The sequence below is a fragment of the Roseovarius sp. JB2-10 genome, from assembly GCF_055693585.1.
In genome coordinates, this window is sequence record NZ_CM146337.1 from 171,217 (window position 1) to 283,878 (window position 112,662).

Consider the following 112,662-nt stretch of genomic DNA (forward strand, 5'->3'; position numbering starts at 1 on the left):
GGCGGATCTGGTCATCTTTGGCGCGCCGCATGGAACGCCCTACCCGGATATTGATAACCAGCGATATGCTGGCGCCCCCGACGCGTTGCGCGGCGCCTTGGAAGAAGATGCGCAATGGTTGGATCACTGGGATTTCGATCTGGATGGACCTCTGCTCGGAGAGACGGGCTACACTGTCGCGGACGCGGGCAACCTCAAGACGTCTTCGCTGGACGGGCAAGGCAATCGGCAATTGATCCGCACGGCGACACAAGACATCATCGCAAGTGGCGCAATCCCGGTGATGATCGGCGGTGACGATTCCACGCCGATCCCCTTTATCGAGGCTCTCGCACCCCGTGGTCCGCTCACGATCATTCAGATCGATGCCCATATTGATTGGCGTGACGCGCGGCGCGGTGAACCGATGGGTTTTTCCAGCACCATGCGACGCGCTTCCGAAATGGATCACGTGGAAAACATCATTCAGGTCGGCATGCGCGGATTGGGCTCTGCCCGCCGGACCGAAGTTGAAATAGCACGCGACTGGGGGGCAGAAATCGTGACCGCGCGTGCTTTACACAGCGAAGGTGTCGACGCCGTTACAGGCCATCTGGACGCAGGCGCCAAGTGCATGATCACGCTGGATTGCGATGGACTGGACCCTGCGATCATGCCTGCTGTGATGGCGCCAACGCCGGGCGGCCTGTCTTACACGCAATCGATTGATTTGATCGCTGCGGTCATCAAAAAGGCAAATCTGATCGCGTTTGATCTGATTGAATTTGTGCCCGAGCGAGACCAAAACGGTACGGCCGCCATCACCGCTGCCCGTTTGGTGGCCAATGCCATAGGCTGTCTGGCCCGGCGGTAGCCTGGCACGAAAATGGGTCTTGCGTGCCTCGCAACGTATCAGCCTCGCCCCTCGGCCAGGAACCGGATAAAGAGCAGGGTCAAATTTTCCCGGCGCGACTGATCCGGCCAGATGGCATGCAATCCCAAAGGTTTCAGTGACCAATCTGGTAAAACATGCACCAAGTCCCCCCGATCTATCCCGCGATTTGCCAGATTTTCTGGAACAGCCGTCAAACCCAAACCCCGCACGGCAAATTCGAAAAGCGCATCAGCGGAATTCACCGACACCACCGATTGTCCGGTAACCGTCACCATTTCGCCGTCCGCGGACGTCAATTCCGTCTGGTCGGGTCGTATCACAAAACGCACCCAGTTCCAGTCTTCCAAGTCTTCCGGACGCGTGGGCAGTGCGTGCGTTGCACAATATGCCGGGCTGGCCACCAACATCCTTTCTGTTTGGCCAATGTTTCGGGTCATAAACTCGCTATCTGCCAGCCATCCGGCGCGTATGCCGACATCAAAACCGTCCTTGATCAAGTCACGCGGTTGATCCGAAAAATCGAACCTCAGCTTTACCTTGGGATAGGCTTTGGGGAAGTCGGCAAACCTGTCCATCAGCGCCGTTTGAGTGACAAAGGCAGGGGCCGTCACGCGCAACACGCCTCTGGGTTCTGTCGACAGCGGGTTAATTGCATCCAGTCCACTTTCCGCCGCGCTCAGCATCACAGTGGCCTTGTCAAAGAGAACGTGCCCCTCATGTGTCAGCGATAACTGGCGGGTTGAGCGGTATAGCAACGTGACACCAAGGTCCTTTTCAAGGTCGGACACGGCCTGACTGACCCGGGACGGCGCAAGGCCAAGATGCTGTGCCGCCGCCCTGAATGTCCCTTGCTCAACGACAGTTGCAAAGATTGCGATTTTGCGCAGTTTTTCGATCATTGTTCGCCATTTCGGAATAGTTTGATCCGAAGATAACCTGTTATTGCGAACAATGGGAACCCGTATCTATGCGTCACTAAAGGCCAAATTTCGGCTTCACCCAGAGATTTTCGGAGGACAATCCCATGTATATGAAAAACCTGATGGGCGCTGCAGCGCTCAGCCTCATCGCCTCAGTCGCTGTCGCAGATGACAAAGCAACCGTAACGAAATTCTATGACCTGCTTAGTAATCCAGGCGCAGAAGCTCAGGTCGAAGCCTTCCAGGCCGCAACGTCTGCGACATGGGAAAGTGTCGGCAACTACTCGGGCGAAAACAAAACACGCGACGCCTTTCTTGGTCAGGTCGGCGGTTTCGGGCAACTCATTCCCGATCTGAAATGGGCCATTCAGGACATGCATCAGGATGGCGCATTTGTCACGGTGCGCAGCCGTGCAACCGGCACCCCTGCTGGTCCGTTTTTTGGCGTCGACGGTGAGGGCCGCAGCTTCGATATCATGACAATCGACATCCATGAGCTCGAAGACGGCAAGATCATCCGAACCTACCACGTGGAAGACTGGGCAGGTGCCCTGCAACAACTGTCAGGCCGCTCGTAACGCCTGACCAGACGACACTTCTGCGTTGAAAACGAAGGGCTGGTTTGGACACTTCTCAAATGCCTCCCACCAGCCTCTTGGGCAACAACAGAGCCGGCGTGCGATGCGCCGGCTCTAAGGTTCACTCCGGCTTCGGTGATTTGGCCATTGCGTAAATTGCCCGCATAACTTCGAGATATTCCTCGAATCCTTCGGTGCCACTTTGTGACAATCGATAGCGCGTATGCGGCCTGCCATCCAATACCATCCGTGTATGCAAAAACCCCTCAGCACCCAGCTTTTTGAGATGCGCGTCCAGATTGCCATCGGTGATCGACAACGCAGATTTCAATTCGGTGAAACTGTGCTCTTCCACATAGAGCAGCAACGCCAAGCGCGTTCTGACCTGTTGGTGAAACACTGGGTTTGGAGCCGGGGGTTGACCGTTCATGGCTGGCGCAGGACAAGGGTTTTTGCGTCCCCATCCCATGTCCACATCGGTTTTTTCGACTGAAGATGAACGCCGCCCAGCCACATGTCTCTGGCGGGAAAGTCACTTGCGTCTTGCGTTCCCTCAACAGATCTATTTGCCTTTGCTGTCAGCGCAAATCGTTGTTTTTTAAATGCTTTAATGTCCTTTTTTTGCATTGGTGGATACCAAAACGGGTCTGGTTCACATGTCAGGAATGCCGATTTATTCAGGAAATCCAGGATTGTGTAGGTCGGCCAATCCCCTATGTAGAGCGCCGTTTCCATTGCCATGTTTTCCCAAAACAATCCAGCCGGGTCACAGACCCCACCGGCAACCAGCCTGAGCAATTGTTGTTCCGTGCGGCGAAGTCCGTTTTGCGTCGAAGGGTATTCCTCGAGGTGGCGCATCAGAGCCGCATGCAGGAAGGGCAAGGGCGAAAGGTCGCCGCATGCAAACTCATGAAGATGGCGCGGATCCTCTGACCGAAATGCCGCCCAGCCGGCCGTGGCCAAATCGATAACCTGTGCCGAAACCGGTTGGCGCTGATCCCATAGCGATGCCATTTCGACGGCGCTCAATTCACCGATACCGCGAAAGTTGACCCGCCCCGGAAAACTGTTCACACAGATCATCTCGAGGCTCGTTTCACCCAAATCAACACGCCCGAAATGGTCCAATATCTGGAGGATTTGTAATTGATCCAGCAGATCATGTTCAAACCACAAGACGACCGCATCGTAGGTCACGGCGGCCCGCAAATGCTCGTTTCGCAGGCGAAAATCCCGCTCGGCCTCCGCCGGATCAGCGTCAGGACCCGCGAAGTAGCGCGCCCGCACCAAACTGACGTCATCAAGGTTGAGATCTGCGGGAAATGGTCCGTGATGCATGGTGTCTCGCCATGGCAAAACATCTCCTGAGACACGGCTTTGCTTGATGATATTCGCGGCGCCATCGCCATTGGTTATATGCAGTGTTTTCATTCTGCGTTCGTCCTAAATATCCAATCACTCTGCAAAACAGAGTATCTACTCTGCATTTCAGAGTGTCAAGTCACCAGTCACTTACGTGGGGTGCGACGCAGCATGGGAGAAAGTTCTAGTACTGCGGATCCGCGAACCACGGCGCATAGACGTGCTGAACGCTGGGCCGCTGTGCGACGGCATCAGCAATGCGTTTGACGTTCGGAAATTCGGCAATGCCGGGATGACCCTTTGCCTGCCGCAACCAGGTTGTCAGCATAAAGAGGTAAATATCGGCGGCAGTGAACCTGTTACCAACAACCCATTCGTTGTCACCAATCTGGTCCTCAATAACGCTCCAGCTTTCCCGAAGACGCCTGGCACCGCGCCGCTCTGCACTGGGCTGATCCTCCGGCGCATCCACAAATCGATCCGGGTAATAGGTCAGCTGATAGGCGTTCTGCACCGTGTTGGAAAAATACACCAACGTCTGCAAGTAGCGTGCCCGCTCGGGATCATTGATCGACGGCGCCAACCCCGCATCCGGGTGCCGGTCACACAGAAAAATCGTGATCGCAGCACCTTCGTACATCGCGCCCCCATCCCATGACAGAACAGGCACCCAACCATTCGGATTGACCGCCAGTTGCTCGGGCGGGCGGGGTTGATCCATGGCAACACTTGTCGGGATCAATTCGTATGGTGCGCCGATTTCTTCCAGCAATACACGCACCCCCATAGATGCGGATTTCAAAGCGTAAAAGAGTTTGTACATGCGTGCGACCTCCTCGATTTATCGCCCAAACCACGCCCTTGGCACAGGCACATTCCTCAGCCTGACCTCAGATGCCAAGATGGAGCTTTGGTTTCCAAAACGGTCTAAAGAGCTCGATCTTGGGGCAGCGGTCCATCACAACCTTCATCCCAGCCTCTTCGGCCAGCTTAGCGGCGGCGTGGTCCACAACCCCGATCTGCCCCCACAGCACCTTGGCGCCGACCTTGATGGCCTCCTGCGTGATCCCCATCAGGTCTTCGGGGCGGCGGAAAACCTCGACCATGTCCACCGGCCGGTCGATGGCTGACAGCGACGGGTAAACCTTGATGCCTCGGATTTCCTCAAGCCCCGGGCGCGGATTGACCGGAATCATGTCATAACCGGTTTCGTGCAACACCCGCAGAACGCCATAGCTGAACTTGGTCTTGTCGGGGCTGGCGCCGACCATGGCGATGGTTTTGACAGATTTCAGGATGCCTTGCAGATACGCCTCCGAATAGGGTTGGGTATGATCCATCTCAGGCCTCCTTCGGTGTGGCGATATCCGCCTTGAGTTCATGCGGCTCAAGCGGGTCTAGAAACGGGTTGCGGTAAAGCCTGTCATGGCTTTCAACACCGATTTCCAGGGTGATGTCAGTGACTGGCCGCGCCACGCAGAGGATCACGTAACCACTTTCAATCTGGCGATTGTTCAATGCCACCTGGCGACGCTGATCCACCTCGCCATCCGTCAGCTTCGCCGCACAGGTGATGCAACCGCCATATTTGCACCCGAAAGGCAGATCAACGCCCTGATCGCGCAACGCGTCCAACAACGGGCGTCTGGGATCGACCTGATAAGACGCGCCATCACGATTGGCGAGGGTGACCGTTTTCAAATCCATATGTCACTCGTGCAATCGCCGCCGGGATAGCGGGTTTCGTGGCACCGGCTTGGCCCGTTCGGTTCCTTGCCAAAATCAACGACGAAATCGGGATCAATCTCCATCCCGCCGTTTTCCGTATCGCAATTGACCTGCAGCATGCAGCCGCCATTGGTGCGGATTTCCGGGTAGAACTGATTGTCCCAGGTGCTGAAAAGGCTGGTCGTCACATAAAGGCGTTTGCCATCAAGGCTCAGCTGGATCATCTGCGGCCCGCCGGTGACCTTGACGCCGTTCACCTCGGGCGCCTTGCCCAAAAGACCACCGAGCCAGACCTGACCGGTCAAAACCGGGTTGTGCGGGTCAGTTATGTCATATTGCCGGATGTCCCCATGCAGCCAATTGCACAGATAAAGGAACCGGTCATCCATGCTGAGCAGTATGACCGATATCACTCCCGGTACCGGGATCGGCCATTCGGGATGCGGCTCGTTTTCCACATCGATGATCTTTTCCCACTGCCATTCGCCCACCTCATCCTTCCACCAGTGGATGATGTTGGCGCTCAGCGCTGCACCGCAAAATCCATGGGTGCTGTCCGGGTCATGATGGAAGCGGACTTCGAGCGGGATCAGCCCGTCTTCGCCCAAGTAAAACGTCTGCTTGGGTTCCTTTTTCTCGAAATCCCACAGGTGAATGCGGCGTCCGTATTTCAGGTGGCCCACTTCCTCCAGATCAAACCCCGGCATGAAGGTATTGGGCGCGGCCCATTCCGAACTGGCCATGACATTGTGGCGCGGCTGGTACCAGAAATCATAGCCAAACGGGATGTCACCCATGGAGTTTTCCCACCGGCCCATAATCTCGAAATCCTTGTTGAGATGCAGATAGCCACCCGGCGCTTCACCCTTGGCATCACCCAGCATGGAGATGATGATTTCCGAGCCCAGACAATGGATTGTGTGCGGCGCGCTCAGGTTGGTCTTGGCCTTGATCTCGGCCCCGTCGATCACTTTGAACAGCGTCGGATTGCGCGGGTCAGTGGCGCAGTCGATGATGTGGATGTTGGACGAACGCACGCCCGGCACCAGCAGGTATTTGCGGCTCATCGAACTGTCATCGAAACAGCTGGAACAGGCATTCCAGCCCATATGGTGCAGTTCATCGCCGATCCCCGGCATCTCGCACCGGCTGATGACCTGACTATAGGTGGGGCTTTCGGGGTCATTGTCGATGGTGGCCAGATAATCGGGTTTCTGGATGCCCGTCCCGGTGTAGATCGCAATTGTGTATAGCAGCTTTTCACGCGGGGCCTTCATCGCCTCGGCGGGCGACGCATAGCCCGGTCCACAACATTCCATCCCTCAATCCCCCCTTTGGCCCGCACGTGCAACGCGGCATTTCTATCAGCCTGCCATCCAGCGCGACGCGGTCTGTATCGGCCGCTTCACACCCCGAAATGCCACGCCCCGCGCGCAAAATCTGCTCCGGGGGCGGCGCAAAGACTTCATTTAACGTCGTCATCTGCGCGCGGGCACGGTCATTCTTACCCAGCTCCCCCATGCCCTCAGCGCGCCTTACGGATCGCAGTTTCGGTCAACTGGCGGATCTCATCAACACTTGCGGATCGGGGATTTGTCCCTGCTGCACTGTCAAAAATGGCTTTTTCCGCAATACGATGAGCGCAATCCAAAGGCACATCAATCGCGCCCAAGGATGTGGGGATGCCGATTTCGTCCAGACGACGTTCTATGTCCGCGATAAACCCATCGACCGAGTGATCCGGAAGGTTCATCGCCTCGGCCATGCGCTTCACCTTGTGCTCTTGCCCCGGCAGATTAAAGCGCAAGACAACGGGCAGAATGATGGCATTGGTCAAACCGTGCTGCGTGTTGAACTCCGCGCCGACCATATGCGAGATCGCATGCACCAACCCCAAACCTTTCAGGAAGGCCACACCGGCAAGGCACGACCCCACCAGCATCCCGCCGCGCGCGGCAACGTTATCAGGCTCCTGCATCACGACCGGCAGCCATGTGGCAATCAGTGACAACCCCTCCAGCGCCATCGCGTCACAGAGTGGGTTGAACCCCGGCACCAAGTAAGCCTCGATCGCGTGGGTCATCGCATCGGCCCCCGTCCAGGCGGTCAGGTTCAAAGGCAGGCCCACGGTCAGTTGCGGATCAAGCAGCGCCAGCGCAGGTCTCAGGTTTGGATGGTCTATGCAAAATTTCATGCCCTTTTCGACATGGGTGACCATGGCCGTGGCTTCGGTTTCCGCCCCGGTGCCTGCGGTTGTCGGGATGGTTATCAGTGTTGGAAAGGGTTGATCCGGCCCAATCTCAGGGGCGGGTTTCCGGTAATCAAAATCCCAGAGATCGACATCGTTATTTGCCGTCAGACAAACCGCCTTGCCGCCATCCATCGCGCTGCCCCCGCCAATCGCGATGATCGCGTCATGACCGCCATCGCGGAACGCGGCACGGCCGGCACCAATTTCATCATCCCGCGGATTGGGAGAAATGCCGTAGAACAGCGCAGATTGCAGGCCTGCATCCGCCAAATGCCGCTCTAGCTCGGCAATGAAGGGCAACGTATGACTGCCGCGATCCGTCACGATCAGCGGATTTGACAGCCCCATTTCCTTGCACCGTTGACCTATTCCAGACAAGCGACCCGGACCATAGGCAATCGGAACCGGAAAAATCCAATCCTGGGGTTCCAAAATCAGCGCATCATCGATCATGCTCTTATCCAGTTTGTTGCAAGCCATATTGGTTGAAGGTGCGTCCAAGCGCTCAATAATCGGATCATGTCTAGTCCTGGGACGGCGACCTGCCATTGGGTCGCAAAATCACCGGTGGTTCATGGGCGGTAACGGGGGGCACGTCGGCCCCATAGCGTTCCACTTCGATCAGGCAGGAATGCGCGCTTGGCCCCTGCCCCAGTTTCGACGTGCCCTTATCGCGGGTTAGTACATTGGGGTTGCCGTGCTTGCAAAGGCCGGTCTCATCCGGATCATACCAGGCACCGGTGCTCATCTGCACCACGCCGGGACGAAGGGTATCGTCAATCACGACCCCGCCCAGACAGGCACCGCGATCATTGAAAAGTCGCACGATATCACCCCCGGCAAGGCGGCGTGCCGCTGCATCTTGGGGGTGAATATGCACGGGCTCGCGCCCGGCCACTTTTTTGGCCTTGCTGACACCACCATGATCAAATTGCGAATGCAGCTTGTCCTTGGGTTGGTTGGAGATCAGGTGCAGCGGCGCGCGGTCATCCGCGTTCCCCAGCCATTCATAAGGCTCGCGCCAGACCGGGTGGCCCGGGCAATCCGCGTACCCGAAATCGGAGACGGTTTGCGAAAAGATCTCGATTTTGCCGCTGGGTGTGGTCAGCGCATGGGCATCAGGGTCCGCGCGGAAATCGCTTAGCATGATCGTAGGTTCGGCAGGGGCATCAAGCTTGAACCATCCCATGTCCAAAAACGCATCATAGGGCGGAATTGTAATACCCGCTGCTGCGGCCCGGTCGATGGTTTGATCATAGATGCGGCGTTGCCATTCCTCGGGGCTGCGGCCTTCGGTAAACCGGTCCTCCAGACCCATTTCGCGCGCAATCCCGGCAAAAATCTCAAAATCATCGCGGGACTGCGCAAAAGGAGACGTCAGACGCGACATCGATACCACATAAGGGTCGCGGGGCGTCATCGCGATGTCCTGCCGCTCAAGCGGCGTGGTACAGGGCAAAACAATATCGGCCCGTTTGGCAAGGCTGTTCCAACACCATTCGTTGGCAATAATCGTTTCAGGCTTTTGCCAGGCCTGCATCAACAGGTTGAGGTCCTGATGGTGATGGAACGGATTGCCGCCCGCCCACCACACCAACCGCGTATCGGGGTATTCGTAGCGCACACCGTCGAAATCGAACGCCTCGCCCGGTCGCATCAGGAGATCGGCAATTCGCGCGACCGGGATGAAATCATCGACCGCATTTTCTGTCTGTGGGAACGAGGCTCCGGGCAGAACCGTGTAATTGCCGCCAATGTAGTTCATGGCACTGTAGCCAAACCCGAAGCCACCGCCGGGCAATCCGATCTGACCCAGCATCGACGCCAAAGCGATGGCCGCCCAAAAGGGTTGTTCACCGTGATCCTGCCGGGTCAGTGACCAGCTGACAGAAATCATCGTGCGCTCAGCGGCCATGCGGCGTGCTAAAGCGCGGATTGTTTCAGCCGGGATTTCCGTGATCTCAGCCGCCCAGTCAGCAGTTTTGACGACCCCATCTGTCTCCCCCATCAGGTATGGTAGAAACTGTTCAAACCCGACGGTGTAGCGGTCCATAAATGACGTATCGCTCAATCCTTCGACATGGAGCGTATGCGCCAAGGCGAGGATCAGCGCGACATCGGTATTGGGACGCAACGCCAGCCAATCCCCACCCACCGCCTCCAAAAGGTCTGATTTCAAGGGGCTGATATTGACGAAATGGATGTTTGCATCCCGCGCATCACGCAAGCCGTCGCGCTGGATATGACATCCGGTACCACCCTGGCTGATTTGACCATTTTTCAGGGGCACACCGCCAAAACACACAATCAGCTTGGTATTGTCGCGGATCACTTCCCAGCTTGTGCAGGTGTCCAGATAAGCCCGGAAACTGCCCAGGATATGCGGGACCATCGCCTCGGCGGCAGCAAAGCTATAGGTGAACTTGGACCGCGTATATCCACCGATGCAATTCAGGAACCGGTGTAGCTGGCTTTGCGCGTGATGAAAGCGCCCGGCGCTGGCCCATCCATAGGATCCACCAAAAATTGAGGCATTGCCGTAGGTGTGGCGCACCCGGTCCAGTTCCTGCCCTACCAGCTTGTTGGCCTCATCCCAAGCCACCGCCACGTAAGGGTCAACACCGCGTAGATCTGTGCGGGAGCCGGGGCCACCATCCAGCCAGCTTTTGCGAAACATCGGCATGTCGATCCGGGTTGGCCCGTCCTGAACATCCAATATGCCCGGCCCAATCGGGGACGGATCATTGTCATGCTCAAAGGCCAGCAATTCCTGCACCCGGCCATTGCTGACCCGAGCACGATAGGTGCCCCAATGGGAACTGGTCAGGGGCAGATCAGTGAGTTTGCTCATGCGACATGCAGCTCCGCTTCTTCATGGTGTCTTCGACGATGAGGGTAGGCCCCCACAGGTTACCTGCAGGGGACAGCATTCGAAGACAGACATCAAGGTTTTCTGCAAACCCGGCATCATGATCCCGGCAGTCGAAAACGACAGGCGCCATCAAGAGAACATTGTGACGATATGTTTTGCCAGCACGTCCTACGGGGCGGCGTAAGACGGCTGCGGCGAAAGCCCGGATGGCACAGTCAGAGGCACAAGATGCGACCGATCAACCGCTGTTGGATCGGTAAGAGCGTCCAGAAAAGCGAGGATGTCTTGCACATTCCGGTCCGATAGTTCCCGCGGAGCGAGGTCATTGGCGCGTGCAATCCGACGGCGCAGGGGTTGAGATGAGTGCACCCAGGTATCGCGCAAATCAAAGGCGCTGCGCTGCGGCGGCATAAGAGGTTGATACGAAACCCCTGCCCTGCTTCGGACCGGATAAATGACCTCCGCCAGAGGCAAAAGCTCCGCGGGTGAATATGCGGTCAAAGATGCCACTGTCCCCAAATGATGCCGCACCATGTCTTCAAGGGATGCGAAGGCCCCGTTGTGGCCCCATGGCCCGGTCAGTGCCACATTCCGCAGGGACGGTGTGCGAAACCGGAAAAGATCCTCTTCGTCAGCCGTCACACTGAACCGCCCTTCGTCCTCAACCCGATGTGGCATTCCGGTGTGCACGCCGTAACTGTTATCAGCACCATGGCCCTTTCCGGGGCCTATCTGTGGCGTGGCAATCGCGTGAAATTCATGATCCGTCAGCAATGCACCACTGTGGCAGGCGCTACACCCGGCTTCCCCGTAAAAAAGTGCCAGACCGGCCTCGGCAGCGGCATTCATGGGCCACCCGTCAAGCCGCGCGTCAAACCGGCTTTTGTCCGATCTAAATGCCACCGCCTGAAAGGCCGCCAACGCTTCGGCGGCGTGATCAAACCTGATATCATCTGCACTGCGGACATCCTCGAACGCGTCCACAAAAGCACTGGCATATGCCGGTATCTCCGCAAGCCGGTCAGCCAAAATGCCCCATGCTTGCGTCAGGTCATTCATCGCAACCGCATCCGCAACCGGATTTTCACCGGGCTGACCCGCCATCTCGATCGCCGACAGAACCGGAAACATCGCCTGCGCGGTCAAAACATTTTCCAATCCTTCGGGCAGTTGCGCCTTGGCGGGACTTCTGAAACGGCTCGGAAATCCACCCCACGGGTCGATTTCGAGACGCCCGTCATGGAACATCGACACATAGGCCCGCGCGCCAATATTATAAAGCGGCTGCGCATTGCGCGGCACACGACCAATCACGCCGTCATGGGTTTTGCGATCAGGCCCAAAACCACGCCCGCCTTCGCCGATCGACAAAGCCACCCCGTCACCCGTACCCCGCGCCGGATCATGACACGTGCCACAGGCGATGTTTTTGTTGCCCGAGAGAATGGGATCAAAGAACAGATGGCGCCCAAGTTCGACCATTTCGGGCTTCGGCGCGCCATCCCACAGAAAATCAGCATCGTCCAAAGCCTCGGGCAGCTCCTCTGCAAAAGCGGCCAGGCATGACGTCATCAACAGGGCAAAAAGTAACGGGCGTTTCATGTGGGTATCCTCAGGAAGCTGCCTCCGCCGCACCATCACGGCGGAGGCTGTTCATGGCGTTCAATCCGCGTCGATTTCACTTTCAACGGGTGCGAGCGCCGCATGCTCTTCGGGTTTGACGTCGATCAAAAGACGCACACCATACCCATCGGTCATGCCCAGCAAGGTCTGCGACATTTCACCGGACAAGCCTTCAAACGCGCCGGTACCACCGGTGATCACGCGCGGGGCCTTTACATTGACATCAATCAGTTCAGAACCCTGGTTGATCAGAATGTCACCATTGTCGAATTCGAAAACCTGACGTGTGATGACAATGGCACCGGTCTCAGTGCGCGCGCCGTCACCTACGAAGTAGCCATCACAGGTCCAGACACCGATCACCTTTTCGGGGAAGGCCGGGCTGCCATCTGCAAGTGTGCCTTCCACACCGCTATCAAGCGTGCCGTCTTCATAAATGTAACCCTGCGTGATGAACGGGTTTCCGAACGCAGGCATGCCATCATCGAATACAGGCGTGGGGGCAAAGACAAACCGGGTGATGTCTTCGGCCACGTCGAAGGACATCTGGGTTTCACCCGCAACCGCGAAACCGGTTGATGCGGCCATAATGGCGAGGGCGGATAGAGTTGTTTTATACATGATTTTTCCTTTTCATTTCAGGTTTGAGCAAAAGCTTCACAGATCGCGCAGGACAGAGCCCGGCGCGGCTGTTGGGGAGGAATGCCGACACGGCCGGCATTCGAATTTCAGGGGAGGTCAGGCGGCGCGCGTGGCGCGGCAGATCTCGGTGACGTGGCGGTGATCGGTGCCGCAGCACCCGCCCAGAACGGTCAGATTGGGCAAGAGGAGCGAAAGCCCTGCATAAAGCGTACCCAATTCAGCAGGATCGCCATCATCAAGGGTTTCCGCCGCATCAAGTTCCGCATGACTGAGGCGAGACGCATTGGCGCGCAAACCCCTGATGCGCTTCGTCCAGGCGCCGTCCAGCACATGAGAAAAATGTTCAGGATGCGCGCAATTGATCATGAAATACGCCGCATAACCGTCTGTGGCCTGATCCACATCCGCAATCGCCTGCGCCAGCGTTTCACCGGAGGGCAGACGGCCATCGGTCTCAACCGTGAAAGAAATCACGACAGGCATCGCTGCATCGCGGGCCGCCCGGACAACGCCGATGGCCTCTGCCGAATAGGTCATGGTGATCGCGGAAATCATGTCCGCGCCGAATTCTGCAAACCACTGAACCTGGCTCTTGTGGTACTCGGCGGCTTGCGCTTCCGACAGGGTTGTCGTGGGTGAATACCCATCATCCTGTGGGCCAATCACACCATTGATGACAAACGGGCACGCCGTAGTCTCATGTGTTTCGCGGAGCTTGACCAATGTCGCCACCGCTTCGCGGTGGATTTCCCGCAATTCGCCCTGGCTCATCCCCAATTCGGCAGCCCATCTCGCGCTGGCGCGCCAGGTGGGTGTATCCATAATGAACCCACGGCCTTGCTCAATCGCCAACTGCGCGTATCGTTTCATATAGGCATCCATGGCCATCAGCCCGGCCTCGGTTTCCAATGCCTTGAATGCGGCGAACAAGGGCAGATCGATCCCCTCGTGGAAAACAAGCGTTGTTTCCAATCCGCCATCGGTGATCATTTGTGTGCCGGCAAGTTGCGGCAAAGCGTGTCGATATTTCATCTCTCGGTCCCTTTATCTGTCGACTGCGTGGTGCCGACGTTGTGTGACCAGAGCAATAGCGAGCAGGCATTGGCCAAGCTTGAGACATTCCTGAGAAAAGCCTGAGAAGTTCTGAAATCTGTGCTAATTCACGCGCGGGATGGATCAGGAATTTCTACTGGACATGAAAGCCACAATTGCAGACGCAGAATTAGACTTCGACCAGATGACCGTGCGTCGGGGGGATCAAACCCACCGATTGACCCGGCAATCATCTGGCATTCTCAAGGCCGTGTTTGACGCGGCGGGTGAGATCGTCACCAAAGACATGCTGATTGAACAGGTTTGGGGTGGCCGGATCATCACCGACGCGACCCTGTCCACAGCCATCAAGGAAGCGCGACGCGCGGTGGGTGATACGGGCGCGGACCAGCGCATCATTAAAACGGTGCATGGCGTTGGGTTTCGGCTGGCGACCCTGCCGGATCAATTGACCCGCATGGCCGGGAATTCTTCGGAAAAGCCCTGTCTGATCGTGTTACCCTTCCGCAATATCGGCGGCAATCCGGACGATGATTTCATCAGCGACGGTTTGACCGACGAGGTCATCTCGAACCTGTCGCGATTTCGCGACCTGAAGGTTCTTGCGCGCAACACATCAGAGGCAATTGCAGCCGCGCGCCTGGATCATGCCCGGATGCACAGCGATTACGGCGTTGATTTCGTGGTCGAAGGCAGCATGCGCCGGTCCAAGGAGCGGTTGCGTGTGACTGTTCAGGTGGCCGCAACCTCGGATGACGCGGTTCTGATGACAGAACAGTTCAATCGCAAGGCGTCACTTGATGCCCTGTTTGACGTCCAGGATCAGATTGCAGCGCTCTGCGCCGGGCGACTGGCGGGTCCACACGGCCCTGTCGCCCACGAGGCCGGGCACAAGGCCCACCGCGATGCACGATCGACAAGCTGGGCGATGTATCGGTTGGTGGCGGAATTCAGACGCTTCTACCGGACGTATGACATTGACCTGCATGCGCAGCTCCGCGCGGCCTTTCCCGCCGCCTTGGACCGCGATCCCAATGCGGCAGATGGCTGGGCGGCCTATGCGGTCATCTTACTGGAAGAGCACCGCTACCACGTCAATGAACGGCCCGGCGTGGACGCACTGCCCTTGGCCACAAAGGCCGCCGAACGAGCGGTCGAGGCGGACCCGCGCAACGCCTTTGCCCATGTGGCACTTGCCATGTGTCGCCTTTTTGCGCTCGACGTGGATGGGTTCAACCTGTCCGCCGATCGCGCTCTGGACCTGAACCCCGGAAATTCGGACGTTCTTTCGGAAATTGGGCATTGCTATGCGTTTCTGGCCCGCGAAGAGGAAGCCATTGCCCTTCTGGACCGGGCAATGGAATTAAGCCCGGAACATCCCGGCTGGTATCATTTTGCCAAAACGTGGCGCTATGCCCGGCTGGAGATGTTCGACGCGGCAATGCTTGAATTGCAAAAAGTGCCGATGCCAGGGTTCTATTGGTACCATGCGCATTTGGTCTGGCTCTACATCCTGTTGGAGCGCCCGGATGCCGCCCGAACTGAAGCGGAGATTCTGCGTCAGGTATTCCCGGATTTCGAAGCGCGTGTTTTTGAAGAAATGACTCTTTGGAGCGCAAATGAAGACCTCGTCCGGTCCGCACTGGCGTCCTGGCGCGCAGCGGGGCTCAACATCAAAGTCCCGAACGCTTCGTAACCTGCCACAATCCAATCAGCCCGCTTGCTGCAATCGCAAGCGCGATCCCACCAAACCCGGCGCTGTGCAATATCCCGGCACCAACCGCACCGCCAAATGCAAATCCCAGAAGATACACTGCCATGCGAGCACTGGCATGCGCCTCTTTGGTCTCGGCTCCGGGTCCGGCAAGGTAGAGCGGAAAAAAGAGAAACAGGAAAAACCCGTTGGCCAGCACCGTGACCCCCAGAATGGCGAGCGAGGGTGCAACGTAACTAGCGGCACCGCAGAACGCCGCGCACAAAGGCGCACCCTGCTGTACAAAACGCGCAGAAGAACCACGGATGCGACTGGCCAGATAGGATCCTGCCGCCCCCGTCAGCAAACTGCCCAGCAACCAAAATGATAACGCCCCAGCCGTTGCCACCGAAGCAGCATAAAGTTCGATAAAGGCCCAATAGGCCCCCATCATCACAAAGAACGGAAATTGCAAGATGGGGAATGCATGCCGCAACGCAACGCGGGGGGCGTCCGTATGGCCAAGCGGGGATAGACGCGACCATAGCCCGCTCGCGAATGGCAAAGACAAAACGGCAAGGGTCCAAAAGACTGAGATGTCAGTCAGGGGCAGTAGCAGATAAATCAGGAGTGAGATCAAAAGCCCGAGCGTCAGCGCGGTACTGATTGCGTGTTGCAATTTCGTCCCAGAGTTTTCCTGCTTCAGGGCGCCGGACGTGAGGACCCCAAGCGCCCCACCTAGCACGCAACAAACAAGGCTGATCAAGACGGCAGAGGACAAGGCAGAAATGGCCAAAACCAGCAAACAAAGCGGTACCGCAACTGAGGCAAAAGGCCATAAAGCGAGGCTCTTTTTGGCACCCAAACCGCCGCATGTCAGGGCCGCCGTTAGAAGCACAACACTGCCCAACATCCCGGCCGCCGTTTCCGAGATATTGGCGCCCCGCATGAGCTCCGCGATCCAGACGGGCATCGTATTGATCAGAACCGCACCAAACCCCAATATGAAAATGGTGCGATTTCCTCGCAAAATCATGGTCAAATTCCGCAGACAATTGCACAAACTGGTGGAAATGCGACGGCACAAAGCCATCGGGTTTTAGCTACAGTCTCCGCTCAAAAATTCAAAGCGGGAAAGCGCGATTTCGGAAACAGGGCCGCGATCTGGCGCAATCCTCTGTCTTTACAGAAAACGCGCCCGGGCCAATCCTACGGCTGAATGCTGCCGAAAACGCGGATTGTCATCTAATTGAGTCAATTTCAACCTAGTGTTGAGTGCAATATGATTTCAGCGCGAAAGCGCTGCGAGTCCTGCCACGGTAATTTCGAAGCGAGGAAAATTTAAAATGGCTGATAATTTTGTGGATGACCTGTCCTGGGATGAATTCGATGAACATCGTGATCCCCGGCCAGAAGACAACCAATTTGATCAGGTTGTTCAACGATCAATATCGAGACGCGGGCTGCTTGGCGGCGCGCTGGCTTTCGGTTCAGGAGCCGCCGTATTTGGCAGCAGCCTGTTTTTGTCCACCTCAGCGGCGCGGGCGGCGAGCGGTGCAAACTTTGCTTTCACCCCGATCGACATCGCAACCGATTTCGATGTGCATGTGCCCGAAGGGTTCAGCACCAAGGTTCTGGTCAGATGGGGCGATCCGCTCTGGTCAGAAGCCGAAGGAGCTTATTCACCAGACACTGGGGTTTCGGTCGACGCGTCGGACAAGGTCTTTGGCGAAAACACCGATGGCATGGCGTTGTATGAAGTGGATGGTAAACAGCTGATCGCCGTGAATTCGGAATACGTGAACCCGAAGATAAACCTCCCACAAGAGGTCGAAGGCGTCCCGAATTCACCCGACCATGTCACGCTGCTGAAAAACCTGCAGGGCGTGACGGTGATGGAAGTCGCAGATACAGGCGACGGATACGCCGTAGTGGTCGACAGCCCCTTCAATCGCCGCATCACACACGAAACGGAAATGACGCTGAGTGGTCCGCTGGCCGGCCATCCGCTGGTGCAAACCGCGGCCGACCCGGAAGGCATGACGGTGAAAGGCACTATGAACAATTGCGGCTCAGGCCCAACACTCTGGGGCACCTACCTGACCTGCGAAGAGAACTTTAACGGCTATTTCGGCGCGACCGGTGACGAACCCGAGGGTGAAGGATACACCCGCTACGGGATCGGCGGCGAAAGCCGGTATAGCTACGAAAAATTTGATCCGCGCTACGACATCTCCACAGAACCGAATGAGCCGCACCGGCACGGTTTTGTGACAGAAATTGATCCGAGTGATCCACAATCGGTCCCGGTCAAGCGCACGGCACTGGGCCGGTTCAAACATGAAAACGCCGCCATGGTTCAGGCCAGCGACGGGCGGATCGTGGTCTATATGGGCGATGATGAACGCGGCGAATATCTCTATCGCTACGTGTCGAACGGTACCTATACCGAAGGCGGTCCGACGGATGGATTGCTGGACGATGGCACGCTCTACGTGGCCAAGTTCGAAGAGGATCAATCGGGCAAATGGTTGCCGTTGACGCCGGACACTGTCGACATGGATGCGGCGGAAATCCTTTGCTTTACCAGGATGGCGGCCTCCAAGGCAGGCGGGACCACAATGGATCGCCCTGAATGGGTGACGACCAACCCCTTGAAGGCCGAGGCCTATTGCGCACTGACCAACAACAAAAATCGTGGTGTAAAGCCGAATGCAGGCGGGGATGACACCTCGGTCAATCCTGCGAACCCGCGCGAATCCAACCACTACGGTCAGATCGTGCGCTGGCGTCCATCGGGTGACAATCACGCAGCAGATGACTTTACATGGGATCTCTATGTGATGGCCGGCAATCCCAACGTCTACAGCAACGAATATGGCGGCTCGGCCAACGTCAACGCCGGCAACATGTTCAATTCGCCAGACGGCATGGCGTTTTCATCCGATGGCATGCTTTGGATCCAAACCGACGGAAACTACAAGAACGAAGGCGATTTCGAAGGCATGGGCAACAACCAGATGTTGGTAGGTGACCCCGAGAGCGGAGAAATCGCGCGTTTCATGACAGTCCCCAACGGGGCAGAGGTGACCGGTATTTGTTGGTCCGTGGACAAGAAAGTCGCCTTTGTGGGTATTCAGCATCCCGGCGGGTCCTGGCCGGATGGCAACGGTCACCCGAGATCGTCCGTCATTTCGGTTTGGCGTGATGATGGCGCGGCGTTTGGCTAGCGGTGACTATCAGCGTGGCACTGCAAAAACGGTGCCACGCGCCCGTGATGTCGCATATGTGATCTTGGCATCTATGGGCCGCTGATCTGGGACATGGTAACGATAACCATTGCAACTAATTTGAAAACGCCACCGTGATGCAGCATCCCCGTTCTTTCGTCTTCGCCGCCGCCTTCATGGCGCTCATTCAATCAACCCCGGCATCTGCCTGCTCTGACCAAACGGATTGCGAAGTCGCCACCGGCGTGTACCGCATTGCCGAAACGCCGGGGGCCAAAGGTGCTGTCATTTTCGCTCATGGCTACAAAGGCAAAGCGTCATCGGTGATGCGAGGATCTTTGCGAGAGTACGCGCAAGGTAATGGGATGCATCTGGTGGCACTGCAATCCGCGGGCGATGATTGGGCGATCCCGAACGCACCGACAGGCGGAAACTATGTGCCACGCGACGAAATTGCTTATGTGGCAAGTGTCGCGGCCGATCTGGAGAAACGCCTCGGCGTGGCGCAAGATGAGATCATATTTTCAGGTTTCTCAGCGGGCTCCATGTTGGTTTCTGACGTGGCATGCCGCTCCGATTTCACCCCAAAGGTTTTTGTCGCCGTCGCCGGAACCCCTTGGGCACCTGTTCCTACGTCCTGTTTGCCAAGCCGCGCACCCTTTATTCATATTCACGGCACCAAAGACCGGGTTGTCCCGATGGAAGGACGCCCGATCGCCGACACACACCAAGGCAACGTTTACAGCTTTCTAGATGCGTTGGCGGCGAGTTACGAACCGCTCACCCATCTGACAGACCTTAATGGCGCGCCGACGTGCAATTCGGTGCAATCCATTGCGCAAACGCCCGTCGTCATGTGCCTGAACGAAGAAGGCCACAGCTTCAAAGCTCAGTATCTCGATACGGCGCAGTCACTGGCGAAAGAAGTGACAAACTAGAACAGCCTGACCCGGACTGCTTGAACATACGGTCGCATTTCCCGCGCCGTATCCCTCACGTCATCCACCACACATCAGGCACCCCTTTGCAATACGCCTTTTGCTGCCCGTCAAAGGCGGCGGCTTCGATACCTTTGTGTTACAACGTCATTTTACTCTGACATTTTCGAGGAGATATTTTCGATGGCTACTTTTGATCATTCTTTGGCACGGTTTGCAGTCTGGAACCTTGCGGGAAACACGCCCTTCAATCCCGGGCAGGGAATCAGTGACGACAGCAAGAAGGCGGAAAATCAGGCGAAAGGCCTGGCGCTTCTAGATGCGGATTTTGTGACGCTGGTAGAGGTATCGCCGATTTCCCACATCACATGGCTCGCCAACAGGCTGGCTGATTTCGGACTTACCTACGAAGTCATCATCGACCCGCAACCCGAAAGCCATTTGCATATCGGTTTTCTCCACAAGCCCGGGATTGACGTGACAAACCCGCGATTTATCCCAGACTCGGAAGGTGAGTACACAGGCGGACGTCAGGCCTATGCGGTTGATATTCAAATCGGCACGCGATTTGACGCAACGGTCATCGGCGTTCACCTGAAATCAGGCCGCGACAAGCCGGAACAGGAGTTGCGCGACACGCAATGCAAGGTGATCGGCGACTGGATGACAAACCTGCAAACCCAGCCGGGATACCGCCGTGACATGATCGCCCTTATGGGGGATTTCAACATGATCCCCGGTCAGGATGTCAGCAACTTTTTCCACCTGGGCGGCGACGATGTCATGGATTTCCTGTCGTGCTGGGATCTGCAAGATCGCTTTTCGCACATCCTGAAAAAGGGTCGCGCAAATTTGCTTGATGGCTTTGCAGTTTCGCGAAAGTTTTCAACAGATTACGTGCGCGGCTCGCTGCGGCTTTTTCCAATGCATTGGACGCTGGACATGGGCCGTGAAAAGTTCCGCGAAGAGGTGTCGGACCACCTGCCCTTCGTTGCATCGTTCAAACTATTCTAAGCTTTCTTGCAGTGCTTGAACCGGTCAGGGTCAAGCTTTTGGCAACCTCGGGGATTGGACGCCGAAAAATTCCGAACAATTTGATGTTCTTTTTCCCCGGCGTCGTATCAATGATTTTACGACCCTTATGGCATGCAAGAAACTTGGTTTCAGTTTCGGTTCGGATGCCTAAATGTATCGCGTTTTTGAATGTTTTACCCAGGAACACCACTACGGTTTGCTCGCACTGGCCGTCGTCGTATGTGTCGTCGGATCTTGTCTGTCGGTATTGCTGTGCAGGCGCATGATCCACGCATCAGGCAGCCGTAAACTCATCCAGCTTGGATTGACCAGTATCATCGGCGGCACCACCATATGGTCCACGCATTTCATTGCAATGCTGGCCTATGACCCGGGCGTGGATCACGGGTATGAACCTGTCTCCACAGGGTTATCGCTCGGCGTCGCGATTGCCGGTTTGTTGATCTCAAATGGCGTTTTGGGTTTCAGCACGCACCGGTTCCGCGATTTGATGGCGGGGGCGGTTTTTGGGCTGGCTGTCTCGGCCATGCACTATCTTGGCATGTCGGCATACATCCTTCCCGGTGAAATCATTTGGCAGGTCGACCGGCAAATTGCATCGGTCGTGCTGGGCGCTGTTTTGGGCGCAATAGCCTATCATCGCATCCTTAAACCCGTGACCAGATACTGTTGGCTGGGGGGCGCCGTGCTGTTCATCCTTTCGATTTGCGCGATGCATTTCACCGGTATGACGGCGTTTACAATTTTTCTCGATTCTGCATACGAAGTGCCACCCGAAGTCATTGCAGATGAAAATCTCGGTGTGCTGGTTATGGCCGTGGCCAGTGTTTTGTATGTGATCGGATTTGCCTCATTTAGCATCGAAACAAATCTTGAACGGGAAACCCGCGGACAGCTGAAACATGCCGCCTTGCACGATCAGCTCACAGGCCTTCCCAACCGGATGCAACTCAAGCAAATGATGGCCGAAATCGCCAACCGTCTGCAGGCGGACGAAACCGAAAAAGTTGCAGTTCTCACAATAGATCTGAACCTTTTCAAACAAGTCAACGACCTGCATGGGCACGCAGTTGGGGACACAGTGCTTACAACGATTGCCGCCCGTCTGACACATAACCTGCATTCTGATGAGTTCGTGGCCCGCGCCGGTGGCGATGAGTTTGTGGCGCTGGTTAGAGGGTTTCGACGTGTCGAGCAGGTGATCGCCTTCGCCGACCGTCTCCATGCGCTCATTGTTGAACCTATCGAGACACCCACGGCATCCATTTCAATTGGCGCGGCGATAGGCATTGCCACAAGCATCGAAGAGGGGCGGGATCTGGACGCTCTTTTGCACAAGTCGGATCTGGCGATGTACCGGGCCAAGTCGGAACCCGAATGCCATGTGTGTCTCTTCACCGCGGAGATTGATCAGCAAAGCCATGACCGGTTGGTGTTGGTTGATGACCTGCGAAATGCCGTGGACGGCAATCAGTTCGAGCTTGTTTATCAGCTTCAAAATAGCGTCAAATCGCTTGAACCCACGGGGTTTGAAGCACTTTTGCGATGGAACCATCCAAGCCGAGGGCGCATTCCGCCAAGCGAATTCATTCCAATTGCCGAAGAAACGGGGCTGATCCGGGACATCGGGCTTTGGGTAATGCGCACCGCCTGCACCGAAGCGGCAAAATGGCCCGTACCGTATAGCGTGGCAGTCAACGTGGCACCGCAACAGCTTGTACAGCCCTCCTTTGTCGAGCATGTGGCCGACATTCTAATGGAAAGCAGATTGCCGGCAGAACGGCTGGAGCTTGAAATTACCGAGGCAAGCATCATCGACGATCAGGTACATACGCTCAAGGTCATGCACCGGTTGAAAGACATGGGCGTGCGCATCGCGATGGATGACTTTGGAACCGGCTATTCCTCGCTTGCGACACTGCAGGCGTTTCCATTCGACAAGATCAAAATCGATCGAAGCTTCGTGCAGGATGTGCATGACAACGACCAAAGTGCCGCAATTGTACGATCGACCTTGCTTCTTGGTGCAGCGCTAAAAATTCCGGTGTTGGCAGAAGGTGTAGAGCTGGAGGATGAGTTGGCGTTTTTGCGGGCAGAAGATTGCAATGCGGTACAAGGTTTTTACTTCGGCCGTCCCTTGAGTTTGGAAGAGTTGCAGGAGTTTCTACACGGCAACACGCAAAGCAAAGCCTCCTGAGCAATTCCACGACGACATCTTGGTGACCCGCGTTGCCGGTGTTGGACCGCGGTGTCGAATTAGCGCCTCAATACTCTCCTTAACACATCCACTCCACGTGCCTTGTCTGCTGTGCTTTTGTCGCCGCTCAAATCAAATAGATCGTAGCGCAATGGCATTTTCTATACTTCGCACCCGGTTCGGATGCGAGGCAACTGACGGTTCGAAGGAGAGGTCACTTGCGGGCAAACATCAGTTTTTTCCGCGCTCGAATACGTTTCGTTGCCTCCGGCGTGCCATCGTGGAAACTGCCAAACCAACGGTCCAGCGGCATCTCTTCCGATCCGTAGTTACATTCGAAGTAGCGGTGGTGAAGTTGATGATGAAACGACCCGGCCTTGATCGCTTTTTTGTCCTTGATGAGAAGCTTGTCGAAGCCCGAATGAGAAAACACGGCACCCAAACTCAGCGCAAACATGTGGAAGAGAACATGAACCGGATGAGACGGCAGCACGAAATGGATCAGAAGCCCTGAAAAATACAGAAAACTCTCCAACGGATGCATCGCCAAGCCGGACCAAGGCCCCACGTTGACATTGCGATGGTGCAGATGGTGCACGGACTTAAAGAGCCATGGAATGTGGATCAATCGGTGAATCCAGTAGAAATGGAACGATTGCCAGAAGCGGATGACAAAAAAGAAAAGGATGAACCAAACAGGCGATTGCTCAAAACTGCTCAACGCTGGCACACATCCGTTCGCCACCGCGTAGAAATAAAGAATGACCCAGAATGTCCAGCTCACGACAGCGGAGGCAAGCGTCCAGAAAATATTGTCCCACACCTGATTTCCAAAAGTGAAACGAGAGCTTTTCTCCATGGGTCGCACATCAAACTTGAGGCGCGTCTTTTGACCGGCCAGAACATAGAGGTATAGATGCAACCCCCCTGCCATAATCACGACCGCCCCGAAATTGATGACAAACACCTGCAGGACCCACCCCGTGCTGAACATTTGCATGGAAGTCAGGCTTGGCCAAAGAAAGAGATACACCACAACGGCACATAGCAGGTGGTTTACCGGCGGGGTCAATTTGAGCCATGTCCCTGCAATCCAAGCCAAAGCGGCCTTGGGCTTGGGCGGAATATCAAACACCGGTGACATGCCAATCGGAAGCGACGGGTGAAAATTCCACTCGCGCGACTTTCCGGCTTGCTGGCCCACAGATGGTGTTTCGCGAAGCTTTGACATTTCACCGCCCTTTTTCGCAATCAGCGATCTTTTCAATTGATTGTTCCGCGCATCGGAACTAAAGTTTTATTAAACAGAATGCATTCCAGTTCGTCAAGACACACTCCTGCCGAGGAATCCAAGTTGCAAAATTCGATGATTTCCAAGGCGATCAACCTGCTGACATTGATCGGACAGGCCAAAAGGCCTGCAAGTTTCACCGAACTGGTGCGTCAAAGTGAGATGAGCAAAAGCACCGTTCATCGCATCCTGAAAATCCTGATGGATGAAGAAATGGTGCAGTTTAATGCCCAGATAAAAGCTTATCTGCTGGGGAGAAAAGCCTTTGACATCATGAAGGAAGCTTATGGCGGTTACGACCTGCAATCGCTTTCCGTCGACGGTATGATGGCCCTGCAGAAAGCGACTGGCCGCAATGTTTCGATTGCAGCTGTTGATGGCGATTTTGCAGTTGTTTTGAGAGCGTTTGATGCCAGTGACAATTTCGGCGGCCACAGCAGGCCCGGTTTGCGGGAACCGTTACATGTCTGCGCCGCGGGCAAAGCGTTGGTGGCGTTTATGCCGAGCCCACTATTTGAGGCAAAGTTCGAAAAATACGACTTTTTCAGTCGCACCACCCAAACCATCACGTCGCTTAACGAATTTCGCGCAAACCTCGAACAGGTGCGCGCACGGGGCTACGCGACAAGCGACCGGGAAGAATATGACTACATCCGCGGCATCGCGGCCCCAATCTTTAACTACGTTGGTGAAGTGATCGCATCTATCAATGTTTGGGGAACCGTCAGCGAAACAGATTTGCCCGCGCTGGAACGGCATGCAGATGCGCTTATTGGCGTGACGCAGTCGATCACCGAATTGATCGGCGGAACCAGTGACAGCACCTGAAACAGATCAATAGATATGACTGAACACGTTGGCTGCCAACCGGCGTCTGGCTGGGAACCAACGTGATCCAATAAGCAATTGCAGAATTCATATCGCTCCCATCAATTACAATAGGGTCGGTGCCCGGTGAACCGGATTTGACATCAAATGTGGGATTTCCAAATGCCTGAGTTGCGACCGCAAGCAGACAAGCCTCATGGATCAAGCGGCCTCGGTCCATTTCGCGCATCTTGCGACCGTCCTTTGACGCAACAAGACCCCATACTTGGTGATCGGTTTTCAACTCTCAAACCAACGCTTTGCAATCGCCACTTCTGTACCTCCTCCGATTGATGCGAGTTGTTGTTAATCGCCGGGCTGGATGGGAAAACCATATGATTTTTCACAGGTTTTCCTTCACGTGCTCATGTCAAAAGAGCTAATGACGCCGGCCAAACTTTCGGCGCAGACCAAGAAGGGTTGTCCGGCTCAGGTACCAAAAAAAGTATCCAATTGCATTGTTTCGCGCGGCCGTTTGCGGCGCCAACTCGCGCGACATACGTGTCATCTGCCACGCATAATATTCCACCTGAGAAACCGTGTTGACGAGATTTATCAACCAATTCCGGGCGTTCACACCCAACCTGCCCTTGCCGATCACAAGACCATCTTCGTTGATGCCAATGCGGCTCACCGTGCCGTCAAGAATTGCCGTAACCGCATCAGGCTGAACGCAGAGCGGGCGGGCAAGCCCTATGACATCCACACCATCCTCCGACACGGCGTGTTGCATCGCAGAAGCGCTGCGAAATCCGCCCGTCACCATGATTGGCACCGTCACCGCTTTGCGAACCTCGCGGGCATATTCCAAAAAATAGGCCTCGCGCCTGACCGTGCTGTCGCGTTGCTTTTCCGGTGTGCCATTCACAAAACTCATCTGCTCATACGTGCCGCCAGAAAGTTCGATAAGGTCAATGCCGTCCTCTTCCAACCACTGCGCAACCTGACAACTGTCCTCAATCGTAAATCCGCCCTTCTGGAAGTCAGCTGAGTTGAGTTTGACTGCTACCGGAAATTCGCGGCCAACAGCCTCTCTTGTCGCGGCGTAAACCCGTCGCAGAAACCGTGTACGATTTCCCAGAGGCCCACCCCATTCATCCCCGCGCCGGTTTGTAATCGGTGACAAAAATTGACTGATCAGGTACCCGTGCGCGCCGTGGATCTGGACGCCGTCGAACCCGACCTTTTGCGCAATCTCCGCTGTCCTTGCATAGCGACGGATAGCGTCTTCGATATCGTCCGCAGACATCGCTTTGGGCTTTCCAAACAACCCCAAAATTTGGAGCTTTTCGGCTGAAGGCGACAACGGGCGAGTGTTGACCACAATAGGGCATTGACGACCCGGGTGACTGATCTGCATCCAGATATGGCTCCCGCCGGACTTCCCCGCCTCGGCCCATTTCCGCAGGGCATCAAGGTCTTTTTCATTTTCAATCACAACATTTCCAGGCCGTTCAAGGTACCGGCCATCGACCATCACATTGCCGGTGACCTGCAGCGCCATTCCACCCCTCGACCATCTTTGGTAAAGCTTTTGGTGAGCTGAGTTTGGGGCATCATCCCGATCGGCGAGCGCCTCTGTCATAGCGCTTTTCGAAAAGCGGTTCTTCAAGCGAACGCCACACGGGAGATCGACGGGCTCAGACAGGTCAGTTTTCGCCATCGTTTGTCACCCCTGTTCATTGGCAGCAAACGGCATCAGTTTGCATAGTCTCAGGAAGGTTGCCCCGATTGAACGCCTTTTGGCAAACTCTATCGATATCGTCTGGGAACGCCGCAACCAAAACAACACAGGCTTCTGGACAAGTCGGGACAAAAAAGGCGGACAGTGTCACCACCATCCGCCAAGGTTTTCACTCAAACGCGACCCTTTGCCTTCAATTCGTAGCGATCGGGACAGCGAAAGGTCGGACGGGCGCTCCGCTTGCACCACGCAACTTGATCGGTGCGCCGACAAAAAGAAATTCGTAGACCTCATCCTTGGCAAGATCCTCCAGCCACAAAAGCTCGAAGAATGGCATGCCTTTTTCGGCGAGCAAGTAAGTATGAACGGGCGCAAAGTTCTTGGGGTTTGTCGATGGAAAACTCTCAAACCCAAAGTTGTCCGCACCCAGCATCATGGCCCCTTTTTCTTCCACCAGCCACTTCGCGGCATCCAGGCCAACACCTGGTTCCTTGAAAAGGCTTCGCCCTTCTGGGGCAGGCCATTGCGTCATTTGCCCGGTCCGGATCAAGACCACATCGCCCGGCTGCAGTTCAGTCTGCTGCTTAGTTAGCGCTGCTTTTACATCTTCGACAGTGATGGCGTATGAGTCCGGTAGTTTTTCCACGCCCTTGGAACCGACCACATCAATCATGACGCCCCGCGCAATGATTGGCGGGTACTTCTCGGCACCGGATTTTTGCCAGCCACGGTCGCCCAGAGCATCCTTGGCGCTAACGTTATTCCAGATTTTGCCGTGTAGGCCAAAATGGCTGAGCGTATCCATGTGCGTCCCGGTGTGGGTGTTCATGAAAATCGCCTCACTGGAATGCGACAAGAGTTCAGATCCCTCCTCGCGAGATGGGGTATGAGTCATCATCATCTGGTAGGTCGGATCGCCAAAGGCAGCACCGCAACAATCCGGAATTCCGACAAATAGTTCGACACCAAGATCGTACACCCGGCCGTTTGTTACATCGCTAAGCGCATCGAACCTGGATTGATCGGTCATCGCATTCAAGGATCCGATTTCATCTTGCGGCCCCCACGGGCTGTCTTGAGCAGGGACGCCATGCGACCAGAACCCCACAACACTTGCGATCACCAGGGCAAAAATGGAATTGCGTTTGATTGGAGGCAAAATCATTCCGTGACCTCCCGATTTAGCAAGAATTTAAAGCGCTCTCCAGCTACTGACGGCGTGCATGTAAGGATTTCGGGGGTGACGACATTTGCACGCACAAACGGATCTTCCTTCACGCGTTTATCGATCGTCGCCAGTGATCCGCCCTGCGCAAGCACCACGCCCCCCAGATTGTCGCCCAGGGTTCCAGCCATCAGGAACGTGCCGTCACCAATCCCGTCAGCCAACCACTTTTTGTGGCCAGCAAGATACTGCGCGGCGTTCCTTCGGTTTTCCGAGAACTTCAGGAAAATAATGTACATCGTGTTCTCCAGTCTTCGTTTCGTTGCGGGCAAACACAGCGCGCTCAAGCCGTTTCACTTGCTGGCAGCCGGGAACAACTGATGCCTTGCCAGCACTGATCCCCTAACTTCAGCCTCGTGTTGTGTTGCCAAGACCTACGTAATTCGCGCAAAAGCGCGCGAGAACCCATTGAATTTGCGGAATTGCGGTGCAAAAATGCACCGATGAAAGATTGGGACGACATCCGTTACTTCCTTGCCGTCGCGCGTAGCGGCTCAATCCGCGCCGCGGCTGCGGCCATTGCCGTCAATCATTCGACAGTCTCGCGCCGGATCGACGCATTCGAAACCAGACTGGGCGCCAGATTATTTGAGAGATTGCCCAAAGGATATTTTCTGACCGAGGCAGGAGAAGACATCCTGGACTTGGCACAGCGCATCGAAGCGGATGCCGTCACCGTGGAACGAAGATTGGCCGGCCGAGACACGAATTTGGGCGGCACTCTGAAAGTCACGCTGCCGAACACGATCGCCACGAAACTCATCATGCCTGATCTCGTCAAATTCTCCGCAACCAACCCGGAAATTCGGCTCGATCTGGATGTGTCACTGTCGATGGCAGACCTCGCATGGCGTCAGGCCGATGTTGCCATTCGCATTTCAAACGATCCACCTGACAATCTGGTTGGGCGTCGTTTGGTCAAATATGCCCGGTCAATTTATGCCTCTCCAGACTACATCCGGGAACATGTCCACGCATCATCCGGACAATTGGAGTGGATCGGCTGGAATGATAAAGTAGAGAACCCGCAATGGGTTCGCGAGAGCCCTTACCCTGACGCGCCCGTTCGGCACTGCGTGCCCAACACGCTGACCCATCTCGAGGCCGCCAAGAACGGCATGGGCATTTGCATGCTCCCCTGTTTTGTAGGCGATAGGGAGCCGGGATTGCGCAGATTGCCCCCGGCAACGTCAGAGCCCGATCGAGAGATCTGGTTACTGACGCATGAAGACTTGCGCAACACGGCCCGCGTCAGGCGTTTCATGGATTTCGCCGCCGAGGCAATCAACGCCAAAAGAGATTTGCTGGAAGGTCGTTGTCCCATTGGTGATGGGCCGTGATGCACACCGATATCCGACATTTACCGCTTGCTGCAGTGCGATAAATGCTTTCAGGATCGCCGCCCCGCGCCTATCATGCCCGTGCGCGTTCCAATTGGGGAATGCATTTTGATCGTTGCTTTCGAAGTCGATGAGAAAGATCCAAAGTTGGACAGTCCGGACCAGCCGACCTCTGACCCGACGATAACGCGGACCTACTATGTGCCGCAGCTACGCATTGCGTCGGGACTGATCCTGTTCGCCTTTGCCGTCACCCATTTTATCAACCACGGTCTTGGTCTGATCTCACTCGATGCCATGCAATCGGGTCAGAACCTCAGGGTATTGGTCACGCAAAGCGGTCTGGGAACGGTGCTGCTGATTGCGGCCGCGACGGTTCATTTCGTGTTGGGCATCGCAAAATTCATCGGAACGCGGACCTGGCGGCTTGGAAGGCGCGATGTCATTCAGCTGATCTTTGGGCTTCTCATTCCCGTTTTCCTGATCCGTCATGTACTCGGCACCCGCGGCGTCCAGGAAATGTTCGGCATCGAGGCCAGTTATGAGTACGCCCTGTGGGCCATGTGGCCGAATGAAGCGCTGTCACAGGCCTTTCTGATGACGCTTGTTTGGGTTCATGGCTGCATCGGGATCCATCACTGGCTGAGTGTTCGACTTTGGTACAGCCGGTCGATCTGGCTCTGGAACGGTCTGGCGGTGGGCATACCGGCATCGGCCTATGCGGGCTATGTCGCGGCGGGCCGGGTGAATGCGTTGCAATCGAACTATTCGAACCCGTTCTCTGCGGAGCAATATGCCACTTTCGTGTCGACGCTTCAGGTAACAAACGCGGTCTACTATGTCATTCTCGCGGGCGCGTTGGGGATATGGCTACTGCTGTTGACCGGTCAACGTTTTTCCAGACGCGTTGTCGTTACATACGCCAACGGGCCCTCCATACCGGCGACCCGGGGGCTATCGGTACTGGATATCAGCCGCATCAATCGGATCCCGCACGCGTCCGTTTGCGGTGGCCGGGCGCGGTGTTCCACCTGCCGTGTGCGGGTGGTCGAGGGTCACGAGGCACTACCGCCGCCATCGGAGACCGAGATCAAGGTTTTGCAACGGGTCGCAGCCCCCGAGAATGTCCGGCTGGCCTGCCAGTTGCGCCCGACCGCAAATCTGACCATCTCGACGTTGATGCCGGGCAATCTGGATGCCACGCGCGGGGCCGCGATTGACCGGTACCATTGGGGCGTCGAACAAGAGGTAACGATCCTATTCTGCGATTTGCGCGGGTTTACCAAGATGTCCGAAGGCAAGCTGTCCTATGACGTCGTATTTCTTCTGAACCAGTTTCTGGGTCGGATGGCGGAGACGATTCAGGATTCTGGCGGGTTTGTGGATAAATTCATGGGCGACGGGATCATGGCGATCTTTGGAATGGACACATCGGTTCAAGACAGTGCTGTCAGCGCGATCAAGGCTGCGCGGGCGATGGGCGGTGTCCTCGACGGGCTCAATCAAAGCCTGCGTGATGAGCTACCGGCCCCCCTTCAGATCGGAATTGGATTGAACACTGGGCCTGTTGTTCTGGGTCGCATCGGGGCCGGGCACAGAACCGACGCCGCCGCGCGGATCACTGCGCTCGGCGAAACCGTGAACACGGCCAGCCGCCTCGAAGGGCTTACGAAGTCGTTGGACGTTCAGATAATCGCTTCAAACTCGACAATTGAAGCATCCGGATTGACCCCTGGTGAGACGATGGTGCGGCAAGACGTTGAGGTCAGAGGGCTCAGCCAGCCAGTCGTTGTCTACGCCGTCAAGCGGGTGACGGACCTACCATCTCAAGAGAATGCTTGACCCAGTGTGGCAATTATCTGTGCGGGCGCGACGCAAAACAGGCTCTCGAGCCGTAAGCAAAAAGCCAATTCAATTTGGAAAAGATAGTATGGTGACGGAGCCGATGTCTGCCGCAATAACCGTATAAGTATATGAAAATCAGCAACTTAAATTACCATTTTTTAAATTATACCACAATTAGTACCACTTAAAGATTGAAAACTGTTCGGACTCGCAAACGATACATGCTCAACTCAATTCGTAAGAACGGCCCAAAGCCGACGTTGGCGAAGAGATCAATTAATACAGTGCGGCTTTCCGAAAGTAGACGTTAACGTGCTGAGGCGCTGGTTTTATTTTTTGGGCTGATTGGCAACAAAACGCGCCAACCTCCACCTGATTTTTGAAAACTAGCGGTGGCGTGTATTTCTTGTGCGGCGGCAACATTCGTCATGGCGTTCATCAGTTTAGTTCGCACATCACCCTCCAACTGCAAAAAATCCCCACCTCGTACGACAAACGAATATTTAAAGTCGCATTTTGCGCGACCCGGTGCCGTCTCTAGACACTGTGGGTCGCTTCGCGAAAGAAATCGAAGTTGCAAAATGCCATCGGCAGCATAGCACCAGTCCTCGTCGCATGCATACGCAGCACCCGGTGGCAGAGGGGATGCTGCCTGAAGGATTTTATCCGCGCCTGTCAATTGCACCCGTAACATGCTGTTTAGAGCACGCTCGATATTGAATGCCACGGGGACGGAATTCGTGTTGGTGGACGCTACTGAAGGGTCAATCGAGAGGCCAAAGCGATCCATTTCAGACTTCAACAAGAGCATCAAACCAATTTTTTGTTCAAGTGCGCGATTAATCAGGTCCAAATTTTGAGTCAGAATTTCCCGTTCCGCAGGAGTAACTCCGGCATCTCCTTTTGCGGCACGGCCCCTGATTTCGTAGATCGTGTCTCTTATTCCTGCACGAAGAAGAAGATGTAACGTGGCACCCTGGACGCCGTTTTCTGAAGCAAAATTCAGACGGTCTATTATGTCTTTGGACGCGGGTTTGCGGCTGGGCAAGAAGGGTTGATTTTCACGATCGAGCGCAGATGCGGTAACGAATGCCAGATCAGGTTTCTCGGTTTCTGTAGTTTCTACGTTGTCCAAATCGGTGACAAATTTTTGAATATCTGGCGGGGCTTGCTGATCGGATCTATATTCTCCGGCGACGTAAGCTCGTATGATTTTTGAGAACGCTGTTCCACGCTTCAATCCACCAAATCGCTCTGCGGATTGTGGGGTCATTGTGCGCAAGCGGTCGGTGAGATGCGTTCTTGCGCGAAACATCAGATCGCCGTCGTAGTAAGATGAGACTTCGCCAACGAAATTACTGTGATCAATGCACGTGTATCGGTTCGGCCATTGCAAAAGCGAGGATGCACCTACAATTGCAGCGCGTGCCACAATTTCATGATCTCGGGCAAGAACCGGGTCGCGAAATTCAGCTCTGAATGTCAGCGTGCGTCTGCTCTTTTCTACACACGGATTATCAATTGTAAAAAGGCGGTAGGACCACGTATCTGCTACGAATACTGTGTGTTCTTGCGCAATTGCTTGAGAGAACGAACCGAGAAAAGCACCTAAGAGAAACGTAAAAATTGGTTTTTTCACAATTGCAAACAACCTCTAAAAAAAAGCAAATACCGGGTCAGGTAAACCGAACGTACGAGGCTCTCATGTAATCGGATCGTCGCGGTCAATGTCAACTGGTCAATTTTCAGCACTAATCGGCGTACAGCGCCTCCGATTGCGGCCATTCGCTAGACTCTGACAAATGAGTATGTTGGGCTCGTTTCGGACCAGAAGCTGCATGGGTTCTCTGGATGGCTACGCGGGACTTTGCGGAATTCACGAACTACGGTTCACCGGTTGCCTTAAAGTTTACCAGCCACGGTTTTAAACGACGACTTCCATTTGAAAGGTATCCGCCGCAATGCCCGCAAAAAACTTCGTCAAAAAGTACGAGACGGCCCTCGGAACCCAAGATTGGAACTCAATTGCGCCGCTCATAAGTGACGACGCTATTGTGATCTTTTCAAATGGCTCGCTGCATCAAGGAAAAGATGCGATCAGGGCGGCATACCAAAACAACTTCAATACAATAAAGGGTGAAGAGTACCGGATCGACAACGTTCATTGGTTAGCTGAGACGGCGGATGCTGCCGCTTACAGTTTTGAGTTTCATTGGACTGGCGTCATTGAAGGCCGTCAAACTTCGGGCTCGGGACGTGGAACGGCGGTATTGGTCCGCAAAGGTGATCGTTGGCTGTTGGCTGGGGAGCAGTTAGGGCCAAAGGCGTAGCAGCGGTTTGCTTTCTTTTTCGCGTCCACAAATGCCCAAGGCTTTTTGTTGCTCACAACATCCAATGCCTGCTGTCGCGACGATAGCAAAGACCTGTTTTCGGCGTCAGCGCTCAGCGATGCAATTTACCAAAGTTGAGTAAACGTTTTAAGTACTATCCTTGATACTACATACGAAAAAACTGCCTTCTTGTAGAAAAGTACTGTCTCCATAAAGTGTTGCTGAGCCCGATTATTCAGCCGCGTTATTCGACTGTCCACATCGGGTGTTCAACGACATCTGAAAGGCGAGATCATGATACTTGAAGGCAAAAACGCGCTTGTGTTCGGAGCGGGAGGACATCTTGGGAAACACTTGGCAACGCGTTTTGAGCAGGAGGGCGCGTGTGTGTTTCGATCGTCCAAAACCCTCAACGCTCAGGACGAGGGGCTTGCAATCGTGGATGCGACAGATGAAGCCAAGGTAGATGCCTATATAGACAAGATTATGCAAGACGCTGGCTCAGTCGATATTCTGATCAACCTCACCGGCGTCGGTCCCAGTCTTTACAATCATGGTCGGCCGGTAACTGACGTTGACTATGAGCAATTCATGATGCCATTGGCGGTTGATACAGCATCACAATTTATCACGGCAAAATCCGTCTTCCGCCACATGTCGCAACAAGGCCACGGAGTGATCATCCTGAACACATCGACACTTGCAAGGGTCGGATCGCCTTGGGCCCCTGCGCTATCCGCAGCGCATGCAGCGACCGAAGGCTTGATGCGATCGCTCGCGCATGAATATGGCCCCGCTGGCGTAAGGGTCTTGGGGGTTCGGTCAGAAGCCATGCCGGAGTCTCCGACGATCGACTACACGTTTTCCACGATGGGAGCGAATATGGGGCTGAGCTTCGACCAGATGAAAAGTTTCGTCGAACAAAACAAGACTGCGCTGAAAAAGCTGCCATCCGCCAAAGATACGGCGGCCGTCTTTGCGTTTGCAGCCTCGGAAATGGCAGCATGCATGGCCGGCACAATGTTGAACAATTCAGCCGGTCATTTCCTGGACTGATCAAAGGGTCGGAACGCTTTAGCTCTCCGCCCGTAGCCACCAGTTGTGCATGGCGTGAAACATCTCTTCCAGGTCTAATGCGCGTTGTGTAGCGGTATATTCGACCTTGGGGGGCACCTCGGCATAAACCTTTCGCGTCAGCAGGCCGTCCCGTTCCAATGCGCGTAATTGATTGGTCAGCATGGTCTGGGTCACGCCTGGTATCATACGGCGCAACTCATTAAAGCGTTTCGTGCCTTTGAAGATCAGAATTTGCAGAATGATAAGCTTCCATTTGCCGCCGATCAGCTTTGCGATGTCGGGCATCGGGCATAGCTCCGCCAGTTCCGGGTGTTTTTCCAGCGCTTCTGCTTCCGAATTCGTCGCCATTGGCCTTAATCCATTATAGTATGATTTTTCATACTATAGTCAAAAAATCTGCCTACTTGCAAGAATGTACCATAACCGTTTTTCTGGATTTGAAAGCGCATCGTCAACCTGGCGCGGCAGGAAATCCGGAGATCGAAAATGTTAAAATTTCAATTTATTGCGCTGATCGGATCGTTTCTGATCACAGCCTTACTTGCCGTGTTTTGGCATGTTGTTTTGTTCGAAGACCAGTTTCTGCGCCTCGGTGTCTTTACCCGGATGGATAACCCCAATTATGCCTTCGGGGTAACGGCCTGGGCCGTGGAAAGCCTCGCGCTGGTTCTGATTTTCTTCAGGTCCGATTGGCGCCGGACGGAGCTTCTCGACACCCTAAAGTTGGTGTGGTTGGTAGGTGCTTTCGCAGCGGCGTCGTCACTCTTTGGTCTGGCCGCGAAGGTCAAGATTGATGATCTCGTACTTTGGTTCCTTTTGACAGGCAGCTTCATTATCTTGCACACGACGTTTCTCGGGTTTTGGCTGCATGTCGCAACAAAGCGCTTCCAGGTGGGTTAACATCAGACAAACTTTGATCCGAGCACCGGGATAGGTGGCCGCATCAGGCCGCCGCCACAAGCACCTTTTGACGTTTGCAGGCCGCCGTGCGGTGCTGGAACGCAGCGCGATAGTCGGCATCCCCGTAGAGATCGATAAAGGCTTTTTTGTTGGGGTATGAGCCAATCGCGATCAGGTCCCAATCTTCTTTTTGTCCAATGAGTGTCGCCTCAAATGGAGCAACCAGAAGAAATTTTCCCCCGACCTTCTGCATCGTCGGAATACTGACCGAAGCATATCGATCAAAGGCCTCTTTCCCAGAAATACTGTTTTGGCGACCGCCATAGACAGCGACGGTCCGAAACTTGAAGAAGTTGATCAGGGTAAGTGGAGCATCCGGATCTCTGCTCAGAGCTTGTGCCCATTGGTCTGATCGCGGAACGGATCCGCTATTGTCGTCGCCATACCATTTCACAAACTGACTGCAGGTTACTTCATTAATCATAGAATTTTCCTTCTTGGAATTACCTTCGGCATTGCAAAAGCAAGGTAACTTTGTCTGATTCCGGGATGCTGTTCTGCCTATCTTTCAAGGATGTCATTTGAAGATTTCTGGGCAACAACCGGTTTCAGCTGAGCTTATGTGCCAACAAACGGAGACCCTTTGCCGGTGTCGAGATACGCCTTTAGGCTGCCGACAAAAAACATGTCCCACCCGGCTTCACATATTTCGTAGCAAAGCAAATTAGGCGTCAGGCCGTGGTGTTCGAAATGAACAGCTGTGCCGGCTCTACCATCATCCAATGTCCAGACCGCGCGCGTTCCCAGCCACTCCGTCTCGATCTCTTTTGGCTGACCTTCATGGATATGCAGCGCCTCGACGCACTCCCATTCAATCCGCTCGGGATCCAGCTTCGTCGCTTTGAATTTCCAATATCCGTGTTTCCCCGCGAAACCGAACTTTGCAACGTCACCGACTGTCTCAAACTTTCCGGCCTGACTGGTCCACCATTCGGCAATTCCGGTTGTCAGGGCGTCATAGACCGCGCGTTTGGACGCCTGGACGTGAATGATCTCGTTTGTAATTGGAGTGGGTCATGAGGCGCTCCCGCGATGCGAGCTCTTGCTCCAGTGCGGAGGGATGGTTCGTTCGTGTCCGGGTAGGGAAATCACTTGATCACGCCAGCGCGCAACATTCGGAAAATCCTGATCGAAGGCACCAAAGTCAATATCCGCCATGGATTGGGGCTTTGTGGCAATCGCCCGCATCACACGGCCAATTTCGGGAAAAGCAACGGCATCAGCCGCACTGGGTTTGTGTCCGTAGAGGAACGTTTTGCCAGTCAGGAACTTGTCCATCTCGCGCAGCTCAACTTTCAACAAAAGAGCCGCATGCGCGAGCGGTGCTTCGTTTTCGCGTTCAGTTTTCGGAGCACCGTCCTCCCCGCCAAAAACAGGAAACACCACACCGCTGGTAGCCTTCAAAAGGTAATCACTGAACCGTGCTGTGAGCCGCCAGATCGACCGGACGTCTTCGACAGTTCTGCCGAACAGTGGGCGCTGAGGGTACTCCTCATCAAGCCACGCCAAGATCGCGAGCGACTCTCGCAGGTGGGTGCCATTATGCTCCAGGACCGGGACCTTCCCGTGCGGGTTCATTCGCAGAAAAGGATTCTTCCTGTGCTCTTTCTCAGATCCCATCAGATAGTTGGCAACGTAGTCCAGGCCCTTGAATTCCAACCCAAGCAAAACACGCCACCCCATGGGTGATCCGCTGATATTGTAGACCGTCATGCTCATCTGTTTGCCCCTCTGCAATTGCTGTCGAAACCGAGATACGATTGGCGGTCAAATTCAACAAGAAGGCAGAATCTTCGGCTATAGTACGGCTTTTGATACTTAGACCGCCGGCACTGAACCAGGTTCTGAAACTGAGACCAAGTTCGAAAAAACTGCCTTCTTGCAATGCTTTAGGACGTCTTTAGATCCTTTTGTAAGCGCGAGGAGACACGATGGCACTCAGACTTACGACGATCAGCGGCTCACCGCGAGGATGGCGCGTGTTGCTTGGAATGGCGTTCAAGGGACTCAAGCCCGAAATCAAGCTTCTGAAGCTTTCAGAAAATGAACACAAGGCGGAACCCTTTCTCTCGCTCAACCCGCGCGGAACGGTTCCGGTTTTGGAATGCGAGGGAATTGTGCTTCGGGACTCGGTTGCCATTTTGGCTTGGCTGGATCGAAAGTTCCCCAACACGCCACTTTTCGGGAAGACCGAGGTTGAATCTGCGGCGATCTGGCAATCCACGATGGAAAGTCGGCAGTATCTGCGCAAAGCATCAGCCGATTTTCTGACACCGGTGTTCTTCGGTGGTGCTTCATTGAAAGGTAAGGGAACGCCCAGATGGGCTCCTTTGGTCGCTGCAGCCAATCGCGCGCAGACGGAAATGCAGCGCCTCGACACTCAGTTACGGGATGGACGGTACTTTCTCACCGGTGAGAGGCCAACGGCAGCCGATGCCGTAGCTTGGCCCGAAATCAGGCTGTTGCAACGGGCATCTGAGATTCAGCCGGATCTGATGGTAGAATTGGGTTTCGCAGAACATGCCAGGCTATTGGTACACTTGTACGCCTGGAAACAACGTGTCGCCAACCTTCCAGGCGTGGAACAGACAAAGCCCGCGCATTGGCGCACCCATCCATGACAAAATAGACCTAAACCCCGACTATCGATGGACCATTTGCAGCCTAGCGTATTGGTCCGCGGATAGGACGACAGCCTGCAGGAAATTCATGTCGAAACCACCACACCATCCTTCGCCGCAACTCGTATTCGATCACATCACAATTGTAGCGAGGTCGCTCGAAGAAGGCGCCAAGTATGTTCGTGCATCCCTTGGCATTGAAATGCCACCCGGGGAGCACACCCGCTCATGGGAACGCATAATCTGCTACTGTCTCTGGGGCCTGATTGTTTTTTGGAAGTCATTGCCATTGACCCCAAGGCAGAGCGGCCAGATCGACCGCGGTGGTTTGGCCTGGATGATTACGACGAAGAACCCTGTATCGGCGCATGGGTGCTGGGCTCTCGCGATATCAGTAGCGCACTCTCGAAGGCGCAGGAGATGGCAAGCCCTATCATCGAGATGACGCGGGGCGACCTCAATTGGCTCATGTCCGTTCGGGATGACGGCAAGCTGCCTTTGTCTGGTGCGTTTCCGAAGCTGCTCCAGTGGCCTTCCGGACCACATGTCGCCGGGAACATGGGGGATCGAGGGTGCAAATTCGTATCGCTCACGGTCTCTCACCCGAAAGCAGAATTCATCTCGTCCTGGCTTGATAGCAAATTCGATGATCCCCGCATCGATTTCGCAACCGGCACCACCAGTCTTACCGCCACAATCAAAACGCCTTCCGGCCTAAAGACACTTCGCTAAGCAAGTGGGAAATATCGGCCTTGGCGAATTCATCTCGAATACCTCGCGCCGGTCCACTGCCAACGGGTTGGTTGACTGAAGGGACTCAAAGGCGACTTGATCTAGCGACGTATCGTGGATAATAATTGTCTGCGAATCAGATGAGGTGTCATATGAAGCTGAGCGACGGAGTAGAGCAGGCTATACATTCAGTCGCAATGTTGGCCAGCCTTGCGGAAGATGAGCTACTTTCAGCCGCAGCACTCGCCGAGTTCCATGGCGTGTCTGCAAGTTATCTCCTGAAACACTTACAAGCCCTGTCACGCGCCCAGATTCTCGCAACGGTCCCGGGGCCGAAAGGGGGTTACCGCCTTGCCAAGATGCCGGAAAAGATAACGCTTCTTGATGTGATCCTCGCCGTAGAGGGTGGAGAGCCGGCATTTCGATGCAAGGAAATCCGGCGAAATGGACCCAATCCGATGCCGGACGGATATTTTACTGCGCCCTGCCAGATCAACGCGGCAATGCTTCGTGCCGAGAGGTCCTACCGCGCCGAGCTTAGGCGCGTGACAATCGCTGGCCTGCTGGAACAAGTCATCAGTGACGACGATGGGACACTTGCCGCCCGCAGTTGCGCTTTTCTTGAAGCCAACGTCCGAAGATCAAATCCAAATCCCACAAAGTAAGGAAGACCCATGCAACCACGCATCGATTACATGAACGCATCGCCTGACTCAATTCAGGCGGTCTGGGCCCTGGAGAAATTTGTCGCCGAGAAATCGGGCCTCGAAGAGCGCCTCCGGCTTTTGCTGAAAATCCGTGCATCGCAGATCAATGGCTGTGCCTTCTGCATCGATATGCACGTCAAAGAAGCCCGCAGAGCTGGATTGAGCGAACAATGGATCGCGCTTATTGCCGCATGGCGCGAGTCCCCTGTCTACGATGAAAGGGAGCGTGCGGTTCTGGCTTGGACTGACGCCCTCACCAACGTGTCGCAGACTGGGGCGCCGGATGAGGATTTTGATACTCTCAAAGCTCATTTTTCCGATGAAGACATTACGAAGCTCACCGTTGCAATCGGCACCATCAATATCTGGAACCGCATCGCTGTTAGCTTTCGGTCTCAACACGAGATCGATCCTACCAACTGAAACACCACTCACGAACTGATGCGCCGCCTTGGGATGGAGCATCACATCTGCTCACCAACAAGCTTCATTGTCGGGCAGACGACACACGTCCGATTCAGACAGGCGTCCATTAGAGCGGGCTGCCGGGAGAATGCATATGAAAAAAAGCGTCATCATCTGGCTGCTGGCAACACTTTTGCCGTGGGCCGCCAGCCAAACAACCGCGCACGAGACCGATCTGGAAGACGGTATCGTGAGGACGCTTATGACGTCCGAAGAAATTGGCAACATCCCGGGTCACAGATTAACTGCTGCTCGGGTTATTCTTCGGCCTGAAGCTTCCGCAGACGCACATCGGCACGAAGCATTTGTTTTCGTGATCATGCTGCGCGGCCGTGTACAGTCGCAGCTCGACAATGGTGAGATCATTGAATACGGCGTTGGCGACACGTGGATTGAGCCCCCTGGCGCATTGCACAGCTTAACCCGCAACCCCAGCACAACAGAAGATGCAGAGTTTATCGCCGTGTTTGTGGCTCAAGATGGCGCCAGGCTCACGACATCAGGTCAGTGGTCAGAATGACGTGGGCTACCGAACAAACCTAGCAGGAGGACCAGAATGCTAAAGAGCATATGCCCGATCTTTCCGAGTTCGGATTTTCACAGAACCTCAGCTTTCTATGGTGAGCTGGGCTTTCAGGAAGTCGCAAGGTTTGAAGAAAATGGCTACCTGATCCTCGCCCGCGATTGTGTGGAAGTCCATTTCTTCAGCACTCAAGGACATGAGACTTCAGTTCATTCTGACCATGGTGCCTTTGTGCGCGTCGAGAATGCCAGCACATTGTCGGCCGAGTACGAAGCCCTGAATCTAGCTGGTCAAGATATTCCTCGCTTTGAGAGAGCAAAAGAGAAACCCTGGGGCGTGTGTGAACTGGCAATCGTCGACCCAGACGGAAATCTCCTTCGAATGGGGCACATCACCGAAAAGGCCTCATAAACGGGTATTGGCGTTGACCATAGGCCTGGCAATCGAGGACGGCCCAAAGCAGACTTTGATCGTGGTGCTCGACTGCTGCAGTCGCGGCCACCCAAGACACGTTCTAGTTCTGCGACTAGATAATAGCAGATGGATATCAAAAAAAGTGACCAGCCAATTTGAGGATAAGGGATTCAGTTTGGTGTATCGGGATACCGGTCCGACAGAGGCAACGACACTGGTTTTCATACACGCAATGTCCTTTCACCAGGACATTTTGCAGGGCGTTCTTTCCCGATTGCCGGAAGGCCTCAGGATCGTAAGCTACGATCAGAGAGGTCACGGTGAGTCTGACGTGCCCGATCTGCCTTACTCACTGGACGACTACGCTGACGACGCGATCCAACTTCTTGATCATCTTGAAATTCAGTCCTGTAACCTTGTTGGTATTTCATTCGGGGGACTAGTCGCCCAGAGAGTTGCAGAGCTGCGTCCCGACCTCGTAGAGCGGCTTGTGCTCTCCAATACAGCAATGAAAATCGGTATTCTTGAAGATTGGATGGAGGGTGCTACTGCGGCCCGCACCGAAGGGTTTTGTCGAAAGAAAATCGAAGATTCCTTTCGGCACCTGTTTTCTCCCGAATTTTGTCAGTCATCTCCGCGCTTTGAAGAATTGGTCGCCCGACGGTTGCGTTTGTCTGTTGAAGGCTATGTCGGCTGCTGTCAGGCGATCGGCCATGCAGATTTGTCAAAGACAGCTTCCCGTCCCGCCCAACCAACGCTTGTTATTGGCACCGACAATGACGTCGTGACACCACGTGACATCGTAGCGGAACTCGCTGCTTCTCTTCCAAATAGCGAGTTCAAGCTGATACGGGGAGCCGGTCATTTACCCTGCGTTGACAAACCAAAAGAGTTTGCCGGATTGCTTGTATCGTTTTTGGATTTGTAGCTCGGCACTCATGAAGTCCCATCTGACGTCGCGACCTTTCCACTGTGCCAAGCAAAAGCTGCCCTTCATGGGCCGCGCAGCATTTAGCAGAATGGGTTTTCTTGCTGCCGCTAGATCGATCACGACATGCTCGCCGGATCAGAAGCACCATCCAATTTAGTAAATCCGGCCCAAAGCGGACCTTGACCCCGCCCCTTAGATGCTGCGGTCGCGGCCCGCTTTGCTGACATTCACTGCAAGTGCAAGATCTGGACTAGGTCGAACTGACAGTCTGCGGACAAACCTGCCGTTGAATAAAGGTCCGCTTTCAGTCCAACACCTAGAGTTCCACCAATCGCTCATCGACTGGTGAGGACTGGACGATAGACGAATTGGTGGCTCCAAAGGGTACGATCCGGTCAATGACAGCTTCCATTTCGGCAACGTCGCGGACATGCGCCCGAGCGACGAAGCAGTCTTCTCCCGATACACGATCACAAGCGACGATTTGCGGCGTCTCCTGGATCGCCACGATCATGTTCTTCATCTCGCCGGGCAGTGGGCGCGCGCGGATAAGGATCGTCAAGCCGTAGCCAAGGCGGGCCGGGTCGATGCGCGCGCCGTAGCCTGTGATGATGCCCACATCCTCAAGTCGTCGCACACGGTCCGCCACGCTTGGGGCGGACAGACCAACGCGGCGCGACAGCTCGGCACGGGGAATACGGGCATCCGCGCACAGCTCGCGCAGAATCGCGGCGTCGGTGCTATCTAAATCACTTTCTTCGGATCGAAGGTTATCAGGTGTTTTTTTCTTCTTTCTTGCGTTCAATTCGGTCACTGACATATCCAATCTCCATATAGAAATCTGTTTCCACCTTGCATTATAGATGCATGACAGATCAATCCCCAGAAAACCCTGCCCTCGCCAACGCCCCCGGATTCATGTCGCGCATGTCCGGGGCCGTTCCCCCTCACGCATGGTTCGGCGTTTCCGCCGTTTTCCACTATCTTGGCCCGGCTTTCGCGGTTCTGCTCTTTCCGGTCGTTGGTGTGCTTGGCGTTGCCTGGTTCCGCATCGCGTCAGCCGCATTGGTTTTCGCACCGATCACAAAACCCTGGCGCACGTTCAAGAAATCGTCGCCCCGCGAGCGTCTTATTCTGCTTGCGCTTGGCGGGTGTCTCGCGGTGATGAATAGCTCCTTCTATCTGGCGCTCGATCGGCTGCCGATCTCGCTGGTCGCCGCCATCGAGTTCGTGGGCACCATCGGGATCGCTCTCTGGGGTCTCCGCACAAGCCGCAACTATCTGGCGTTCGCCTTTGCCATCATCGGCGTGGCGCTCCTGATAGACGTGCCGTCGCTATTGGCGGTCGAAGGCCCTGACCTCACGTCCGACCTTCTTGGCCTGTTCTGGGCCGTGCTGAACGGGTCTCTGTTCGTCCTATACATCATACTCGGCCACAAGATTTCCGAAGGGGGCGCTTCTGGCGGTGTGGAGCGTCTCGGCGCGGCTATGACAGCGGCATTCATCTTCGTCATGCCCATCGGCTTCCTGCAAGCTCTCGAAGCCTTCGGCGCACCGCTTCTGGTTCTGGCCGGGATTGGGGTCGGTATCTGCTCGTCTGTCATCCCCTATGTCTGCGATCAACTTGCGATGGCTCGCCTACCACGTGCAAGCTTTGCGTTCCTGCTCGCTCTCCTTCCTGCGACCGCTACGATCATTGGCGTCATCGTCCTGCGCCAAATTCCGAGCCCCGTAGATGTCCTCGGAGTGATCCTCGTCATGATCGGCGTGGCCGTTCACAAACCCGCGCCAATGCCGGTTTTGGCGGCGAACGGTGACTGAAACCGGCCGTTCGCCGGACCCTGACGAATAAGCAGGGTGGGCTCAAAGCGGGCTTTCGCTTGGCTGTCGGTCGCAAATCAGGCCGCTTCACCTGCTCTCGTATGGAAAACCTGACTTTCTGCCAATCGCCAGTTTCGCTATTCTCTAACGACAAATGAATTTCAGATCCCGTCGCATATGCGGGTTATCATATGCACCTCCCTGTTGGACTGGCCCCGGCAACAGCCGGGGTCTTTTTTGTTCAGGAAAAAGTTCGGCCCACAGCGGACCCTAGACGTCCAGCTCCTCGCCTGAGCGCAATTCTACCAGAGCAGACATCCACGGGCCCGTGTGTTACTGAAGCACATGATGAAGAGGAGGCAGGCAAATGGGTGTCATACGCATTGTTGCAGACGTTAGGGCAGACGTCGTTGAGGAGGTCAAAGCATTCTATGCAGAGCTTTTCGAACTCAAAACAGTGATGGATCAAAATTGGATCGTCACGCTTGCTTCAGGCGGATCGGCCCCGGTTCAAATTAATGTCGCGAGCGAGGGCGGGTCAGGAACGCCGGTGCCTGATTTGTCGATCGAAGTGGATGATGTAAACGCTGTCTATTCCCGAGCCAGAGAACTCGGCCATGAAGTCACTTACGAGTTGACCAATGAGCCTTGGGGTGTGCGTAGGTTTTTCATAAAAGATCCGACTGGCAAGATCATAAACGTGCTTTCTCATAGCGACTAACGGCCCAAAGCCGACATTCAGCAGTGCTCGAAGTCACTCGATCAAATTCCCAGAACCGGACATTGGTTCACAGTGCAGCATTTTGGTTTGACGAACGGAAACTCTACGGGCCTAGCAGTCATTTTGCTGTTTGGTTCATTCACGTAGCATCAAGTCGCCGTTGTGGCAGGACAATTGCTGCCACAAAGTGATGGTTACCAAGCCGGACTTTGGCCGCTTTCGATTTGGTCTTATCTGCGTTAGTCCATTGTACGAAGATTGCGGGTAAAATGATCTCGAACATTGATATCGAGTCTCAGGGCATCACCACCCGCGGGCTTCACGACACTTTACCGCATCAAGCAATTGCTGAACCGGTTGCGTGCTTGAACTTGACATTTTCGGCATAAATTTAAAAATTAACTGATATTTTGCGTTTTTTTGACCGCCACCACGTCCATTCACGTTCGGAGTAGGTTGATGAAAGGGTTATCCAAATGTTCGATGTCAAAGTGAGTTTTGCTGCAATATTCTTACTTCTATCCAGCCCTGCGTTCGCTGCACCGCTCCTACCCGGCGACTCAATCGTCTTATTTGGCACAAGTGAAGTCGCTGACCCGGACCTTACGGGACTGGAACTGAACGACAATCTATTGCCGTTCCGAATGGATCCGGATCCGGCGACGCCCTTTACGGATGCTGGCGGAAACGTGCAGAACCGTGTCACACGTTCCACCAACACCGGTAACCTGATCTTTGCGCCACGCATCCTAGATACTTTCAACACCGAAGCCGGGAGGTTCGTAATCAGCGGGTTTACACTGACAGGGTTCAGTGGCTTTGCGACGGACGTGGATTTTCGTACCGATGGTCCTGGTAGCGAAGGTATTGAAATCGCCCGGCGCTCAGTGTCCGATGATCTACTGGAATTCAGATTTCCGTTGGGAGTTCAGATCGGCTCGACCTTCCCAGGTGTGCAACAAGAGAGCCGGTTCGCCGCAATCAAGACCGACGCAACTAATTTCGCGCTGACAGGCACCATGACAATCGATGGTTTTTTGCGAAGATCTCGATGTCGCCGGTGCACCACTCCCTGTTATGGATGACGACCGTGTCTCAATAACGCTAGACGGCCTCGCAGCGCCAGTCGCGGTGTCACCAGTTCCGTTGCCTGCAAGTGCATTGCTTTTATTGGCTGGGCTGGCCGGGCTTTGCGCAATGCCCCGGAAGCGCAGACGGTAGCCTGCGAAGGGAGCCGTCGGCCTTCGTTGAAGGCTTTTAGATGCATACCAGAACTTGGTTGGGCTCACTACCGACCTAGGAGCCGATGCAGCATCTTCTGCCTAGGACATGGTTGCGCCCCGCGTGGACGGCCCAAACCAGCCGTTGGTCACCTAGTTTGGATGCTGCATTTGCAAACCGCATGGCCGCCGTTCGCGCAAGGCGCAGCATTTCAATGAGAGGCAATGACGGCCTTGCGGACAAACTTGCCGTTCATTTCGATGGATTGAATGACCGCTTTGAGGTGTCAGTGGCTAGTTGAACAACGGTATCGACATGCTTGCTGCACGACGCGGCACCATTCAAAATAGCGTCAACCGGCCACCAGCGGGCTTCACTTACATCGTCCTGCGCGATGGGTTCGCCGGAAACGTACTCGCAAAGCACCGCAGCAAGAAGAAAGTGGAATTTGACTATGCCGCATTCGTCACGATCAATCACATCCACATTGGTCAGATAGCGGACGGGACGGGCGATGATGGTGGTTTCCTTACACAGTTCCCGTATGGCTGCATCCATCGCGGTCTCGCCAAGATCGACGTGACCGCCTGGAAAGCCCCAGAGGCCTGCGTCAGGTTCGTTGCGTCGCTTCACGAGAAGCGTCATGCCGTCCCTGATTACGATGGCGAGGGCTGCGACCTTTGGATGATCCGTCATGAGGACGCACTTTCCGAGCGCGGCAGGGAAAGGAACCCGGCAGAAACGATGATGAGAATGCCGACGAGGGACAGCAATGTGGGCAGTTCACCAAAGAAGATTAGACCCCAGCCCAAGCTGAAGACGAGATAGCTGTAGTCGAAGGCGGCGACGGTCGCGGGTGGTCCGTTCTGGTAGGCGATTGCCGCCCCGACACTGCCGACAAGTATCACGGCGGCCAGCGCCGCGACCACGCCAATCAGTCCAAGGTCTAGCGTCTGCCAAGGCCCGAAGATCAAAGAGCCTTCCTGCCCCGAGAACAGACCAAGGCATGCTCCAGCAACGATGAATGCGACATTCAGCGCAAGAGCGAGCGCGAACGGATCGTCGTCGCGACATTTGCGGGCTGTCAGCAGCATCGCACAGGCATAGAGAAACGCCGCCAACATCGGAAGAAGCGTTGCCAGATCGAAGCCGGAAGCGTCGGGGCGCAGGATCAGGACCACGCCTGCGAAGCCCAGAAGGATCGCGAGCAAGACGCGGGGCGCGGGCCAGCGAAGGGCCTGAACCGAGGCGACGAGAGTGATAAGGATTGGCGAGGTGTAATAAGCTGCGGCTGCAAGAGACAGTGGCATCAGAGGCAGCGCGGAGTAATAAGCAAGCCACATTGCGACCAGCAGAACGCTGCGCAGGATCACCCAACCGAGCGAGCCAAGACGCTTTTGCCCTTTGCGCCGAGCAAGCCACCAGAGCGGCGGAACGACCAGCGCGGAGCGCAGGATATACATCTGCCACAGAGGGAGATCGAGGCCGGTGGCCTTGATGATAGCATCGCCGAGCGACAGCGCAAGAACGGCGATGACGACCGCGCTGACGGCCAAGCCGGTTCGGTAATGTGGTAAGTCGTCCGTCATGACTTCGCGGCCTTTCCTGTGCTGCGCCTCGCTCCGCCGAAGGCGGCGAGAAGCGCACCTGCGAAGTAGATCGCAAGGCCGTTCATCGTTGCGGGGGCATAGTCTACGCGACTTTCGACAATCTGGAACAGAAAGACAAACAGCGGGCCAAGCGTCGTAATAGCGGCAAGCGAGAGCGTGGACATCAGCGAGATCGCCTTCTGCATAGCGAAGACGGGAAATGCCATGATGACGAAGCCGATCAGCACGACGATGAGCACTCCTTGCAGATTGACCGGGCCTTTCGTGTCGAGACCAAAGCCTGCTGCCACCAACGCCACGACCACATAGAGCGGAAAGCGCAGCCCGTATTGCGCAACGGGCGCAACCCCGAGGCGGTCGAGGCGCTGGCTGTAGATCATCATGGCCGCGAGGCTGATCGCCGACACTCCGGTAAATAACAGGCCGCCCAGGGCAACCATCCAGCCGCCCCGAACGAAACCCGACTGCCCGAGCAGCGTGATTGCTGCAAGATAGATGACCGCGATCATGATAATGACGAGGCCCGCACCCTCAATCCTGTTCCGAAGCGAGGAGGCTTCCCGGACACCAAAGGCTAATAACACCAAAATTGCGACCGGGATTAGGCCGGAGAAGATCGTGAAAACGACCGCCGGTTCGATCATCTGGAGCGCGAAGAAATAGGCAATCCAGACGAAGGCGGTCGTGAGGTTCAACCCTAGAAGGGCATGACCGTTGTTCCATGCGATGTGCAACTGATCCGGGGACCGAAAGAGTGTCCAGGCGAGCGTTCCCACCGCCGTGAAGCCAAAAACGGCCGCACCGATCAGGAAAGAGTCATAGTCCTGAAACACGCCGCCGAAGAAGACGGCCTGCGCAGCTTCGAGGATCACGAAGGAAAAGGCCCAGATCAGACCGAGGGTCGCGTTATTCATCTTGAAATCCTGTCTTTTTCCAGATGCTTACGACATAACTGGTGGACGATGTGGTCAAATACTCCAAAAATATGGAGAAATAGACCACATGAGAGGAAGTATGGACGCACTGGACTTTCGGATCGTCGCCGCCCTTCAGGCGGACGGCACGCTGACCAAGGCCGAGCTGGCCGAAGCAGTGGGATCAACGCCATCGACATGTTTGCGACGGGTTGCCGAGTTGCGCCGCACGGGCGTGCTGACAGACTGTGTGTTTCTCGCTGATCCGGCGAAGCTCGGGCGCGGCATTCGCGCCATCATCACCGTGACAACCCGCGACCACACCAAAGAGCTCCGCATATCATTCGCCAACCGCATCACCGAGGAGCCCACAATCCTGCAAGCCTATGGCGTGACCGGTGAGCTGGACGCCGTTCTGATCGGAGTGTTCCGCGACATGGAAGAGTATCAGGCGCTCTGCGATCGACTATTCGACAGCGACCCCGATGTTGTGCGCTATACGACCCTGTTCGCTGTTGAGACCTACAAAGAGACAACCGCTATCACATCGTTAGATGGCGGGTGAGCGGACATTCGCGGCTGCGCAGCAACGTGGCAGGTACGGACTCTTCGCGGCCGCTAAGGCAGATGCAGCATCTCAGCCAAAAGTACGAGAATACCTCGCGCAAGGACGGCCCAAACCTGCCATTCACTAATCAGTCAAGATGCTGCGGCTGAAGCCCGATTTGCTGACATTCGCCGCAGGCGCGAAAACGACACTTACTCGAACTGGAAGTCTGCGAAATAAGCAGTCGCACGGATGTTCACATTGCGTATTCCCTCGCTTCGCAACTGCAAAACACACCCCAAACAATTACCCTTTGTGCCCTGGTATAGGCTTTGACGTAATGGGATCGTCAACTTTGCTAACAAGAGGATTGGATGGTTTTTCCTACACCAGATGTAATGCGCATGGTCGAAAAGACCGCTAGTCTTGTTCCTCTTCCAGCAGACGGCTCAGCTTTTCGCCGTAGAATTCGCTGTGTTGGATCAGCAGTCTTTCTGCCTCCACATCATCCCGTGCCAAAATCGCATTTACCAAAGGCTCATGTACTGACGCAACCGCTTCGGCAGAAGGCAGAGCGTCGTTGACTGAACCGATGTACATACGTAATTGGCCCTCCACCTGACGAAAATGCTCAATCAGTCTTTTGTTGAGGGAAGCTTCGACGATGGTTCTGTGCAGGTTCAAATCGGCATCAGCGAGGTCGATTTTTGATCCTGACTTCGCCACCGCTTCAAGCTTTTCATATGCGCTTGAGATTTCTGCACCACGTTCATCGGTCAGGTTGCGTGCCGCCAATCGCCCTGCCAAACCTTCAAGGCTTGCGCGCAGAGTGTAAAGTTCGTCGGCGTCCTCGGCGGTCAGCTTCATCACTTCCCAGCTGGAATAAAGGTTCTGAACAATCAAACCGTCGCCAGCAAGACGGTGCAAGGCGGTTCGGATTGTTCCGCGCGACAGGCCCAACTGTGACGCCAGTACCTGTTCGGTAATACGCTCGCCCGGCGCGATTTCCCCGCCCAGAACAGCATTGCGCAATTGAGTTGCGGCCTTGCGGTCAAGGCTTTCTTTCACAATGGGCGATTTGAGCGATGATACTTTGGGCAAAACGGGTTCCTTGTGTCGGTCGGCGCGCTTGAGCCGATAGTTTAATCCGGGCCTCCTGTCACATTAATACGCGCAAATTGATTACCTAATTTATGGATCGGTAAATGGAAGGCATTTCCTTCACCGGGTCAAGCAAAGACCAATCCCCTTGCGCGACGTCAAAACCTTTTGGAAACGGTGGCCGTGCCTCTTCGCCAATCGATTGCATGACCCGATCATCGCGATAATAGCATTGCACAACGAGTGTTTGCAGGCGTCTTGCCACATCGGGATGGTCTTTGCGAAATGTTTCGGCACCGCTTGCGCTATCGGCGAATACCGCCAGATCAGCGGCCAGTTCGGGGTAAGCTGAGGCCTCGATGTCGGCCAGGATCGTCGGGTCATCGGCACCTGGCACGCCATAACTGTCACTGGCCGGGATGATCAGGCCTGCGAGTCTTGCCAATGTTTCGCGATCGGTTTCGGAAAAAGCGGTCATGATCTTCTCCTTATTCATCGAACAGATTGGCAAGGCGCTGCTTGATCTGATCGGCAATATAAAGCGCGAGGGCCTGCAATGTGCTGGTCGGATTCACGCCAGCCGAAGTCACGAAAACTGATCCGTCGACGATAAACAGGTTTTTGCAATCGTGGGCGCGGCCCCATTCGTTGACCACAGATGCCGCTGGATCGGTGCCCATGCGCGCAGTACCAAGCCAGTGCCAGCCGCCATATTCGATGGGCTTGGTGGCAAAGGTTTTGACCGCGCCGGCGGCTTTCAGAATTTCCGTGATCCGCTCGATTGAATGGTCGAGCATCTTGTCGGTGTTTTCCCCGATCTTATAGGTGATCTTGGGCGCGGGAATGCCGTTGCTGTCTGTCAGCTCGGGGTCCAGCGTGACCCTGTTGTGCAGCTCTGGCAGATCCTCGCAGACGGCGACGAAACTGGTGATGTGCTTTTGCAAACGCCGCGCCGCCTCGTGGTGGCCCTCGCCCCATGGGATCTCGCCCCAGTCCAAACCATAAAGCACGGATTCGACCGTCGCAGTGTTACGATGCGATTCCAACAGGTAGCCACGAGTGAAACCGCGATCCGGATCGGTCTCGTAGAATTCGTGGCTCCAGATGTTTTTGTGTGGGCCTTTGTGTCCGTCGACCTCTTCCTCAAAAATGCCCTGCACCCAAGAATAGGGGTGCAACATCAGGTTCTTGCCGACCAGACCTGAGGAATTCGCCAGCCCGTCGGGATGAGTCTTTGAGGCCGAGTTCAACATCAGACGCGGTGTTCCAATGCCGTTGCTGGCCAGAATAACCACATGCGCCTCGATATGGCGTTCCACATTCTTCGCGTCGAAATACACAACGCCGGTGGCCATGCCTGTTTCATCATCGGTGGTGACGCGGGCGACGCGGCATTCGGTGCGCATGTCGACACCGGCACGGGCGGCGTGCGGCCAATAGGTGACATCCGCACTGCCTTTTGCGCCCTGAGCGCACCCTGTCATGCAGGCGCCAAGGTTGATGCATTGGGCGCGCCCGTCATACTCCTCGGTCGCGATAGAGACATCCGATGGCCACCAGTGAATGCCCAATTTGTTGCAGCCTTTGGCCAGAACCTCACCCGATTTCCCAAGAGGCACCGGGGGCAGAACAGAAGTTTTTCCGGGCGGATAGGCCGGATCACCTTCCAACCCGGCAACCCCCATCATTTTGTCGTTCTCGGCAAAGAAAGGCTCTAGCGTTTCATAATCCATGGGCCAGTCATCGCCCACACCATCCAGCGTTTTGGTGCGAAAGTCTGAGGGGTGGAAGCGCGGGAAATGGCCTGAGAACAGAACCGTGCCGCCGCCGGGGCCGTTGAAGTTCACGATCTTGATGGGAGAGTCGTCATCGTTGATCGGATAGTCTGCGGGCGCTTTGCGGATGTTGGGGCTGGCGCTGAAATCACCTTGCGCGCGGGCTTCCCAGTCTTTTCCGGTTGTCGGATAGGTCGCTGGGTTCGGCATCGGGCCTTGCTCAAGGCAAACGATATGCATCTTGGTTTCGGCCAAGCTCCAGGCCACGGCGGCACCCGAAGCACCGCCCCCAATGATCACAACATCGACGGTTTCATCTGCCATTTACTGTACTCCTCGACGTGTCATCAGTTGATCCGATCACCGGTCTGGCTATCGAACAGATGCACGTCGTCGACCTTCGGATTGATAAAGGCGCTGTCGCCGGTTTTTCCATCATAGCGGCCCTGCACAAGCACACCGCCCGAGACGCTGCCAAGGCCGATGACCACTTCGGTTTGTGATCCTGTCGGTTCGACCAAGTTGATCTGAACGGGCGCGCCTTGATCTGCGAAATTTAGTACCTCAGGCCGGATGCCGACTTTGACGGGGCCGTTCTCCAGCCCGTCCTGTGCAGGCAACGACAGCACGAAACCGTCAGCAATGCGGACCTGCATGCGGGAACCCTCGTGCCCCAAAATCTCACCATCCCAAAGGTTGATCCTTGGCGTGCCAAAAAAACTGGCAACGAAAGTGTTGATCGGGCGCATGTAAAGATCGTCCGGCGCCCCCAACTGCACGATCATCCCGTCGCGCATGATTGCGATCCGATCAGCCATGGTCATCGCTTCGATCTGATCGTGGGTGACATAGACCATCGTGCGGCCAAGACGTTGATGCAACGCCTTGATCTCGCTGCGCATTGTGGTGCGCAGCGCCGCGTCAAGGTTGGACAGCGGCTCGTCCAGAAGGAAAGCCAAAGGTTCGCGCACCATAGCGCGGCCCATGGCCACGCGTTGACGCTGCCCGCCGGACAGCGCGCGCGGACGCCGGTCGAGATAGGCGTCGATCTCAAGCATCTTGGCGATGTCGCTCACGCGGGTCTGGATATCGACTTTGCCGAGGCCCGCGATCTTGAGGCCAAAGGCAAGATTTTGGCGCACCGTCATTTGCGGATAAAGCGCGTAATTCTGGAACACCATCGCCAGATTGCGCTTCTGCGGCGGCGTCGCGGTCACGTCTTCGTCGTCGATGAACACCGCGCCGGACGTGGCATCTTCCAGCCCGGCGATGATCTTAAGCAGGGTCGATTTTCCACACCCCGACGGACCGATAAGCGTCAGCAGCTCGCCATCGTTGATCTCCAAGTCGATGCCTTTGAGAACCGGCAGGTCGCCGTATTTCTTCTCGACATTTCTGATGGATATTTTGGACATTCTTATGCGTGCCTTTATTTCGAGGAGCCTGCGGTCAATCCGCCAACCAGCCAATTTTGGAAGAACAACACCGCTATTCCGACCGGGATCAGCCCGACCAGTGAGGCGGTTGCCATCTGTCCGTAATTCACGATCTGATCCCCGCCAAACAGTGCGAGTGCGACCGGAAGCGTGCGAGAATCGTTGCTGGTCATGAAGAAGGCGAACAGAAATTCGTTATAGGTCAGCACGGCACAGATGATCGCTGTGGCCACAAGGCCGGGTGTTACCGTGGGCAAGATCACCCAAAGGATGGTTTTCAGAATTCCGGCCCCATCCATCGCGGCGGCTTGGTCGATCTCTTTCGGGACGCGGTGCAAAAAGCCAAGCATCAGCCACAGGGCGACTGGGACGTTCATCAGCGCGTAAACCAGCGTGATCCCCGGCACGGAATGTAACAGACCGATGGTTTTCAGGAAGAAGAAGAACGGCAAAAGCGCAATCACCGGCGGCGCTACATAAAGCCCGATGGCCAATGCGCTGAGGGTCGTTCCTCCGGTCTTGTAGCGGTCGATGGCATATGCGGCAGGAAAGGCGATCAAAAGCGTGCCCAAGGCCGCGCAAGACGACGCGATAATGCTATTGATCATAAAGGATGCCATGGGCAGAGCAGTGCCGATGTTTTTCCAGTTCTCGAACGTCGGGTTACTGGGCCAGAAGATGCTGGTCGAGATTTCCGCCGGTGTCTTAAAGCTGACCGCCAAAAGATAGAGGATCGGGAGAATGAAAAACCCAAGGGCGAGAGCCAATGCGATGGCTTGTGCGATGGTTGAAATGCGCATGGTTCAGCCCTCCGTATGTTCTAGCACGCGCTTGTGCAGCATCATGACGGGAAGTGTCACAAGCGAGACCAAGACCACCAAGAGCAGAACCTGAGCGCTGGCATAGCCCGCGTCATAGGTCTGAAACAGCGTTCGATAGACAGAGTATGACGCCAGATTGGTGCCAATTCCCGGCCCGCCCTTGGTGAGAATGAACACCAGATCAAAGACCTTGAACGCCAGGATCAGCTTGATCAGGAAGATGCCCAGGAAGGCCGGCATCAAAAGCGGCAGTTGCACCGAAAAGAACGTGCGCGCGGGGCTTGCCCCATCCATGTAGGCCGCTTGGCGAATATCATCGGGCAACGAGCGGATCGCGGCATAGGCCAGAAGTGTGACAAAGGGTGTCCATTGCCATGTGTCCGCCAACATCAAGGCGAACATGGCGTGGGGCATTCGCCCGATGAACGAGATGGGTTCTGAGAAAAGACCAAGCTCGATCATGACGCCGTTGACCAATCCGCCCTGCGGCAACAACATCAAATTCCACGCAATGCCGATCATGATCGGGGGCGTCATCATCGGGATGAAAATCAGAGAGCGCCAGATTGTGCTGAACCGCGTCATCCGCACCAGAAGCAAGGCAATCGCAACGCCGAACACCATTTGGATCATCGAAGCGGGGATCGCGAAGGCCGCTGTGCGCCAAAGCGATGAGACGTAATCGCCAGTCAGCGCGAATTCTAAATTCGACGTACCAACCCATTTCTGAAAGGGCCGCGCCAGGCTGCTTTTGGAAAACGCCGAGGCAATCATGTAAATTCCGGGATACAGCCCAATGATCAAAAGCGAGGCCACCAAAGGCAAGCTCATGATCCACGCCGACCGGCGTGCAATTGCCTGTGACGAGCGTTTTGGGCTGGAATTTCCGATGTCTGTCGACGCCATCCGTTAGCGACCTTGTGTCATTCCGTGTCGATCTTGGCAGGACCCCGCGCTAGCGGGATCCCGTCACATGTTTACGGTAGGGAGGAGAGCTTTGCGAAGAAAACTCCAAATTTGTTAACCCAAGAGGCGCTTCCACTGACGATCCGTGGTTTCCAGCATCTCCATGTGGTTCTGCTGACCCGCCACCATCTTGGCCAATTCATCCGTTAGGACACGCATCAACTGTGGGCTTTCCGGGATTTTCGGCCATGGCATAAAGGCTTGCGAGGCGGCAATCTGAGCCTCGGCCACCTTGGGTGCAAATCCGGTGTATTCCTTGCTGGTCATCACCGACCGGCGTACTGGATCCGAGAAGGTGCCCGGTGTCGACGACACCTCAAGCTGTACCGCTGGCGAGGTGGCCCACTTGATGAACTCCCACGCCAGATCCTTGTTTTGGCTGCCTGTGGAAATACCAAGACCCCAACCCGCATTCAGAGCCGCGCGTGGTGATTGACCTGCTTGGCCAACAGGCAGACTGGTCACACCCCATTTGCCCGCAATGGCAGAGTTCGGGTCGTTCTCGGCGTGAATGCCAAGGTCTGTCCAGAATTCGATCATGGCTGCGTTGCCGCCAAGGAACGCTGGAATACCGTTTTCAAAGCCCACTTCAGCCGGTGTCGGGAAGCAGTAAGGAATGACTTTTTCCAATTGCTCGGCGCAGGTGACTTGGATGTCTTCCAGAAGTGCGGATTGGTTGTCATCGGTCAAAAGACGACCCTGATAACCTGCGACACGGTTCACATAGCCCGACCCCAATGCCACTGGGATATTCACGCCCATGATAACAGCGCCGAATTTCCCTTCTGCCTTACCGGCCTCGGTGATGCCCTTGGTGGCCTCAAAGTACTCATCCCATGTGGTTGGGACGCCAAAGCCAGCATTGTCGAGAAGCTCTTGGTTGTAGAACAACACATGCGCGTCGCCATCCCAAGGAAGGCCATAACGACGTCCGCCGTATTCCATGTAGATATCGCTGAACGGCTCGAGGAAGTCGTCCGGCTGGATATAGTCTTTTTCCGCTTCGATCTTGTCTGTGATGTCTTCCATGATGCCGTTTTCGGCCATGGCACCGATACTGGCGTACCAATAGTCGATCATGTCGTATTGATTGGCGCCCGAGCTGACATCAATCGTCGCCTGCGATTCCGAGGCATCATAAGGAATGGCTGTCAGTTCGATCGTCGCGCCCGTCTGGGCTTCGAACATCTCTTTCAGTTTCTTGGCAGCACCGATGCGTGGCTGAGTGACCAGCCAGTTGAGCTTCTGTCCACTAAAATCCTGCGCAAGCGCGCTTCCTGGAAGCGTGAAGCCGAGTGCGCCAACCGCGGTTCCACTGGCAAGTCCGTTCAAAACGCTTCGACGCGTAACGCCTTGCATCGGCTTATGTGTCTTCGAATATTTCATCTGATTTCCTCCCAAGAATTTTCCGTGACTGATGTTTTGGGTCTCCTCCGCCCGCATTCATCAGTGGATGCTTTTGATCTGCTCAGTTTCTGAATTCACGCCTCATTTTTTCGCCCGTTGCTGTCTGATATTAGTTAACGCGGGTGTTTGGATAATTGTCAACAATTTATCCTTTGCCATGTTTTTGCTCACGCCGAATGATCCGGGGCGGCTCAAATGCCGTCACATACGGCGGGTCGCATTCGAACTTCTCGATGTCCACCAAGCACGTGTGCGCGATTGGTCCCTGAGCAAGACGAGACGTTCCTTTGTCGAGTGTCAGCACATTCGGATTGCCGTGCTTGCAGAGGCTGCCCTCCTCCCCCGGCACCTCAGGATCGAACCAAGCGCCTGTGCTCATCTGTAGAACACCGGGGCGCACGCGCTCATCGACAACCGCTACGGCAAGACATGCCCCCCGCGCGTTGTGCAACCTGACGAAATCCTTGTCGTTGATCCCGCGCGCCTTTGCGTCTTCGGGATGCATCAGCACAGGTTCGCGCCCATTTATCTTCAGGTCGCGACTGCCCTTTGCGTGGTCGAATTGAGAATGCAGTTTGGCCACTGGCTGGTTCGAGATCAGATGCAGCGGCAACCCATCCGTCTGCCCCAACCACTCCGCCGGTTCCATCCAGAACGGATGGCCCGGGCAATCCGCATAGCCAAAAGCGTCGATGGTGTCCGAGAATATTTCGATCTTTCCGCTGGGCGTCAGCAACGGATCGGCATCGGGGTTGTTGCGAAACGCCTCCAGAAAGACGTTTGCAGGGTCTGGTGCGGGAAGTTTGAACCAGCCTTGCGATTTGAACTCATCGAAACCCGGCATTTCAAAGCCATGTTCGGCGGCATTTTGTTGGGTGCGCTCATAAATCCAGCGCAGCCAATCCTGTTCTTCCCAGCCGTCCGTGAACATTTCCTCGACAGACATATGGCGCGCGATACCGCGAAAGATGTCGTGGTCATTGCGCGCGTGACCCTCTGGTTCAGCCACTTGGCTCATATAGATCGCATAAGGGTCGCGCGACGACATCGCGATGTCATTGCGTTCAAGCGGAGACGTGCACGGCAAAACGATGTCGGCGTATCTGGACACGCTGTTCCAGACCAGATCATGGACAATGATCGTGTCCGGCTTTTGCCAAGCCTTCAGCAAGCGATTGATGTCTTGATGGTGGTGAAAGGGGTTGCCGCCCGCCCAATAGACAAGTCGCACATCCGGGTAGGTGCGACGCTGTCCGTTGTAATCAAATGACTCGCCGGGATGAAGCAGCAGGTCAGAAATGCGCGCGACAGGAATAAAATCGTCGACCGGGTTGTCGCCCTGCGGGACAGCTGCGCCGGGCATCGAGCTATAGTGCAAGCCGATGCTATTGGTGGCGCTATAGCCAAAGCCGAACCCACCACCGGGCAAGCCAATCTGTCCCAACATCGCCGCCAGTGTGATCCCCATCCAAACCGGTTGTTCGCCGTGATCTTGCCGGGTCAGCGACCAGCTGACGGAAATCATGGTGCGATTGCGCGCCATGCGCCGGGCCAAATCGAGGATATCTTTTTCGGGCACATCGCAAACCGTCGCAGCCCAGGCAGCCGCCTTCGGCACACCATCGCTTTCACCGGTCAAGTAGGGCACGAACCGATCAAACCCGGTCGTATAGCGTTCGACGAACGCCGCATCGTAAAGCCCCTCTGTGTAAAGCGTATGCGCAAGACCCAACATCAACGCCACATCGGTTGAGGGACGCGCCGCCATCCAATCGGCATCCGTCTCGAGCATCATGTCGGATTTCAACGGGCTGATATTGACGAACTTCACGCCTGCTTTCGCCGCCGCTTGCACACCGTGGAGCTGACCATGGCTCCCGATGCCACCCGGATTTATCTGTCCGTTTTTGACAGGCACGCCACCGAAGGCGACGAACAGCTCGGTGTTTTCGGCGATGGACTTCCAGCTTGTCGTGTTGATCAGATGTTCCCAAAACGCACCCAACACATGGGGCATGATAACTTCGGCGGCGGCAAAACTGTAGGTGTTCCGCGATCTGGTATAGCCGCCGATGCAATTCAGAAAGCGATGGATTTGGCTTTGGGCGTGATGGAACCGGCCCGCACTGGCCCAACCGTAAGAGCCAGCATAGATCGCCTGATTGCCAAAATCGTTGCGGACTCGGTCCAACTCGGTCGCGACCAGCTTTTCCGCCTCTTCCCACGGCACAGCGACAAAGGCTTCTGCTCCGCGCCGCTCGCTCGCAGCCCCCGGTCCGTTCTGCAACCAGCTTTCGCGTACCATCGGTTGATCAATTCGCATTGGCCCGCTTTGGGCTTCGATTGCGCTGAACCCAATCGGCGACGGGTCGTCATCCTGTTCAAAGCCTTCCAGCCGGACGAGTTTCCCGTCCTTGGTTTCGACACGATAGGTGCCCCAGTGGTTCGCTGTCAGCGGACGTTCAGCCATGCGCACCCCAACCGACCACACCTTTGATTTCAAGAAAGTCGTTCAGCGCGAAATCAGCATACTCCCGACCGTTGCCCGACATTTTGTAGCCACCGAATGGGGCGTCAGCATGCCAGTCGGGGCTGTTGATGTGGATCGTTCCGGCGCGGATGCGGCGCGCCATATCGCGGGCCGCGTCCACGTTCGTACCGTGCACGTATCCGGCTAAGCCATAGACGGTGTCATTCGCCAGTTCTGCGGCGTGATCAATGCTGTCGTATCCGGTGATCGACAGAACCGGGCCGAAAACCTCTTCGCGGAAAAGTGTCATCTCGGGCGTGACTTTTGAGAAAACCGTCGGGCGAATGTAATAGCCCCTGTTGAAACCTTCGGGCAGACCGGGGCCGCCACAAACAAGCTCGGCCCCTTCGTCGATACCGGATTGAATCAAGCGCTGAATATGGGCGTGCTGTTTGGCATTGATCACCGGACCAAGGGTGGCTGTTTCATCATCGGGCGTGCCGGTGACCTGAGCCTCGGCGACACGTTTTGCGATCTGGCTGGCCTCCTCCATCCGTTCGGACGGAACCAGCAATCGGGTCGGCGCATTGCAGGATTGACCGGTATTCAGATAGCAACCGGGCACCGCATCACCGACTGCCTTTTCCGGATCAGCATCCGGCATAACGACAAACGGTGACTTGCCGCCTAGTTCCTGATGCACGCGCTTGTCCGTATCTGCCGCCGACTTGGCCACGGCAACACCACCGCGGGTCGAGCCGGTGAAAGACACCATGTCAACGTCTTGATGCGCACACATGGCTTGCCCAACCGTTGGCCCATCCGCATTGATAAGGTTGAAGACACCGGGTGGCACGCCTGCCTCATGCGTCACTTCGGCAAAGATCAAGGCGTTAAGCGGTGAGAGCTCGCTGGGTTTCAGAATCATCGTGCAACCTGCCGCAATTGCAGGGGCAACCTTGCAGGCGATTTGATTGATCGGCCAGTTCCAGGGCGTGATCATGGCGACCACACCAATCGGCTCTTTCACGACCCGCGTTGTGCCGCGCTGTTCCTCGAACTGAAAATCGCGCACCACTTTGACCATATGTTGGAAATGCAGCGTACCCATGGCGGCTTGTGCGCCCATAGCCAGACTCTTGGGAAATCCGCATTCCTGCATCATCGCGCGACCAATGTCGTCGCTACGAGATTTGTAGACCTCCGTGATCCGCTCCAGCAAGGCAACACGCGCGGCTTGTGAAGTTTGCGAGAAGCTCGGAAATGCGGCTTTCGCCGCAGCAACGGCGGATTCCATATCGGCAAACCCGGCCATTGCGATTTGCGTGAAAGGTTCACCAGTTGCGGGATTAATCACCTCGGTCGTGTCATCTGAGATTGGATCGACCCAAGCGCCACCGATGTAAAATTTACCCGTATTCATGGTACGCCAATCCCTTTGAAATTCGAACAGTTCAGCGCCCTATTGCGGTGCTTTGATGATTGTTGACAATTAAATTGTGTGCGCCTACCCAGTTACTGTCAAGCTGTTTGGCTCTGCCGGGGAAATGAAGCGCTCACCAAAGCAGGTAATCTGGCTAGGCTTTGGCTCATGAAGTGAAAGTTAGGAGACACCTTTGTCGTCATCACGCACCATTCGCCCAAGGCGCAGCTTTATTTTCACACCCGGCCTTAGGCCCGACATGTATCCCAAAGCGCTTGCCTCTGGTGCCGACATTGTCTGCGTTGAGCTGGAAGATGGTATCGCGCCCAAGGACAAGGCCGAAGCGCGCGCCAGCGCCTTGAAGCTGTTCGAGGTTCCTCAGGCTGATGATGGGGTGGAGCGCATCGTGCGCATCAATTCAATGCGCGAACGGTTCGGGATCGAAGATGTCCAGGCGATCCTTGCCAGCGCCACACCGCCGCCTGCCCTGATGATGCCGAAGGTCCGCACGCCAGACGAGGTCATTCAGTTAGACGCGCTTTTGAGCGAGGCAGGTCATGCCACGCGCTTGCACGTGATCATCGAAACAAATGAAGGATTAGAAGCCGCATTCGAGATTGCGCAGTGCAGCAACCGGATCGAGGCGATGTTCTTTGGCGGTGTCGATATGGCCGCCGAACTGCGGTGCAAAAACGAATGGGGGCCTTTGCTTTATGCCAGATCGCGTGTGGTCCACGCGGCAGCGGCGGCTGGCCTTGATGTGATCGACGTGCCGTTCTTGGACCTTGATGATCCGGACGGTATGCGCGTAGCAGCCGAACAGGCCCGCGATTTGGGGTTCGCCGGGAAAGGCTCGGTGCATCCCAAACAGATCGCTGCCCTCAATGAGGTGTTCACTCCAACCGATGACCAAATCGCCCGCGCACGACGGATCATTTCCGAGTTCGAGGCGGCAGATACGGGGCTAGTCGTCATTGACGGAAAACTTATCGAGAAACCGGTTCTACGGGAGATGCGCCGGATCGTTTCAATTGCCGATCGGATTGGGGGATAAGCATGGAGTGCTGTGGACCGGGATATGCGAGCCCTGCTGAGGCGATCAAATCGCCGCGGGAAAAGCTGCTCTATACAATTGCGATTTATACCGGCACAGGCATTCAAAAGCCCGACTATCTGGCCACGGTAGACGCCGATCCTGACAGTCCGACATATTCTGAAGTGATCCACCGCCTTGAAATGCCCGGCATCGGGGATGAGTTGCACCATATGGGCTGGAACGCCTGCTCGTCCTGCCACGACGACAGTTCGATGGCGCGGAAGTACCTGTTGGTGCCGGGGGTGCGGTCTAACAATATCCATGTTGTTGATACCGCCACCAACCCGTGCGCGCCGCGCATTCACAAGATCATCGAGGGGGCCGAGATCAAGGCCAGGGCCAATCTGTCTGGCCCGCATACGGTGCATTGTCTTGGCTCTGAAATCATCATTTCGTTTCTTGGCGACGCCAAAGGCGAGGCCCCCGGTGGCTATCTGCATCTGAACAAGGATTTCGAGATCGTCGGCCGTTGGGAAGACAGCATGGGCGACATCAAGTTCTCCTACGATTTCTGGTATCAACCGCGCCACAACGTTATGGTCAGTTCCGAATGGGCGGCCCCCAACACCTTTATGCCGGGCTTTGATCTGGAGGAAGTCGGCCACCTCAAATACGGGCGCGAGCTGCATTTTTGGGATTTCGAGGCGCGCAAACCGATTGAATCGATGTATCTGGGCGAAGACGGGTTGGTCCCGCTTGAGGTCAAGTTCCACCATAACCCTGACAGCACCCATGGGTTCTGCGGCGCGGCGCTGTCGACCAATGTGATCCATTTCTGGAAAAGCGATGCGGGCAAATGGGAATGGGAAAAGATTATTGATGTGGAAAACGAACCGCATCCCGACTGGCCGATCCCGGTGCCGGGCGTCATGTCGGCGATCCTTGTGTCGATGGACGACAAATACCTCTATCTGAACAACTGGCTGCACGGCGATATGCGCCAATACGACATCAGCGATCCTCATAACCCCAAACTGACCGGACAGGTCTGGATGGGTGGGCTTTTGGGCAAAGCCCCGGTGGTGAATGGTGCCGAAGTGGCGGGCGGGCCGCAAATGTTCCAGTTGAGTCTGGACGGCAAGCGGCTTTATGTGACGACCTCGCTGTTCTCGACATGGGACAATCAGTTTTACCCCGAGATCCGCGAAAAAGGCGGCGTGATGGTGATGATCGACTGCGACGTGGAAAACGGCGGGATGAAGATCAATGAAGACTTCATCATCGACTTTGGCAAGGAACCCAACGGCCCCAGCCGTTGTCACGAAACCCGCTATCCCGGCGGCGATTGCACCAGCGACATCTGGTTGTGAGCATTTGCAGAAACATAAGGTGGACCCAGACCGCGGGCGGTCGGGGGCTGCCCGGCGATACCGGGCGGGACTTAACATGACGCAGCACACCGTCACCATTACCAATCGTGCCGACGCAAGCTACACGGTAAACAACCGCCGCCCCTTGCTCGAACAACTCCGTGACCAGGGCGTCGATCTGCCCTATGGCTGCGAATACGGCGGCTGCATCACCTGTGCCGCCAAGCTGATCCAGGGCAGTGTTGATCAACGCCGACAGGTCGCTCTAAACAACCGGCAATTGGGCGACGGCTATGTGATCCTTTGCGTGGCGCGCGCCACCTCGGACATCACCCTTGAGATCGGCGTTGAAAGCCACGATAAACTGTACCGCAACCCGTTTGTCGACCCTTTAGAGCCGCATGAGCTTAAGGCCGACATCGCCACCCCAAAGGAGCGCTGAGCTATGCCAGACGCCGATATTGATCACATCTATGATTATGATCCTGCGTATCTTGCCGGCATCCTGAAATCCGTCAAAACCATCGCGATGGTCGGCGCCAGTTCGGACAAAACCAAGTTCAGCTATGGCGTGCTGCGTGTTCTGCACGAAACCGGCTATGACATGATCCCGGTCAACCCCAACCCCGCATTGAAAGAGATCCGGGGGCTGAAGGTCTACCCGAGCCTGTCCGCCATCGACCGACCAGTCGATATGGTCGAGGTCTTCCGCCGCAAGGAAGAGCTTTATGGCACCACCGAAGAAGCCATCGCCATCGGGGCCAAGGTGCTTTGGGGTCAAATTGGTGTCTATGACGACAAAGCCGCCAAACTCGCCGAAGATGCTGGCCTCAAGGTCGTCATGAACCGCTGCCCCAAAATCGAGCTTTTCCGCCCCTTCTGGAAACCACGGCTCGATCTGGCGATTTGACTAAGCAATCCTCAAGAGGGTTTCAAAACTCCCATGGCCCACGCGTCCATTATTAAAGATCTGACAACCCAACTTGGCGATCAGATCACCATTTCCGAAGCCATTCGTGCGCAACACGGTCAAAGCGAGGCGCATTTCTCCTCGTTTCTCCCTGACGCTGTGGTGTTCGCGCAGAGCGCGCAGGATGTGTCTGTGGTTCTAAGAACGTGTAACGCAGCAGGTTGTCCGGTGACCGCCTTCGGAACCGGGACCTCGCTTGAGGGGCAACACCTTCCCATCAAAGGCGGCGTCGTGCTGAACCTTGCAGGCCTGAACCGAGATCATCGACGTTGAGCCCGAAGATATGATCGCAACCGTGCAACCCGGCGTCACCCGCGAAGAGTTCAACATCCATTTGCGCGAAACGGGCCTGTTCTTTTCGGTCGATCCCGGAGCGAATGCCTCGCTTGGCGGGATGGCCTCGACGCGCGCATCGGGAACAACTTCGGTCCGCTATGGCACTATGCGCGAAAACATCCGGGCGTTGGAAGTCGTGCTTGCTGATGGCCGGATCATCCGTACCGGCAACAAAGCGCGAAAGTCAGCCGCAGGATACGATCTGACAGGGTTATTCATCGGGGCCGAGGGCACGCTTGGCATCATCACCGAACTGACCGTCGCCCTTCATGGTGTGCCCGAGGCAACGATGGTCGCCTCATGCGCCTTTGAGTCCGTCGCCGATGCGATCGCTACCGTAACAACGACGATCCAGATCGGCGTTCCTATGGCGCGGATGGAACTCGTCGACCGGGGCTATATCGCGGCGCTCAATGCGCACAACGATCTTGGGCTCCCCGATAAACCTCACCTGTTCGTTGAATTCCACGGGTCGGAAAGCAGCGCGCAAGAACAGGTGGAACTGGTCGAGAGCATCATAGCCGACAACTACGGGTCTGACTTCACATGGCGCGCCAAAGCAGAAGACCGCAACGCCCTTTGGAAAGCCCGCCATGGCGCCTATGAATCGCTGGTGAAAATGTATCCGGGCCGTCGCCCGCTGGTGACGGATATTTGCGTGCCAATCTCTCATTTGGCCGACATGATCGAGGCCGCGCGGTTGGACATCGAAGCAAGTGACCTACCGGGGGCCATTATCGGCCACGTGGGCGACGGCAACTTTCATGCACAACTGATGCTGAAAAAAGGCGATCCGTCAGATCATGCAATTGCCAAGAGCCTAAGCGTTCGAATGGCCGAACGCGCCTTGAAAGTGGGTGGCACAATTTCGGGCGAGCACGGAATCGGGATCGGCAAACTGGATCTGATGTTGGCGCAGCATGACGATGCCTGGTCTGTGATGTCCGGTATAAAAAGCAGCCTAGACCCAAACAGCATTCTCAATCCTGGGAAAATGGTTCTCAGTAACTAGTTGATTTTGACGCGCTGGCTCCCTTGCCGCGGTCGGTCCTGCAGCTTCCTCAAAGTTACTTTAGCAAATTGCCCAAATACCAGCTGTTTTCATTGCTCTGCGAAAATTTAGGATTTCGACGCTTGGGAACGAGGTGCAATTTGACAGGTATTGACGCGATCTGAACGTCCGTTCTTACCATTCAACATGAAACATATCGCAGCTGCAGCGAACGGCAGCTCTCCGCCCGATCTAGGTAGCGAAGCGCAACAAAGGTCCACTATGAGCCCGCTTTGACCGATGAAGCATGAACGGCGGCATTCGATTGCCTAACTCATCCGATCCGTTTCTTGCTGTTTCGACATGGTGCGTTCTAGAGGCGCATGAAACGGGTCGTTCTATCCTCGTTAAATTCACTAGGTGCCAAGGATGCAACTAATGAAAGGCAGGAGCATGGAACTCAAAGACAAAACGATAATCATCACGGGGGCGAGCAGCGGTATTGGCGCGGCAGCAGCACTGTTGTTTGCGCAAGAAGGCGCGAATGTTGTGCTTGGCGCAAGGCGCGACAAGGAGATGAACACCTTGGTCGGGCAAATCACGCAAAGCAATGGGAAAGCAGCCTACCTTGCCGGAGACGTTCAGGATGATGACTATGCAATGGCACTTGTCGCGTTGGCCGAGCAGCGTTTCGGCGGTCTTGATGGTGCTTTCAACAATGCAGGTATGATGGGTGAGATGGCCCCGATTCCTGCGATGGAAGTTCAGAATTGGCAATCTGTCGTTGCAACCAATCTCTCCAGTGCATTTTTTGCGGCCAAAGCGCAGCTTCCCGCGATGCAGAAACCGGGGGGTGGATCGATGGTGTTTACAGGTACGTTTGTTGGGTTCAGCAACGGCGGTATGCCCGGTATGGGAGCCTATGCCGCATCCAAGGCAGGGTTGAACGGATTGGTGCAATCGCTGGCTTCTGAGCACGCAGCTCAAGGTATTCGCATCAACACGATTCTACCGGGAGGCACCAAAACGAATATGGCGGGCGACGATCCGGCTACGCACGAATTCATTGCTGGTTTGCATCCCGTGAAGCGGATGGCGGAGCCGAAAGAGATTGCTCAGGCCGCTCTGTTCTTACTGTCTGACCGATCAAGCTTCGTCACGGGCGCTCCGTTGGCAGTAGATGGCGGCATGGCTACCCGGTTGCTCTAAAGTTCTGCCGTTGGTCAGTGTTTGGCTAACGGCAGCTAAGTCCTGCAATGCAGACCTTTATGCAAATCCATTCGACGACCATTTCTAGACGCGTTTTCATTCCTCTTCATCCAAACCCAAGATAATCTGGCGTTGCGTTTCGGCAGACACGGGCATGTAGGATGACACTGTGACCAAAGCACTTTCGTGCCCCATGTTCTGCGACCATGCTTTGAAGGTCTCACGTGTCTTGCAGACCTTGTCGCCGTGAAGAGCCAGCATGTGGCGAAAGCTATGGGGCGTGTATTCTGGCATCTGGACAGCGGCGAACGCCTCTTTGATGATCTCGCTCAAAGGTCCCGTCGCGGCATAGGGCAGACGTGACAGACCGGCAGTTTGGAACCCGTTCGGGCCACGCACAATCTCGGGCTTTGGAAAGAGGGCGTCTTCTGGGCCAAACAGCAAGTCTTGTTTGAGGTGGTTCAAGTGATCCGCGAAAGCCGCAAAGTAGTCGTTGCCCATCGGAAAGAATGTCGTGTCCATCGTCTTGGCATTCTTAGTGTTCACTTCGCGAGCGTCCTGAAAGACCTGTTTGCGCTCAAGGTCCACATGTTTGACCCTCAATGATGCCGCGGCGGCGATACGCACGCCTGTGAGCACCAAAAAGGCAAAAAGCGCCTTATCCCGCTTTTGGAGGCTTATGGCGCTTGGCATGGCCTGAAACGCCCGCTGTGCCTGTTCTACGCTTGGCACTTGTCGCGGGCGAGGAGTGCGGGCAATGCGTGCGTCTTTCAGGGCATGCTTGAAGTAAACCCAATCCGTGCGGCCTATTGCTTTCTTGTACCCATGTTGACTGGGCATCCACTTGAAAAACTCACGGAGCGCCCGCAATGTGGAGGCAATGGTTGCCGGAGAAAGTGGATTGCCTGTTCGGGCGCTTTTCGCTGACTCCAGCCAGTCCTTGAACGCCATTGCCTGCTCGATCTTGAATTTCTTGAAGGGCTTGCAACCAGTGCTTTCCTCAAACTGCCGGATTGCTGCCATCGCCTTGTCGATGGTCTTGTGATCCAACCCTTCAGCGTGACGCAGATAGCCTTGGTATTCCAGTTTCAGGCGCTCGTTTTGGGTGTCGAATTTTTTCATTTGTTTAGTCTTTCAGTTTGGTGTGCCGATAGGAATTTCTGGCGTGTGTTTCGGGGTAAAAGCATATTGATGACCGGGAACGCGGGCGGGTATTTGGACATGCCGGACCTTACGCGAAGTCCGATCCAAACGAGGCCTCTGAAGCGCGCGTTTAAGTGCAGGATGAACAGGCACACTAGGCTTGCTTCCTTTCACTTATCGCGATGTCCAGAATTTCGCACAGTCGCGGTAAGTCTGATGAACTACAAAACCGCCCGCATTTGGTTTCGCATACTGCGCAAAGCGCGCTTAAACGACCGGTCAATTCAGTTGTGGGCGTGTAGTCGGCCATGCCGCCAAACGCTTCGCGAGGCTCTTTGCATTTCATGCAGTAGAATTGCAGGTCTGACATTGGAGACTTATTGGCGGCCTCCATCTTTTTCAGGAAGTCTATCAAGTCTTCACCGCGTACCAAATACGGGCGTTTGTCGGTGATGATAGGTAATCCCTTACTTCTCCATTTGCGGAACGTGGAGTCTGATGCCCCGGCCAATCGCGCCCCAATCTGGATGGTGTAGACTCGGTCTTTCCGAATGCCGCGTGTTGAATATCGCGCCATTAAGCATGCCCTCCTTGCAAAGGCTCGACGCGGTTTGCGTCGGCCCAGGTGTTCAGGTCAGCACCGCGATAGATGATCTTGCGCCCCAGCTTGTAGTAGGCAGGACCCATGCCCTTGTGCCGCCATTGTGCCAGCTTGGCGCGGTCGCCAATCAGTTTGAGTTCCGGATCACCCGGAAGGTAGTTTCGGTTCTGCTCGAATAACGTTGCCATGTTCCAATCCTTTCTTGTTGGACTGGAACTGTTGGAACACGTCTAATTGGATTGGAAAAAATACAGTATCACGATTGCAGTAAGGTCTTAGCTCTTCGAACTTTTATCCAGCGAACTGAGCAGTCCGCTCATTAGGCACATTGGACGATTGCTGGTGCGTCCTGGCTCCATCATCTGGGCAAGCGAGTTGATAAACGGTTTCAGATCTTCGTCAGTGACTTGCGCAACGGCATATTCGCCATGCGTTCTTACACCGGCTTTGATCTTCAGGAGATTGAACGTTTTCTTGAGCGCTCGGCTGTATGACGTAGAGGGATCACCTGTTATCGCCGCGGTGCCGTATCCAGGTAGTTGTCCTACTTCTCTTGCAAAGAGCTTCGCAAGCCTGATCGCAATTGCGCGGGCATAATAGTCCGGCGCTCTATGGTTGATGTTCCAGAATTTTTCTTCTTGATCGCTCAATTCTTGTTGCCGAGCTTCCAAGGCAGTCCAAAGCTCCAATAAAACAAAGAGCGACGTGTTGTATCCGCCTGTTTCAGCTACGTTCTTTAGAGCAAGGCTTCTTGCATCCTCTATCTCTGCACGAGAGGCCTGATTTTTTAGTTTCTGATCGATTACTGGCCGCAAGCGATCTACCAAGATACATTGATCAGGTGCGTCCTTGTTCGGTGCCAACAAGTGAACCGTTGCGCGGAGATTTTCGACGCACGCTTTGACTGCTTTTTGCTCGTATTGAAATTCGGCTCTGCTATCGTGAGCATTCGGCTTGGTGATGTCGATTGGCGGAATTGGCGGTGCAAGAGCATTCATGTTTGGTTGCCTGGGGCTACGTTTTCCAAACGGCTCGAGCATTTCGTCAACGATTGCATGAAGCTGCTCGCTGATCTCGTGCGGAGTTAACTCATCGGAATTTACTTGCATTAAGGTAAAGTGGTGGCGACCTTACTGTATTACAAGATAGCGCAGTTGATAGCGTCCGATTTGGTTTAGTTGGCAAGAAGGCAAGCGCAGGCCAACCTTCCTGTATTAACTTTTTTCCTTTTTCGGCAAAGAAATCACCTTTGCGTCTGCACCCGCTGCAAAATTCGACCACCGTTCCATCAACGCACGGCGCTTTTCGAGCAGATCCGATCGCGCATAGGCCTGCTCAACCTTCGATCCGATTCGATGCGAGAGGCTCATTTCGGCCACTTCGCGCGGGGCATTGGCCACTTCGGAGGCCCACACCCGGAAGGTGGAGCGGAAGCCGTGCACTGTGACATCCTCGATTTTCATCCGGCGCAGCAACATCAGCATCGACATGTTGGACAACGGCTGGTGGCGCTTCTGGCCTTCAAACACATAGTCGGACTGCATCGCCTTCAGAGGTTCGATGATTGCAAGCATCTCTCCAGTTAAAGGCACGCGGTGTTCCTCACCCGTCTTCATGCGCTCGTCGGGGCAGGTCCACACGCCTTGGTCAAAGTCAATCTCGCCCCATTTCATGCCCAGAACCTCACCGGTGCGCGATCCGGTTAGACAGGTGAACATCAGCGCCTTGGCGGCCATTGCGTTACGGTTACGCAGATCTGCGTAGAACGCAGGCACATCGCGCCAGTCCATTGCCTTGTGGTGTTTGACCTTCTTTTTGACCTTCGGCAGCACACCGGCGTCTTTTATGGCAGTGACCGGGTTCTCACCCTCCCGGAACGCTTTAGCCTTGGCCACATCCAGAACCACCTTGATCCGTTGCATCAAGCGTCGGGCCGTCTCGTGCTTTTCGGTCCAGATCGGCGACAGGCACATCAGCACTTCAGGCTGGCCAATGCTGTTCAGGGGCATCCGCCCGATCTTGGGAAAGGCGTAGTCGCGTAGGGTGTTGATCCATTGCTGGCCATGCTTCGGATTGCTCCAGGTCGGGAGGCGTTCGATATGGACCTGCTGGGCAAATTCTTCAAAGGTTGGGATGTCCTGCTTCATGTTGTAGCGTGGGTTCAAACCCTGCTTGGCCATACGGCGATACTCCAGCGCCCGCTCACGCGCCATGTTGAGCGTCACCACATCAGCCCCGCCCAAACCGTAATCGGTCCGCATCGGTTTGCCCTTACGATTCCGCTGTCCCTTGACCGTCACCCGCACAATCCAGCGCCGCGCGCCGGAGGGATCGACCACCAGATACAAGCCGCCACCATCCCCATGCCGCCCCGGTCCAAGGTTCTCAACCAGCTTCTTTGTCAGCTTTCCAGATAGCGCCGCCATGATTTATACCACATTCCATACCACTCAGTGAACAGATATGGGTATGATCGAAATAAACTCAAGATATAGCGCGAGCGTACTTTCCTCTTGTTAAACAAAGAAAAAGGCCGCTCAAGGCGACCCAAGGAAATTAGAAAAGAATGTATAGTGGCGGAGCCGATGGGATTCGAACCCACGAGACCCTTCCGGGCCTACTCCCTTAGCAGGGGAGCGCCTTCGACCACTCGGCCACAGCTCCGAGGACGCGTATATCCAGAGATTGGCTTTATGCACAAGAGGATTATTGGAATTACGCCGCTGTTGGCAACGCGGGTCGCGGCGTCGCCTCCCTTGATTGACATGGGGCAACCGAGTTCAGCGTAGTTGAAATGCACCCCGCCTCGGCTTCAAGGGTTCAATCACCTTCTGGATGAATTCCCGGAAACAAACCTTTATCGCCCAAGACGCGCGATAAACCTGGAAATTCAAATCCAGAAATTTGGGCAAGCCGACGCCTCTGGCGTTCATTGACTGCTCATTTGCGCAATTTTTTGCTCATCCTGACATGCAAACAGAAAAAAGGGCAAAACGCTTTAGAGCATTCCACCAACCGACAATACAAACCGTGAACAACCCGGAATTGAGCGAAGGAAGGTACAATTATTGCAACTTGTGGTAGGATACGGTCACTCTTCTCAATTAGAGAGGGGATTTTAAGAAGTACTTTTTTAAAAAATGATTGGAGAATTTATGTCTCAGCAACCTCACGGCTTAAGCCGTTACGAAACCCTCGTCAAAACCTGCGCAGACACGCCTCAACCACCGCTTCCGGACACGTTCGGTCGGATTGGGGTGCGCAACAAACTGTCTGGGATTGCATCCAATGGAGAGCCGTTTGGCGCGCAAGCGGTACTGGATGCCTTTGACGACGCGGTAACGAAAATGCGCGACGACACTGATCCCCAAAATCATGACGTTGCAGCAGGCATGACGTTCTTTGGGCAATTCGTTGATCACGACATCACCCTTGATGCGACGTCCGCCATCGGCTCGGTGATTGATCCCGCAACAATACGAAATGTTCGCACGCCATCGTTGGATCTGGATTGCGTCTATGGGGATGGTCCCGAAGCGTCCCCCCATCTTTACCACCCCGATCATCACGGGTTTCTTTTGTTCGGCAACAAAGACAATGCGTTGGATTTGGCCCGCACGCGACAGGGCACAGCACTGATCGGCGATCCTCGCAACGACGAAAACCAGATTGTGTCGCAACTGCAAGGCGCTTTCATCTGCCTGCATAACATCGTGATGACGGCGCTGGAGGCCAAGGATCACATGGCCAAGGACGCGCTGTCCGGTATCTCATCGGACGCCCTGAAGAACTTTGCCAAAGGCGAAGAACCGTTTCAGGCGGCGCGACGTATCTGCCGGCTCCACTATCAGTATCTGGTTGCCCATGATCTGGTTGAAGCATTCGTTGATGCAGATGTTTTGAAACACGTGCGTCACACCTTGTCGCACGGCAATTTGCCGGCCCCCTTTCACGACCACGCGCCGGTGATGCCGATTGAATTTTCCGGCGCGGCGTATCGCTTTGGCCATGGCACGGTACAGTCAAAATACGAACTCAATGATGATCATGGCGCGTTCAACCTGTTTGAATTGGGACGAAAGGAATTTTCCTTCAGACCCGAAAAGTTCAACGTGTCCTTCACGAAGCTTTTTGACTATCCCGGCAATGACAGCTTCCAACGTGCCCGTCCGATTGGCCGGAAAATGGCCGCGTCGATCTTTGAACTTCCCTTCATCAGCGGCACGTTCAACATCGGCGATGTGGTGGTATCAGAAGAACAGAACCGCAAGCTACCCTTACGCAACCTGCTGCGTGACCGTTTGACGTTGGAACTGGCATCTGGCCAACAAATGGCACGTAAGATGGGCGTGCCGGAACTGGCGGCACCCAAAGAGCTGAAGCACCATGGCGTGACCAAAACACCGTTGTGGTATTACTGCCTGCAAGAAGCCGAGAAGCATAAAGGTCGTCTCGGACCTGTCGGTGGCACAATCGTTGCGACAGTGCTCTTGCGGTTGCTTTATCTCGACCCGGAAAGCGTTGTGTGTTCGGCCCATGACTTCAAACCATGGAAAGAACTCGGCGCGTCCGAAGGCGGCAATTATTCAATCGGCCATCTGCTGAAATTTGTTGAAGACAACCGCGGCAAGATTGCGCATGCGGATGATCTGAAAACCTGAAAACTTTTCCCCTTCCGGCCACAAAGTGACAGGTCGGAAGGGACCACATTCCTGTTGAGGTCGGTCGCGTAGAGCTAACCGCAAAACCTCAGGTGTTGAACAGAAAATGTAGTACGTCGCCGTCTTTGACGATGTACGCCTTGCCCTCAGCACGCATTTTTCCGGCTTCTTTCGCGGCCTGTTCCCCGCCCAGGGATACAAAATCATCATAGGCAATGGTTTCAGCCCGGATGAACCCCTTTTCGAAATCGCCGTGGATGACGCCCGCCGCTTTGGGAGCTGAGGTGCCCGTGCGAATGGTCCAGGCCCGCGCTTCTTTTGGGCCAACTGTAAAATATGTTTCGAGATGCAAAAGCTCATACCCTGCCCGGATCAGACGATCGAGGCCCGCCTCGCTCAGGCCCATCTCCTCCAGAAACATCTCGGCTTCATCAGGTTCAAGCTGGCTGATCTCTTCTTCGATCTGCGCCGAGATCACCACGCTCGCCGCTCCTTGTGCCGCCGCCATTTCCGCGACGCGCGCAGAGAACGCATTGCCGTCGGCGGCATTTCCTTCGTCCACGTTGCACACATACAAAATCGGCTTGGTGGTCAACAGCTGCAGACCCGTCCAGGCCTTCATGTCTTCGTCATCGACTTCAACCGTGCGGGCCGGTTGACCGTTTTCCAATGCGGCCATCGCGGCCTTCATCAACCGCTCCTGCTGCACGGCTTCCTTATCGCCGCCGCGTACCTTGCGCACAATGTTCTGAAGCCGCTTTTCAATGCTCTCCATATCGGCCAGCATCAGTTCAGTCTCGATCGTCTCAGCATCTGCCACCGGGTCGACGCGGCCTTCTACATGGGTCACGTCACCATCCTCAAAACAGCGCAATACATGGGCGATTGCATCGACCTCGCGGATATTGGCCAGGAATTGGTTGCCCAGCCCTTCACCCTTGCTCGCGCCCTTCACCAGACCCGCGATATCCACAAATGTCATGCGTGTCGGGATGATCTGTTTCGAGCTCGCAATGGCAGCCAGCTTGTCCAATCGGGCATCGGGAACCGCCACATCACCCACATTGGGTTCAATCGTGCAGAACGGAAAATTCGCCGCCTGTGCCGCCGCTGTCTTGGTCAGCGCGTTGAACAGCGTTGACTTGCCAACATTGGGCAAGCCCACAATCCCCATTTTGAAACCCATGATGCACCTCTCTGATGACGCAGCGCCGCTTCTATGGGCAGGCCGGGCCGGACGCAAGCAACGGTTTCACATCTTAAACGGGTCACTCCTCCAAAGATCGGGTTGTGCCCGAAATTTCAATCGAAGCGCCCCGGCCCTTGCCCGGAACCACCGAAAGTCGCGAAGGATGTCCCATGTCACCGCCCTGAAGGACATCAAACGGGTTTGATTGGATGCCCGCATCCCGCAGATACCCGGCCAAAGCCGCCGCTGCCGCACCCGTCGCCGGGTCTTCGTAGACGCCATGACTTGCAAAGGCATTCCGGCTGAAGATTTGCTCCGGGCTCTTGCGCCAGATCAAGTTGATGGTGACCAAGTCCTGCGCCCGCATCAGCGCGGCACCTGCCTCGAAATCATATTTCATATCGCGCAACAGGGCATGCGTCCGGAGAGGCACAACCAGATGCTGCGCACCGCCATGGGTCATCGCCGCCGGTATGTCATCATCCAGATCGGTATGGTACAACCCAAAGAGGGTCAGAAACGCCTGCAACACACCGGGTTCAAGCGCGGCATAGGATGTTTCAGGCGACACCAGAGTTGCCCCCATCGCGCCCTTTTCCTGAAACGCCACAACAGAAATCCGGGCGTCGTTGAGCGCTAAATCGAATTGCCCAACACCAAAGGCCGCGCCCAATGCGGCACCCAACGCGATCGTGGCATGCCCACAAAACGGGACTTCCGCCAACGGCGCAAAATACCGGACGCGAAAACCGTCCCCCTGCGGGGCGGCGAAAGCGGTTTCGGAAAACCCGACATCTGCTGCAATCTGCTGCATAGTGGCGGCATCGGGCAATTGATCGGTGATAACCACGCCCGCAGGATTGCCACCCGCACCATCAAGCGCAAACGAGGCCAGTCGCTGAATATTCATGTCCACCCTTCTCGGCTATGATATCCAAAGCATGAAACGCCATGGCCTGCTTCTGCAAATCGTATTTTGTGTTGTGGGTCATTCCGGATGCAGATTGTTCCACTGATATTTCAGAAGTCGCCATTGATTTTCCCCGCGCCCTGTCGCAAAGGAGAGGCAACTAGACAGGATTGAGACATGACACGTATCGACGCGAAATTCGCTGAACTGAACGCCGCCGGCAAAAAGGCATTCGTTTCCTATGTCATGGCGGGCGACCCGGATTACGATACGGCGTTGGAGATCGTCAAAGGTCTGCCCGAGGCAGGTGTTGACGTGATTGAACTGGGCCTGCCGTTCACAGATCCGATGGCGGATGGCCCAACCATTCAGCTGGCAGGTCAACGCGCGCTGGAAGCGGGCATGACGCTGGACCGTACGCTGGAGATGGCCACTGAATTTCGCAAAGACGATGACACAACGCCGATCGTGCTGATGGGATATTACAACCCGATCTATAACAGAGGTGTCGATCAGTTCCTGGCCGATGCCAAGGCCGCGGGTATTGATGGTTTGATCGTGGTAGACCTGCCGCCTGAAGAAGACGATGAGCTGTGCATTCCCGCCCAAAACGCAGGTTTGAATTTTATCCGCCTGGCCACGCCGACGACAGATGACAAACGCCTGCCCAAAGTGCTGCAAAATACCAGTGGTTTTGTCTACTATGTTTCGATCACCGGGATCACCGGCGCAGCGGAGGCCGAAGCGGGCGATGTGGGCCCCGAGGTCGCGCGGATCAAAGCGGCGACCGACCTGCCAGTTATCGTGGGCTTTGGCATCAATACGCCCGAAAAATCACGCGCCATCGCCACCGTGGCCGACGGCGCCGTGGTGGGCAGCGCAATCGTTAGCCAGATCGCACAGGGCAAGTCACCCGCCGACGTGCTGGCCTTTGTAAAGACGTTGGCCGATGGGGCGCATTCAGTTTAACGCCACCCGACGTCAGAGACGAAGCCACGTCAGGATTTTTTGAGCTGCTGTTGCCGCTGGCATAGTGGAATTGTCTAACCTCAGATATTTCGCATAAGGCAACTCGCCGTCGTAAGAATTCAAACGGTGTTTCTCATGGCCTTGAAGCAAACTCTGATCTGAAAACTCAAAATCCCGTTTTGAGGGTTTGTGTTTCAGTCGATTTGCCGATCTGTTTCTCTTCAGCCGCTCCTCGAGACCAGCTTCAAGTTCCACCCAGAACACCTCGGCGTCGTTGTCTTCGAAAATTCTGGCGATGCCCTCCATGTACTCCCTTTCGCCCTCGGCCTCGAATTGCCAGACGAACGTCAGGATATATCCCTCCTGTTCACTCTGGGCGAAGGCTTTGAAAAACGCCTGGCGAACCTCATGCACCAATCGGCGACCAGCGGGGTCGTTGTAACTGAAATAAGGGCGAACCAACTCAATCGGCACATGATTGTGGAAAAGCTTCAGACCCGAAATCTTTTCGAGTTCCTGCCCAACGGTCATCTTCCCGACAGCATGCGGACCTATGATAATCACAACTTTCATAGTCTTACGTCCAATCCAATTCTCCGCACCGAATGTGCCGACAAAATGATCTAATGGTCAGATCACGGTATCATCGAAAACCGCTCTCTCAAGGAAAGCTTTCATCTTTGGAACACATGGACAATTCGCAACGGATTGTATATTGGTGAATTAATTTTACCAATTTTACCGAACTGAACGCACCATGCCTGTGATCACCAATATAGAAGACCTCAAGCGTATCTACGCCCGTCGCACCCCGCGGATGTTCTATGACTATTGCGAAAGCGGCAGCTGGACCGAGCAGACGTTCCGCGAAAATACCAGTGATTTCAGTGATATACACTTAAGACAGCGTATCGCCGTGGATATGTCCAATCGCTCAACCGCCAGCCAGATGATCGGCCATGATGTGTCGATGCCCGTAGGTCTGGCACCGGTGGGCCTGACCGGCATGCAATGCGCCGATGGTGAGATCAAGGCCGCCCGCGCCGCCGAGGCTTTTGGTGTTCCTTACACCCTGTCGACCATGTCGATCTGCTCAATCGAAGATGTCGCCGACAACACGTCCAAACCGTTCTGGATGCAGGTCTACACGCTCAAAGACGATGATTTCATGCAACGGCTCTTTGATCGGGCCAAGGCCGCCAAGTGCTCGGCGGCCGTGATCACCGTCGATCTGCAAGTGCTTGGGCAGCGCCACAAGGATCTGAAAAACGGCCTGTCGGCGCCGCCCAAACTGACGGTCAAATCCGTGGCCAACATGATGACGAAGGTGCATTGGGGTCTTGGGATGCTGGGCACCAAACGGCGGTTCTTCGGCAACATCGTAGGCCATGCCAAGGGCGTGAGCGACCCGAGCTCGCTGACCACATGGACAGCAGAGGCATTTGACGAAGCGCTTGATTGGGACCGCATCCGCCAGTTCCGCAAAATGTGGGACGGGCCGCTCATCATCAAGGGCATCATCGACCTGCGCGACGCGCTGGAGGCGCTCAACGTGGGCGCGGATGCGATCATCGTCTCGAACCATGGCGGACGGCAATTGGACGGAGCTTTGTCAGCCATCCGTGCCCTGCCCCAGATCATGGATGCCGTGGGCGACAAGATCGAGGTGCATCTCGATAGCGGTATCCGTTCGGGTCAGGACGTGCTCAAGGCCGTCGCGATGGGCGCCAAGGGGACGTATATTGGCCGCGCATATGTCTATGGCCTGGGCGCCATGGGCGAGGCAGGCGTGACCAAGGCGCTGGAGATCATCCACAGGGAACTGGACGTATCAATGGCCTTTTGCGGGCACCGTAACATCACGGATGTCGACCGTGATATCCTGATGATCCCGCGGGATTTCTCGGACCGCTGGCAATAAAGGTCTGAAACCACGATTTTAGACCTTTTCTCAGGGAAAAATCCGGTCTATACGCGCGTCTTCACGTGGGGCTACAGCCTTGGAGGAGCCCCACCCTAACATTTGGAGAATTCAAAATGGCTGGAGAAATTCCTGATCTTCACGCCCAGGAACGCACGGGGACGGGCAAGGGCGCCGCTCGTGCAGCACGCCGCGAAGGCATGGTTCCGGGGATCGTTTTTGGGGGCGACACAGATCCGCTGCCGATCAACGTACCGTTCAACAAACTGCTCAAAGCTCTGAAGGCCGGTCGCTTCAAGTCGACGCTCTTCAACCTGAAGGTTGATGGCCATGACGACGTCCGCGTGATCTGCCGTGACGTTCAGCGCGATGTCGTCAAAGACCTGCCCACACATCTTGACCTGATGCGCCTGCGCCGGACGACCAAGATCAACCTCTTTATCCCCGTTGAGTTCATCAACGAAGAAGACTGCCCCGCCCTGCGTGCCGGCGGCGTTCTGACCGTTGTGCGTAACGAGGTGGAGTTGATCGTGACCGCGAGCGACATTCCCGAGCAGCTGACCGTGGACTTGTCGAAGGTTGAGAACATCGGTGACACGGTAACGATCTCGGATATCGAGATCCCTGCCGGTGCCAAGCTGACAATCACGGATCGTGACTTCATGATCTGCAACGTCTCGGCACCATCCGCACTGAAATCTTCGGATGACGAGGAAGAAGAAGTGGATGCAGGTGATGTGCCAGTCGCAGGCGAAGAAGAAGCCGGCGACGCGGAGGCCGAAGGCGGCGAAGAATAACGCCACCCCTTCAAACGCTGACAATAGAAAACGTGGCCCTGACCGGGGCGGCGTTTTTTTGCTCAATGAGGTGCGGGAGACCGCAGGTGATTGATTCCACCGCGCCCTTTGCATAGACCTGCCCCAAACAGACGCAGGGCTTTGTGAGATGCAACTCATTGTAGGCTTGGGAAATCCCGGAGCCAAATATCTGAAAAACCGCCATAATATTGGATTTATGGCCGTTGATCAGATTGCCGATGATCATGGGTTTTCGCCGTGGAAGTCAAAATTCCAGGGTAAGATTTCTGAGGGCAAATTGGGCCAGGAGAAAATCCTGCTGCTCAAACCCGAGACATTTATGAACCTCAGCGGTCAATCGGTTGGTGAAGCAATGCGGTTCTACAAGCTCGGCCCCGAGGAGGTCACCGTCATCCATGACGAAATTGACCTGGCGCCGCGCAAGCTACGAGTAAAGCAAGGTGGCGGCCATGCCGGGCATAACGGCTTGCGCTCCATTCACCAACATATTGGCGACAGCTACCATCGCATCCGTCTGGGTGTGGGACATCCCGGCCGCAAGGAACTGGTGCCGCATTACGTACTCCAGGATTTTGCGAAATCCGATGCTGAGTGGGTGGATGATCTGCTGCGGGGCATCAGTGACGGCGCGGTGCATCTGGCCGAAGGTGCCGCCGACAAATTCCAAAATGCGGTGGCACAACGGACGGCTCCTGCGCGTTCTTCAACGTCACCATCCAAGCGGACCGCCTCGGATTCAAAGGGCTCAAAGCCGAAAGAAAAGGCACAGGAACCCGAGACACCGCAGCAGGCGGACGACCGTTCTGCGATGCAGCGGTTGCTGGACAAATTCCGGTAACGGGCTGCACTTTTCGTGGATCGGCCTGCACATTGCCGCGGCCGTATAACCGCGCTACCTTCAAAAGTGCAGGAGGCAATAGACCATGGACAAAGACCCCGCGCTCAACGTTCTGGGCGGCACACTTGAACTCTGCTCAAACGATCCGGTAACGGGCTTTTTCCGTGATGGTCATTGCAACACCTGCGCCGATGATCGCGGGAGCCACACGGTTTGCGCCTTGATGACGGCCGAATTTCTGGCTTTTTCGAAATATGTCGGAAATGACCTGAGCACCCCACATCCGGAATTCGGGTTTGCGGGTCTGAAACCAGGAGATCAATGGTGCCTTTGCGCCGCACGGTTCCTGCAAGCCCATGACGAAGGCTGTGCGCCACAAGTTCGGCTGGAGGCCACGCATCAGCGCGCGCTCGACATCGTGCCCCTGCATATATTGCAACAAAACGCACCGGCATAATCGACCGAATTACAATCATTGCGTGTATTTTTCGATTCGCATGCTCGCTAAAGAAGGCAGTCTACCTGACTTATCCGGCCAACAGATCAGCCCAAAACCCGCGGAAATCACCGATTTTCAACTGAAAACAGATAATTTCCAATGTGCGAACGATCCAAAACCAGAGCGATTTGCGGTCACTTTTGTCCTAAATTCAGGATTTTCCCTGGGTTTCAACGAAACAGTTAACCAGTTTTCCAAGCTTTCCTTGATCCAAGAGCCGAACTGTTGCGAAATTGCGAACACCAAAGTTTACTCGAATTTTTCGAAAAACAGGACGATCCTATTTAAGGGACTAGCAATGCTTAAATTTAGTCACAATATAAGGTCATCGAAGGATAGCGGCAGAAAGCACATGCTCAAAAATTGTTCCGCAATAGTAACGAGTGTGACTAGGAATATGAGTATTAAGTTGTTTGTAGAGCGCGTGTTTTCTGTCCGCAATTTCTGCGTCATGGCGTTGGATAGTATATTGTTCCAGACGCCTTGCAGGGTCGAAGCCCGGCAGCGTGTGTCCCCTTCAGATGAGTGGTTGATGAGTAATAAAAGCGAATGAACGGGCGTGTGTGTGCCCGGGGGACGCGTGAAAAATGGGAAAGGCCTTCGTTAGGAGTTGGTGGGAAATCCTGACAGGAGTTGTTGTAAAAGTATGAGTACTTCGTTTGATGAACGACCCGACACCGCGGCATTATCGCATGGGTGTCGTGAAATAGAAGGTGAGCCAAAACCCGGTATCGAAAATACCGTGGATGATGCGATTTACAAAGTATTGGTCGAGCAGAGGCGCGAAATTAACCGGCGCAACCTGCCCGATCTTGGTGAGTAACGAGTTACCGCAATATATGCAGCCAATGGCCGGATCGGTGTACCTCAATGTACCGATCCGGCCGTTTTTTTGGGGGCACCCGGTTGAAGACCTGAGGGGTCTGGCGGGAAGACCGTTGTGATCTTCCCGCCCTGCCCTCAATCGCGCAGTCGTACGATATCGGTCATCAGACCTTCTGTCCCGTTGTGGACAGTCAGCCGTTCGACTTTGCCAGCGATGCTTTCCAGCGCCTCCAGCTCTTTCAGCCGCAGCATGACCGGGTTCTCAGCCATGACTTTGGCCGTGTTCAGAAGCGAACGGGTTGCGTTCGTTTCTTCCCGCCGACGGATGACGTTGGCCTCGGCCTCTTTTTCGGCCGCAACCACCGAGGTCAGGATCTCACGCATCTCACCGGGCAGGATCACGTCTTTCAACGCGATTTCACCCACTTCGATACCGATCCCGGCCATTTCCGACCGCACGCTCGCTGCCGCCTCGGCGTCAACGGAGGTTTTCTCCGCCAACAGCCGGTCCAACGTCAGCGCGCCCAAGGTTTTCCGGAACGCCAACTGCAGCGCCCGGTGCAACGCCTCGTCAAAATCGCGCACCGTAGTGACAGCTTTGACAGGGTCAGTCACGCGGTACCCCGCAGTCAGGTTGACCCGAATTGTGACACGGTCTTTGGTCAGGATTTCCTGCCCAGTAACCTCATGTGTCCGCAACCGCAGATCAACATGCTTGACCGAAACGTGCCGCCCCAGTTTCCAGAACCCGTGGGTTCCAGGCGCAAGCGTTTCGCGCAGAACGCCATCGATGCTGAGCAACCCCACATGCCCTTCGGCCACTTCCGTGGTCGAAAACGCGGTGGTCAGTCCCACCCGAACCAACCGGTTGGCCAGATCGGGCGCAACACGCAACGTGTCACCAACCGCGTGGGTTTCAACGTCCCAAGGGCCTGCATCCGTCCACAGGACAAGATGCGTGTCGGGAAGAACGACATCTGCAGGAACACCGTCACGCAATACGATCAGCACCTCATCCGTGCCCGCCCGTATTTCGGTCAGATGCGCCTCGGCCAGATAGGGCCGTTCGCGGAACAGCGCCCGCTCGTAGGGCGAGGTGAAACGGAGACTTCCCAGATCATGGGTCTCGCGCAGAAGGTTCCGGCTCTTGAGCCGATGCTCCCCCGCGCGCAGGATGTTGTCGATCCGGCCATTGCGAAGCACCAGAACACGTTCGCGTTCTGTAACGGTGATCCGCTCATAGCCCATCAGCCGGTCGATCAATGTCATCAATATCATATCTCGTCTCCTTTTCGTCTTTTCCTATCGTCGTCGCAAAGCGATCTCCTTGAGGTTTTTCAATGGGTTGGACCGGAATGGCCGCAGGTGTTGAGCCCACAAGATGCGGGCAGTGAAAGGCGCCGGGGCCGCCCCGCGCCATGGTGAAGCACGGGATTGGAGAGAGAGGGCGCACGGTAGTACGACGCGCTTTGCAGAATCGAAATCCGGCATCGCGGGTGGCGCTACGGCACAACCGTCATCCCCGCTCCGGCGCTTAACCAGAGCAACGGCGGGCTTTTGTCCCGTTCCCCCAAGAGAGAAAAAGACGCCGGGCCACCCCTGCTGAGGCAACCCCGGAACCCAATTTTGAGCCGTTTTTCTACGGCAAGGAGGGGAGTCGAACCCCAGACACTCTCGCGTCTTTACCTTGTGTCAAATGACGGGAATTGAACCCGCTACACATCGATTAAGCGTCGATTGCTCTACCAAATGAGCTACATTTGCATTGGCGTGAAAGGCCAAGCCCTGTCCGTCTTGGCGCGGCCCTGGCATACGGTATCGGCAGTGCCGCCCGCACCGGGAGAGAGATCACCTCTGCCCGCTAGGGTCCGATCCATCTGGTCGGGAGGGCAGTGATAGCGGTAACGAAACGAGTCGCTCAACATGGCCAATACCCGCGCAAAACGCTCGTGATAAATGCGCAACAAAATTACCTGTTCGCGCAACAAATGAAAAGATGTCTGGAGCCTAATGCCCCGGGAGCAGCGCAAAGCCAGCCCAAACCGAAACAATCTTCGGGAGGTAAATTGGGCTGGCAGCGGGGCGGCATTCACCGCCCCGAAAAATCAGTCCGCTTCTTCCATGCCAAAGCCCAAATGCTTGGCGACGGTGAAAATATCCTTGTCACCGCGCCCGCACATGTTCATGCAGATCAGATGATCGCTCGGCAGCTCCGGCGCGATCTTCATCACATGCGCCAGTGCATGGCTCGGCTCAAGCGCCGGAATGATACCTTCCTGCAAACAACACAGCTGGAAGGCTTCCAGCGCCTCTTTGTCGGTGATCGATACGTATTTCGCACGGCCGATTTCGTGCAGCCACGAATGTTCCGGCCCGATACCGGGGTAATCCAGACCGGCTGAAATCGAATAGCCTTCCAGAATTTGCCCATCATCGTCTTGCAGAAGATATGTCCGATTGCCGTGCAACACACCCGGACGTCCACCGGTCAGCGAGGCACAGTGTTCCATCTTCTGGTTCACACCCTTACCCCCTGCCTCAACGCCGATGATGTTGACCTCTTTGTCATCCAGAAACGGGAAAAATAGGCCCATTGCGTTCGACCCGCCACCAATTGCAGCGATAATCGTGTCCGGCAACCGGCCTTCTGCCGCCATCATCTGTTCTTTGGCTTCCTTGCCGATAATGGCCTGAAAATCACGAACCATCGCCGGATACGGGTGCGGACCGGCCACCGTGCCGATGCAGTAAAACGTATCGCGCACATTGGTGACCCAATCGCGCAGCGCATCATTCATGGCATCCTTGAGCGTGCCGCGTCCAGACGTAACCGGCACGACCTCGGCCCCCAAAAGGCGCATGCGGAACACGTTTGGTTTCTGCCGCTCCACATCATGCGCGCCCATATAGACCACGCAATTCAGGCCGAACTTGGCGCAAACGGTGGCCGTGGCCACACCGTGCTGACCAGCGCCGGTTTCGGCAATGATCCGGGTCTTGCCCATGCGTCGCGCCAGAATGATCTGGCCTAGCACGTTATTGATCTTATGCGCACCGGTGTGGTTCAGCTCGTCCCGCTTGAGGTAGATCTTGGCCCCACCCAGATGGCTGGTCAGGCGGTCCGCATAATAAAGCGGTGACGGGCGGCCCACATAATGCGTCCACAGATCATGCATCTCCGCCCAGAAGCTTTCATCCGTCTTGGCGTTCTCATATTGCGCCTCAAGTTCGAGGATCAGCGGCATCAGTGTTTCTGACACAAACCGCCCGCCAAAATCGCCAAAACGCCCTTTTTCATCAGGGCCGGTCATGAAGCTGTTGAATAAATCGTTCATCGGATGCGCCTTTCGGATGGCATGGCAGTCGTTCCCCCGTGAATATGGTGCGTTGGTGGGATTTTCCAGCGAAAAGGCGGCGTCAAAGCTGATTCCGAGCCTTGCCGGGCATCATTCGGCGATCTGCACCACATACGCCCGCGACCAAAGGTCCGGCTCCGCCAGCAAAAACGGCAGGAAAGGCGGTGTGACATGCAAGATGCGCCATTTTTCAGTCGCGGTGAGCCGGTCCATGACGTCCGGAAAACCCTGTTCCTGAAAACTGGCCTCGATCAGGTTGAACACGCCGATCCCACCGGGTTTTGTGACCTCAACGAGATGTTCGAGACTGACAGGCGGCGCATGTCCCGGCCCGAACGCGCCAACACACACAAATCCCGCGAAGTGATTGGCACCAAACGGCAACGGCTGGCCCATATCCGCTTCGACAAAAGAGGTGTATGCGCCCGTTTCCCGCGCGGCCGCCAGCATATCCGGAGAAAGGTCACATCCCGTCAGGTCCGAATACCCCATGAGCGACAGCATCTCACCCACCAGACCGGTGCCGCAACACGCATCCAGTAAGGCTGCGTCTTTTGGGCCAAGATGCTGCGCCAGCAACCCCGCACCAAGTGACGGCAAGCGAAACCCGCGTGTCAGGTTGTCTGCATCATAACTGCTGGCCCATTTGTTGTAGATCGCACGCGATTCCTCGGGCGATTTTGCGCCGTAGACGTCTTCAAGATCGTCGGTATGTGCGGCCATCTATCTCCCCCCAGATCCTGCGCAACAGCATCGACAGACGCGTCATGCCTGTCAACTAATCCAGCGGCAACTTAAAGCCGGTGTGGCTGGCCACGAAGCCAAAGCGTTCATAGAACCGATGCGTGTCTGTCCGGCTTGCATTCATCGTCAGTTGGATGAGGGTACACCCCGCCGCCTTGGCGCGTTGTTTGGCGTCCATAAACATCGCCTCACCAATCCCCTGCCCGCGCAGGGCACTGGCCACGCGCACGCTCTCGATCTGCGCCCGTCGCGCCGCGCGCAACGAAAGGCCTGTGATAAATGTCAGTTGATAGGTGGCTTGAACGGTGCCCTCGTCGTCTTCGCCAACGATCAGTGTGTTACCATTTTCGGTCTGCATCTGGTCAAACGCGGCCAGATAGGGCGCGATGTCACCGTCTTCGCGCGATTGTCCGAGGACGTCGTCGGCCAAAAGCGCGATGACCGCTGGCACATCCCGGCGTGTTGCCGGACGAAACCGGATCATCGCTGCGCCGCTGCGATGAAATCTGCAACCATCTTGGCATCCTTGATCCCCGGGGCACTTTCCACCCCCGAGGCAACATCGACCTGCCGTGCGCCTGTTTTGGCAATTGCCTCTGCCACATTCGCCGCTGTCAGGCCGCCGGCCAACATCCACGGTTTGTCCCACCGACGGCCTGTAATCAGGCTCCAATCGAACGCCATCGCGTTGCCGCCAGGTCGATCCGCATTGGGCGGCGGTTTGGTATCCACCAATAGCTGATCCGCAACACGCCCATGGGCATCCAATTGCGGCAAGTCGTCTTTGGTTGAAAGCCCCACCACTTTCATCACTGGCAAGCCATAGCGTGCTTTGACCGCAAGTACCCGTTCGGGCGCTTCGCTGCCATGAAGTTGCAAGATATCAATGGGAACGGCGCCAACCAGGGCGTCCATCATGTCGTCATCCGCATCGACCACCAGCGCCACCTTGGCCACACCTTCCGGCACAGTCACGGCCAGTGACGCGGCATCCGGAATATCCAGATACCGGGGTGATTTGGGAAAGAAATTGAACCCCAGATAGGCGGCACCAGCCGACACTGCATCTGTGACATCTGCAGGCCGTGTCAGCCCGCAAATCTTGACCCGAATATCCTGTGGCATGATGCGCCTCAGCTGGCCTCTTCCAAAAGAGCCAGCACTTCGTCTTTTCCTTGGTGTTTTTCGCCCTTCAGGCGACGAACTTCTGCGCGCATTTGTTGAAGCTCATGCGCCTGGCGCGTGGCGACCATGCGTTCCTTCGCTTCACGGATCCACTCCCAGACAAACCCGATGATCAGCCCTGCAACGATACCGCCAAAGATGACGATAAACAGAGGTACTTCATAGCTGGGATTGAGTGCCGAAAACCCGGCAACCTCTTCTGGCAAAATCTTGACCGTCACCATGCCTCGATTGGCAAGAGCGATCAGAACCAGGGCCACTCCGAAAATGGCAATCGAAGCATAGCGAATGTAGCGCATCAGTTTACTTCCCGTTCAAACGGTCCCGAAGCAGCTTTCCCGTCTTGAAGAAGGGAACATGCTTTTCTTCAACCTGGACCGATTCACCGGTGCGAGGATTGCGCCCTGTGCGGGCATCGCGCTTCTTGACGGAAAACGCGCCGAAACCGCGTAGCTCAACCCGGTTTCCCTTCGCCATGGCATCGGTGATTTCATTGAAGATCGTGTTGACGATCCGTTCGACATCTCTCTGATATAGATGCGGATTTTCATCGGCAATTTTCTGAATCAATTCCGATCGGATCATCGGCACCCTCCCCCGAGTAATTTTTTTGTTTTGATCGTTTGGCAACGGCTCAACTATAGATAACATCTTGAAAAACAGAAACACAAAGCGCGACCCCAAGAGCGTGATTTTGCCCATAAATCCGCCACATACGCGAAAAAAAACTGTCTCGAGCCGGGCAAACAACCGGCGTCCACGCGCATTCCGAAAATTCTGCACTGCGGCACAGCCATTGATTCGCAAAGCGTAATTTGCCGTTTTCAGCCGCTCAAATCCAAAATCTTTGAGACCTTTTGTCCCACAATCCCGCTCTGAAAAGGCGTGTCACATGGATGGCCTGCACCGAGGGGCGGGCCCTGGTCTGACCCGAGACATCCGGTGTGCGCGCAGGCGCACTCATTCTGGTTGCACCCCCTGACAGAAAAAGGCCCCACCAAATGGCGGGGCCTGATCTGATTGGCGCAAAACTCGAGAAGACTTATTCGTCGCCCTTGAGTGCGGCACCCAGGATATCGCCGAGCGATGCCCCTGAATCCGAGCTGCCATATTGTTCGACAGCTTCTTTTTCTTCCGCGATCTCGCGTGCCTTGATGGACAGACCCAGACGACGGGTCTTGCTGTCGACATTGGTGACGCGGACGTCGACCTTGTCGCCAACACTAAACCGGTCCGGGCGCTGTTCGGCACGATCACGCGACAGATCTGAGCGCCGGATGAAGCTCTTCATGCCTTCATATTCGACCTCTACGCCGCCATCTTCGATTGAGGTGACCTCAACAGTGATGATCGAGCCACGCTTCACGCCGCCGACAGCTTCGGCAAACTTGTCGCCGCCAAGCGCTTTGATCGACAGTGAAATGCGCTCTTTGTCGGTATCGACCTCAGAGACCACGGCCTGAACCATGTCACCCTTGCGGAAGTTCTGGATCGCATCTTCGCCACGCTCATCCCAGCTGATGTCGCTGAGGTGAACCATGCCGTCGATTTCACCTTCCAGACCAATGAAGAGACCAAACTCGGTGATGTTCTTAACTTCACCTTCCACTTCGGTGCCCTCAGGGAATTGCTCCGCGAAGACTTCCCATGGGTTCCGCATGGTCTGCTTGAGGCCCAGGGAAACGCGACGCTTGGTGCCGTCGATTTCCAGAACCATGACTTCGACTTCTTGGCTGGTCGAAACGATCTTGCCGGGATGGACGTTTTTCTTGGTCCACGACATTTCAGAGACGTGCACCAGACCTTCAACACCTGGCTCCAGTTCAACAAAGGCACCGTAGTCGGTGATGTTGGTCACGCGGCCCGTGTGAGTTGATTCCAGTGGGTACTTGGCGGCAACCAGATCCCACGGATCGTCCTGCAGCTGTTTCATGCCCAGCGAAATGCGGTGGGTTTCCTTGTTGATCTTGATGACTTGAACATTGACGGTCTCGCCAATTGTCAGGATCTCAGAGGGGTGGTTTACCCGGCGCCATGCCATGTCAGTGACGTGCAACAGCCCGTCAACACCGCCCAGATCCACGAACGCACCGTATTCGGTGATGTTCTTGACCACGCCTTCAACGTTCTGACCCTCGGTCAGGTTGCCAATCACTTCGGCACGCTGTTCGGCACGGCTTTCTTCAAGGATCGCGCGACGCGAGACAACGATGTTGCCACGACGACGGTCCATTTTCAGTACCTGGAATGGCTGCTTCAGACCCATCAATGGGCCCGCGTCACGTACAGGGCGCACGTCAACTTGTGAGCCGGGCAAGAACGCAACCGCGCCACCCAGATCAACAGTGAAGCCACCTTTGACACGGCCAAAGATCGCGCCTTCAACGCGCTCATCGTCAGCGTATGCTTTTTCCAGACGATCCCAGGCTTCTTCGCGGCGCGCCATCTCGCGTGAGATGACCGCTTCGCCACGGGCGTTTTCAGCCGAGCGCAGGAAGACCTCAACCTCATCGCCAACAGCGATTTCAGGGGCTTCACCGGGATTTGCGAATTCTTTTAGTTCAACGCGGCCTTCCATTTTGTAGCCGACGTCGATGATGGCCTGTCCCGCTTCAATTGCGATGACCTTGCCTTTGACAACTGACCCCTCTTCGGGCGTGTCCATTTCGAAGCTTTCGTTCAGGAGGGCTTCGAATTCCTCCATCGATGTGTTTTGAGCCATGTGGCGTTTCAATCCTAACGTTTCGTGTTTCGGGCCGCGCGGTTGTCTCCGCCGGTCTTGAAGGGTTTCATTGGTCAGACGCATTCCGCCTATCTTTCCGCAAAACAAAGAGGGCCGGTTTGTGCCCGACCCTGCTCACTCAATGCTCTGCGGCGGTTTCCGCCTTATCGACAGGCGCGCGTATAAGCCGGTTTTCAGGTGGGATCAAGCCCATACCGCCCAAAGAAAACACCGATCACGTGAGGATAGAGACCCCTGTCAGCGATGGTCTTACGCGGTCAAAACGGCCGCCGCCGTTTCGGCAGCTTCCAAGGCACCTTCCAGATACCCGCCAAACTGCGGGGCCACCTCGGAACCGGCAAAGATCAACCGGCCGTCCCAAAGACCCGTCATTTCCGGCGGTAATGAATAAGTCGGATGCGCATATAGCAGCGCGAAATCAGCCTCTGTTGTGGTGAAGGGCTCACGTGCCCAGTCTGTGATGACAATGTTGCGCGGCATCGCAGCGTCTGCGCCGAAAATCCTTGTCAGCTGGCTGCGGATTTGTTGCTGCAACACGGCCGTGTTTTTACGCGGCTCCGGCGGCACACCAATAAACCCGAACAACGCATATGGCCCGCCGTTTCCGGGAGACGCATCGTGAATTTCGACCAAAGGCCCAAAGCGACTCATGGCGTCACCAGACAATCCCGCATCGCGCCAAAAAGGTCGGTCATAAATCGCAACGGCCTTGGCCTGTGCCGCCATCCAAGTTGGAATGCTGCGCATGGCGTCGAGGGCTGGTGCGGGCAACGCAGGTGACGTGGCAATCGTGCAGGCAATCCGGGGCGGTAACGCCAAAACGACCCGATCTGCGTGCACGGTTTCTTGCCCTGCAATGACGGCGGAAATACCCTGCTCAGTTTTATGTAATGCCGTCACCGGCGCGTTCAGACGGACACGCGTTTCGGGCAGCCTTGCCACCAGTGCATCCACCAAGGATGTCATCCCGCCCTGCACGCGCCACGACCCTTCCATCGACGCAAATCCACGGCTTTTCTGGACATGGCCATGTTCGTTTTCAAAACACTGTTCTCCCAATGCGAACTGGTCAAACTTCTGCAGGCCAAGGCGCTCTACGATCAGGCTCATGCGCAGTTGGCCGGGCCAGAACCAAGTGGGACCCACGTCAAAAACAGCACCCCCCTCGGTTTCTGACTTGATGCGCCCGCCACATCGCCCACGGGCTTCGACCAGAAAGAAATCTTGGCCTCGTTCGTGCAGAATATCTGCAAGCGCCAGGCCGGACAGGCCGCCGCCGATGATCAGGGTCTGAAAGCGGGAGGTCTGTGTCAAAACGAAAAGCCCATATTCGGTGTTTTTGCCGCGAGGAAAAGTACGACGCGAGAAGGCGGCGGAGTACTTCCCTTGATGCCAAGCAACGCAATTTTGCCTACGGCTCGGTAGACGAATTTGCAAGTCTCACTCACCAGGCAAAATGAAAAACCGCGAGGTCACCAAACCGTTTAGTGCATGTGATCACCAAACGACGCATATTTTCCCAAACACCAAGCTGAGAGGACCACATGTCGCTGACCCGACGTCACTTTATTGCAAGCACAGCTGCCCTTGGGGCAACAAGCGCGCCCTTGCTGGCACAACAGGGCAAATCGGAAATCGATCTGCTCCGCGCAACCATCAATGGCCCGACCGATGATGCGATTGCGGCGCTGACTTCTATCCGGGAACGCGGACAACCCGATCTGGCGGCCGGCCTGATCATGGCCATGCGGTTTTCGCGCCTGCCGGCGACCTATTTTGCTGAAACGCTGACAGCCATCACCGGAAAGGACGCGGGAGATTCGTGGTTCGACTGGATGCTTTGGCAAGAAGCCAATCCACAGGTTGTACCACATCAGGCCTCACTCATTGCACTGAAGCGCGAGATGTATCTGCAGATAGATCCGAATTTCGACATCTTCCTCAAACAGCGCCATCTGCGCCGGGACAAGATGAAAATCCGCCTCGAAGAAATCACCTGGGGCGGTGTGCGCAAGGATGGCATTCCGTCATTGGACAATCCAACTCTGATCAAGGCCGCAGAGGCCAGTTACATGCGGGGCGACGACCTGGTGTTCGGCGTCTCGATCAACGGCGACACCCGGGCCTATCCCCTGCGCATCATGGGCTGGCATGAGATGTTCAACGAGGTAATCGGCGGCGTCCCCGTGGCCTTGGCCTATTGCACGCTGTGCGGTTCGGGCATTCTGTTTGAAACCAAGGTCCGGGGACGTTCCAAACCCTTGATCTTCGGCTCTTCGGGTTTCCTTTACCGATCCAATAAACTGATGTTTGACCGCGCCACGCATTCGCTTTGGAACCAGTTCACCGGCAAACCCGTTTCCGGCAAACTCGTCAACAGCGGCATTGAGCTCAAACAACGTCCCGTCGTCATCACCACATGGGACAAGTGGCGGCGCGAAAATCCGGGCACTCAAATCCTCTCGGTGAAAACCGGACATCGGCGCAACTACGGTTCAGGCGTTGTATATCAGGAATATTTCGCCTCGAACGATCTGATGTTTCCCACCAATGTGGATCAACGGCAACATCGGCAAAAGGACTACGTTTTTGGCATTCGCGACTTTGGCGGTGCCAAGGCCTGGCCGCTCAAAGCCTTCCGGAAACGCAAGGTCATCAATGATGCGATGCTGGGCAAGCCCCTCGTTCTGGTCGGCGATGACAAATCCCGCACGGTGCGCGCCTATGAACGCGGTGGCCTGACCTTCAAGCGAACAAAGGAAGGCCTGCAATCGTCTGATGGGGCGCAGTGGCAGATCACCGAAGATGCCCTTGTTACCAAAGACGGCCGGACCATGCCGCGCGTTGCGGGGCATATTGCCTATTGGTTTGCCTGGAACGGGTATCTGGGGGCGCAGAGTGAGATTTACAAAGGTTAAGACGACGGTTCTGAACTACGGTCCGAAGTCTCAATCTGGGCTTCTCGGTAGAGCGTGAAGAGACCGCTGGCCACAACAATGGCGGCGCCGATCAGGGTAATCAGGTCGGGCCATTCGCCGAAGGCCAGCCACCCCAACACAAGCGCCCAGAGCAACCCCGTATACCGGAACGGAGCGACAAAGCTGATCTCGCCCACGCGCATGACCATTACGGAAAATAGATAGCCGCCGATAATCATGACGGAGGCACCCAGGATCAATCCGCTGGCACGCATGTCCATGGGCACCCAGTCTCGGTTCAGGCTGGCCAGTCCGAAAAACACCATGATCGCGACTGCCGTTAAGAATGTGACGAACATCGAGGGCGTTTCGCGAGACAATTTGCGCGTCGTCAAATCACGCAGCGTGACGAAACACACTGCGGCCAACCCGTAGATAGAATAGACATTGAACCCGTCCGCGCCTGGCCGGACGATCAACAACACGCCTACAAACCCAATCAGAATAGCCGACATCCGGCGCCACCCGATACGTTCCTTGAATACGACAGCCGCCATCAGCGTAATTGTGAGCGGCAAGGCCTGAAGAATTGCCGTGATATTGGCAAGCGGCATGTTGAAGAGCGCTGTCAGCAGAAAATACGCCCCACCGATCTCAGCCACAGTGCGTAACGCCAGCAGCTTTGCATCCCGCATCGAAATATGCGGCCTCAACGCGCCCATTTTCCATGCAATCGCACCCACGGCGACGGATGTCAGCATGCCCCGCAAAAACAACAACTGAAACAGCGGGATTTGCCCCGCCATCATTTTCATCAGCATGTCGTTTAGAGTGAAGGCGGCCATGGAGGCCATCATCAGCCACGCGCCGGTCATGTTTTCGGATCGCGTCATTCAGGTTCCCATTCCAATCGTCTGGATCAAAAGGCGTTTTGTTGTTCCCTGACAAGCAAAAGAGACGCAATGCGATCTCAGCGCGCCAGACTAGCAACCTTGTTCCGGCACGGGCATGTGGTCAGATGATCATTGACCAATCCACATGCCTGCATAAAGGCATAAACAATCGTGGGCCCGCAAAATTTGAACCCTCTTTTCTTCAAATCCTTCGAAATTTCTTGCGATAAATCTGTCTGCGCGGGTACGTCGTCGAGGGAGGCAAAACTGTTCTGCAACGGCGCGCCATTCACGTAGTCCCAGAGGTATTTGTCAAAACCGATTTCCGCTTCGATCTCCTGCCAAACTCGGGCATTTGCAATCGTTGCTTCGATCTTGCCACGGTGCCGTATGATACCCGGATTCTGCAGCAACCGGAGGACGTCACCCTCACCCCATTCCGCGATCACATTAGGGTCAAACCCTTGAAAAGCCTCACGGAAATTGTCGCGCTTTTTGAGAATGGTGATCCAGCTCAGGCCCGCCTGAAACCCGTCAAGAATGAGCTTTTCCCACAGGGCGCGACTATCATATTCCGGCACGCCCCATTCCGTGTCGTGATACGCAATATAGATGTCTTCGAGCCCTACCCAGCCGCATCTTTCGGTCATGATTTCTCCTCTAAATCAGGGGAATTCGAGAGAGCAGGTTTAGCGCGGTTTTAACCCATCCTTAGCGGGAATGGCGCAATCTATGGCCCAAACGAATCCGGAGACGACTATGGTACGTAACGCCACTTGGGCTGACATTCCAGCGGGACACGACAATCCGCTGTCATATGCTGTCACAGCTCGCGACAAATCAATTGTCGAGATGGTCAATCAGGCCGTACAGCACAAGCAAGTGATGCTGGCCTACCAAGCCGTCGTGCCCGCCAAACGGCAGGCTCAACCCGCATTTTACGAGGGATTGATCCGTGTTCTAGATGAAACCGGCCGGATTATTCCTGCTGTGGATTTCATCGGCGCCATCGAAACAACAGAGACGGGCCGGATCATTGATTGCCTGGCGCTGGAAAAGGGCATCAATACGCTGAACGAATACCCCGACCTGCGCCTTTCCATCAACATGTCGGCACGCTCCATTGGCTACAGCAGGTGGTCCCGCATCCTTAAACGCGGCCTCGACAAGAACCCGACGATCGCGGAGCGCCTGATCCTGGAAATCACGGAAAGTTCGGCCATGCTTGTGCCAGAACTGGTTGTCGGCTTCATGAATGAATTGCAGCAAAAGGGCATCAGCTTTGCATTGGATGATTTCGGCGCCGGATACACAAGCTTCCGGTACCTGAAGGATTTCTTCTTCGACATTCTGAAAATAGACGGGCAGTTCATTCGCGGAATATCACGCGACGCCGACAATCAAATTCTGACGGCTGCGCTTGCTTCAGTTGCAGAACAATTTGACATGATGACCGTCGCGGAAAGCGTTGAAAAACCCGATGACGCGGATTTTCTGGCGAATATGGGCATTGATTGTCTTCAGGGATATTATTTCGGTGCGCCCACTGTGCATCCTCCATGGCGCGACCCCAATATCGAGCGTTCTTCAGCCTGATCACCGGCTCCGGTGGTTGCTGCTTTGCTGCACCTGCGGTATGACACCCAAGATCTGCAAGAGTGAGCGAAACGCAATTATGCGGCGCGCATATCCTTGCTTAGCTTGAAACCCGCCTGGTGGAGGAAAATCATTGACCAACGTAGTAATTGCATCCGCGGCTCGGACCGCTGTGGGATCCTTTGGTGGATCGTTTGCCAACACACCCGCACATGATCTTGGTGCCGCTGTTCTCGAAGCTGTTGTCGAGCGTGCGGGCGTCAACAAGGAAGACATATCCGAAACCATTCTCGGACAGGTGTTGAGCGCAGGCCAAGGCCAGAACCCTGCCCGTCAGGCCCATATCAACGCAGGACTGCCGACGGAAAGCGCCGCATGGGGCATCAACCAGGTCTGCGGTTCAGGCCTGCGCGCTGTTGCACTTGGTGCGCAACATATTCAACTGGGCGACGCCAGCATTGTTGCCGCAGGCGGACAGGAAAACATGACACTCAGCCCTCATGTCGCGCATTTGCGTGCGGGCACCAAAATGGGCGATGTCAAATACATCGACTCGATGATCCGCGATGGCCTTTGGGATGCTTTCAACGGCTACCACATGGGTCAGACCGCCGAGAACGTTGCCGAGCAGTGGCAGATCAGCCGTGAAGCGCAGGACGAATTCGCTGTGGCCTCACAAAACAAAGCAGAAGCTGCTCAAAAGGCTGGAAAATTTCAAGATGAGATCGCTGCATTCACCGTCAAAACCCGCAAAGGCGACATCGTTGTAGATGCGGATGAATACATTCGTCACGGGGCAAATATCGAAGCCATGCAAAAGATGCGCCCGGCCTTCACCAAAGACGGAAGCGTGACCGCCGCCAATGCCAGTGGCCTGAACGATGGTGCCGCCGCGACCTTGCTCATGAGCGCGGATGAGGCTGAAAAGCGCGGCATCGAACCTTTGGCCCGTATCGCCTCATATGCCACGGCAGGTCTCGACCCATCGGTCATGGGTGTTGGTCCAATCTACGCCAGCCGCAAAGCTTTGGATAAAGCCGGCTGGTCCGTAGGTGACCTTGATCTGGTCGAAGCCAACGAAGCCTTCGCGGCTCAGGCCTGTGCGGTGAACAAAGACATGGGTTGGGATCCGTCGATTGTAAACGTCAATGGGGGCGCCATTGCGATTGGGCACCCCATCGGTGCGTCCGGCTGCCGGGTTCTGAACACGTTGCTCTTCGAGATGAAACGTCGCGACGCCAAAAAGGGTCTGGCGACGCTGTGCATCGGTGGTGGCATGGGTGTAGCCATGTGCCTTGAGCGGGCCTGATACCGTCACGAATCGGTTGGAGATGGGGGCGTCGAAACAGCGCCCCTATTTCGTTTTTGGACGAAATAGCCGAATTTTTCGCGTTTTTAGCTGCACTGCGGCAATTTATCCGCGCAATAATATTGCGCATTCACTCCCTGAAGAGTAACAGAGTTACCAACACATTTTGCCAAACTGGAGGACACCATGGCACGAACAGCACTCGTCACCGGCGGATCGCGCGGCATCGGCGCGGCCATTTCCAAAGCTCTCAAGGCTGAGGGCTACAACGTTGCGGCCACCTATGCCGGCAATGACGAGGCGGCTTCCGCCTTCACGTCCGAAACCGGTATCAAAACATATAAATGGAATGTTGCCGACTACGACGAAAGTGCGGCAGGTATCGCCAAGGTCGAAGCGGAAGTGGGCCCCATCGACGTGGTTGTGGCCAACGCAGGTATCACCCGCGACGCCCCATTCCACAAAATGACCCCGGAGCAGTGGCACCAGGTTATCGACACCAACCTGACCGGCGTTTTCAACACGGTCCATCCGGTATGGCCCGGCATGCGGGAACGCAAGTTCGGCCGCATCATTGTCATTAGCTCGATCAACGGTCAAAAAGGCCAGTTTGCACAAGTGAACTATGCCGCGACCAAAGCCGGTGATTTGGGTATCGTTAAATCCCTGGCCCAGGAAGGCGCGCGCGCTGGTATCACTGCCAACGCCGTGTGCCCCGGTTACATCGCCACGGAAATGGTCATGGCTGTGCCCGAGAAAGTTCGCGAGTCGATCATCGGTCAAATCCCCGCCGGTCGTCTTGGTGAACCCGAAGAAATCGCACGCTGCGTTGCCTTCCTGGCATCAGACGATGCTGGCTTTGTGAATGGCTCGACCATTTCGGCAAACGGCGCACAGTTCTTCGTCTAACGCATCCAAATTCTACTCTGAAGACCGCCCTTGAGGGCGGTCTTTTTTTGTTTGTGGCGTGTGCACCGCTGGTAAGGATTCCCCCACTGGCCGAATGATGACCCCGAATTCTACTATCGCGGGTATTATTTGACCCAGAAAAGGAATTTATTATGCCTGCACCACATGGCCAAAGCGAATTCATCGGCCTAGACGCCTTTTGCAATAGAAATCATCATCACCACACCGGCGACCGGTTTGGACGCATGTTCGCGGACCTCCCGCCCCTGTTTACAGACCCAAGGGTTCTGGATCGGCTGGGCGCACCAGAAGGACCAATGGATGGTGGCGCGGCTGGCAGCATTTCACAGACCGTGCCGGTTGGTTTTGTCTTCTTTGGCCAGTTCGTCGATCATGACATCACGCTGGACGTGACCACCAGTCTGGACACGGTCAATTCCGCCCACGAAACGCGCAATGCGCGTACGCCCACGCTGGATCTGGATTGTATCTATGGGATGGGGCCGGAAGCGCAGCCCTATCTTTATCACGCAGCGGGCTCGTTCAAAGGGATCAAACTGATCACCGGGGCTGATTTCGGCGATGGTCCATTTGCTGCGGATGATCTCGCCCGGGTGGGCGACGTGGCCCTTATTGGAGACTTCCGCAACGATGAAAACCGCATCGTCAGCCAAATCCAATTGGCCATGATCCGGTTCCACAACAAAATGTGCGATGTCCTGTCCGCGGACCACGGTGGCAAGGAACTCTACGAAGAAGCACGGCGGCTCACCATGTGGCACTACCAATGGTGCGTTGTGCATGACTTTCTCAAGCATATTTGCGGCGAAGGTGTCGTCAGCCGCATCCTGTCGGAGGGGCGTCAGCACTACAAATCCGATGTGCCATTTATCCCGGTTGAGTTCTCGGTCGCGGCCTATCGGTTTGGTCACGCGATGGTGCCCATGCGGATACAAACGCAGCAAGGGGGCGCTTCGTTCGAGCTGTTTGGCAGCGTCCTTGGCAAGGGCTTTAGCCCGGTCACGGATGCCCGTGCGATTGCCGACATGCATGAGCTTTTTGAAACGTTCGAGGAGCGCACTGTACAGCGTGCCGGTCGCATGGATGCCAGCATGGCCAGCGATCTTTTGGCCTTGCCCGCCCGCGTTGATCCGGAAGGGCGTTCATTGGCGACGCGCAATATGATCCGCGGGCAGAGCTTCCTGTTGCCGTCTGGCGAGTCCGTTGCGCGCCAATTGGGGCGGCCCGACGCCGAGATCGAACAGGTCAGTGATGCCGCGCGCGTGGCCGAGTCTGAGCTGAACGGCGGCACGCCGCTCTGGTTCTATATCCTCAAGGAAGCCGAGCTGATCGGGCGCGAAAACCTGGATGGCACACGCCTTCCCGGCGAAGGTCTGGGACCGGTTGGGGCAACAATGGTGGCGGAAACGATCATTGGATTGATCGAACTGGACGGCCGGTCCTGGCTGGGCAGCAATCGCAATTGGCGTCCCGGTGTGCGGTCAGATGATGCGGATGTCGAACTCTCCAGCGTCGGCCATATTCTGACCTACACCTGACCGTTTGTCCGACTTACTTGGCATTAACCGATAATGCGCTACGCTTGGGCCCTCTTGTTTTCTTCGTTTAGAGAGGGCCCATGCACGGCCACACATCACAGCGCCTTACGACACAAAACCCAATTGCCGCCCGCATCGCGGAATTGTCGGAAGAGTATCTGAGTGCATCCGCGCCACGTCGCGAGGAAATTGGTGAAGAGATTTCTGGATTGATTTCGGGAAATGTTGTGCCCTTGCGCCGAGTCTAGTTGCCTGCCCGGCCTGGGCAACCCCTACAGATCACACCACCAATCCAAACATACCCTGAAGACATAAAAAGGGGCCGAAACCCGGCCCCAGAGCACCACAATTCGTGGCGATTTTTGAAAAAGATATTCCGGCAGGCAAAGCCCGCATTTTTGCGAAAAACTGCGCGTCGTGCTTGGCGGCTTACGCCTCGACCGACAGTCGCGTGATTTCTTCTTTCAGGCGCAGCTTCTGCTTTTTGAGTTCTGCGATTTCCAGGTCATTCGAGCCCGGCGCGCGTTGCGCTTCTTCAACTTGGTTCGAGAGAGATAGGTGTTTCTTCTTCAGTTCCTCAACATGCGAACTCAAGCTCATGGGCGGTCTCCTCTCAGATGTGTAACATGATGTTGACAGTCGAGCATATTTTGCACCCTCTGTCACGCTGCAAGCGCAGCATAAATCAAAAAAATTCTACCTAAAGTTGAAATTTATGCGCTGCTGAATGGCAGTTCTGCACCGTCCCGCAGGACACAAGTGGTTGCTTCAGTGTAGTTTTCCCTATCACCGGGGTGGCGGTCTCCTTGGTGCAAAACCCACCCGTCATGAAGCCGAAAATCCGCCCGCCCGCCCTTGCGACCGCGCAGCAATACCAGCCTTGCGCATCGACCCTCGCGGGGAATCAGGGGCAACAGCTCCAGACTGCCCAAATGCTGGCCCGCTGCTGTTAACAATTCCGGCACCCGTTCGGCACGGTGGATGAAGGTCACGGTCCCCTTGGGCGCGGTACGTTTGGCCGCCACGCTGACCCAGGTTGCCAGTGGCACGTCCTCTCCCAATGCACGCTCCCGATCTGCCTGAGGTGCCACCGTGCCAGCGCTACGGTCGAAATATGGGGGGTTGGCAAACACATGGGTGAATTGCCTTTGCAAAAGCGGCGCCGGCAGATGGGCCAAATCAGCTGTGAAAATCTCAGCCTCCTGACCGTTTGCCGCAACGTTATCCAAAGCCATTTTGGCGTATTTTTCCTGCACCTCGACACCCGCAAGCGCCAGACCAGGCACCCTGTGTCCCAGGCACAGCAAAGCCGTCCCGACGCCGCACCCCAATTCCAACACGGTATCACCGGGTTTTGCAGGAATGCTTGCGGCCAGCAAAACCGGGTCGACACCGGCGCGGTAACCCTTTTTAGGTTGGTGAATTCGAACCTGCCCACCAAGAAAATCATCGGCAGTGAGCAGATCCTCGGACCCGCCCTTACTCATCCACGGTTATCCCGTTGTCACGCAGCGCCCTTGCGGCAAGATCGTAGTCATCCACGCGCACCATCAACCGACGCGGAAAGATCCCAATTGAGCCTTCGAGAACACTCATATTTACGTCCATTTCAAAGCAGTCTATACCCTCGCCCTGAAGCAGGGCCTGAGCGAAAGCGATTGATGTCGGGTCAGTGGTACGCATGAGCTGTTTCATGGGGACGACATAAGAGCACTGCGACCTATTTGTCGAGCAAAGTGACGGGAGTGTGATGGGTTTGGATTACGCCGCAACGAAGCCTCACGAAAAGCTGGCAGCACATCTGGCGGGTAAATTGGACCTGGTAAATGCGCTGATCCGCAAACGCATGGAATCGCAACACGCACCGCGCATTCCGGAGGTTACGGCGCATCTGGTCGAAGCCGGCGGCAAACGCTTGCGCCCCATGCTCACGCTGGCGGCTGCCGATCTGTGCACTTACGACGGCGCGTTTGACGTGCATCTGGCGGCGACGGTTGAATTCATCCACACGGCAACGCTGCTGCATGACGATGTGGTTGACGAAAGTGCGCAACGCCGCGGTCGTCCCACAGCCAATTTGCTTTGGGATAACAAGTCGAGCGTGTTGGTTGGCGACTACCTTTTTGCGCGTGCTTTCCAGTTGATGGTTGAAACCGGATCTTTGCGCGTTCTCGACATTCTATCAAACGCCTCGGCCACCATTGCAGAGGGCGAAGTTCTTCAGTTAACGGCCGCGCGTGATTTGAGCACAAACGAAGACATTTACCTGCAGATCGTGCGCGGAAAAACCGCCGCATTGTTCTCTGCCGCAACCGAAGTTGGCGGCGTGATCGCCGGCGCGCCCGAAGTTCAGGTTAATGCGCTTTTTGACTATGGTGATGCATTGGGCATTGCGTTTCAAATTGTCGACGACCTGTTGGATTATCAGGGCGAAAGCGCTGCGACGGGCAAAAACGTAGGCGATGATTTCCGGGAGCGCAAGCTGACCCTGCCCGTGATCAAGGCCATCGCCGCCGCGGACAGTACCGAATATGCGTTCTGGACCCGGACCATCGAAAAGGGCGACCAGCGCGAAGGTGATCTCGAAGAAGCCCTGCGGTTGCTGGATCGGCATGGCGCATTGGAGAAAACGCGCGTTGATGCACTGGCCTGGACGGAAAAGGCCAAAACGGCTTTGTCGCAATTGCCCAATCATCCCGTGAGGCAGATGCTGCTTGAACTGTCGGATTATGTCGTCGCGCGCGTCAACTAAGCATTGAGCCGCGTGGCCGCGACCCACCAGCCTGGATGATCTTCGTGCAACCGTCCGGCCGCTGATGCGGCGGTTTCCGCGTCTCCGTAGAGCCCAAAAAACGTCCCGCCAGATCCGGACATGCGCGTCAGCATACAGCCCGGCGTCACAGCCAACGTGTTGAACACATGTTCTATTTTCGGCTCGGCCGCGATTGCCGCATCTTGCAGATCATTTCGCATTTCGCCCAACCACGCCACCAACTCACGTGTCGATACCCCTTCTGGCAGGACATCTGGCATGGGTGCGTTGGTGCGGCATTGCAGACGTTTGAACACATCCGCAGTCATCACAGGCAATTTTGGATTGACCAACACGGCGTGCAGCAAAGGCATGTCTGAAACCGGGTGAATTTCGTCCCCTATCCCCCGCATCCGCGCGGCCTGTCCCCGCATGCATACGGGCACATCTGCGCCAAAGGCGACCAAGTCTTCCGGGATGGGTTTGCCGCTGAGCTTCGATATCGCCCGCAACGTGGCAGCCGCATCGCTTGAGCCGCCACCAATTCCCGCAGCCACGGGGAGGTTTTTTTCAAGCTGGATATGCGCGGAAACCCCCATCGCGTCCGCTGCCTGTGCCACCAGATTGCTCCGGTCACGCGGCACACCATCGGCCATCGGTCCTTTGAGGATCATGATCGGTGTGTCAGAGGCCCGCACAGTTATGCGGTCGCCGACATCGGCAAACATAACCAGCGAGATCCAGGAGGTGGTAACCATCGTCCCGTTGCCCCGTCACATGCAGTGTCAGATTGACCTTTGCCGGGGCAAATTCCTTAACCACCGTCATCGACAACTTTCAGTGGATCACTGCCCTCTTCCGAGAGAACCTGATCCAGTCCAACTTCCAGTTTGCGGCGGATGCGGTCTGGCTCGGCGTCCGGATTGGAGTCGTCTTCCTCGGAGAGGGACAAGGCGCGATGCCATTGAAATTTCGCTTCTTGGTAGCGCCCAACTGCCCACAAGACGTCGCCCAAATGGTCATTGACCACCGGATCGACTGGCTCAAGCTCTGCCGCGCGCTCCATGTGTCCGACAGCTTCCTCGTAGCGGCCCAGCCGATACAGAACCCAGCCCAGACTGTCGATGATATAGCCGCTGTCTGGACGCGCTGCGACGGCCCGTTCGATCATATCCAGCGCCTCATCCAGATTGATGCGTTTTTCGACCATCGAGTAGCCAAGGTAATTCAGAACCTGCGGATGTTCCGGGTTCAGTTCGAGCGCTTTGCGGAAATCGGCCTCGGCGTTTTCCCAACGGTCCAGACGCTCATTGCTGATGCCACGGACGTAATAGACGAACCATTGCTGATTGCCCCGCGCCTCATAGAGCTCAACCGCCCGGTCATACGCATTTGCGGCTTTATCGAACTGCTCCAGCTGGCGATAAAGATCCCCGGCGGAGACATGCACCACAGGTACGTCCGCATGGCTTTGCGACAGTTGCTCCAACACCTCAACCGCTGCATCTGTCTTTTCCGACTGGCGCAAGGCTTCGCTGCGGCCCAACTCAGCCAGATAGAAAGAAGGATGATCGCGCGGCACACGTTTATACGCTGTCGTAGCCAGCTCGTAGCGCTGCAAATCTTCCAAGAGCTCGGCGGTCATGATGACAGCATCAACATTGTCGGGCGCCAGAAACTCAGCCACACGCGCAAAGAGCAGCACGTAATCCGGCCCCGCATCTGCCTGCAAAGCCCGACCCAGGGAAAAGAATACTTCGGCCACACCGTCGCGCGCCCCACCGATCACAGTGAATGGCAAGCGCTCTCCCTCAACCAACTGGCTGCGGAGAACCGTGATTTCAGGGTCCAGATCACTGCCAAAGAGGTCGTCGATAACCTTGACCGCTTCGTCGTTGCGCTCCAACTGGCTCAGCACCTGCGCCCAGGCGATCGTTCCACGCCGGGTCCGTTGCATCGGGCCATCGGATTCGCCTGCAAAAATGCTCTCTGCGCTCTCGAAATCGCCAACGGACGCCAAGGCCAAGGCCTTGTGGTAAATCGCAAAACTGTGCAATCCGCGTTCTTTGGACACCGCATCAAACTGTTCCAACGCGGTTTTCATGTCACCCTTGCCCATATTGGCCCAAGCCGCCACAAGACCATCCGCCAATGCACCGACGCCCTTTTTGTCGTCGATCCGCGCCAACACTTCGTCAAACGCCTCGCGTTTGCCCTCATCGGCGATCAAAACCATCTGTGCAACCTGGCTCTGCAGGCCTTCACCTTCGATGCGTTGGGCAATAGGCAGCGCGCGATCAAACTGACCCAAGCCGATCATCGACGCCACGGCGTTTTCCATCAGTGCCGGGTTTGACGGATCCTTTGCAAGGGCGCGGGTGAAATGCTCGGCAGCGGCTGCGTAATCATTCTGAAAGCGCGCCTGACGGGCCGCCAAATAGGCGCCAACGGACTCTTCGGCATAAATCGGACCGGTTGGGAGCTGCAGGGCAGCTGCCAACAGGGCAACAGAAAGGGATTTGAGTTTCACGAGCGCCTGCCTTTGGGATTTTTCACCGCTCAAGGTAGTGTGGTGGCGCTTGCAAGGCAATGCGGGACAGCAGTTTTGCCGCCCCGCAGGCAAGATTTCACGCGCCGGTTACATGTTCGGGTAATTCGGCCCATCGCCACCCTGCGGCGTGACCCAGGTGATGTTCTGGCTGGGATCTTTAATGTCGCAGGTTTTGCAATGCACACAGTTTTGGAAGTTGATGACAAACGCATCATCAACCACCTCATACACACCCGCCGGGCAATACCGCTGCGCAGGTTCGGCAAATTTGGGCATGTTGACGGACATTGGGATGTTTGGATCACTCAGCTGCAAATGCGCAGGTTGGCTTTCCTCGTGGTTCGTCATTGAAAAGCTGACATTGGTCAAACGATCAAAGCTCAGCGTGCCATCGGGTTTGGGGTAATCAATGGGTTTATGCGTGCTGGCCTGCTCAGTCGCCTCGGCATCGTTTTTGCCATGCTTTATCGTCCCGAAGAGGCTGAACCCCAATGTGTTTGTCCACATATCCAGGCCACCCAATGTCAGGCTGGCCAAGAGGCCGTATTTTGACCAGAGCGGCTTGACGTTGCGGACCTTCTTGAGGTCCTTGCCAATCTGGCCGGTGCGCACCTCGGTCTCGTATTCAACCAGCTCATCACCCGAGCGGTTCGCCAGAATGGCCGTATGTGCCGCCTCAGCCGCCGCAATACCACTGAGCATTGCGTTATGGTTGCCCTTGATGCGCGGTACGTTGACCATACCGACCGAGCACCCCAGAAGTGCCACACCAGGTGCGACCATTTTGGGCATCGACTGATATCCGCCTTCGGAGATCGCGCGCGCACCATACGCCACGCGCTTACCACCTTTGAGAAGGTCAGCAACCATCGGATGATGCTTGAACCGCTGGAATTCCATGTAGGGGAAAAGATGCGGGTTGCGGTAGTTCAGGTGAACCACAAAACCGACATAAACCTGATTGTTATCAAGATGATAGATAAAGGACCCACCACCGGCATTCCCGCCCAGAGGCCAGCCCATTGTGTGCGTGACCGATCCCTCTTTGTGCTTTTCTGGATCAATCTCCCAGATTTCCTTCATGCCAAGGCCAAATTTCTGAGGTTCCTTGCCTTGTGACAGGTCGAACTTGGCGATGACTTCTTTGGACAGGCTGCCGCGGACGCCTTCTGACAGGAAAACGTACTTGCCATGTAATTCCATACCGGGCTCGTAATTCGCGCCGTGGCTGCCATCGGCCTCCTTGCCAAATTCACCGGCGACAACGCCTTTCACGCGGCCTTCCTCGTCATAGACAATTTCCGAGCAAGCCATACCCGGGAAAATCTCTACACCCAGCTCTTCCGCCTGCTCCGCCATCCAGCGGCATACGTTGCCCATCGACACGATGTAGTTGCCGTGGTTGTTCATCAGTGGCGGCATCGGGAAATTGGGGATACGGATTTTACCCGCTTCACCCAGCATGTAGAAGTTATCGTCTTTAACCGGCGTATTGAGCGGCGCGCCCTTTTCTTTCCAATCCGGAATCAGCGCGTCCAGTCCACATGGATCGAGCACCGCACCAGACAAGATATGCGCGCCAACTTCGCTGCCTTTTTCCAGCACCACAACTTCACGGTTAGGGTCGAGCTGTTTCAGACGGATCGCCGCACTGAGACCTGCCGGGCCGGCGCCCACAATTACGACGTCATATTCCATTGTTTCACGAGCATTCTCGGACATTCGGCACGCTCCTCTCGGGCAAAAAACGATTTGAGATTGGCTAAACCAGAGCTGCCGTCAATGCAATCACGACCGGACGTTAAAGCACACCATCGCAAGGAAATTGCGGAATTCATGCAGGATTTGACGCAATTCGTGCGCGCGTCAGCCGACGCTATTGCAGGCTTGCGTAGATGTTGAGCACTTTATCGACGTCGTCGCCATTGCGAATCCGCGGATCATAAAGCGCTTCCAGAAGCCTTTGATCATAGTCCCGGGGCTTGTCATCCAACAGGTTATCGAAGGTGAAAAACGGCGAGTCCTGTGCATCATTCATCAAGCCCATGGCTTGCACCATTTCTTCATAGATGCACTTTTTCTGCGTGTCTTCCGTGACATCCGGCGCGATTAGGATCGTCCCGAAATGGATGCTCTCACCGTTGGACAGGACCTTGAAATAACACGGCCCACTGCCTTGCACGTAGCTCCGCGTCAGATTGCCGGAAAACCGCCCGTATGACGTCAGCGCGATAAAATGCGACGCCAGATGCGGAGACACCATGAAGATAAAGATGTTGGCGGAAAGTTCGAGGTCTTCCTTTTGTGCAATCAAAAGGTCCGATGTCATCTGCCCCGCGGCCGTGTTGCGCGGTTTGTAGCGCGATGCAGTGTAAAACCGCGGATCAAACGTATCGGAGGACAGGTTGACAAAAGCGGGCTGTTCAATGGGAAGCCCCGTGGCCGATGTGATGAAATTTGTGACATCCAGAAAGGCCGAATGGTCCACCGGTTGATCATGAACCACCACGAAACGCGGCGGATAGTGCCACTTCTTCACCGTGTTCGATTTCGCCGTGACGATGATCCGGGCGTCTTCCAGATCATCCGCCACCGCGCTGCTACTGCTCAACATCGATAAACTGACGGCTGTCGCCGTGATCGCACTCAAAACCTTACGCATCTCAACCTCATCGCTACCCGTATAGGCAGAAAGATGCCAAAAAACTCGCTCAAGTCAAATCACACTTGCCACATAATTGGAACGTTTTGTGATTCGAACGCTGCGTCAGCGCGATTTCCACCCACCAGCACGTGTTATCCGCCGGTGAATCAGGCGGACGTGAGGCGCCGGATAAAGACCGCAGCGTCAAAACCGACTTGAGATCAAAACCGGCAAAACCCGGCACCATGCGGCACAAATGATCCGGATTGCCATGTCGGATATCATCGCCTATTGCATCCGCACTCCTGCTCGGGGCACTCTACCCCGATCAACAAAGAGCGGGTCGCGTGATGGCCCCCACAGATGACAGTGGACGACCGAAATGGAAAAGATCCCAATGACCCACGCGGGTTTTGCCGCGCTCGAAGCTGAATTAAAGCAGCTGAAATCCGTGGAGCGCCCGGCCATCATCCGGGCCATCGCAGAAGCACGCGAGCATGGGGATCTATCCGAGAACGCTGAATATCATTCCGCCAAGGAGAAACAGTCTTTCATCGAAGGCCGCGTGAAGGAACTTGAGGGCGTGATCAGCCTGGCCGAGGTCATTGATCCCGCGAAGCTTTCCGGCACGATCAAATTTGGCGCGACGGTCACGTTGGTGGACGAGGACACCGACGAAGAAAAGACCTGGCAAATCGTGGGCGAGCATGAGGCCAATATCGAAAACGGCCTTTTAAACATCAAATCCCCGATTGCACGCGCCCTGATCGGCAAAGATGAGGGCGACAGCGTCGAGGTGCGCACACCTGGTGGTGAGAAGGCGTATGAAGTGTTAAAGATCGCCTACATCTGAGTTTGTACCCTTTTTGAGCGGCGAGTTGATATGTCCGATCGTCCAGATACCCATCCGACCCCCTTGGGGATTTACGACAAGGCCCGCAAGGAAACGATCACCGGCATCGAAGTGATCGCGATTGCGCTGTCTTTGTTGTGGCTCCTTGGCACGGCGGTGTTTTTTCTCGTTCTCGCACCAAGTGAGATGTTCAGCGGCTCGGGTGGCGCGTTACAATTCGTGATGATCCTTCTTGCGATTTTCATGCCCGTCGCGATGATCTGGGTGGCCGCCACGGCCGCGCGGGCAAGCAAGGTGATGCGCGAAGAAAGCCAGCGTTTGCAGACCGCCATTGACGCCATTCGCCAGACATATGTGGCGCAAAACCAGGGCCGCAACACGGTTGGTGAGCCATCGGTCGCCAAGAAGCTTGATGAGATCGCGGCGGCACAGCGCAAGACAGAAACGGCCCTTGCCACGTTCTCCTCATCGCGTGAGCGGCAACCCATGCGCCCGCCGGCACCTGTGGCAGAAACCGCACCGGACAATTCGGATCAGGTCTCGTTGCCATTGGGTACGTCGGCTGAGGATTTGCAGCCACCCCCCGAACTGCCTGATTTCATCCGCGCCCTGAATTTCCCTGAAAATGCGGCGGACAAGGCCGGGTTTGCCGCCTTGCGACGCGCCCTCAAGGACCGCCCGACAGCACAGCTTATTCAAGCCGCACAGGATGTTCTGACGCTTCTGTCGCAGGACGGTATCTATATGGACGATCTGCGCCCCGATATGGCCCGCCCCGAGGTCTGGCGGCGTTTTGCGGGCGGAGAACGCGGCCGCGCCGTGGCCACATTGGGCGGCGTGCGGGACCGGTCATCTCTGGCGCTGGCAGCGGCCCGGATGCGCAACGACACGATCTTTCGCGACTCGGCACATCACTTCCTGCGCCTTTTCGACCGCATGTTCACACAATTCGCCGAAACCGCGACGGATGCTGAAATTTCAGAACTCTCAGACACCCGCACCGCCCGCGCCTTCATGCTTCTGGGCCGCGTCGCAGGTACGTTCAACTAAGGACCCAGACGATCGTTCTGCGGACTAAGCGGAATGTGCTATTTGCGACGCGAACAGGCAGCACATGTTAGCATGGTCGGCGTGGCTTTAACCCGCCAGAAACCCAAGAATGTGAGCCGTCAATTCTGCTGGCGCTTCTTCGGGGATCGCATGGCCACATGGCAGCGCGACACCCGAAACGTGGTCTGCTTTTTCCCGCCAGGTCGCCGTTACGTCATAAAGCTCTCCGACAACGCCGTGCTCACCCCAGATAGCCAAAAGCGGCGCGTTGATGCGACGGGTCTGATCTTCGCGGTCATGCTCCAAATCAATGCTTGCCGCCGCGCGGTAGTCTTCGCAAATCGCATGCAGTGTGGCCGGATCACGGTAGCTGCGCAGGTATTCGGCAATCGTAGCCTCGTCCAAAGCCCCTTTGATCTTCACCTGGCCCGCGATATGCCGACGCAGGAAATATTCCGGATCGGCGGCGATCATTTTCTCAGGCAGACCATCCGGCTGGATCAGGAAAAACCACCAGAAATAGCGCGTCGCAAATTCCTGATTGGTTTGCGCGTACATTGTGAAGGTGGGCGCGATATCAAGCACGATAAGCCGTTCGACCGCATCCGGAAAATCAAGCGCAAGTCGATGCGCCACCCGGCCACCGCGATCATGGCCAACAACCGAAAACCGCTCATGGCCCAAAAGTTTCATCAAGGCGATCTGGTCGGCCGCCATGACCCTTTTGGAATAGGGCAGGTGCGATGGGTCACTTTCAGGCTTGTCGCTATCGCCATAGCCCCTGAGATCGGGCGCAATCACCTGATACCCTGCCTCGACAAGGCGCGGGGCAACCTTGCGCCAGACCACATGGGTTTGCGGATGACCGTGCAACAGTAAAATTGGCGGTCCTGTCCCCGCACTGGCGACGTTAATGGTAAGATCAGGCAACCCAACTCTTTGGACGTCAAAGCCCGCAAGGAATGCCGACGCGACCACTTTAGGGGCCTTCCATCACGGCGTCGGCAATGGCCGCGCCACATGTTTTCGTGTCGGCTGGCCCGCCAAGGTCAGGCGTGCGCAAGGCGTCTTCGGACAACACCCGTTCAATGGCGGAGGTAATCGACGTGCTGGCCTCTTGTGCTCCCAGATGTTCCAGCATCATGGCCGCGGCCCAAATCTGCCCCACGGGGTTGGCGATACCACGGCCTGCGATGCCCGGCGCGGAGCCATGGACCGGCTCGAACAGGGAGGGGAATTTCCCTTCCGGATTGATGTTTCCCGACGGCGCGATCCCGATTGTACCGGTGCAGGCGGGGCCAAGGTCAGACAGGATGTCGCCAAACAGGTTGGACGCCACAACAACGTCGAACCAGTCCGGGTGCAGGACAAATTGGGCCGTCAAAATATCGATATGATACTTGTCGACCTTGATGTCGGGATACTTTGCCGCCATCTCAGCCACCCGCTCGTCCCAATAGGGCATCGTTATCGAAATCCCATTGGATTTGGTGGCCGACGTCAGATGCTTGCCGCGTTTTGCCGCCAGATCAAAGGCATATTTCAAGATGCGATCAACGCCGACGCGGCTCATGACGGTTTCTTGCACAACGATCTCTCGGTCTGTGCCAGGGAACATCTTACCACCGATGGATGAATACTCGCCTTCGGTGTTCTCACGCACAATCATCATGTCGATGTCACCGGGCGCGCGACCGGCCAGTGGCAGCGGAACACCAGGCATGGCGCGCGCAGGGCGCAGGCTGACATATTGATCGAATTCCCGCCGGAACTGGATCAGCGATCCCCAGAGCGAGATGTGATCGGGCACAACCTCAGGCCATCCAACAGCCCCGAAGAAGAGTGCATCGCTGCCACTTAGATGATCCTTCCAGTCATCAGGCAGCATCTGCCCATGCTTCGCGTAATAATCGGCGGAAGCGAAGTCGTGATCGTCAAAATCAAAACCGAGATCGAACCGTTTTGAGGCAGCCTCCAGAACACGAATGCCCTCCGGCGTGGTCTCTTTCCCGATCCCGTCGCCCGGGATGACGGCAATCTTCCAGCTGTTCTTTGGCATGTGCTTTGTCCTTATGGTCGCGCACTGAGTAAGCCAGTCTTGGAGGTCAAGCAACAAAAGCCCGCTGCAAATGTCTAACGGGCCTTGGGTGGTGCGCGTTTGGATCGAAGATCCTGAATGCAACAATCCCTTTGCGTCAAGACCGTTATCCGGGGACCCCGCAGCATCACTTTCTATCAATCAAACTGGACCACTCAGGTGGGGCTGATCAATCGGCCCAAAATACGCACGGGCCACCTTTCTGTTCGGACTGGTTGCCGCGATATTCTTACCGGTTATCATCCATTGATATCCGACCTTGGCTGGTCGAAACAATCCTGATCAATTGCCGTTCCGACGGTTATCAATTCTCTCTTGGTCTTCACCGATTATCATCAAATCGGAGATTGTGCCTATCTTGACTGCGACATCACGCGCCAAGTCCAGATGAGTTTGTGCGGTGTCGAGATACGTCTGGTCCTCGGTTTTATCATAAAAAATCCGATAGGCATTGGCCAGATTGACCTGCACTCTCATCCAATCCTCAGGATGTTCGTCGCGGGTGTAAACCTGCATCGTTTCAGTGAGAACCGCGATTGACTGGATCAGTGACTCGTCACCGATTTCCGAAGCACCAAGATGGGTCAGATTGGTTCCAATATTGTATTGTGCTAGCGCCCACTGCAGCGGATGTCTTTCGAGCGAATAAACATCAAGTGCTTCGGCATAGGCTTCAATGATGTCACTTTTCATAGAAGCGTTGCCGGCGAGATCGGCAAATTTTTCCAGCGTGTAGGCGTAGTTGGATTGGTGTTCTGCCCATTGCAACGGGTTCACGTCGCGCGAGTAAACGTTGAGCGCGCTTTTGTATGCTTCGACAGCGTCCTTCAAATTCTCAACGTTGTTAGTACGCAGCCCAAGAACCCTCAACGCGCTGCCTAGATCGATCTGGGATTGGACCCAATTTTCGGGCTCGACTGTGCTTAGATAAACCTGTCCGGCTTCCCGAAAGGCAAGGGCAGCACGATCAATCAAGGCGTTTTCTTCTTCATGTTCGTCAAGAAAAACGTAAGCCAACCCTATTGCACGTTGAGAATTGGCCCAAATTGATGGCTGCTCTTCGCGAATGGGATCTGTCAGGTTCTCGCGAAATTCAGCAACGGCTTCTCGCATTAAGCCCGGGTTGTTCTCCAACCGTGCAAGGTTACCAAGCGAAATACCCAAGCCTTCCCGGAAGTGAACAACTGTACTGGGGTCCTGAAGCCGCGATGCAGATAACACACCGACGCGGTACGCCTCTATGGCATCTCGGAGCATTTCCGCGTCGCCCAGTTCAGCGCCTTGTACTTCAAAGGCTGAACCGATTTCGAATTGCATCGAAAGCCAGACATCCGGGGATTGTTCAAAGGAATACACGGTTTGCACGTTTCTGAGCGCATGTATGCCTTCTTTAGTTTTCTCAGGGTCATTTCTTCTTGAACCCAATTCAATTGCCGCTTCGCCAAGATTGGCTTGGGTGTTTGCCCATCCAGCTGGATCATTGTCCTTTGTGATCTCAAGCAAGGCCGACCGGAAGGCAGCCTCGGACTGTACCAATTTTGCGTTGCCATTACCTGCAAAACCGAGCTCCATCAGGGCAAGGCCGAGATTTGACTGGACTACAGACCATAAAAAAGGATCGTTTTCGCGGTTCACAACTTCGAGAATTTCGGCGAAGGCAGTTTGGGCTTCCCCAAGCAATCCAACATCGTCGTTCAAAATTGCAAGGTTTCGGATCATGTTGGCAACGTTGTTCTGCTGCCTTGCCCATAGCAGGGGCTCTTTTTCACGGCTGCGCACCAGCATAACAGAACGCGAGACCAAAATTGCCTGTTCGATCATCTCTATATCGCCGTTGGCATATCCCAGATTAAACAGGGCATTGCCCAGGTTGTTCCTGCTCGAAGCCCATTGCAGAGGAACCTCTTCGCGTAGACGCACCGACAACGCATTTTCATGAGCCAAAATTGCAGCTTCTAACAGGTCAGTGTCTTCATACCTCTCAAAGAGCTTTTCATATGCAACCCCCAGATTGCTTTGTGTGGTTGCCCATTCCAGAGGAGCCCAATCCGGTTCCCACTCGGACAGTGCAGTCTGATAGGCAATGGCAGCGCGCTCCATCACTTCGTTGTCAAACTGGGCTTGTCCTAGTTTAAAAAGTGAATTGCCGAGTGCATTATACGCTATTCGTCTCTGCAGTGTTCCCGTGGCGCGCGCCACCAGTTCCTCACCAAGCGCAGTGGCAACCTCCAGATCAAACTCCGACGAATTGTTTGAACCGCGTTCGTACCAGTCGTTCCGTATTTCGTTAAGGGTATCATATCCGCCGCCGCTTTCCTCTGCCCGTTGTAATTCAAGTCTTACGACCAGTTCTAAATTTCGCGTTTCAATGGCTTCTGCGAGCCTGGACGCAGGCTCAGACATCTGTATGCGCCACTCAAATGGTGAAAGCGAAAAACCCTCAGATTTGGTTGGCGATGAGATGCCAGGCTGAAATGAAACCGCCTGTGCCTCTGCTAATGTGCCGAAGAGAAAACCGGCACAGGAAAGCGTAAGGATAATCCCAGAGGTTTTTCGAAAAGCGAAACCCATTAATTTTTCCTAGAATTGCAGATCCGACTCGTCACGTTTGGGAACAGTAGATCGAATGGCGATCAGAGATAAGCCTATGATTGAATTTCCGTGAGGGGACTAACGCTTTGCGCTAAGCAGCAAGGCGTAAGGAGAACTTTTCAAATTTCTCCAACAAAGCACAAAACGAAGTGGTTTGGATATTTGTTATGCGGACAAAACTGCCATACGTCGCGGTCGAGTCAATGGAAGCTTTTCCACGTTAGATCCGATGAAGCTCAATCTTGGATTGGGGGCCGACCGTGGAAGTTGAGATAAAGCTGTTGCAGTGGTCTTGGCAATTTAGGCCAAACGTTGGCTGCGGAATTTGATTTCACTTCCCAGAAAAGGTTCTCGATAAAACTGACTTCAATGCAATTCTCTAT

At 55.6% G+C, this 112,662-nt stretch carries 110 protein-coding genes, 2 tRNA genes and 1 pseudogene (2 of these 113 cut by a window edge); 47 read left to right on the forward strand and 66 right to left on the reverse strand.

Translation table 11 applies throughout. The annotated features are described in order from the left end of the window. Positions 1-853, forward strand: the 3' portion of a protein-coding gene (locus ACZ1HJ_RS00815; RefSeq protein ID WP_472720475.1) for an arginase family protein. 68 nt of this gene lie to the left of the window's left edge; 853 of the gene's 921 nt are visible here — the last part of the coding sequence; its start codon lies beyond the left edge, outside the window; the stop codon is at positions 851-853. A 38-nt stretch (positions 854-891) separates the two neighbouring features. On the opposite strand, the gene ACZ1HJ_RS00820 is transcribed toward ACZ1HJ_RS00815, so the two are convergent. Next, positions 892-1,773 carry a LysR family transcriptional regulator gene (locus ACZ1HJ_RS00820; protein ID WP_472720476.1) on the reverse strand — a complete coding sequence of 294 codons (882 nt, stop codon included), beginning with the start codon at positions 1,771-1,773 and terminating at the stop codon, positions 892-894. A gap of 125 nt (positions 1,774-1,898) precedes the next feature. On the opposite strand from ACZ1HJ_RS00820, the gene ACZ1HJ_RS00825 reads away from it, so the two are divergent. Continuing rightward, positions 1,899-2,372 (forward strand): ester cyclase, encoded by a 474-nt coding sequence (locus ACZ1HJ_RS00825; protein ID WP_472720477.1) that lies wholly within the window; start codon positions 1,899-1,901, stop codon positions 2,370-2,372. A 121-nt stretch (positions 2,373-2,493) separates the two neighbouring features. On the opposite strand, the gene ACZ1HJ_RS00830 is transcribed toward ACZ1HJ_RS00825, so the two are convergent. The 11 genes from ACZ1HJ_RS00830 to ACZ1HJ_RS00880 form a co-directional block, all read right to left on the reverse strand. Further along, positions 2,494-2,802, reverse strand: a complete 309-nt coding sequence (locus ACZ1HJ_RS00830) for a transcriptional regulator (protein ID WP_472720478.1) — start codon at positions 2,800-2,802, stop codon at positions 2,494-2,496. Next, the gene (locus ACZ1HJ_RS00835; RefSeq protein WP_472720479.1) at positions 2,799-3,803 is read right to left on the reverse strand and encodes a hypothetical protein; all 1,005 of its coding nucleotides are present in this window, start codon (positions 3,801-3,803) and stop codon (positions 2,799-2,801) included. Before ACZ1HJ_RS00835 ends, ACZ1HJ_RS00830 begins: the two co-directional genes overlap by 4 nt. Before the next feature lie 115 nt (positions 3,804-3,918). Next, positions 3,919-4,557 carry a glutathione S-transferase family protein gene (locus ACZ1HJ_RS00840; RefSeq protein WP_472720480.1) on the reverse strand — a complete coding sequence of 213 codons (639 nt, stop codon included), beginning with the start codon at positions 4,555-4,557 and terminating at the stop codon, positions 3,919-3,921. A 67-nt stretch (positions 4,558-4,624) separates the two neighbouring features. Then, positions 4,625-5,074, reverse strand: a complete 450-nt coding sequence (locus ACZ1HJ_RS00845) for a CoA-binding protein (protein ID WP_472720481.1) — start codon at positions 5,072-5,074, stop codon at positions 4,625-4,627. Between the two features lies 1 nt (position 5,075). Next, entirely contained in the window at positions 5,076-5,441 is a 366-nt protein-coding gene (locus ACZ1HJ_RS00850) for a 2Fe-2S iron-sulfur cluster-binding protein (RefSeq protein WP_472720482.1), read from the reverse strand. After that, positions 5,432-6,781: a selenium-binding family protein gene (locus ACZ1HJ_RS00855; protein WP_472720483.1), complete on the reverse strand. Its 1,350-nt coding sequence runs from the start codon at positions 6,779-6,781 to the stop codon at positions 5,432-5,434. Before ACZ1HJ_RS00855 ends, ACZ1HJ_RS00850 begins: the two co-directional genes overlap by 10 nt. Positions 6,782-6,987: 206 nt before the next feature. Then, on the reverse strand, positions 6,988-8,166 hold the full coding sequence (locus ACZ1HJ_RS00860; protein ID WP_472720484.1) for an iron-containing alcohol dehydrogenase: 1,179 nt from the start codon (positions 8,164-8,166) through the stop codon (positions 6,988-6,990). A gap of 70 nt (positions 8,167-8,236) precedes the next feature. After that, positions 8,237-10,564, reverse strand: coding sequence for a molybdopterin guanine dinucleotide-containing S/N-oxide reductase (locus ACZ1HJ_RS00865; protein WP_472720485.1), 2,328 nt, complete (start codon positions 10,562-10,564; stop codon positions 8,237-8,239). Between the two features lie 189 nt (positions 10,565-10,753). Next, a complete protein-coding gene (locus ACZ1HJ_RS00870; RefSeq protein WP_472720486.1) occupies positions 10,754-12,187 on the reverse strand; it encodes a cytochrome-c peroxidase in 1,434 nt (477 codons plus the stop codon). A gap of 60 nt (positions 12,188-12,247) precedes the next feature. Next, a complete protein-coding gene (locus ACZ1HJ_RS00875; RefSeq protein WP_472720487.1) occupies positions 12,248-12,829 on the reverse strand; it encodes a hypothetical protein in 582 nt (193 codons plus the stop codon). Positions 12,830-12,946: 117 nt separating this feature from the next. Then, the gene (locus tag ACZ1HJ_RS00880) at positions 12,947-13,882 is read right to left on the reverse strand and encodes a homocysteine S-methyltransferase family protein (protein WP_472720488.1); all 936 of its coding nucleotides are present in this window, start codon (positions 13,880-13,882) and stop codon (positions 12,947-12,949) included. A gap of 163 nt (positions 13,883-14,045) precedes the next feature. Between ACZ1HJ_RS00880 and ACZ1HJ_RS00885 the strand changes: the two genes are divergently transcribed. Next, complete coding sequence (locus ACZ1HJ_RS00885) at positions 14,046-15,599, forward strand: winged helix-turn-helix domain-containing tetratricopeptide repeat protein (RefSeq protein ID WP_472720489.1); 1,554 nt, start codon at positions 14,046-14,048, stop codon at positions 15,597-15,599. Here ACZ1HJ_RS00885 and ACZ1HJ_RS00890 read toward each other — a convergent pair. Next, complete coding sequence (locus ACZ1HJ_RS00890; RefSeq protein WP_472720490.1) at positions 15,577-16,632, reverse strand: hypothetical protein; 1,056 nt, start codon at positions 16,630-16,632, stop codon at positions 15,577-15,579. The two genes, ACZ1HJ_RS00885 and ACZ1HJ_RS00890, sit on opposite strands and share 23 nt — an antisense overlap. Positions 16,633-16,942: 310 nt before the next feature. Here ACZ1HJ_RS00890 and ACZ1HJ_RS00895 point away from each other — a divergent pair, with 310 nt between their 5' ends. From ACZ1HJ_RS00895 to ACZ1HJ_RS00910, 4 genes are all read left to right on the forward strand, one after another. Next, complete coding sequence (locus ACZ1HJ_RS00895; protein ID WP_472720491.1) at positions 16,943-18,826, forward strand: PhoX family protein; 1,884 nt, start codon at positions 16,943-16,945, stop codon at positions 18,824-18,826. A gap of 137 nt (positions 18,827-18,963) precedes the next feature. Next, positions 18,964-19,764 carry a CE1 family esterase gene (locus ACZ1HJ_RS00900; RefSeq protein WP_472720492.1) on the forward strand — a complete coding sequence of 267 codons (801 nt, stop codon included), beginning with the start codon at positions 18,964-18,966 and terminating at the stop codon, positions 19,762-19,764. Positions 19,765-19,947: 183 nt separating this feature from the next. After that, positions 19,948-20,778, forward strand: coding sequence for an endonuclease/exonuclease/phosphatase family protein (locus tag ACZ1HJ_RS00905; RefSeq protein WP_472720493.1), 831 nt, complete (start codon positions 19,948-19,950; stop codon positions 20,776-20,778). A gap of 172 nt (positions 20,779-20,950) precedes the next feature. Further along, a complete protein-coding gene (locus tag ACZ1HJ_RS00910; RefSeq protein ID WP_472720494.1) occupies positions 20,951-22,996 on the forward strand; it encodes a putative bifunctional diguanylate cyclase/phosphodiesterase in 2,046 nt (681 codons plus the stop codon). Positions 22,997-23,210: 214 nt separating this feature from the next. Here the strand turns inward: ACZ1HJ_RS00910 and ACZ1HJ_RS00915 are convergent, their stop codons facing one another. Beyond that, a complete protein-coding gene (locus tag ACZ1HJ_RS00915) occupies positions 23,211-24,227 on the reverse strand; it encodes a sterol desaturase family protein (protein WP_472720495.1) in 1,017 nt (338 codons plus the stop codon). A 78-nt stretch (positions 24,228-24,305) separates the two neighbouring features. Between ACZ1HJ_RS00915 and ACZ1HJ_RS00920 the strand changes: the two genes are divergently transcribed. Continuing rightward, positions 24,306-25,115, forward strand: coding sequence for an IclR family transcriptional regulator (locus tag ACZ1HJ_RS00920; RefSeq protein WP_472720496.1), 810 nt, complete (start codon positions 24,306-24,308; stop codon positions 25,113-25,115). A gap of 418 nt (positions 25,116-25,533) precedes the next feature. Here ACZ1HJ_RS00920 and ACZ1HJ_RS00925 read toward each other — a convergent pair whose 3' ends face one another. The 3 genes from ACZ1HJ_RS00925 to ACZ1HJ_RS00935 form a co-directional block, all read right to left on the reverse strand. Continuing rightward, positions 25,534-26,817, reverse strand: coding sequence for an NADH:flavin oxidoreductase/NADH oxidase family protein (locus ACZ1HJ_RS00925; RefSeq protein WP_472720497.1), 1,284 nt, complete (start codon positions 26,815-26,817; stop codon positions 25,534-25,536). 214 nt (positions 26,818-27,031) lie between these two features. Further along, positions 27,032-28,003: a cyclase family protein gene (locus ACZ1HJ_RS00930; RefSeq protein ID WP_472720498.1), complete on the reverse strand. Its 972-nt coding sequence runs from the start codon at positions 28,001-28,003 to the stop codon at positions 27,032-27,034. Further along, the gene (locus tag ACZ1HJ_RS00935) at positions 28,000-28,302 is read right to left on the reverse strand and encodes a YciI family protein (RefSeq protein WP_472720499.1); all 303 of its coding nucleotides are present in this window, start codon (positions 28,300-28,302) and stop codon (positions 28,000-28,002) included. The genes ACZ1HJ_RS00930 and ACZ1HJ_RS00935 overlap by 4 nt, the downstream gene beginning before the upstream one ends. 204 nt (positions 28,303-28,506) lie before the next feature. On the opposite strand from ACZ1HJ_RS00935, the gene ACZ1HJ_RS00940 reads away from it, so the two are divergent. Both ACZ1HJ_RS00940 and ACZ1HJ_RS00945 read left to right on the forward strand, forming a co-directional pair. Then, positions 28,507-29,403, forward strand: a complete 897-nt coding sequence (locus ACZ1HJ_RS00940) for a LysR family transcriptional regulator (RefSeq protein ID WP_472720500.1) — start codon at positions 28,507-28,509, stop codon at positions 29,401-29,403. Positions 29,404-29,511: 108 nt separating this feature from the next. Then, on the forward strand, positions 29,512-31,245 hold the full coding sequence (locus ACZ1HJ_RS00945) for an adenylate/guanylate cyclase domain-containing protein (protein WP_472720501.1): 1,734 nt from the start codon (positions 29,512-29,514) through the stop codon (positions 31,243-31,245). A gap of 310 nt (positions 31,246-31,555) precedes the next feature. On the opposite strand, the gene ACZ1HJ_RS00950 is transcribed toward ACZ1HJ_RS00945, so the two are convergent. Next, entirely contained in the window at positions 31,556-32,887 is a 1,332-nt protein-coding gene (locus ACZ1HJ_RS00950; protein ID WP_472720502.1) for a hypothetical protein, read from the reverse strand. A gap of 322 nt (positions 32,888-33,209) precedes the next feature. On the opposite strand from ACZ1HJ_RS00950, the gene ACZ1HJ_RS00955 reads away from it, so the two are divergent. Together ACZ1HJ_RS00955 and ACZ1HJ_RS00960 are read left to right on the forward strand one after the other, a co-directional pair. Continuing rightward, positions 33,210-33,578: a YybH family protein gene (locus ACZ1HJ_RS00955; protein ID WP_472720503.1), complete on the forward strand. Its 369-nt coding sequence runs from the start codon at positions 33,210-33,212 to the stop codon at positions 33,576-33,578. 294 nt (positions 33,579-33,872) lie between these two features. Beyond that, the gene (locus ACZ1HJ_RS00960) at positions 33,873-34,634 is read left to right on the forward strand and encodes an SDR family NAD(P)-dependent oxidoreductase (RefSeq protein ID WP_472720504.1); all 762 of its coding nucleotides are present in this window, start codon (positions 33,873-33,875) and stop codon (positions 34,632-34,634) included. A gap of 18 nt (positions 34,635-34,652) precedes the next feature. Here ACZ1HJ_RS00960 and ACZ1HJ_RS00965 read toward each other — a convergent pair whose 3' ends face one another. Further along, positions 34,653-35,003 (reverse strand): winged helix-turn-helix transcriptional regulator, encoded by a 351-nt coding sequence (locus ACZ1HJ_RS00965; RefSeq protein WP_472720505.1) that lies wholly within the window; start codon positions 35,001-35,003, stop codon positions 34,653-34,655. A gap of 138 nt (positions 35,004-35,141) precedes the next feature. On the opposite strand from ACZ1HJ_RS00965, the gene ACZ1HJ_RS00970 reads away from it, so the two are divergent. After that, the gene (locus ACZ1HJ_RS00970) at positions 35,142-35,555 is read left to right on the forward strand and encodes a hypothetical protein (RefSeq protein WP_472720506.1); all 414 of its coding nucleotides are present in this window, start codon (positions 35,142-35,144) and stop codon (positions 35,553-35,555) included. A 43-nt stretch (positions 35,556-35,598) separates the two neighbouring features. Here the strand turns inward: ACZ1HJ_RS00970 and ACZ1HJ_RS00975 are convergent, their stop codons facing one another. The 3 genes from ACZ1HJ_RS00975 to ACZ1HJ_RS00985 form a co-directional block, all read right to left on the reverse strand. After that, the gene (locus ACZ1HJ_RS00975) at positions 35,599-36,039 is read right to left on the reverse strand and encodes a DUF1330 domain-containing protein (protein WP_472720507.1); all 441 of its coding nucleotides are present in this window, start codon (positions 36,037-36,039) and stop codon (positions 35,599-35,601) included. 134 nt (positions 36,040-36,173) lie between these two features. Next, positions 36,174-36,620 carry an SRPBCC family protein gene (locus tag ACZ1HJ_RS00980; protein WP_472722253.1) on the reverse strand — a complete coding sequence of 149 codons (447 nt, stop codon included), beginning with the start codon at positions 36,618-36,620 and terminating at the stop codon, positions 36,174-36,176. 9 nt (positions 36,621-36,629) lie between these two features. Then, positions 36,630-37,334: a glutathione S-transferase family protein gene (locus ACZ1HJ_RS00985; RefSeq protein WP_472720508.1), complete on the reverse strand. Its 705-nt coding sequence runs from the start codon at positions 37,332-37,334 to the stop codon at positions 36,630-36,632. 212 nt (positions 37,335-37,546) lie between these two features. Between ACZ1HJ_RS00985 and ACZ1HJ_RS00990 the strand changes: the two genes are divergently transcribed. The 7 genes from ACZ1HJ_RS00990 to ACZ1HJ_RS01020 all read left to right on the forward strand — a co-directional run bounded on the left by ACZ1HJ_RS00990 (position 37,547) and on the right by ACZ1HJ_RS01020 (position 42,005). Beyond that, entirely contained in the window at positions 37,547-38,236 is a 690-nt protein-coding gene (locus ACZ1HJ_RS00990; protein ID WP_472720509.1) for a glutathione S-transferase family protein, read from the forward strand. Positions 38,237-38,464: 228 nt separating this feature from the next. Next, positions 38,465-38,968, forward strand: a complete 504-nt coding sequence (locus ACZ1HJ_RS00995) for a VOC family protein (RefSeq protein ID WP_472720510.1) — start codon at positions 38,465-38,467, stop codon at positions 38,966-38,968. Positions 38,969-39,120: 152 nt separating this feature from the next. Continuing rightward, positions 39,121-39,633, forward strand: coding sequence for an RrF2 family transcriptional regulator (locus ACZ1HJ_RS01000; protein WP_472720511.1), 513 nt, complete (start codon positions 39,121-39,123; stop codon positions 39,631-39,633). A gap of 9 nt (positions 39,634-39,642) precedes the next feature. Then, the gene (locus ACZ1HJ_RS01005; RefSeq protein ID WP_472720512.1) at positions 39,643-40,098 is read left to right on the forward strand and encodes a carboxymuconolactone decarboxylase family protein; all 456 of its coding nucleotides are present in this window, start codon (positions 39,643-39,645) and stop codon (positions 40,096-40,098) included. Positions 40,099-40,234: 136 nt separating this feature from the next. After that, on the forward strand, positions 40,235-40,660 hold the full coding sequence (locus tag ACZ1HJ_RS01010; protein ID WP_472720513.1) for a cupin domain-containing protein: 426 nt from the start codon (positions 40,235-40,237) through the stop codon (positions 40,658-40,660). 36 nt (positions 40,661-40,696) lie between these two features. Continuing rightward, complete coding sequence (locus ACZ1HJ_RS01015) at positions 40,697-41,074, forward strand: bleomycin resistance protein (RefSeq protein WP_472720514.1); 378 nt, start codon at positions 40,697-40,699, stop codon at positions 41,072-41,074. 145 nt (positions 41,075-41,219) lie between these two features. Further along, positions 41,220-42,005 (forward strand): alpha/beta fold hydrolase, encoded by a 786-nt coding sequence (locus tag ACZ1HJ_RS01020; RefSeq protein WP_472720515.1) that lies wholly within the window; start codon positions 41,220-41,222, stop codon positions 42,003-42,005. Positions 42,006-42,324: 319 nt separating this feature from the next. On the opposite strand, the gene ACZ1HJ_RS01025 is transcribed toward ACZ1HJ_RS01020, so the two are convergent. After that, a complete protein-coding gene (locus ACZ1HJ_RS01025) occupies positions 42,325-42,828 on the reverse strand; it encodes an Lrp/AsnC family transcriptional regulator (RefSeq protein ID WP_472720516.1) in 504 nt (167 codons plus the stop codon). A 47-nt stretch (positions 42,829-42,875) separates the two neighbouring features. On the opposite strand from ACZ1HJ_RS01025, the gene ACZ1HJ_RS01030 reads away from it, so the two are divergent. The 4 genes from ACZ1HJ_RS01030 to ACZ1HJ_RS01045 all read left to right on the forward strand — a co-directional run bounded on the left by ACZ1HJ_RS01030 (position 42,876) and on the right by ACZ1HJ_RS01045 (position 45,771). Further along, positions 42,876-43,829, forward strand: coding sequence for an EamA family transporter (locus tag ACZ1HJ_RS01030; protein ID WP_472720138.1), 954 nt, complete (start codon positions 42,876-42,878; stop codon positions 43,827-43,829). 367 nt (positions 43,830-44,196) lie between these two features. Continuing rightward, positions 44,197-44,550, forward strand: a complete 354-nt coding sequence (locus tag ACZ1HJ_RS01035) for a VOC family protein (protein ID WP_472720517.1) — start codon at positions 44,197-44,199, stop codon at positions 44,548-44,550. Positions 44,551-45,026: 476 nt separating this feature from the next. Next, positions 45,027-45,635, forward strand: a complete 609-nt coding sequence (locus ACZ1HJ_RS01040) for a hypothetical protein (RefSeq protein WP_472720518.1) — start codon at positions 45,027-45,029, stop codon at positions 45,633-45,635. Beyond that, complete coding sequence (locus ACZ1HJ_RS01045) at positions 45,628-45,771, forward strand: VPLPA-CTERM sorting domain-containing protein (protein WP_472720519.1); 144 nt, start codon at positions 45,628-45,630, stop codon at positions 45,769-45,771. Before ACZ1HJ_RS01040 ends, ACZ1HJ_RS01045 begins: the two co-directional genes overlap by 8 nt. Before the next feature lie 252 nt (positions 45,772-46,023). On the opposite strand, the gene ACZ1HJ_RS01050 is transcribed toward ACZ1HJ_RS01045, so the two are convergent. From ACZ1HJ_RS01050 to ACZ1HJ_RS01060, 3 genes are read right to left on the reverse strand one after another with little or no spacing between them, the layout of a single operon-like run. Continuing rightward, complete coding sequence (locus ACZ1HJ_RS01050; RefSeq protein ID WP_472720520.1) at positions 46,024-46,467, reverse strand: NUDIX hydrolase; 444 nt, start codon at positions 46,465-46,467, stop codon at positions 46,024-46,026. Then, the gene (locus tag ACZ1HJ_RS01055) at positions 46,464-47,360 is read right to left on the reverse strand and encodes a DMT family transporter (RefSeq protein ID WP_472720521.1); all 897 of its coding nucleotides are present in this window, start codon (positions 47,358-47,360) and stop codon (positions 46,464-46,466) included. Before ACZ1HJ_RS01055 ends, ACZ1HJ_RS01050 begins: the two co-directional genes overlap by 4 nt. After that, complete coding sequence (locus tag ACZ1HJ_RS01060; protein WP_472720522.1) at positions 47,357-48,295, reverse strand: hypothetical protein; 939 nt, start codon at positions 48,293-48,295, stop codon at positions 47,357-47,359. The genes ACZ1HJ_RS01055 and ACZ1HJ_RS01060 overlap by 4 nt, the downstream gene beginning before the upstream one ends. Positions 48,296-48,395: 100 nt before the next feature. Between ACZ1HJ_RS01060 and ACZ1HJ_RS01065 the strand changes: the two genes are divergently transcribed. Further along, the gene (locus tag ACZ1HJ_RS01065; RefSeq protein WP_472720523.1) at positions 48,396-48,860 is read left to right on the forward strand and encodes an Lrp/AsnC family transcriptional regulator; all 465 of its coding nucleotides are present in this window, start codon (positions 48,396-48,398) and stop codon (positions 48,858-48,860) included. Between the two features lie 402 nt (positions 48,861-49,262). Here ACZ1HJ_RS01065 and ACZ1HJ_RS01070 read toward each other — a convergent pair whose 3' ends face one another. From ACZ1HJ_RS01070 to ACZ1HJ_RS01110, 9 genes are all read right to left on the reverse strand, one after another. Beyond that, complete coding sequence (locus tag ACZ1HJ_RS01070) at positions 49,263-49,943, reverse strand: GntR family transcriptional regulator (protein ID WP_472720524.1); 681 nt, start codon at positions 49,941-49,943, stop codon at positions 49,263-49,265. A gap of 85 nt (positions 49,944-50,028) precedes the next feature. Then, on the reverse strand, positions 50,029-50,421 hold the full coding sequence (locus ACZ1HJ_RS01075) for a hypothetical protein (protein WP_472720525.1): 393 nt from the start codon (positions 50,419-50,421) through the stop codon (positions 50,029-50,031). Between the two features lie 10 nt (positions 50,422-50,431). Next, positions 50,432-52,042: a GMC family oxidoreductase gene (locus tag ACZ1HJ_RS01080; protein ID WP_472720526.1), complete on the reverse strand. Its 1,611-nt coding sequence runs from the start codon at positions 52,040-52,042 to the stop codon at positions 50,432-50,434. Between the two features lie 23 nt (positions 52,043-52,065). After that, positions 52,066-53,133, reverse strand: coding sequence for an ABC transporter ATP-binding protein (locus ACZ1HJ_RS01085; RefSeq protein ID WP_472720527.1), 1,068 nt, complete (start codon positions 53,131-53,133; stop codon positions 52,066-52,068). Positions 53,134-53,147: 14 nt separating this feature from the next. Next, positions 53,148-53,954 (reverse strand): carbohydrate ABC transporter permease, encoded by an 807-nt coding sequence (locus ACZ1HJ_RS01090; protein WP_472720528.1) that lies wholly within the window; start codon positions 53,952-53,954, stop codon positions 53,148-53,150. Between the two features lie 3 nt (positions 53,955-53,957). After that, complete coding sequence (locus ACZ1HJ_RS01095; protein WP_472720529.1) at positions 53,958-54,806, reverse strand: carbohydrate ABC transporter permease; 849 nt, start codon at positions 54,804-54,806, stop codon at positions 53,958-53,960. 189 nt (positions 54,807-54,995) lie between these two features. Further along, positions 54,996-56,327: an ABC transporter substrate-binding protein gene (locus tag ACZ1HJ_RS01100; protein ID WP_472720530.1), complete on the reverse strand. Its 1,332-nt coding sequence runs from the start codon at positions 56,325-56,327 to the stop codon at positions 54,996-54,998. Positions 56,328-56,493: 166 nt separating this feature from the next. Then, positions 56,494-58,818: a molybdopterin guanine dinucleotide-containing S/N-oxide reductase gene (locus tag ACZ1HJ_RS01105; protein WP_472720531.1), complete on the reverse strand. Its 2,325-nt coding sequence runs from the start codon at positions 58,816-58,818 to the stop codon at positions 56,494-56,496. Continuing rightward, positions 58,811-60,241, reverse strand: a complete 1,431-nt coding sequence (locus ACZ1HJ_RS01110; RefSeq protein WP_472720532.1) for an aldehyde dehydrogenase family protein — start codon at positions 60,239-60,241, stop codon at positions 58,811-58,813. Before ACZ1HJ_RS01110 ends, ACZ1HJ_RS01105 begins: the two co-directional genes overlap by 8 nt. A gap of 193 nt (positions 60,242-60,434) precedes the next feature. Between ACZ1HJ_RS01110 and ACZ1HJ_RS01115 the strand changes: the two genes are divergently transcribed. The 6 genes and pseudogenes from ACZ1HJ_RS01115 (at position 60,435) to ACZ1HJ_RS01140 (ending at position 66,153) form a co-directional block, all read left to right on the forward strand. After that, a complete protein-coding gene (locus tag ACZ1HJ_RS01115; protein ID WP_472720533.1) occupies positions 60,435-61,295 on the forward strand; it encodes an HpcH/HpaI aldolase/citrate lyase family protein in 861 nt (286 codons plus the stop codon). 2 nt (positions 61,296-61,297) lie between these two features. Continuing rightward, complete coding sequence (locus ACZ1HJ_RS01120; protein WP_472720534.1) at positions 61,298-62,647, forward strand: selenium-binding family protein; 1,350 nt, start codon at positions 61,298-61,300, stop codon at positions 62,645-62,647. A 76-nt stretch (positions 62,648-62,723) separates the two neighbouring features. Then, a complete protein-coding gene (locus tag ACZ1HJ_RS01125; protein WP_472720535.1) occupies positions 62,724-63,089 on the forward strand; it encodes a 2Fe-2S iron-sulfur cluster-binding protein in 366 nt (121 codons plus the stop codon). 3 nt (positions 63,090-63,092) lie between these two features. Continuing rightward, a complete protein-coding gene (locus tag ACZ1HJ_RS01130) occupies positions 63,093-63,557 on the forward strand; it encodes a CoA-binding protein (RefSeq protein WP_472720536.1) in 465 nt (154 codons plus the stop codon). A gap of 33 nt (positions 63,558-63,590) precedes the next feature. Beyond that, positions 63,591-64,965: pseudogene (locus ACZ1HJ_RS01135) on the forward strand (FAD-binding oxidoreductase). A gap of 432 nt (positions 64,966-65,397) precedes the next feature. After that, positions 65,398-66,153 (forward strand): SDR family oxidoreductase, encoded by a 756-nt coding sequence (locus ACZ1HJ_RS01140; RefSeq protein ID WP_472720537.1) that lies wholly within the window; start codon positions 65,398-65,400, stop codon positions 66,151-66,153. Between the two features lie 96 nt (positions 66,154-66,249). On the opposite strand, the gene ACZ1HJ_RS01145 is transcribed toward ACZ1HJ_RS01140, so the two are convergent. The 5 genes from ACZ1HJ_RS01145 to ACZ1HJ_RS01165 all read right to left on the reverse strand — a co-directional run bounded on the left by ACZ1HJ_RS01145 (position 66,250) and on the right by ACZ1HJ_RS01165 (position 70,561). Continuing rightward, on the reverse strand, positions 66,250-67,275 hold the full coding sequence (locus ACZ1HJ_RS01145; protein ID WP_472720538.1) for a tyrosine-type recombinase/integrase: 1,026 nt from the start codon (positions 67,273-67,275) through the stop codon (positions 66,250-66,252). 597 nt (positions 67,276-67,872) lie between these two features. Further along, on the reverse strand, positions 67,873-68,085 hold the full coding sequence (locus ACZ1HJ_RS01150; protein ID WP_472720539.1) for a MerR family transcriptional regulator: 213 nt from the start codon (positions 68,083-68,085) through the stop codon (positions 67,873-67,875). An 87-nt stretch (positions 68,086-68,172) separates the two neighbouring features. After that, positions 68,173-68,895: a hypothetical protein gene (locus ACZ1HJ_RS01155; protein ID WP_472720540.1), complete on the reverse strand. Its 723-nt coding sequence runs from the start codon at positions 68,893-68,895 to the stop codon at positions 68,173-68,175. 216 nt (positions 68,896-69,111) lie between these two features. Then, positions 69,112-70,323: a tyrosine-type recombinase/integrase gene (locus tag ACZ1HJ_RS01160; RefSeq protein ID WP_472720541.1), complete on the reverse strand. Its 1,212-nt coding sequence runs from the start codon at positions 70,321-70,323 to the stop codon at positions 69,112-69,114. Between the two features lie 148 nt (positions 70,324-70,471). Next, a tRNA-Ser gene (locus ACZ1HJ_RS01165) sits at positions 70,472-70,561 on the reverse strand. A 491-nt stretch (positions 70,562-71,052) separates the two neighbouring features. Between ACZ1HJ_RS01165 and ACZ1HJ_RS01170 the strand changes: the two genes are divergently transcribed. Beyond that, positions 71,053-72,558, forward strand: coding sequence for a peroxidase family protein (locus ACZ1HJ_RS01170; RefSeq protein WP_472720542.1), 1,506 nt, complete (start codon positions 71,053-71,055; stop codon positions 72,556-72,558). Between the two features lie 88 nt (positions 72,559-72,646). On the opposite strand, the gene ychF is transcribed toward ACZ1HJ_RS01170, so the two are convergent. Both ychF and ACZ1HJ_RS01180 read right to left on the reverse strand, forming a co-directional pair. Continuing rightward, positions 72,647-73,744: a redox-regulated ATPase YchF gene (gene ychF / locus ACZ1HJ_RS01175; protein ID WP_472720543.1), complete on the reverse strand. Its 1,098-nt coding sequence runs from the start codon at positions 73,742-73,744 to the stop codon at positions 72,647-72,649. An 82-nt stretch (positions 73,745-73,826) separates the two neighbouring features. Further along, complete coding sequence (locus tag ACZ1HJ_RS01180) at positions 73,827-74,657, reverse strand: PhzF family phenazine biosynthesis protein (RefSeq protein ID WP_472720544.1); 831 nt, start codon at positions 74,655-74,657, stop codon at positions 73,827-73,829. Positions 74,658-74,834: 177 nt separating this feature from the next. On the opposite strand from ACZ1HJ_RS01180, the gene trpA reads away from it, so the two are divergent. Then, positions 74,835-75,626 carry a tryptophan synthase subunit alpha gene (gene trpA, locus ACZ1HJ_RS01185; RefSeq protein WP_472720545.1) on the forward strand — a complete coding sequence of 264 codons (792 nt, stop codon included), beginning with the start codon at positions 74,835-74,837 and terminating at the stop codon, positions 75,624-75,626. Positions 75,627-75,638: 12 nt separating this feature from the next. Here the strand turns inward: trpA and ACZ1HJ_RS01190 are convergent, their stop codons facing one another. Continuing rightward, complete coding sequence (locus ACZ1HJ_RS01190; protein ID WP_472720546.1) at positions 75,639-76,199, reverse strand: DEAD/DEAH box helicase family protein; 561 nt, start codon at positions 76,197-76,199, stop codon at positions 75,639-75,641. Between the two features lie 184 nt (positions 76,200-76,383). Between ACZ1HJ_RS01190 and ACZ1HJ_RS01195 the strand changes: the two genes are divergently transcribed. From ACZ1HJ_RS01195 to ACZ1HJ_RS01215, 5 genes are all read left to right on the forward strand, one after another. Continuing rightward, positions 76,384-77,547: an alpha-hydroxy acid oxidase gene (locus ACZ1HJ_RS01195; protein ID WP_472720547.1), complete on the forward strand. Its 1,164-nt coding sequence runs from the start codon at positions 76,384-76,386 to the stop codon at positions 77,545-77,547. A gap of 116 nt (positions 77,548-77,663) precedes the next feature. Beyond that, a complete protein-coding gene (locus tag ACZ1HJ_RS01200) occupies positions 77,664-78,344 on the forward strand; it encodes a 50S ribosomal protein L25/general stress protein Ctc (protein ID WP_472720548.1) in 681 nt (226 codons plus the stop codon). 148 nt (positions 78,345-78,492) lie between these two features. Continuing rightward, positions 78,493-79,203, forward strand: a complete 711-nt coding sequence (gene pth / locus ACZ1HJ_RS01205; RefSeq protein ID WP_472720549.1) for an aminoacyl-tRNA hydrolase — start codon at positions 78,493-78,495, stop codon at positions 79,201-79,203. A gap of 85 nt (positions 79,204-79,288) precedes the next feature. Further along, positions 79,289-79,660, forward strand: coding sequence for a DUF2237 family protein (locus ACZ1HJ_RS01210; RefSeq protein ID WP_472720550.1), 372 nt, complete (start codon positions 79,289-79,291; stop codon positions 79,658-79,660). A gap of 688 nt (positions 79,661-80,348) precedes the next feature. Then, positions 80,349-80,525 carry a hypothetical protein gene (locus ACZ1HJ_RS01215; RefSeq protein WP_472720551.1) on the forward strand — a complete coding sequence of 59 codons (177 nt, stop codon included), beginning with the start codon at positions 80,349-80,351 and terminating at the stop codon, positions 80,523-80,525. 137 nt (positions 80,526-80,662) lie between these two features. Here the strand turns inward: ACZ1HJ_RS01215 and ACZ1HJ_RS01220 are convergent, their stop codons facing one another. The 10 genes from ACZ1HJ_RS01220 to ACZ1HJ_RS01265 all read right to left on the reverse strand — a co-directional run bounded on the left by ACZ1HJ_RS01220 (position 80,663) and on the right by ACZ1HJ_RS01265 (position 89,869). Further along, entirely contained in the window at positions 80,663-81,805 is a 1,143-nt protein-coding gene (locus ACZ1HJ_RS01220; RefSeq protein WP_472720552.1) for a slipin family protein, read from the reverse strand. 412 nt (positions 81,806-82,217) lie between these two features. Beyond that, positions 82,218-82,291: transfer RNA gene (locus ACZ1HJ_RS01225), tRNA-Lys, on the reverse strand. Positions 82,292-82,632: 341 nt separating this feature from the next. Beyond that, complete coding sequence (gene trpB / locus ACZ1HJ_RS01230) at positions 82,633-83,862, reverse strand: tryptophan synthase subunit beta (RefSeq protein ID WP_472720553.1); 1,230 nt, start codon at positions 83,860-83,862, stop codon at positions 82,633-82,635. 111 nt (positions 83,863-83,973) lie between these two features. Then, the gene (locus ACZ1HJ_RS01235; RefSeq protein ID WP_472720554.1) at positions 83,974-84,606 is read right to left on the reverse strand and encodes a class I SAM-dependent DNA methyltransferase; all 633 of its coding nucleotides are present in this window, start codon (positions 84,604-84,606) and stop codon (positions 83,974-83,976) included. A gap of 55 nt (positions 84,607-84,661) precedes the next feature. Next, a complete protein-coding gene (locus tag ACZ1HJ_RS01240) occupies positions 84,662-85,111 on the reverse strand; it encodes a GNAT family N-acetyltransferase (RefSeq protein WP_472720555.1) in 450 nt (149 codons plus the stop codon). Next, entirely contained in the window at positions 85,108-85,752 is a 645-nt protein-coding gene (locus ACZ1HJ_RS01245) for a phosphoribosylanthranilate isomerase (RefSeq protein ID WP_472720556.1), read from the reverse strand. The genes ACZ1HJ_RS01240 and ACZ1HJ_RS01245 overlap by 4 nt, the downstream gene beginning before the upstream one ends. An 8-nt stretch (positions 85,753-85,760) precedes the next feature. Beyond that, positions 85,761-86,111, reverse strand: a complete 351-nt coding sequence (locus ACZ1HJ_RS01250; protein WP_472720557.1) for a LapA family protein — start codon at positions 86,109-86,111, stop codon at positions 85,761-85,763. A 4-nt stretch (positions 86,112-86,115) separates the two neighbouring features. Beyond that, on the reverse strand, positions 86,116-86,397 hold the full coding sequence (ihfB, locus tag ACZ1HJ_RS01255; protein WP_085801620.1) for an integration host factor subunit beta: 282 nt from the start codon (positions 86,395-86,397) through the stop codon (positions 86,116-86,118). Positions 86,398-86,854: 457 nt separating this feature from the next. Beyond that, complete coding sequence (gene rpsA / locus ACZ1HJ_RS01260) at positions 86,855-88,534, reverse strand: 30S ribosomal protein S1 (protein ID WP_472720558.1); 1,680 nt, start codon at positions 88,532-88,534, stop codon at positions 86,855-86,857. A gap of 270 nt (positions 88,535-88,804) precedes the next feature. After that, positions 88,805-89,869 carry a flavin monoamine oxidase family protein gene (locus tag ACZ1HJ_RS01265; protein ID WP_472720559.1) on the reverse strand — a complete coding sequence of 355 codons (1,065 nt, stop codon included), beginning with the start codon at positions 89,867-89,869 and terminating at the stop codon, positions 88,805-88,807. A 230-nt stretch (positions 89,870-90,099) separates the two neighbouring features. On the opposite strand from ACZ1HJ_RS01265, the gene ACZ1HJ_RS01270 reads away from it, so the two are divergent. After that, complete coding sequence (locus tag ACZ1HJ_RS01270) at positions 90,100-91,473, forward strand: DUF3179 domain-containing protein (protein WP_472720560.1); 1,374 nt, start codon at positions 90,100-90,102, stop codon at positions 91,471-91,473. Here ACZ1HJ_RS01270 and ACZ1HJ_RS01275 read toward each other — a convergent pair. Both ACZ1HJ_RS01275 and ACZ1HJ_RS01280 read right to left on the reverse strand, forming a co-directional pair. After that, positions 91,470-92,366: a DMT family transporter gene (locus ACZ1HJ_RS01275; RefSeq protein ID WP_472720561.1), complete on the reverse strand. Its 897-nt coding sequence runs from the start codon at positions 92,364-92,366 to the stop codon at positions 91,470-91,472. The genes ACZ1HJ_RS01270 and ACZ1HJ_RS01275 overlap by 4 nt on opposite strands. Positions 92,367-92,443: 77 nt before the next feature. Beyond that, positions 92,444-93,016 carry a DNA-3-methyladenine glycosylase I gene (locus ACZ1HJ_RS01280; RefSeq protein WP_472720562.1) on the reverse strand — a complete coding sequence of 191 codons (573 nt, stop codon included), beginning with the start codon at positions 93,014-93,016 and terminating at the stop codon, positions 92,444-92,446. 109 nt (positions 93,017-93,125) lie between these two features. Here ACZ1HJ_RS01280 and ACZ1HJ_RS01285 point away from each other — a divergent pair, with 109 nt between their 5' ends. The 5 genes from ACZ1HJ_RS01285 to ACZ1HJ_RS01305 all read left to right on the forward strand — a co-directional run bounded on the left by ACZ1HJ_RS01285 (position 93,126) and on the right by ACZ1HJ_RS01305 (position 97,987). Then, entirely contained in the window at positions 93,126-93,962 is an 837-nt protein-coding gene (locus tag ACZ1HJ_RS01285; protein WP_472720563.1) for an EAL domain-containing protein, read from the forward strand. 133 nt (positions 93,963-94,095) lie between these two features. After that, a complete protein-coding gene (locus ACZ1HJ_RS01290) occupies positions 94,096-95,271 on the forward strand; it encodes an acetyl-CoA C-acetyltransferase (protein ID WP_472720564.1) in 1,176 nt (391 codons plus the stop codon). Between the two features lie 186 nt (positions 95,272-95,457). Continuing rightward, positions 95,458-96,180, forward strand: a complete 723-nt coding sequence (gene phbB / locus ACZ1HJ_RS01295) for an acetoacetyl-CoA reductase (protein WP_472720565.1) — start codon at positions 95,458-95,460, stop codon at positions 96,178-96,180. A gap of 245 nt (positions 96,181-96,425) precedes the next feature. Next, positions 96,426-97,739: a peroxidase family protein gene (locus ACZ1HJ_RS01300; RefSeq protein WP_472720566.1), complete on the forward strand. Its 1,314-nt coding sequence runs from the start codon at positions 96,426-96,428 to the stop codon at positions 97,737-97,739. A gap of 80 nt (positions 97,740-97,819) precedes the next feature. Then, a complete protein-coding gene (locus ACZ1HJ_RS01305) occupies positions 97,820-97,987 on the forward strand; it encodes a hypothetical protein (protein WP_472720567.1) in 168 nt (55 codons plus the stop codon). Positions 97,988-98,168: 181 nt separating this feature from the next. On the opposite strand, the gene ACZ1HJ_RS01310 is transcribed toward ACZ1HJ_RS01305, so the two are convergent. The 3 genes from ACZ1HJ_RS01310 to ACZ1HJ_RS01320 form a co-directional block, all read right to left on the reverse strand. Beyond that, entirely contained in the window at positions 98,169-98,339 is a 171-nt protein-coding gene (locus ACZ1HJ_RS01310) for a YdcH family protein (protein ID WP_472720568.1), read from the reverse strand. Positions 98,340-98,452: 113 nt separating this feature from the next. After that, positions 98,453-99,226, reverse strand: a complete 774-nt coding sequence (locus tag ACZ1HJ_RS01315) for a tRNA1(Val) (adenine(37)-N6)-methyltransferase (protein ID WP_472720569.1) — start codon at positions 99,224-99,226, stop codon at positions 98,453-98,455. Then, on the reverse strand, positions 99,219-99,434 hold the full coding sequence (locus ACZ1HJ_RS01320) for a putative signal transducing protein (RefSeq protein WP_472720570.1): 216 nt from the start codon (positions 99,432-99,434) through the stop codon (positions 99,219-99,221). The genes ACZ1HJ_RS01315 and ACZ1HJ_RS01320 overlap by 8 nt, the downstream gene beginning before the upstream one ends. Positions 99,435-99,489: 55 nt before the next feature. On the opposite strand from ACZ1HJ_RS01320, the gene ACZ1HJ_RS01325 reads away from it, so the two are divergent. Continuing rightward, entirely contained in the window at positions 99,490-100,491 is a 1,002-nt protein-coding gene (locus ACZ1HJ_RS01325) for a polyprenyl synthetase family protein (RefSeq protein WP_472720571.1), read from the forward strand. On the opposite strand, the gene ACZ1HJ_RS01330 is transcribed toward ACZ1HJ_RS01325, so the two are convergent. The 4 genes from ACZ1HJ_RS01330 to ACZ1HJ_RS01345 form a co-directional block, all read right to left on the reverse strand. Continuing rightward, positions 100,488-101,249 (reverse strand): 4-(cytidine 5'-diphospho)-2-C-methyl-D-erythritol kinase, encoded by a 762-nt coding sequence (locus tag ACZ1HJ_RS01330; RefSeq protein WP_472720572.1) that lies wholly within the window; start codon positions 101,247-101,249, stop codon positions 100,488-100,490. The genes ACZ1HJ_RS01325 and ACZ1HJ_RS01330 overlap by 4 nt on opposite strands. A 56-nt stretch (positions 101,250-101,305) precedes the next feature. Further along, positions 101,306-103,021 (reverse strand): tetratricopeptide repeat protein, encoded by a 1,716-nt coding sequence (locus ACZ1HJ_RS01335; RefSeq protein WP_472720573.1) that lies wholly within the window; start codon positions 103,019-103,021, stop codon positions 101,306-101,308. Between the two features lie 108 nt (positions 103,022-103,129). Then, positions 103,130-104,764: an electron transfer flavoprotein-ubiquinone oxidoreductase gene (locus tag ACZ1HJ_RS01340; RefSeq protein ID WP_472720574.1), complete on the reverse strand. Its 1,635-nt coding sequence runs from the start codon at positions 104,762-104,764 to the stop codon at positions 103,130-103,132. A gap of 154 nt (positions 104,765-104,918) precedes the next feature. After that, the gene (locus tag ACZ1HJ_RS01345; RefSeq protein ID WP_472720575.1) at positions 104,919-105,704 is read right to left on the reverse strand and encodes a DUF2927 domain-containing protein; all 786 of its coding nucleotides are present in this window, start codon (positions 105,702-105,704) and stop codon (positions 104,919-104,921) included. A 364-nt stretch (positions 105,705-106,068) separates the two neighbouring features. Between ACZ1HJ_RS01345 and greA the strand changes: the two genes are divergently transcribed. Both greA and ACZ1HJ_RS01355 read left to right on the forward strand, forming a co-directional pair. Beyond that, the gene (greA, locus tag ACZ1HJ_RS01350; protein ID WP_472720576.1) at positions 106,069-106,539 is read left to right on the forward strand and encodes a transcription elongation factor GreA; all 471 of its coding nucleotides are present in this window, start codon (positions 106,069-106,071) and stop codon (positions 106,537-106,539) included. A gap of 30 nt (positions 106,540-106,569) precedes the next feature. Next, complete coding sequence (locus tag ACZ1HJ_RS01355) at positions 106,570-107,589, forward strand: hypothetical protein (RefSeq protein ID WP_472720577.1); 1,020 nt, start codon at positions 106,570-106,572, stop codon at positions 107,587-107,589. An 87-nt stretch (positions 107,590-107,676) separates the two neighbouring features. Here ACZ1HJ_RS01355 and ACZ1HJ_RS01360 read toward each other — a convergent pair whose 3' ends face one another. From ACZ1HJ_RS01360 to ACZ1HJ_RS01375, 4 genes are all read right to left on the reverse strand, one after another. Beyond that, positions 107,677-108,519 (reverse strand): alpha/beta fold hydrolase, encoded by an 843-nt coding sequence (locus ACZ1HJ_RS01360; protein ID WP_472720578.1) that lies wholly within the window; start codon positions 108,517-108,519, stop codon positions 107,677-107,679. Between the two features lie 49 nt (positions 108,520-108,568). Continuing rightward, positions 108,569-109,648 (reverse strand): tartrate dehydrogenase, encoded by a 1,080-nt coding sequence (locus ACZ1HJ_RS01365; protein WP_472720579.1) that lies wholly within the window; start codon positions 109,646-109,648, stop codon positions 108,569-108,571. 321 nt (positions 109,649-109,969) lie between these two features. After that, positions 109,970-112,258: a tetratricopeptide repeat protein gene (locus ACZ1HJ_RS01370; RefSeq protein WP_472720580.1), complete on the reverse strand. Its 2,289-nt coding sequence runs from the start codon at positions 112,256-112,258 to the stop codon at positions 109,970-109,972. A 257-nt stretch (positions 112,259-112,515) separates the two neighbouring features. Further along, positions 112,516-112,662, reverse strand: the 3' end of a protein-coding gene (locus ACZ1HJ_RS01375) for a DUF7674 family protein (protein WP_472720581.1). Its footprint extends 303 nt past the window's final position; 147 of the gene's 450 nt are visible here — the last part of the coding sequence; its start codon lies beyond the right edge, outside the window — the gene reads right to left on this strand; its stop codon occupies positions 112,516-112,518.

Excerpts from the sequence above, each read along its gene's own strand:
- ACZ1HJ_RS00820 (WP_472720476.1), bottom strand. The coding sequence starts at position 1,773 with ATGATCGAAAAACTGCGCAAAATCGCAATCTTTGCAACTGTCGTTGAG.
- ACZ1HJ_RS00825 (WP_472720477.1), top strand. The coding sequence starts at position 1,899 with ATGTATATGAAAAACCTGATGGGCGCTGCAGCGCTCAGCCTCATCGCC.
- ACZ1HJ_RS00830 (WP_472720478.1), bottom strand. The coding sequence starts at position 2,802 with ATGAACGGTCAACCCCCGGCTCCAAACCCAGTGTTTCACCAACAGGTC.
- ACZ1HJ_RS00835 (WP_472720479.1), bottom strand. The coding sequence starts at position 3,803 with ATGAAAACACTGCATATAACCAATGGCGATGGCGCCGCGAATATCATC.
- ACZ1HJ_RS00840 (WP_472720480.1), bottom strand. The coding sequence starts at position 4,557 with ATGTACAAACTCTTTTACGCTTTGAAATCCGCATCTATGGGGGTGCGT.
- ACZ1HJ_RS00845 (WP_472720481.1), bottom strand. The coding sequence starts at position 5,074 with ATGGATCATACCCAACCCTATTCGGAGGCGTATCTGCAAGGCATCCTG.
- ACZ1HJ_RS00850 (WP_472720482.1), bottom strand. The coding sequence starts at position 5,441 with ATGGATTTGAAAACGGTCACCCTCGCCAATCGTGATGGCGCGTCTTAT.
- ACZ1HJ_RS00855 (WP_472720483.1), bottom strand. The coding sequence starts at position 6,781 with ATGGAATGTTGTGGACCGGGCTATGCGTCGCCCGCCGAGGCGATGAAG.
- ACZ1HJ_RS00860 (WP_472720484.1), bottom strand. The coding sequence starts at position 8,166 with ATGATCGATGATGCGCTGATTTTGGAACCCCAGGATTGGATTTTTCCG.
- ACZ1HJ_RS00865 (WP_472720485.1), bottom strand. The coding sequence starts at position 10,564 with ATGAGCAAACTCACTGATCTGCCCCTGACCAGTTCCCATTGGGGCACC.
- ACZ1HJ_RS00870 (WP_472720486.1), bottom strand. The coding sequence starts at position 12,187 with ATGAAACGCCCGTTACTTTTTGCCCTGTTGATGACGTCATGCCTGGCC.
- ACZ1HJ_RS00875 (WP_472720487.1), bottom strand. The coding sequence starts at position 12,829 with ATGTATAAAACAACTCTATCCGCCCTCGCCATTATGGCCGCATCAACC.
- ACZ1HJ_RS00880 (WP_472720488.1), bottom strand. The coding sequence starts at position 13,882 with ATGAAATATCGACACGCTTTGCCGCAACTTGCCGGCACACAAATGATC.
- ACZ1HJ_RS00885 (WP_472720489.1), top strand. The coding sequence starts at position 14,046 with ATGAAAGCCACAATTGCAGACGCAGAATTAGACTTCGACCAGATGACC.
- ACZ1HJ_RS00890 (WP_472720490.1), bottom strand. The coding sequence starts at position 16,632 with ATGATTTTGCGAGGAAATCGCACCATTTTCATATTGGGGTTTGGTGCG.
- ACZ1HJ_RS00895 (WP_472720491.1), top strand. The coding sequence starts at position 16,943 with ATGGCTGATAATTTTGTGGATGACCTGTCCTGGGATGAATTCGATGAA.
- ACZ1HJ_RS00900 (WP_472720492.1), top strand. The coding sequence starts at position 18,964 with ATGCAGCATCCCCGTTCTTTCGTCTTCGCCGCCGCCTTCATGGCGCTC.
- ACZ1HJ_RS00905 (WP_472720493.1), top strand. The coding sequence starts at position 19,948 with ATGGCTACTTTTGATCATTCTTTGGCACGGTTTGCAGTCTGGAACCTT.
- ACZ1HJ_RS00910 (WP_472720494.1), top strand. The coding sequence starts at position 20,951 with ATGTATCGCGTTTTTGAATGTTTTACCCAGGAACACCACTACGGTTTG.
- ACZ1HJ_RS00915 (WP_472720495.1), bottom strand. The coding sequence starts at position 24,227 with ATGTCAAAGCTTCGCGAAACACCATCTGTGGGCCAGCAAGCCGGAAAG.
- ACZ1HJ_RS00920 (WP_472720496.1), top strand. The coding sequence starts at position 24,306 with ATGCATTCCAGTTCGTCAAGACACACTCCTGCCGAGGAATCCAAGTTG.
- ACZ1HJ_RS00925 (WP_472720497.1), bottom strand. The coding sequence starts at position 26,817 with ATGGCGAAAACTGACCTGTCTGAGCCCGTCGATCTCCCGTGTGGCGTT.
- ACZ1HJ_RS00930 (WP_472720498.1), bottom strand. The coding sequence starts at position 28,003 with ATGATTTTGCCTCCAATCAAACGCAATTCCATTTTTGCCCTGGTGATC.
- ACZ1HJ_RS00935 (WP_472720499.1), bottom strand. The coding sequence starts at position 28,302 with ATGTACATTATTTTCCTGAAGTTCTCGGAAAACCGAAGGAACGCCGCG.
- ACZ1HJ_RS00940 (WP_472720500.1), top strand. The coding sequence starts at position 28,507 with ATGAAAGATTGGGACGACATCCGTTACTTCCTTGCCGTCGCGCGTAGC.
- ACZ1HJ_RS00955 (WP_472720503.1), top strand. The coding sequence starts at position 33,210 with ATGCCCGCAAAAAACTTCGTCAAAAAGTACGAGACGGCCCTCGGAACC.
- ACZ1HJ_RS00960 (WP_472720504.1), top strand. The coding sequence starts at position 33,873 with ATGATACTTGAAGGCAAAAACGCGCTTGTGTTCGGAGCGGGAGGACAT.
- ACZ1HJ_RS00965 (WP_472720505.1), bottom strand. The coding sequence starts at position 35,003 with ATGGCGACGAATTCGGAAGCAGAAGCGCTGGAAAAACACCCGGAACTG.
- ACZ1HJ_RS00970 (WP_472720506.1), top strand. The coding sequence starts at position 35,142 with ATGTTAAAATTTCAATTTATTGCGCTGATCGGATCGTTTCTGATCACA.
- ACZ1HJ_RS00975 (WP_472720507.1), bottom strand. The coding sequence starts at position 36,039 with ATGATTAATGAAGTAACCTGCAGTCAGTTTGTGAAATGGTATGGCGAC.
- ACZ1HJ_RS00985 (WP_472720508.1), bottom strand. The coding sequence starts at position 37,334 with ATGAGCATGACGGTCTACAATATCAGCGGATCACCCATGGGGTGGCGT.
- ACZ1HJ_RS00990 (WP_472720509.1), top strand. The coding sequence starts at position 37,547 with ATGGCACTCAGACTTACGACGATCAGCGGCTCACCGCGAGGATGGCGC.
- ACZ1HJ_RS00995 (WP_472720510.1), top strand. The coding sequence starts at position 38,465 with ATGGGAACGCATAATCTGCTACTGTCTCTGGGGCCTGATTGTTTTTTG.
- ACZ1HJ_RS01000 (WP_472720511.1), top strand. The coding sequence starts at position 39,121 with ATGAAGCTGAGCGACGGAGTAGAGCAGGCTATACATTCAGTCGCAATG.
- ACZ1HJ_RS01005 (WP_472720512.1), top strand. The coding sequence starts at position 39,643 with ATGCAACCACGCATCGATTACATGAACGCATCGCCTGACTCAATTCAG.
- ACZ1HJ_RS01010 (WP_472720513.1), top strand. The coding sequence starts at position 40,235 with ATGAAAAAAAGCGTCATCATCTGGCTGCTGGCAACACTTTTGCCGTGG.
- ACZ1HJ_RS01015 (WP_472720514.1), top strand. The coding sequence starts at position 40,697 with ATGCTAAAGAGCATATGCCCGATCTTTCCGAGTTCGGATTTTCACAGA.
- ACZ1HJ_RS01025 (WP_472720516.1), bottom strand. The coding sequence starts at position 42,828 with ATGTCAGTGACCGAATTGAACGCAAGAAAGAAGAAAAAAACACCTGAT.
- ACZ1HJ_RS01030 (WP_472720138.1), top strand. The coding sequence starts at position 42,876 with ATGACAGATCAATCCCCAGAAAACCCTGCCCTCGCCAACGCCCCCGGA.
- ACZ1HJ_RS01035 (WP_472720517.1), top strand. The coding sequence starts at position 44,197 with ATGGGTGTCATACGCATTGTTGCAGACGTTAGGGCAGACGTCGTTGAG.
- ACZ1HJ_RS01040 (WP_472720518.1), top strand. The coding sequence starts at position 45,027 with ATGTTCGATGTCAAAGTGAGTTTTGCTGCAATATTCTTACTTCTATCC.
- ACZ1HJ_RS01045 (WP_472720519.1), top strand. The coding sequence starts at position 45,628 with ATGGATGACGACCGTGTCTCAATAACGCTAGACGGCCTCGCAGCGCCA.
- ACZ1HJ_RS01050 (WP_472720520.1), bottom strand. The coding sequence starts at position 46,467 with ATGACGGATCATCCAAAGGTCGCAGCCCTCGCCATCGTAATCAGGGAC.
- ACZ1HJ_RS01055 (WP_472720521.1), bottom strand. The coding sequence starts at position 47,360 with ATGACGGACGACTTACCACATTACCGAACCGGCTTGGCCGTCAGCGCG.
- ACZ1HJ_RS01060 (WP_472720522.1), bottom strand. The coding sequence starts at position 48,295 with ATGAATAACGCGACCCTCGGTCTGATCTGGGCCTTTTCCTTCGTGATC.
- ACZ1HJ_RS01065 (WP_472720523.1), top strand. The coding sequence starts at position 48,396 with ATGGACGCACTGGACTTTCGGATCGTCGCCGCCCTTCAGGCGGACGGC.
- ACZ1HJ_RS01075 (WP_472720525.1), bottom strand. The coding sequence starts at position 50,421 with ATGACCGCTTTTTCCGAAACCGATCGCGAAACATTGGCAAGACTCGCA.
- ACZ1HJ_RS01080 (WP_472720526.1), bottom strand. The coding sequence starts at position 52,042 with ATGGCAGATGAAACCGTCGATGTTGTGATCATTGGGGGCGGTGCTTCG.
- ACZ1HJ_RS01085 (WP_472720527.1), bottom strand. The coding sequence starts at position 53,133 with ATGTCCAAAATATCCATCAGAAATGTCGAGAAGAAATACGGCGACCTG.
- ACZ1HJ_RS01090 (WP_472720528.1), bottom strand. The coding sequence starts at position 53,954 with ATGCGCATTTCAACCATCGCACAAGCCATCGCATTGGCTCTCGCCCTT.
- ACZ1HJ_RS01095 (WP_472720529.1), bottom strand. The coding sequence starts at position 54,806 with ATGAGCTTGCCTTTGGTGGCCTCGCTTTTGATCATTGGGCTGTATCCC.
- ACZ1HJ_RS01100 (WP_472720530.1), bottom strand. The coding sequence starts at position 56,327 with ATGAAATATTCGAAGACACATAAGCCGATGCAAGGCGTTACGCGTCGA.
- ACZ1HJ_RS01105 (WP_472720531.1), bottom strand. The coding sequence starts at position 58,818 with ATGGCTGAACGTCCGCTGACAGCGAACCACTGGGGCACCTATCGTGTC.
- ACZ1HJ_RS01110 (WP_472720532.1), bottom strand. The coding sequence starts at position 60,241 with ATGAATACGGGTAAATTTTACATCGGTGGCGCTTGGGTCGATCCAATC.
- ACZ1HJ_RS01120 (WP_472720534.1), top strand. The coding sequence starts at position 61,298 with ATGGAGTGCTGTGGACCGGGATATGCGAGCCCTGCTGAGGCGATCAAA.
- ACZ1HJ_RS01125 (WP_472720535.1), top strand. The coding sequence starts at position 62,724 with ATGACGCAGCACACCGTCACCATTACCAATCGTGCCGACGCAAGCTAC.
- ACZ1HJ_RS01130 (WP_472720536.1), top strand. The coding sequence starts at position 63,093 with ATGCCAGACGCCGATATTGATCACATCTATGATTATGATCCTGCGTAT.
- ACZ1HJ_RS01140 (WP_472720537.1), top strand. The coding sequence starts at position 65,398 with ATGGAACTCAAAGACAAAACGATAATCATCACGGGGGCGAGCAGCGGT.
- ACZ1HJ_RS01145 (WP_472720538.1), bottom strand. The coding sequence starts at position 67,275 with ATGAAAAAATTCGACACCCAAAACGAGCGCCTGAAACTGGAATACCAA.
- ACZ1HJ_RS01150 (WP_472720539.1), bottom strand. The coding sequence starts at position 68,085 with ATGGCAACGTTATTCGAGCAGAACCGAAACTACCTTCCGGGTGATCCG.
- ACZ1HJ_RS01155 (WP_472720540.1), bottom strand. The coding sequence starts at position 68,895 with ATGAATGCTCTTGCACCGCCAATTCCGCCAATCGACATCACCAAGCCG.
- ACZ1HJ_RS01160 (WP_472720541.1), bottom strand. The coding sequence starts at position 70,323 with ATGGCGGCGCTATCTGGAAAGCTGACAAAGAAGCTGGTTGAGAACCTT.
- ACZ1HJ_RS01170 (WP_472720542.1), top strand. The coding sequence starts at position 71,053 with ATGTCTCAGCAACCTCACGGCTTAAGCCGTTACGAAACCCTCGTCAAA.
- ychF (WP_472720543.1), bottom strand. The coding sequence starts at position 73,744 with ATGGGTTTCAAAATGGGGATTGTGGGCTTGCCCAATGTTGGCAAGTCA.
- ACZ1HJ_RS01180 (WP_472720544.1), bottom strand. The coding sequence starts at position 74,657 with ATGAATATTCAGCGACTGGCCTCGTTTGCGCTTGATGGTGCGGGTGGC.
- trpA (WP_472720545.1), top strand. The coding sequence starts at position 74,835 with ATGACACGTATCGACGCGAAATTCGCTGAACTGAACGCCGCCGGCAAA.
- ACZ1HJ_RS01190 (WP_472720546.1), bottom strand. The coding sequence starts at position 76,199 with ATGAAAGTTGTGATTATCATAGGTCCGCATGCTGTCGGGAAGATGACC.
- ACZ1HJ_RS01195 (WP_472720547.1), top strand. The coding sequence starts at position 76,384 with ATGCCTGTGATCACCAATATAGAAGACCTCAAGCGTATCTACGCCCGT.
- ACZ1HJ_RS01200 (WP_472720548.1), top strand. The coding sequence starts at position 77,664 with ATGGCTGGAGAAATTCCTGATCTTCACGCCCAGGAACGCACGGGGACG.
- pth (WP_472720549.1), top strand. The coding sequence starts at position 78,493 with ATGCAACTCATTGTAGGCTTGGGAAATCCCGGAGCCAAATATCTGAAA.
- ACZ1HJ_RS01210 (WP_472720550.1), top strand. The coding sequence starts at position 79,289 with ATGGACAAAGACCCCGCGCTCAACGTTCTGGGCGGCACACTTGAACTC.
- ACZ1HJ_RS01215 (WP_472720551.1), top strand. The coding sequence starts at position 80,349 with ATGAGTACTTCGTTTGATGAACGACCCGACACCGCGGCATTATCGCAT.
- ACZ1HJ_RS01220 (WP_472720552.1), bottom strand. The coding sequence starts at position 81,805 with ATGATATTGATGACATTGATCGACCGGCTGATGGGCTATGAGCGGATC.
- trpB (WP_472720553.1), bottom strand. The coding sequence starts at position 83,862 with ATGAACGATTTATTCAACAGCTTCATGACCGGCCCTGATGAAAAAGGG.
- ACZ1HJ_RS01235 (WP_472720554.1), bottom strand. The coding sequence starts at position 84,606 with ATGGCCGCACATACCGACGATCTTGAAGACGTCTACGGCGCAAAATCG.
- ACZ1HJ_RS01240 (WP_472720555.1), bottom strand. The coding sequence starts at position 85,111 with ATGATCCGGTTTCGTCCGGCAACACGCCGGGATGTGCCAGCGGTCATC.
- ACZ1HJ_RS01245 (WP_472720556.1), bottom strand. The coding sequence starts at position 85,752 with ATGCCACAGGATATTCGGGTCAAGATTTGCGGGCTGACACGGCCTGCA.
- ACZ1HJ_RS01250 (WP_472720557.1), bottom strand. The coding sequence starts at position 86,111 with ATGCGCTACATTCGCTATGCTTCGATTGCCATTTTCGGAGTGGCCCTG.
- ihfB (WP_085801620.1), bottom strand. The coding sequence starts at position 86,397 with ATGATCCGATCGGAATTGATTCAGAAAATTGCCGATGAAAATCCGCAT.
- rpsA (WP_472720558.1), bottom strand. The coding sequence starts at position 88,534 with ATGGCTCAAAACACATCGATGGAGGAATTCGAAGCCCTCCTGAACGAA.
- ACZ1HJ_RS01270 (WP_472720560.1), top strand. The coding sequence starts at position 90,100 with ATGTCGCTGACCCGACGTCACTTTATTGCAAGCACAGCTGCCCTTGGG.
- ACZ1HJ_RS01275 (WP_472720561.1), bottom strand. The coding sequence starts at position 92,366 with ATGACGCGATCCGAAAACATGACCGGCGCGTGGCTGATGATGGCCTCC.
- ACZ1HJ_RS01280 (WP_472720562.1), bottom strand. The coding sequence starts at position 93,016 with ATGACCGAAAGATGCGGCTGGGTAGGGCTCGAAGACATCTATATTGCG.
- ACZ1HJ_RS01285 (WP_472720563.1), top strand. The coding sequence starts at position 93,126 with ATGGTACGTAACGCCACTTGGGCTGACATTCCAGCGGGACACGACAAT.
- phbB (WP_472720565.1), top strand. The coding sequence starts at position 95,458 with ATGGCACGAACAGCACTCGTCACCGGCGGATCGCGCGGCATCGGCGCG.
- ACZ1HJ_RS01300 (WP_472720566.1), top strand. The coding sequence starts at position 96,426 with ATGTTCGCGGACCTCCCGCCCCTGTTTACAGACCCAAGGGTTCTGGAT.
- ACZ1HJ_RS01305 (WP_472720567.1), top strand. The coding sequence starts at position 97,820 with ATGCACGGCCACACATCACAGCGCCTTACGACACAAAACCCAATTGCC.
- ACZ1HJ_RS01310 (WP_472720568.1), bottom strand. The coding sequence starts at position 98,339 with ATGAGCTTGAGTTCGCATGTTGAGGAACTGAAGAAGAAACACCTATCT.
- ACZ1HJ_RS01315 (WP_472720569.1), bottom strand. The coding sequence starts at position 99,226 with ATGAGTAAGGGCGGGTCCGAGGATCTGCTCACTGCCGATGATTTTCTT.
- ACZ1HJ_RS01320 (WP_472720570.1), bottom strand. The coding sequence starts at position 99,434 with ATGAAACAGCTCATGCGTACCACTGACCCGACATCAATCGCTTTCGCT.
- ACZ1HJ_RS01325 (WP_472720571.1), top strand. The coding sequence starts at position 99,490 with ATGGGTTTGGATTACGCCGCAACGAAGCCTCACGAAAAGCTGGCAGCA.
- ACZ1HJ_RS01330 (WP_472720572.1), bottom strand. The coding sequence starts at position 101,249 with ATGGTTACCACCTCCTGGATCTCGCTGGTTATGTTTGCCGATGTCGGC.
- ACZ1HJ_RS01340 (WP_472720574.1), bottom strand. The coding sequence starts at position 104,764 with ATGTCCGAGAATGCTCGTGAAACAATGGAATATGACGTCGTAATTGTG.
- ACZ1HJ_RS01345 (WP_472720575.1), bottom strand. The coding sequence starts at position 105,704 with ATGCGTAAGGTTTTGAGTGCGATCACGGCGACAGCCGTCAGTTTATCG.
- greA (WP_472720576.1), top strand. The coding sequence starts at position 106,069 with ATGGAAAAGATCCCAATGACCCACGCGGGTTTTGCCGCGCTCGAAGCT.
- ACZ1HJ_RS01355 (WP_472720577.1), top strand. The coding sequence starts at position 106,570 with ATGTCCGATCGTCCAGATACCCATCCGACCCCCTTGGGGATTTACGAC.
- ACZ1HJ_RS01365 (WP_472720579.1), bottom strand. The coding sequence starts at position 109,648 with ATGCCAAAGAACAGCTGGAAGATTGCCGTCATCCCGGGCGACGGGATC.
- ACZ1HJ_RS01370 (WP_472720580.1), bottom strand. The coding sequence starts at position 112,258 with ATGGGTTTCGCTTTTCGAAAAACCTCTGGGATTATCCTTACGCTTTCC.